Source organism: Streptomyces barringtoniae, assembly GCF_020819595.1.
Lineage (GTDB): Bacteria > Actinomycetota > Actinomycetes > Streptomycetales > Streptomycetaceae > Streptomyces > Streptomyces barringtoniae.
On the sequence record NZ_JAJHNP010000023.1, the window covers coordinates 1 to 111,264 of the forward strand.

At 71.3% G+C, this 111,264-nt stretch carries 109 protein-coding genes, 1 tRNA gene, 4 pseudogenes and 1 riboswitch (1 of these 115 only partly in view); of the genes and pseudogenes, 60 read left to right on the top strand and 54 right to left on the bottom strand.

What is annotated here, in order from left to right; all coding sequences use genetic code 11:
• The first annotated feature begins 473 nt into the window (after positions 1 to 473).
• Positions 474 to 911: a Fur family transcriptional regulator gene (locus LMU33_RS32760; protein WP_228624414.1), complete on the top strand. Its 438-nt coding sequence runs from the start codon at positions 474 to 476 to the stop codon at positions 909 to 911.
• Between the two features lie 9 nt (positions 912 to 920).
• Positions 921 to 1,886: a CAF17-like 4Fe-4S cluster assembly/insertion protein YgfZ gene (gene ygfZ, locus LMU33_RS32765; protein ID WP_228624415.1), complete on the top strand. Its 966-nt coding sequence runs from the start codon at positions 921 to 923 to the stop codon at positions 1,884 to 1,886.
• 30 nt (positions 1,887 to 1,916) lie between these two features.
• Here ygfZ and dtd read toward each other — a convergent pair whose 3' ends face one another.
• On the bottom strand, positions 1,917 to 2,342 hold the full coding sequence (gene dtd / locus LMU33_RS32770) for a D-aminoacyl-tRNA deacylase (RefSeq protein ID WP_067005370.1): 426 nt from the start codon (positions 2,340 to 2,342) through the stop codon (positions 1,917 to 1,919).
• 169 nt (positions 2,343 to 2,511) lie between these two features.
• Between dtd and LMU33_RS32775 the strand changes: the two genes are divergently transcribed.
• From LMU33_RS32775 to LMU33_RS32790, 3 genes are all read left to right on the top strand, one after another.
• Entirely contained in the window at positions 2,512 to 3,132 is a 621-nt protein-coding gene (locus LMU33_RS32775) for an RsiG family protein (protein ID WP_228624416.1), read from the top strand.
• 631 nt (positions 3,133 to 3,763) lie between these two features.
• A complete protein-coding gene (locus LMU33_RS32785) occupies positions 3,764 to 5,002 on the top strand; it encodes a GNAT family N-acetyltransferase (RefSeq protein WP_228624417.1) in 1,239 nt (412 codons plus the stop codon).
• 318 nt (positions 5,003 to 5,320) lie between these two features.
• A complete protein-coding gene (locus LMU33_RS32790; protein WP_228624418.1) occupies positions 5,321 to 6,235 on the top strand; it encodes a GntR family transcriptional regulator in 915 nt (304 codons plus the stop codon).
• A gap of 17 nt (positions 6,236 to 6,252) precedes the next feature.
• Here the strand turns inward: LMU33_RS32790 and LMU33_RS32795 are convergent, their stop codons facing one another.
• Positions 6,253 to 6,420, bottom strand: coding sequence for a hypothetical protein (locus LMU33_RS32795; protein WP_228624419.1), 168 nt, complete (start codon positions 6,418 to 6,420; stop codon positions 6,253 to 6,255).
• A gap of 133 nt (positions 6,421 to 6,553) precedes the next feature.
• Between LMU33_RS32795 and LMU33_RS32800 the strand changes: the two genes are divergently transcribed.
• From LMU33_RS32800 to LMU33_RS32835, 8 genes are all read left to right on the top strand, one after another.
• Complete coding sequence (locus LMU33_RS32800; protein ID WP_228624420.1) at positions 6,554 to 7,435, top strand: winged helix-turn-helix domain-containing protein; 882 nt, start codon at positions 6,554 to 6,556, stop codon at positions 7,433 to 7,435.
• Positions 7,384 to 8,247 carry an HAD family hydrolase gene (locus LMU33_RS32805; RefSeq protein WP_228624421.1) on the top strand — a complete coding sequence of 288 codons (864 nt, stop codon included), beginning with the start codon at positions 7,384 to 7,386 and terminating at the stop codon, positions 8,245 to 8,247. The genes LMU33_RS32800 and LMU33_RS32805 overlap by 52 nt, the downstream gene beginning before the upstream one ends.
• Positions 8,248 to 8,778: 531 nt before the next feature.
• Positions 8,779 to 10,911: a phosphotransferase family protein gene (locus LMU33_RS32810; protein ID WP_228624422.1), complete on the top strand. Its 2,133-nt coding sequence runs from the start codon at positions 8,779 to 8,781 to the stop codon at positions 10,909 to 10,911.
• 272 nt (positions 10,912 to 11,183) lie between these two features.
• Positions 11,184 to 11,798, top strand: coding sequence for a TetR family transcriptional regulator (locus LMU33_RS32815; RefSeq protein WP_228624423.1), 615 nt, complete (start codon positions 11,184 to 11,186; stop codon positions 11,796 to 11,798).
• A gap of 64 nt (positions 11,799 to 11,862) precedes the next feature.
• On the top strand, positions 11,863 to 13,893 hold the full coding sequence (locus LMU33_RS32820) for a HelD family protein (RefSeq protein WP_228624424.1): 2,031 nt from the start codon (positions 11,863 to 11,865) through the stop codon (positions 13,891 to 13,893).
• A gap of 41 nt (positions 13,894 to 13,934) precedes the next feature.
• The gene (locus LMU33_RS32825; RefSeq protein ID WP_228624425.1) at positions 13,935 to 14,558 is read left to right on the top strand and encodes an RraA family protein; all 624 of its coding nucleotides are present in this window, start codon (positions 13,935 to 13,937) and stop codon (positions 14,556 to 14,558) included.
• Positions 14,559 to 14,569: 11 nt separating this feature from the next.
• Positions 14,570 to 15,046 carry an HAD domain-containing protein gene (locus LMU33_RS32830; protein ID WP_228624426.1) on the top strand — a complete coding sequence of 159 codons (477 nt, stop codon included), beginning with the start codon at positions 14,570 to 14,572 and terminating at the stop codon, positions 15,044 to 15,046.
• 88 nt (positions 15,047 to 15,134) lie between these two features.
• Positions 15,135 to 15,533 (top strand): DUF6817 domain-containing protein, encoded by a 399-nt coding sequence (locus LMU33_RS32835; RefSeq protein WP_228624427.1) that lies wholly within the window; start codon positions 15,135 to 15,137, stop codon positions 15,531 to 15,533.
• A gap of 59 nt (positions 15,534 to 15,592) precedes the next feature.
• On the opposite strand, the gene LMU33_RS32840 is transcribed toward LMU33_RS32835, so the two are convergent.
• Positions 15,593 to 17,962 (bottom strand): ATP-binding cassette domain-containing protein, encoded by a 2,370-nt coding sequence (locus tag LMU33_RS32840; protein ID WP_228624428.1) that lies wholly within the window; start codon positions 17,960 to 17,962, stop codon positions 15,593 to 15,595.
• Positions 17,963 to 18,147: 185 nt separating this feature from the next.
• Between LMU33_RS32840 and LMU33_RS32845 the strand changes: the two genes are divergently transcribed.
• Positions 18,148 to 18,714, top strand: coding sequence for a carboxymuconolactone decarboxylase family protein (locus LMU33_RS32845; protein ID WP_228624429.1), 567 nt, complete (start codon positions 18,148 to 18,150; stop codon positions 18,712 to 18,714).
• Entirely contained in the window at positions 18,711 to 19,577 is an 867-nt protein-coding gene (locus tag LMU33_RS32850) for an RNA polymerase sigma-70 factor (RefSeq protein WP_228624430.1), read from the top strand. Before LMU33_RS32845 ends, LMU33_RS32850 begins: the two co-directional genes overlap by 4 nt.
• A 6-nt stretch (positions 19,578 to 19,583) precedes the next feature.
• On the opposite strand, the pseudogene LMU33_RS32855 reads toward LMU33_RS32850, so the two are convergent.
• From LMU33_RS32855 to LMU33_RS32880, 6 genes and pseudogenes are all read right to left on the bottom strand, one after another.
• Positions 19,584 to 20,240, bottom strand: a pseudogene (locus LMU33_RS32855) (histidine phosphatase family protein); the annotation flags it as partial.
• A gap of 72 nt (positions 20,241 to 20,312) precedes the next feature.
• On the bottom strand, positions 20,313 to 20,783 hold the full coding sequence (locus LMU33_RS32860; protein ID WP_228624431.1) for an SRPBCC family protein: 471 nt from the start codon (positions 20,781 to 20,783) through the stop codon (positions 20,313 to 20,315).
• Between the two features lie 14 nt (positions 20,784 to 20,797).
• The gene (locus LMU33_RS32865) at positions 20,798 to 21,301 is read right to left on the bottom strand and encodes a nucleoside deaminase (protein WP_228624432.1); all 504 of its coding nucleotides are present in this window, start codon (positions 21,299 to 21,301) and stop codon (positions 20,798 to 20,800) included.
• Between the two features lie 128 nt (positions 21,302 to 21,429).
• Positions 21,430 to 23,247 (bottom strand): carbamoyltransferase family protein, encoded by a 1,818-nt coding sequence (locus tag LMU33_RS32870; RefSeq protein ID WP_228624433.1) that lies wholly within the window; start codon positions 23,245 to 23,247, stop codon positions 21,430 to 21,432.
• A complete protein-coding gene (locus LMU33_RS32875) occupies positions 23,244 to 24,317 on the bottom strand; it encodes an NAD(P)/FAD-dependent oxidoreductase (protein ID WP_228624434.1) in 1,074 nt (357 codons plus the stop codon). The genes LMU33_RS32870 and LMU33_RS32875 overlap by 4 nt, the downstream gene beginning before the upstream one ends.
• Positions 24,314 to 25,279: a cucumopine synthase-related protein gene (locus LMU33_RS32880; protein WP_228624435.1), complete on the bottom strand. Its 966-nt coding sequence runs from the start codon at positions 25,277 to 25,279 to the stop codon at positions 24,314 to 24,316. Before LMU33_RS32880 ends, LMU33_RS32875 begins: the two co-directional genes overlap by 4 nt.
• A gap of 445 nt (positions 25,280 to 25,724) precedes the next feature.
• Between LMU33_RS32880 and LMU33_RS32885 the strand changes: the two genes are divergently transcribed.
• Entirely contained in the window at positions 25,725 to 25,931 is a 207-nt protein-coding gene (locus LMU33_RS32885; protein ID WP_228624436.1) for a hypothetical protein, read from the top strand.
• A 3-nt stretch (positions 25,932 to 25,934) separates the two neighbouring features.
• Here LMU33_RS32885 and LMU33_RS32890 read toward each other — a convergent pair whose 3' ends face one another.
• The gene (locus LMU33_RS32890) at positions 25,935 to 26,627 is read right to left on the bottom strand and encodes a TetR/AcrR family transcriptional regulator (protein ID WP_228624437.1); all 693 of its coding nucleotides are present in this window, start codon (positions 26,625 to 26,627) and stop codon (positions 25,935 to 25,937) included.
• A 53-nt stretch (positions 26,628 to 26,680) separates the two neighbouring features.
• Here LMU33_RS32890 and LMU33_RS32895 point away from each other — a divergent pair, with 53 nt between their 5' ends.
• The 4 genes from LMU33_RS32895 (at position 26,681) to LMU33_RS32910 (ending at position 29,507) form a co-directional block, all read left to right on the top strand.
• Complete coding sequence (locus LMU33_RS32895) at positions 26,681 to 27,799, top strand: FAD-dependent oxidoreductase (RefSeq protein ID WP_228624438.1); 1,119 nt, start codon at positions 26,681 to 26,683, stop codon at positions 27,797 to 27,799.
• 102 nt (positions 27,800 to 27,901) lie between these two features.
• Complete coding sequence (locus LMU33_RS32900) at positions 27,902 to 28,378, top strand: helix-turn-helix domain-containing protein (protein ID WP_228624439.1); 477 nt, start codon at positions 27,902 to 27,904, stop codon at positions 28,376 to 28,378.
• A 76-nt stretch (positions 28,379 to 28,454) separates the two neighbouring features.
• Positions 28,455 to 29,054 (top strand): hypothetical protein, encoded by a 600-nt coding sequence (locus tag LMU33_RS32905; protein WP_228624440.1) that lies wholly within the window; start codon positions 28,455 to 28,457, stop codon positions 29,052 to 29,054.
• Positions 29,055 to 29,168: 114 nt separating this feature from the next.
• Positions 29,169 to 29,507, top strand: coding sequence for a DUF2516 family protein (locus tag LMU33_RS32910; RefSeq protein ID WP_249814575.1), 339 nt, complete (start codon positions 29,169 to 29,171; stop codon positions 29,505 to 29,507).
• Between the two features lie 24 nt (positions 29,508 to 29,531).
• Here LMU33_RS32910 and LMU33_RS32915 read toward each other — a convergent pair whose 3' ends face one another.
• The 4 genes from LMU33_RS32915 to LMU33_RS32930 form a co-directional block, all read right to left on the bottom strand.
• Positions 29,532 to 30,830 carry a PP2C family protein-serine/threonine phosphatase gene (locus LMU33_RS32915; protein WP_228624441.1) on the bottom strand — a complete coding sequence of 433 codons (1,299 nt, stop codon included), beginning with the start codon at positions 30,828 to 30,830 and terminating at the stop codon, positions 29,532 to 29,534.
• Positions 30,831 to 31,130: 300 nt separating this feature from the next.
• Positions 31,131 to 32,198 carry a C40 family peptidase gene (locus tag LMU33_RS32920; RefSeq protein WP_228624556.1) on the bottom strand — a complete coding sequence of 356 codons (1,068 nt, stop codon included), beginning with the start codon at positions 32,196 to 32,198 and terminating at the stop codon, positions 31,131 to 31,133.
• A 182-nt stretch (positions 32,199 to 32,380) separates the two neighbouring features.
• Entirely contained in the window at positions 32,381 to 33,193 is an 813-nt protein-coding gene (locus tag LMU33_RS32925) for a class I SAM-dependent methyltransferase (protein ID WP_228624442.1), read from the bottom strand.
• 460 nt (positions 33,194 to 33,653) lie between these two features.
• Entirely contained in the window at positions 33,654 to 33,887 is a 234-nt protein-coding gene (locus LMU33_RS32930) for a hypothetical protein (RefSeq protein ID WP_228624443.1), read from the bottom strand.
• A 117-nt stretch (positions 33,888 to 34,004) separates the two neighbouring features.
• Between LMU33_RS32930 and mshA the strand changes: the two genes are divergently transcribed.
• From mshA to LMU33_RS32945, 3 genes are all read left to right on the top strand, one after another.
• On the top strand, positions 34,005 to 35,342 hold the full coding sequence (gene mshA, locus LMU33_RS32935; protein ID WP_228624444.1) for a D-inositol-3-phosphate glycosyltransferase: 1,338 nt from the start codon (positions 34,005 to 34,007) through the stop codon (positions 35,340 to 35,342).
• Positions 35,335 to 35,835 (top strand): type III secretion system chaperone family protein, encoded by a 501-nt coding sequence (locus LMU33_RS32940; protein ID WP_228624445.1) that lies wholly within the window; start codon positions 35,335 to 35,337, stop codon positions 35,833 to 35,835. Before mshA ends, LMU33_RS32940 begins: the two co-directional genes overlap by 8 nt.
• Before the next feature lie 105 nt (positions 35,836 to 35,940).
• Positions 35,941 to 37,650 carry a glycosyl hydrolase family 28-related protein gene (locus tag LMU33_RS32945; protein ID WP_228624446.1) on the top strand — a complete coding sequence of 570 codons (1,710 nt, stop codon included), beginning with the start codon at positions 35,941 to 35,943 and terminating at the stop codon, positions 37,648 to 37,650.
• Here the strand turns inward: LMU33_RS32945 and LMU33_RS32950 are convergent.
• Complete coding sequence (locus LMU33_RS32950; protein ID WP_228624447.1) at positions 37,629 to 38,423, bottom strand: helix-turn-helix transcriptional regulator; 795 nt, start codon at positions 38,421 to 38,423, stop codon at positions 37,629 to 37,631. The two genes, LMU33_RS32945 and LMU33_RS32950, sit on opposite strands and share 22 nt — an antisense overlap.
• Here LMU33_RS32950 and LMU33_RS32955 point away from each other — a divergent pair.
• A complete protein-coding gene (locus tag LMU33_RS32955; RefSeq protein ID WP_372478093.1) occupies positions 38,422 to 38,898 on the top strand; it encodes a DUF2000 family protein in 477 nt (158 codons plus the stop codon). The two genes, LMU33_RS32950 and LMU33_RS32955, sit on opposite strands and share 2 nt — an antisense overlap.
• A gap of 9 nt (positions 38,899 to 38,907) precedes the next feature.
• Here the strand turns inward: LMU33_RS32955 and LMU33_RS32960 are convergent, their stop codons facing one another.
• Positions 38,908 to 39,387, bottom strand: coding sequence for a carboxymuconolactone decarboxylase family protein (locus LMU33_RS32960; protein ID WP_228624449.1), 480 nt, complete (start codon positions 39,385 to 39,387; stop codon positions 38,908 to 38,910).
• A gap of 529 nt (positions 39,388 to 39,916) precedes the next feature.
• Here LMU33_RS32960 and LMU33_RS32965 point away from each other — a divergent pair.
• Both LMU33_RS32965 and LMU33_RS32970 read left to right on the top strand, forming a co-directional pair.
• Entirely contained in the window at positions 39,917 to 40,126 is a 210-nt protein-coding gene (locus LMU33_RS32965; protein WP_228624450.1) for a hypothetical protein, read from the top strand.
• A gap of 226 nt (positions 40,127 to 40,352) precedes the next feature.
• Positions 40,353 to 40,598 carry a hypothetical protein gene (locus tag LMU33_RS32970; RefSeq protein ID WP_228624451.1) on the top strand — a complete coding sequence of 82 codons (246 nt, stop codon included), beginning with the start codon at positions 40,353 to 40,355 and terminating at the stop codon, positions 40,596 to 40,598.
• A 90-nt stretch (positions 40,599 to 40,688) separates the two neighbouring features.
• On the opposite strand, the gene LMU33_RS32975 is transcribed toward LMU33_RS32970, so the two are convergent.
• Positions 40,689 to 41,942, bottom strand: a complete 1,254-nt coding sequence (locus LMU33_RS32975) for an MDR family MFS transporter (protein ID WP_228624452.1) — start codon at positions 41,940 to 41,942, stop codon at positions 40,689 to 40,691.
• 151 nt (positions 41,943 to 42,093) lie between these two features.
• Between LMU33_RS32975 and LMU33_RS32980 the strand changes: the two genes are divergently transcribed.
• Entirely contained in the window at positions 42,094 to 42,855 is a 762-nt protein-coding gene (locus tag LMU33_RS32980) for a phosphoglyceromutase (RefSeq protein ID WP_228624453.1), read from the top strand.
• A 69-nt stretch (positions 42,856 to 42,924) separates the two neighbouring features.
• On the opposite strand, the gene LMU33_RS32985 is transcribed toward LMU33_RS32980, so the two are convergent.
• On the bottom strand, positions 42,925 to 43,353 hold the full coding sequence (locus LMU33_RS32985) for a VOC family protein (protein ID WP_228624454.1): 429 nt from the start codon (positions 43,351 to 43,353) through the stop codon (positions 42,925 to 42,927).
• Between the two features lie 113 nt (positions 43,354 to 43,466).
• Positions 43,467 to 44,060: a DUF4352 domain-containing protein gene (locus LMU33_RS32990; protein ID WP_228624455.1), complete on the bottom strand. Its 594-nt coding sequence runs from the start codon at positions 44,058 to 44,060 to the stop codon at positions 43,467 to 43,469.
• 446 nt (positions 44,061 to 44,506) lie between these two features.
• Here LMU33_RS32990 and LMU33_RS32995 point away from each other — a divergent pair, with 446 nt between their 5' ends.
• Entirely contained in the window at positions 44,507 to 44,956 is a 450-nt protein-coding gene (locus LMU33_RS32995; RefSeq protein ID WP_228624456.1) for a hypothetical protein, read from the top strand.
• Between the two features lie 319 nt (positions 44,957 to 45,275).
• On the opposite strand, the gene LMU33_RS33000 is transcribed toward LMU33_RS32995, so the two are convergent.
• Entirely contained in the window at positions 45,276 to 45,887 is a 612-nt protein-coding gene (locus LMU33_RS33000) for a LuxR C-terminal-related transcriptional regulator (protein WP_228624457.1), read from the bottom strand.
• A 272-nt stretch (positions 45,888 to 46,159) separates the two neighbouring features.
• Between LMU33_RS33000 and LMU33_RS33005 the strand changes: the two genes are divergently transcribed.
• From LMU33_RS33005 to LMU33_RS33015, 3 genes are all read left to right on the top strand, one after another.
• Positions 46,160 to 47,038 (top strand): GAF and ANTAR domain-containing protein, encoded by an 879-nt coding sequence (locus LMU33_RS33005; protein ID WP_228624458.1) that lies wholly within the window; start codon positions 46,160 to 46,162, stop codon positions 47,036 to 47,038.
• Complete coding sequence (locus LMU33_RS33010) at positions 47,028 to 47,828, top strand: GAF domain-containing protein (protein ID WP_228624459.1); 801 nt, start codon at positions 47,028 to 47,030, stop codon at positions 47,826 to 47,828. The genes LMU33_RS33005 and LMU33_RS33010 overlap by 11 nt, the downstream gene beginning before the upstream one ends.
• 69 nt (positions 47,829 to 47,897) lie before the next feature.
• A complete protein-coding gene (locus tag LMU33_RS33015; RefSeq protein ID WP_228624460.1) occupies positions 47,898 to 49,064 on the top strand; it encodes a GAF and ANTAR domain-containing protein in 1,167 nt (388 codons plus the stop codon).
• A 122-nt stretch (positions 49,065 to 49,186) separates the two neighbouring features.
• Here the strand turns inward: LMU33_RS33015 and LMU33_RS33020 are convergent, their stop codons facing one another.
• Together LMU33_RS33020 and phoU are read right to left on the bottom strand one after the other, a co-directional pair.
• A complete protein-coding gene (locus tag LMU33_RS33020) occupies positions 49,187 to 49,342 on the bottom strand; it encodes a hypothetical protein (RefSeq protein ID WP_228624461.1) in 156 nt (51 codons plus the stop codon).
• A gap of 107 nt (positions 49,343 to 49,449) precedes the next feature.
• Entirely contained in the window at positions 49,450 to 50,139 is a 690-nt protein-coding gene (gene phoU / locus LMU33_RS33025) for a phosphate signaling complex protein PhoU (protein ID WP_228624462.1), read from the bottom strand.
• 180 nt (positions 50,140 to 50,319) lie between these two features.
• On the opposite strand from phoU, the gene phoR reads away from it, so the two are divergent.
• Entirely contained in the window at positions 50,320 to 51,579 is a 1,260-nt protein-coding gene (gene phoR / locus LMU33_RS33030) for a two-component system sensor histidine kinase PhoR (protein WP_228624463.1), read from the top strand.
• Positions 51,580 to 51,584: 5 nt separating this feature from the next.
• Positions 51,585 to 52,256 (top strand): two-component system response regulator PhoP, encoded by a 672-nt coding sequence (phoP, locus tag LMU33_RS33035; RefSeq protein WP_467163958.1) that lies wholly within the window; start codon positions 51,585 to 51,587, stop codon positions 52,254 to 52,256.
• A 109-nt stretch (positions 52,257 to 52,365) separates the two neighbouring features.
• Here the strand turns inward: phoP and LMU33_RS33040 are convergent, their stop codons facing one another.
• The gene (locus tag LMU33_RS33040) at positions 52,366 to 53,049 is read right to left on the bottom strand and encodes a copper chaperone PCu(A)C domain-containing protein (protein WP_228624464.1); all 684 of its coding nucleotides are present in this window, start codon (positions 53,047 to 53,049) and stop codon (positions 52,366 to 52,368) included.
• Between the two features lie 628 nt (positions 53,050 to 53,677).
• Between LMU33_RS33040 and LMU33_RS33045 the strand changes: the two genes are divergently transcribed.
• The 7 genes from LMU33_RS33045 (at position 53,678) to LMU33_RS33075 (ending at position 60,511) form a co-directional block, all read left to right on the top strand.
• Entirely contained in the window at positions 53,678 to 54,160 is a 483-nt protein-coding gene (locus LMU33_RS33045) for a CarD family transcriptional regulator (RefSeq protein WP_003953493.1), read from the top strand.
• Between the two features lie 300 nt (positions 54,161 to 54,460).
• Positions 54,461 to 55,213, top strand: coding sequence for a 2-C-methyl-D-erythritol 4-phosphate cytidylyltransferase (gene ispD, locus LMU33_RS33050; protein ID WP_228624465.1), 753 nt, complete (start codon positions 54,461 to 54,463; stop codon positions 55,211 to 55,213).
• Positions 55,203 to 55,694: a 2-C-methyl-D-erythritol 2,4-cyclodiphosphate synthase gene (gene ispF, locus LMU33_RS33055; RefSeq protein WP_228624466.1), complete on the top strand. Its 492-nt coding sequence runs from the start codon at positions 55,203 to 55,205 to the stop codon at positions 55,692 to 55,694. The genes ispD and ispF overlap by 11 nt, the downstream gene beginning before the upstream one ends.
• 87 nt (positions 55,695 to 55,781) lie before the next feature.
• On the top strand, positions 55,782 to 56,186 hold the full coding sequence (locus LMU33_RS33060) for a PPOX class F420-dependent oxidoreductase (RefSeq protein ID WP_228624467.1): 405 nt from the start codon (positions 55,782 to 55,784) through the stop codon (positions 56,184 to 56,186).
• Between the two features lie 45 nt (positions 56,187 to 56,231).
• Positions 56,232 to 57,632: a cysteine--tRNA ligase gene (cysS, locus tag LMU33_RS33065; protein ID WP_228624468.1), complete on the top strand. Its 1,401-nt coding sequence runs from the start codon at positions 56,232 to 56,234 to the stop codon at positions 57,630 to 57,632.
• Between the two features lie 92 nt (positions 57,633 to 57,724).
• Positions 57,725 to 58,666, top strand: a complete 942-nt coding sequence (gene rlmB / locus LMU33_RS33070; RefSeq protein WP_228624469.1) for a 23S rRNA (guanosine(2251)-2'-O)-methyltransferase RlmB — start codon at positions 57,725 to 57,727, stop codon at positions 58,664 to 58,666.
• A gap of 153 nt (positions 58,667 to 58,819) precedes the next feature.
• Positions 58,820 to 60,511 carry a DoxX family membrane protein gene (locus LMU33_RS33075; RefSeq protein WP_228624470.1) on the top strand — a complete coding sequence of 564 codons (1,692 nt, stop codon included), beginning with the start codon at positions 58,820 to 58,822 and terminating at the stop codon, positions 60,509 to 60,511.
• Positions 60,512 to 60,677: 166 nt separating this feature from the next.
• Here the strand turns inward: LMU33_RS33075 and LMU33_RS33080 are convergent, their stop codons facing one another.
• From LMU33_RS33080 to LMU33_RS33090, 3 genes are all read right to left on the bottom strand, one after another.
• Positions 60,678 to 61,409 carry a nucleotidyltransferase family protein gene (locus tag LMU33_RS33080; protein ID WP_228624471.1) on the bottom strand — a complete coding sequence of 244 codons (732 nt, stop codon included), beginning with the start codon at positions 61,407 to 61,409 and terminating at the stop codon, positions 60,678 to 60,680.
• Positions 61,410 to 61,521: 112 nt separating this feature from the next.
• Positions 61,522 to 61,983 carry a hypothetical protein gene (locus tag LMU33_RS33085; RefSeq protein WP_228624472.1) on the bottom strand — a complete coding sequence of 154 codons (462 nt, stop codon included), beginning with the start codon at positions 61,981 to 61,983 and terminating at the stop codon, positions 61,522 to 61,524.
• Between the two features lie 238 nt (positions 61,984 to 62,221).
• Positions 62,222 to 63,358, bottom strand: a complete 1,137-nt coding sequence (locus LMU33_RS33090; RefSeq protein ID WP_228624473.1) for an ABC transporter ATP-binding protein — start codon at positions 63,356 to 63,358, stop codon at positions 62,222 to 62,224.
• Positions 63,359 to 63,572: 214 nt separating this feature from the next.
• Between LMU33_RS33090 and LMU33_RS33095 the strand changes: the two genes are divergently transcribed.
• A tRNA-Thr gene (locus LMU33_RS33095) sits at positions 63,573 to 63,646 on the top strand.
• A gap of 77 nt (positions 63,647 to 63,723) precedes the next feature.
• Here the strand turns inward: LMU33_RS33095 and LMU33_RS33100 are convergent.
• The 8 genes and pseudogenes from LMU33_RS33100 to LMU33_RS33130 all read right to left on the bottom strand — a co-directional run.
• Positions 63,724 to 64,017: pseudogene (locus LMU33_RS33100) on the bottom strand (tyrosine-type recombinase/integrase); the annotation flags it as partial.
• A 343-nt stretch (positions 64,018 to 64,360) separates the two neighbouring features.
• Complete coding sequence (locus LMU33_RS33105; protein ID WP_228624474.1) at positions 64,361 to 64,720, bottom strand: PH domain-containing protein; 360 nt, start codon at positions 64,718 to 64,720, stop codon at positions 64,361 to 64,363.
• Between the two features lie 282 nt (positions 64,721 to 65,002).
• Positions 65,003 to 65,485, bottom strand: coding sequence for a hypothetical protein (locus tag LMU33_RS33110; RefSeq protein WP_228624475.1), 483 nt, complete (start codon positions 65,483 to 65,485; stop codon positions 65,003 to 65,005).
• Positions 65,486 to 67,120: 1,635 nt separating this feature from the next.
• Positions 67,121 to 67,747, bottom strand: coding sequence for a TRADD-N-associated membrane domain-containing protein (locus tag LMU33_RS33115; RefSeq protein ID WP_249814567.1), 627 nt, complete (start codon positions 67,745 to 67,747; stop codon positions 67,121 to 67,123).
• Positions 67,748 to 67,750: 3 nt separating this feature from the next.
• Positions 67,751 to 67,906 (bottom strand): annotated as a pseudogene (locus LMU33_RS42105) (helix-turn-helix domain-containing protein); the annotation flags it as partial.
• Positions 67,907 to 68,437: 531 nt separating this feature from the next.
• Positions 68,438 to 69,208: a right-handed parallel beta-helix repeat-containing protein gene (locus LMU33_RS33120; protein WP_228624476.1), complete on the bottom strand. Its 771-nt coding sequence runs from the start codon at positions 69,206 to 69,208 to the stop codon at positions 68,438 to 68,440.
• A gap of 597 nt (positions 69,209 to 69,805) precedes the next feature.
• On the bottom strand, positions 69,806 to 71,212 hold the full coding sequence (locus LMU33_RS33125; protein ID WP_228624477.1) for an NAD(P)/FAD-dependent oxidoreductase: 1,407 nt from the start codon (positions 71,210 to 71,212) through the stop codon (positions 69,806 to 69,808).
• Between the two features lie 10 nt (positions 71,213 to 71,222).
• Entirely contained in the window at positions 71,223 to 71,876 is a 654-nt protein-coding gene (locus tag LMU33_RS33130; protein ID WP_228624478.1) for a rhomboid-like protein, read from the bottom strand.
• Between the two features lie 110 nt (positions 71,877 to 71,986).
• Here LMU33_RS33130 and LMU33_RS33135 point away from each other — a divergent pair, with 110 nt between their 5' ends.
• Positions 71,987 to 72,466 (top strand): GNAT family N-acetyltransferase, encoded by a 480-nt coding sequence (locus LMU33_RS33135; protein WP_228624479.1) that lies wholly within the window; start codon positions 71,987 to 71,989, stop codon positions 72,464 to 72,466.
• Here LMU33_RS33135 and LMU33_RS33140 read toward each other — a convergent pair.
• From LMU33_RS33140 to LMU33_RS33150, 3 genes and pseudogenes are all read right to left on the bottom strand, one after another.
• A complete protein-coding gene (locus LMU33_RS33140; RefSeq protein ID WP_228624480.1) occupies positions 72,455 to 73,969 on the bottom strand; it encodes an MFS transporter in 1,515 nt (504 codons plus the stop codon). The two genes, LMU33_RS33135 and LMU33_RS33140, sit on opposite strands and share 12 nt — an antisense overlap.
• Positions 73,970 to 74,058: 89 nt before the next feature.
• A pseudogene (locus LMU33_RS33145) lies at positions 74,059 to 75,029 on the bottom strand (zinc-binding dehydrogenase).
• 48 nt (positions 75,030 to 75,077) lie between these two features.
• Complete coding sequence (locus LMU33_RS33150) at positions 75,078 to 76,262, bottom strand: NAD(P)-binding protein (RefSeq protein ID WP_228624558.1); 1,185 nt, start codon at positions 76,260 to 76,262, stop codon at positions 75,078 to 75,080.
• Between the two features lie 126 nt (positions 76,263 to 76,388).
• Between LMU33_RS33150 and LMU33_RS33155 the strand changes: the two genes are divergently transcribed.
• Positions 76,389 to 77,078 (top strand): pentapeptide repeat-containing protein, encoded by a 690-nt coding sequence (locus tag LMU33_RS33155; protein ID WP_228624481.1) that lies wholly within the window; start codon positions 76,389 to 76,391, stop codon positions 77,076 to 77,078.
• Between the two features lie 3 nt (positions 77,079 to 77,081).
• Here LMU33_RS33155 and LMU33_RS33160 read toward each other — a convergent pair whose 3' ends face one another.
• Positions 77,082 to 77,582: a hypothetical protein gene (locus tag LMU33_RS33160; protein ID WP_228624482.1), complete on the bottom strand. Its 501-nt coding sequence runs from the start codon at positions 77,580 to 77,582 to the stop codon at positions 77,082 to 77,084.
• A 77-nt stretch (positions 77,583 to 77,659) separates the two neighbouring features.
• Between LMU33_RS33160 and LMU33_RS33165 the strand changes: the two genes are divergently transcribed.
• Positions 77,660 to 79,051, top strand: a complete 1,392-nt coding sequence (locus LMU33_RS33165; RefSeq protein WP_228624483.1) for a M1 family metallopeptidase — start codon at positions 77,660 to 77,662, stop codon at positions 79,049 to 79,051.
• 92 nt (positions 79,052 to 79,143) lie between these two features.
• Positions 79,144 to 79,557, top strand: a complete 414-nt coding sequence (locus tag LMU33_RS33170; protein ID WP_228624484.1) for a hypothetical protein — start codon at positions 79,144 to 79,146, stop codon at positions 79,555 to 79,557.
• 41 nt (positions 79,558 to 79,598) lie between these two features.
• Here the strand turns inward: LMU33_RS33170 and LMU33_RS33175 are convergent, their stop codons facing one another.
• The 3 genes from LMU33_RS33175 to LMU33_RS33185 form a co-directional block, all read right to left on the bottom strand.
• Positions 79,599 to 81,827, bottom strand: a complete 2,229-nt coding sequence (locus LMU33_RS33175; protein ID WP_228624485.1) for an NB-ARC domain-containing protein — start codon at positions 81,825 to 81,827, stop codon at positions 79,599 to 79,601.
• An 80-nt stretch (positions 81,828 to 81,907) separates the two neighbouring features.
• Entirely contained in the window at positions 81,908 to 82,303 is a 396-nt protein-coding gene (locus LMU33_RS33180) for a hypothetical protein (protein WP_308280828.1), read from the bottom strand.
• A gap of 274 nt (positions 82,304 to 82,577) precedes the next feature.
• Positions 82,578 to 83,153 carry a TerD family protein gene (locus LMU33_RS33185; protein ID WP_228624487.1) on the bottom strand — a complete coding sequence of 192 codons (576 nt, stop codon included), beginning with the start codon at positions 83,151 to 83,153 and terminating at the stop codon, positions 82,578 to 82,580.
• Positions 83,154 to 83,339: 186 nt separating this feature from the next.
• On the opposite strand from LMU33_RS33185, the gene arfB reads away from it, so the two are divergent.
• Together arfB and LMU33_RS33195 are read left to right on the top strand one after the other, a co-directional pair.
• Positions 83,340 to 83,777: an alternative ribosome rescue aminoacyl-tRNA hydrolase ArfB gene (gene arfB, locus LMU33_RS33190; RefSeq protein WP_228624488.1), complete on the top strand. Its 438-nt coding sequence runs from the start codon at positions 83,340 to 83,342 to the stop codon at positions 83,775 to 83,777.
• 147 nt (positions 83,778 to 83,924) lie between these two features.
• A complete protein-coding gene (locus LMU33_RS33195) occupies positions 83,925 to 84,785 on the top strand; it encodes a sigma-70 family RNA polymerase sigma factor (RefSeq protein WP_228624489.1) in 861 nt (286 codons plus the stop codon).
• Between the two features lie 213 nt (positions 84,786 to 84,998).
• On the opposite strand, the gene LMU33_RS33200 is transcribed toward LMU33_RS33195, so the two are convergent.
• On the bottom strand, positions 84,999 to 85,571 hold the full coding sequence (locus tag LMU33_RS33200; protein WP_228624490.1) for a flavin reductase family protein: 573 nt from the start codon (positions 85,569 to 85,571) through the stop codon (positions 84,999 to 85,001).
• Between the two features lie 336 nt (positions 85,572 to 85,907).
• Between LMU33_RS33200 and cdgB the strand changes: the two genes are divergently transcribed.
• Complete coding sequence (gene cdgB, locus LMU33_RS33205) at positions 85,908 to 87,563, top strand: diguanylate cyclase CdgB (protein ID WP_228624491.1); 1,656 nt, start codon at positions 85,908 to 85,910, stop codon at positions 87,561 to 87,563.
• A gap of 116 nt (positions 87,564 to 87,679) precedes the next feature.
• The gene (locus LMU33_RS33210; protein WP_228624492.1) at positions 87,680 to 88,600 is read left to right on the top strand and encodes a carbohydrate-binding protein; all 921 of its coding nucleotides are present in this window, start codon (positions 87,680 to 87,682) and stop codon (positions 88,598 to 88,600) included.
• On the opposite strand, the gene LMU33_RS33215 is transcribed toward LMU33_RS33210, so the two are convergent.
• The 4 genes from LMU33_RS33215 to LMU33_RS33230 form a co-directional block, all read right to left on the bottom strand.
• A complete protein-coding gene (locus LMU33_RS33215) occupies positions 88,590 to 88,850 on the bottom strand; it encodes a hypothetical protein (protein ID WP_228624493.1) in 261 nt (86 codons plus the stop codon). The genes LMU33_RS33210 and LMU33_RS33215 overlap by 11 nt on opposite strands.
• A gap of 42 nt (positions 88,851 to 88,892) precedes the next feature.
• Positions 88,893 to 89,822 carry a 1-phosphofructokinase family hexose kinase gene (locus tag LMU33_RS33220; RefSeq protein ID WP_228624494.1) on the bottom strand — a complete coding sequence of 310 codons (930 nt, stop codon included), beginning with the start codon at positions 89,820 to 89,822 and terminating at the stop codon, positions 88,893 to 88,895.
• Positions 89,823 to 89,943: 121 nt separating this feature from the next.
• A complete protein-coding gene (nagA, locus tag LMU33_RS33225; RefSeq protein ID WP_228624495.1) occupies positions 89,944 to 91,089 on the bottom strand; it encodes an N-acetylglucosamine-6-phosphate deacetylase in 1,146 nt (381 codons plus the stop codon).
• Positions 91,089 to 92,105, bottom strand: a complete 1,017-nt coding sequence (locus tag LMU33_RS33230; RefSeq protein WP_228624559.1) for an ROK family protein — start codon at positions 92,103 to 92,105, stop codon at positions 91,089 to 91,091. The genes nagA and LMU33_RS33230 overlap by 1 nt, the downstream gene beginning before the upstream one ends.
• 111 nt (positions 92,106 to 92,216) lie before the next feature.
• Between LMU33_RS33230 and LMU33_RS33235 the strand changes: the two genes are divergently transcribed.
• From LMU33_RS33235 to otsB, 3 genes are all read left to right on the top strand, one after another.
• Positions 92,217 to 93,509, top strand: coding sequence for an ABC transporter substrate-binding protein (locus tag LMU33_RS33235; RefSeq protein WP_443728980.1), 1,293 nt, complete (start codon positions 92,217 to 92,219; stop codon positions 93,507 to 93,509).
• Between the two features lie 35 nt (positions 93,510 to 93,544).
• Positions 93,545 to 93,769, top strand: a complete 225-nt coding sequence (locus LMU33_RS33240) for a DUF3263 domain-containing protein (RefSeq protein WP_228624497.1) — start codon at positions 93,545 to 93,547, stop codon at positions 93,767 to 93,769.
• Positions 93,770 to 93,852: 83 nt separating this feature from the next.
• On the top strand, positions 93,853 to 94,686 hold the full coding sequence (otsB, locus tag LMU33_RS33245) for a trehalose-phosphatase (RefSeq protein WP_228624498.1): 834 nt from the start codon (positions 93,853 to 93,855) through the stop codon (positions 94,684 to 94,686).
• Here the strand turns inward: otsB and LMU33_RS33250 are convergent.
• On the bottom strand, positions 94,674 to 96,122 hold the full coding sequence (locus tag LMU33_RS33250; protein WP_228624499.1) for an alpha,alpha-trehalose-phosphate synthase (UDP-forming): 1,449 nt from the start codon (positions 96,120 to 96,122) through the stop codon (positions 94,674 to 94,676). The two genes, otsB and LMU33_RS33250, sit on opposite strands and share 13 nt — an antisense overlap.
• An 82-nt stretch (positions 96,123 to 96,204) precedes the next feature.
• The gene (locus LMU33_RS33255) at positions 96,205 to 97,149 is read right to left on the bottom strand and encodes a glucosyl-3-phosphoglycerate synthase (protein ID WP_228624500.1); all 945 of its coding nucleotides are present in this window, start codon (positions 97,147 to 97,149) and stop codon (positions 96,205 to 96,207) included.
• A gap of 161 nt (positions 97,150 to 97,310) precedes the next feature.
• A riboswitch (SAM riboswitch) is annotated at positions 97,311 to 97,449 on the top strand.
• 17 nt (positions 97,450 to 97,466) lie between these two features.
• Between LMU33_RS33255 and thrC the strand changes: the two genes are divergently transcribed.
• The 4 genes from thrC to groL all read left to right on the top strand — a co-directional run bounded on the left by thrC (position 97,467) and on the right by groL (position 101,726).
• A complete protein-coding gene (thrC, locus tag LMU33_RS33260; protein ID WP_228624501.1) occupies positions 97,467 to 98,750 on the top strand; it encodes a threonine synthase in 1,284 nt (427 codons plus the stop codon).
• Positions 98,751 to 98,863: 113 nt separating this feature from the next.
• Complete coding sequence (locus LMU33_RS33265) at positions 98,864 to 99,139, top strand: MoaD/ThiS family protein (protein ID WP_004000249.1); 276 nt, start codon at positions 98,864 to 98,866, stop codon at positions 99,137 to 99,139.
• 432 nt (positions 99,140 to 99,571) lie between these two features.
• Positions 99,572 to 99,778, top strand: a complete 207-nt coding sequence (locus tag LMU33_RS33270) for a cold-shock protein (protein WP_019057200.1) — start codon at positions 99,572 to 99,574, stop codon at positions 99,776 to 99,778.
• Positions 99,779 to 100,103: 325 nt separating this feature from the next.
• The gene (gene groL / locus LMU33_RS33275; RefSeq protein WP_228624502.1) at positions 100,104 to 101,726 is read left to right on the top strand and encodes a chaperonin GroEL; all 1,623 of its coding nucleotides are present in this window, start codon (positions 100,104 to 100,106) and stop codon (positions 101,724 to 101,726) included.
• Between the two features lie 90 nt (positions 101,727 to 101,816).
• Here groL and LMU33_RS33280 read toward each other — a convergent pair whose 3' ends face one another.
• Positions 101,817 to 102,461 (bottom strand): hypothetical protein, encoded by a 645-nt coding sequence (locus LMU33_RS33280; RefSeq protein ID WP_228624503.1) that lies wholly within the window; start codon positions 102,459 to 102,461, stop codon positions 101,817 to 101,819.
• The gene (locus LMU33_RS33285; RefSeq protein ID WP_228624504.1) at positions 102,451 to 102,966 is read right to left on the bottom strand and encodes a SigE family RNA polymerase sigma factor; all 516 of its coding nucleotides are present in this window, start codon (positions 102,964 to 102,966) and stop codon (positions 102,451 to 102,453) included. The genes LMU33_RS33280 and LMU33_RS33285 overlap by 11 nt, the downstream gene beginning before the upstream one ends.
• 168 nt (positions 102,967 to 103,134) lie before the next feature.
• Here LMU33_RS33285 and LMU33_RS33290 point away from each other — a divergent pair, with 168 nt between their 5' ends.
• The 3 genes from LMU33_RS33290 to LMU33_RS33300 all read left to right on the top strand — a co-directional run bounded on the left by LMU33_RS33290 (position 103,135) and on the right by LMU33_RS33300 (position 107,194).
• Positions 103,135 to 104,199, top strand: a complete 1,065-nt coding sequence (locus LMU33_RS33290; RefSeq protein ID WP_228624505.1) for a sigma factor-like helix-turn-helix DNA-binding protein — start codon at positions 103,135 to 103,137, stop codon at positions 104,197 to 104,199.
• Positions 104,196 to 105,929, top strand: coding sequence for a transglycosylase domain-containing protein (locus tag LMU33_RS33295; RefSeq protein ID WP_228624506.1), 1,734 nt, complete (start codon positions 104,196 to 104,198; stop codon positions 105,927 to 105,929). Before LMU33_RS33290 ends, LMU33_RS33295 begins: the two co-directional genes overlap by 4 nt.
• Positions 105,930 to 106,069: 140 nt before the next feature.
• Positions 106,070 to 107,194: an NADH:flavin oxidoreductase gene (locus LMU33_RS33300; RefSeq protein WP_228624507.1), complete on the top strand. Its 1,125-nt coding sequence runs from the start codon at positions 106,070 to 106,072 to the stop codon at positions 107,192 to 107,194.
• 17 nt (positions 107,195 to 107,211) lie between these two features.
• On the opposite strand, the gene LMU33_RS33305 is transcribed toward LMU33_RS33300, so the two are convergent.
• Complete coding sequence (locus tag LMU33_RS33305) at positions 107,212 to 107,784, bottom strand: hypothetical protein (protein ID WP_228624508.1); 573 nt, start codon at positions 107,782 to 107,784, stop codon at positions 107,212 to 107,214.
• A gap of 149 nt (positions 107,785 to 107,933) precedes the next feature.
• Between LMU33_RS33305 and LMU33_RS33310 the strand changes: the two genes are divergently transcribed.
• The gene (locus tag LMU33_RS33310) at positions 107,934 to 108,605 is read left to right on the top strand and encodes a class I SAM-dependent methyltransferase (protein WP_228624509.1); all 672 of its coding nucleotides are present in this window, start codon (positions 107,934 to 107,936) and stop codon (positions 108,603 to 108,605) included.
• A 17-nt stretch (positions 108,606 to 108,622) separates the two neighbouring features.
• On the opposite strand, the gene LMU33_RS33315 is transcribed toward LMU33_RS33310, so the two are convergent.
• The 3 genes in view from LMU33_RS33315 to murQ are tightly spaced (at most 16 nt apart) and all read right to left on the bottom strand, a layout consistent with a single transcriptional unit that may run on beyond the window.
• Positions 108,623 to 108,886: a hypothetical protein gene (locus tag LMU33_RS33315; RefSeq protein WP_228624510.1), complete on the bottom strand. Its 264-nt coding sequence runs from the start codon at positions 108,884 to 108,886 to the stop codon at positions 108,623 to 108,625.
• A complete protein-coding gene (locus tag LMU33_RS33320) occupies positions 108,883 to 110,334 on the bottom strand; it encodes a PTS transporter subunit EIIC (RefSeq protein WP_228624511.1) in 1,452 nt (483 codons plus the stop codon). The genes LMU33_RS33315 and LMU33_RS33320 overlap by 4 nt, the downstream gene beginning before the upstream one ends.
• A gap of 16 nt (positions 110,335 to 110,350) precedes the next feature.
• Positions 110,351 to 111,264: the 3' portion of an N-acetylmuramic acid 6-phosphate etherase gene (murQ, locus tag LMU33_RS33325; protein ID WP_228624512.1), read on the bottom strand. It continues 10 nt past the right edge of the window; the window shows 914 of its 924 coding nt (coding positions 11-924); the start codon falls outside the window, past its right edge; its stop codon occupies positions 110,351 to 110,353.

The following is a 111,264-nucleotide window of genomic DNA, read 5'->3' on the forward strand; positions in this document are numbered from 1 at the left end:
CTAGGACTCGCCGGGACCCATGCGGCCCAGCAGTTCACCCGCGATACCTCCGATGAGGCCTTCTTCCGGATCCATTTCGTCTCCGGCGGCCTTTTGGGCCTGGGCGTGCCTGCTGGGCCTGCTGTGCTTACTGTCGGCGGCAGGTGCAGTCAGGTCAGCCGCAGGGGCGGGCTGGTCGGCCGTAGGTGCAGACCGGTCGGCGGTGGGCCCGGGCCGGGTCGCCGCGGACGCACCGCTCATCCCGACTGCGGCGAGCAGGATCGGGGTGCTGATCGCAATGGCCAGGGCTCTGCGTGCACGCATTGGCTTCCTCCTCAGCTAGGACAAAGAGTTCGCCGCCAAGCTACCCCGGCATTCCCACCGAATAACCGCTTATCGAACCAACCGCTCGTACAGCAGAAAACCTGTCAGATTATCCCTTGAATTCAAGGCGCCCAGGCGAGTCCGGACCCGTCGGACCTAGACTTGACCGCGTGGTGAGCACCGACTGGAAGAGCGACCTCAGGCAGCGCGGCTACCGGCTGACGCCGCAGCGCCAGCTTGTCCTCGAAGCCGTGGACACCCTTGAGCACGCGACCCCCGACGACATCCTCGTGGAAGTGAGGAAGACGGCGTCGGGGGTCAACATTTCCACGGTCTACCGGACGCTGGAGCTGCTGGAGGAGCTGGGTCTGGTCAGCCACGCCCACCTCGGGCACGGTGCGCCGACGTATCACCTCGCCGACCGCCACCACCATCTGCACCTGGTGTGCCGCGACTGCGAGAACGTGATCGAGGCCGACATGGAGGTCGCCGCCGAGTTCACCGCCAAGCTGCGGCAGCAGTTCGGGTTCGACACCGACATGAAGCACTTCGCGATCTTCGGCCGGTGCAAGGACTGTTCGCTGAAGAGTTCAACTACCACGTCGTAGGGTGGCGGTATGAAGAGCCCTCTGCTGTCCCTGCCCGGCGCCGTCCCCGCCGAGGGTGTGGACGAAGGTGTCGCCGCCCACTACGGCGACCTGTTCCGCGAGCAGCGCGCCCTCGCCGACGGCAACGGTTTCGTCGACCTGTCCCACCGCGGTGTCGTCACCGTCAGCGGTGAGGACCGGCTGAGCTGGCTGCACCTTCTGCTCACCCAGCACGTCAGCGAGCTGCCGGCCGGTGAGGCCACCGAGGCGCTGATCCTCTCCGCGCACGGGCACATCGAGCACGCGCTGTACCTGGTGGACGACGGCAGCACCGTCTGGGCGCACGTGGAGCCCGGTACACAGGACGCGCTGATCGCCTACCTGGAGTCGATGAAGTTCTTCTACCGCGTGGAGGTCGCCGACCGGACGGCCGACTTCGCGGTGGTCCACCTGCCCGCCGGGTCCATCGCCGAGGTGCCCGAGGGCGTCGTCGTCCGCGAGACGCCGTACGGCCGTGATGTCTTCCTGCCGCGCGAGGACCTGGAGTCCTTCGCGGCCGCGCACGCCCCGGCCGTCGGCCTCCTCGCCCACGAGGCGCTGCGCGTCGAGCAGCACCGGCCCCGGCTCGGCTTCGAGACCGACCACCGGACGATCCCGCACGAGCTGGGCTGGATCGGCTCGGCGGTGCACCTGCAGAAGGGCTGCTACCGGGGCCAGGAGACGGTCGCCCGCGTGCAGAACCTGGGCAAGCCGCCGCGCCGGCTGGTCTTCCTCCACCTGGACGGCAGCGAGGTCCATCTGCCGGTGCCGGGCACGGAGATCCGGCTCGCGGACGAGGGGCCCGAGGGCCGCAAGATCGGTTTCGTGACGACGTCGGTACGGCACCACGAGCTGGGGCCGGTGGCTCTGGCCCTGGTCAAGCGGAACGTGCCGCTCGATGCGCGGCTCCTGGCCGGAGAGACGGCGGCGGCGCAGGAGGTCGTGGTCGAGCCCTAGGGCGCGTGTCTTCGATGCGCCAACCGCGCCCTAGATCTCCAGCAGCACCGTGAACGGGCCGTCGTTCGTCAAGGACACCCGCATCTTCGCGCCGAACCGCCCCGTCGCCACCGTCGCGCCCAGCGCCCGCAACCGGGCCACCACCTCATCGACCAGCGGCTCGGCGACATCACCCGGCGCCGCCGCGTTCCACGTAGGGCGGCGCCCCTTGCGGGCGTCGCCGTACAGCGTGAACTGGCTGATGACGAGCAGCGGGGCGTCGATGTCGCTGCACGACTTCTCGTCCTGCAGCATGCGGATCGACCAGAGCTTGCGGGCCAGCTGCGCCGCCTTCTCCTTGGTGTCCTCATGGGTCACCCCGACCAGGACGCACAGACCCTCGCCCTCGATCGCGCCGACCGTCTCGCCGTCCACGACGACGCTCGCGCCGTCCACTCTCTGCACCACCGCACGCATGCGGACCATCATGCCGGGTGCCGGTACGAGGTCACAGAGGACCAATCATAGATCCCTTATGGATCCCTTACCCCCCATCTGGGGCCGTTCGGGGGCACTCGGTCACTTAGTGGCCAGTTGGGGTGGCACGATGCTTCCACACGCCGGTCGAGGGGACGGTCAGAAGCACATGAGCACACCGAGTATCAGCGGGCCGGTGGGAACACAGGGGACGTACCGGCCGCCCGCCCAACGCGCCGACACACCACCGGTGCCGTCGGCCCCGGCGGGCCCCGCGCTGGCCGCCGAGCCGCCCGAGCCCGAACTGGCCCGGCTGAGCCTGCCCGAACTGCGCACCCTGCGCCGCGACGCCCAGCGCGACGAGGCGGACCTCAGCTATGTCCGGCGGCTGCTGCAGGGGCGGATCGACATCCTGCGCGCGGAGCTGTGCCGGCGCGGGCGCGCGTCCCTGCCGGCGCCCGCGGACGCTGCCGTGGTCGACCGGCTCCCGGAGATCCTCAAGGACGCCCCGGCCCGGCACCGCTCCTCGGCCCGCCATGTCACGCTCGGCACTCCGCACAACGAGGAGTACCGGCAGCTGGCCGCCGAGATGCTCGCCGAGGTCGAGCTGTCGGACCTTCAGGCGCGCACGGATCTCGAACTGACCACGGCCATGGGGCGCCTGGTCCGCTACGAGCAGGAGGTCTCCGAGCGCCGCCAGCGCCTGCAGCGCACGACCGACGACTGCAGCGCGGAGATCACCCGCCGATACCGCGAGGGAGAGGCACAGGTGGAGGACCTACTGATCTGAGGGGGCTACTGGACGAGGGCTACTGAACGGGGACGGTCGGACGGGGAACGCCGGGGCGGAGGCGCCCGGACGGGGATAGCCGGGCGGGGACGGCCGGATGGGGAACGCTCGGGCAGAGGCGCCCAAACGGAGATGTCCGGACGGGATGCCCGGGCCGAGACGACGGGTTGGGGAACGCCGGGGCAGAGGCGCTCGAACGGGGACGCCCGGACGGGGATGACCGGGCGGAGGCGGCCGGACGGGGATGTCGGGCCGCCGAGGACTGGACGGGGGAGACCTGGACAGAGACGACCGGGCGGTGATGGCGGGACGGGGACCGCGGGACGGGGATGACATGGGAGGAGGCAGCCGGACGGGGAGGGCGGGCCGTAGAGGACTGGACGGGGGACGCCCGAACAGAGCTGCCCGGGCGGAGACGACGGGATGGGGAACTCTGGGGCGGAGGCGGCCGGATGGGGACGGCGGGACGGGATGACCGGGCGGAGGCGGCCGGACGGGGACGGCGGGACGGAGGCGACTGGACGGGGACGACCGGGACAGAGACTGCCGAGCGGGGACGGCGGCGGGGTGGTGGACGTGGGTGGGGAAAAACGGGAGGACACCCGGGCGGGCGTCCGCCTACCGTGAGTGCATGAGCGACGTCCGGATAGTCACCGAGGCCGACTTCGAGGACTGGCAGCGCGCGCTGGCCACCGGGTTCCTGGAGCCACCCGCCCTGGCGCCCGAGCAACTCGACGCCCGGCGACTGCAGTTCGTGCCGGGCCGGCTGCTCGGTGCCTTCGACCGCGGCCGGTGCGTCGCCACCTTCCGCTCCTTCGCGCAGGAACTCACCGCGGTGGGCGGCGGGTCGGTCCCGGCGGACGCGATCAGCAATGTCACCGTCAGCCCCACCCACCGCCGCCGTGGCCTGCTCACCCGCATGATGAACCAGGACCTCGCGGCGGCGAAGGAACGCGGCGACGTGGTCGCCACGCTGATCGCCGCCGAGTACCCGATCTACGGCCGCTACGGCTTCGGCCCGGCCACCTGGTCGACCCAGTGGACCGTCGAGGTGCCCCGGGCCGGCCTCGACCCGCGCTGGTCGGGCCCGGACGACGGGGGCCGTATCGACCTCGTGGACGGCGCGGAGGTCCGCAAGCTGGGCCCGGAGTTCTACGAGCGGTTCCGTCGCGCCCAGCCCGGCGCGGTCAGTCGCAGCGACCTGTGGTGGCAGGCGAACACCGGCGCCGTCCGCTTCCGCGCCGACTGGACCGAGCCGTTCTACGCCGTCCATCGCGCGGCCGACGGCGAGGTCCAGGGCCTGGTGGCGTACAAGTCCGACGAGACCTGGAACGGCAAGCAGCCGGACCAGACCGCCTCCGTGCTCAGGCTCACCGCCACCACTGCGGCGGCCGAGCGCGCCCTGTGGCACTACCTGTGTTCGATCGACTGGATCACCAAGGTCAAGAGCGGCTTCCGCGGACCCGACGACCTGCTGCCGTACTACCTCCCCGATCCGCGCGCCGCCCGGATCACCGGGCACGCGGACTGGCTGTGGGTGCGGATCCTGGATGTCGTACGGGCCCTGGAGGCACGGACGTACGACGCGACGGCCACGCTGGTCCTGGAGGTCGTCGACGGCCAGGGACTGGCCGGGGGCCGGTTCCGGCTGGAAGTCTCGCCCGAGGGGGCGTCCTGTGTCCCGGCGAGCACCGAGGGCGCCGATCTCACGCTGGGCGTCGGCGAGTTGGCCTCGGTATGGCTCGGCGGCGAGTCCGTGCTGCGGCTCGCGGCGCTCGGGCGGGTGCGGGAAGAGCGAGAGGGCGCCGCCCGGAAGGCCGACGCCCTGTTCCGCGCGCCCGGGCGTCCTTGGTGCCCGGACATCTTCTGACCGCTCCCTGCTGACGGTTCCTTCCTCCCGGCAACCCTGACTGTGCATCCGTAGCGAGCTGTTCAGTTGTGGCTGTGCCGGCGGTGTTCAGTTGTGGCTGTGCGATGTCGTGTTCAGTTGTGACTGTGCGCTTTCGTTGGCCGTCCCCTGTCCGGGCTCCCGGCTCCCCTCCGGAAGGGAGCCCGGTCGGCCAACCGCTGGGAAGCTTGACCATGTCCTGCAAGTTGGCAGCCAACTTCACTGTACTTATCTCCGTTGGGAAGCGGCTCATAACCAGCTGTCGATGAACTGCCGGAACTTGGCGGGAAGTTGTAGTGTTTGTCCGTGGACCCGGAGCACGCCTCCGCCAGTGGACGGACGAGGTCACAGCGGCCCCACACGTCCCATCGCGACATCGCCGACGAACTGCGCAGCCGGATCAGAACCGGTGTGCTGCGGCCGGGACAGCGCATGCCCACGCAGGCGGAGCTGGCCGTCGAGTTCGGCGTCGAACGCGGCGCCGTGCGCCAGGCCCTGCGCATCCTGCAGTCGGAGCATCTGCTCACCAACGTCTCCAAGGGCAGCCCGGCCACCGTGGCGGCGGTGCCCGGCCCGGCCCGGCTGCCGACCGGACCGGCGGCGCCGCCGCAGCCCACGATGGTCGGCCTCGCACCCCGGATAGCGGAGGCTTTCGCCGCCCCTCACGTGCGGATCGACGCGCTCTGCCTGACCTCGGTCTCGCTCACGCTGGCCGTCGGCGAGCCGCTCCGGCAGATCCACGCGGGACGGCTGAAACCGGCCAAGATCGATGTGCGGGTGCTGCTGCCCAGCCGGGACATCGACCTTGCCTTCCCGGCCCCGGTGGCCGCCGACGACCACGGTCTGCTGCACCGGCGCTGGCTGGCCCAGCGCAACGCCCAGGGCATGGTGCTGCGGCAGAACCTGCTGGCCCTGTGCACCACGCACGGCGTCGACGTCCGGGTCTCCTTCCGCGCCCTGCCGTTCACCCCGCCGGTCAAGCTGTACCTGCTCAACGGCTCCGAGGCGCTGTTCGCGTACTACACGCTCAAGCGCCGCGAGCGGGAGATCGAGCACGAGCACCTGGAGCTGTACGACACCGACGGCACGCGCTCGATGCTGTTCGCCTTCGAGCGGCGTGCCGGGCGGCGGGACGCCGCGTTCGTGGAGCAGTCGCGGCTGTGGTTCGACGCGCTGTGGGAGACGATCAGTTCGGATCTCCTGCTGCATTCATAGGGCCGGGCCCCGGAGGGTCACAGCGCCGGGCCCGCGAGGAGCACGGCGAGCAGTACGGCGCCGGCGGAAGTGGCCTTGTGGCTCCTGGTCTCGATGCCGCCCGTGAACAGCAGCATGCCCACGGCGCCGACGACGCCGTACTTCCACTGGACCAGTTGCTCGATGAGGAAAGCGAGGGCAGGCACGGCGGTTCCCCCTAACGAAGATTGGCCAACTCGCAAAAGTTGGCAACCAACTCCACTTAAGTTGTCCCCACTTGGTACCAGTTCATAAACAACTCCCAGGCAACTCCCCAAAGATGGATCAAAGTTGTAGCGTTTGGTCGTGACTCAGGAGCATGTGGCAGTGAACGGCGGCAGGAGGCTCACTCCCCAGGAGATCGCCGGCACCCTGCGCGAGCGGATCCGCAGCGGCGAGCTGCAGCCCGGCGAGCGGCTGCCCACCCAGGCCGAGCTGGCCGGGGAGTTCGGCGTCGAGCGGGGTGCCGTACGCCAGGCGCTGCGCGTGCTCCAGGAGGACGGGCTGCTCGCCGACGTCAGCAAGGGCAGCCCGCCGCGGGTCGCCGAGCCGGCGCCCGCGCGCGGGGAGCCGCAGCCGACCATGGTGGCGCTCGCACCCCGGCTGACCGAGGCGTTCTCGGCACCGCACGTGCGCATCGACGCCGTCTGCCTGACCGCGCAGAGCCTGATCCCCGCGCTCGGCGAGGCGCTGCGCCTGGTCCACGAGGGCCGGCTGCACCCCGAGCGGATCGACGCCCGCATCCTGCTGCCGTCCCGCGACATCAACCTCGCCTTCCCGGTCTCGGTCGACGCCGGCAGCGAGGAGGACGACGCCGTCCACCAGCGCTGGCTGGCCATGCGCAACGCCCAGGGCCAGGTGCTGCAGTACAACCTCCAGGCGCTGCGCGGCACCCACGGCATCGACGTCCATGTCACCTTCCGGGCGCTGCCGTTCACCCCGCCGGTGAAGCTGTACCTGCTCAACGGGGTGGAGGCGCTGTTCGCGCACTACATGATCGCGCGACGGGAGGAGCCCACCGAGAGCGGGACGCTTCAGATGTGGGACACCCTGGGCTCGGAGTCGCTGCTGTTCTCCTTCGAGCAGCGGGCCGGTCAGCGGGACGCGGCGTTCGTGGAGCAATCGCAGAAGTGGTTCGACGCCCTCTGGGAAACCATCACCACGGACCTGACACTCTCCTAGTGACTTCTGATGCGACGACGCAGACCGAGACGGCGCTGACCGAGACGGCGCCGACCGAGACGGCGCTGACCGAGGCGACGCAGACCGGGACGACGCAGACCGAACAGACCGCGAACGAGATCGACCGGCTCCGGGATCTGACCGGAGCTGCCCGGGTGGTCCTGTGGGACTTCGACGGACCGATCTGCCGGCTGTTCGCGCGCCACAGGGCGGAACGCGTCGCGGCCGAGCTGGTGGACTGGCTGGCCGGGCGCGGGCTGCACAACCTGCTCAGCGACTCCGAGCGCGACTCGCTGGACCCGCACGTGGTGCTGCGCGCCGTGGACCGCCGGCACCCCGGCAGCGACCTCGTGGCCGAGTTGGAGGAACGTCTCACCCAGGAGGAGTTGCGGGCCGCCGGCTCCGCGCTGCCCACCCCCTACGCCGACCCGCTGATACGCACGTGGACCGCGGTCGGCTCCCGCCTGGCCATCACCACCAACAACTCCCCCAGAGTGGTCCGCGCCTATCTGCGGGGCCGCGGTCTCACCGCCTGCTTCGCCCCTCACATCTACGGTCGCACGACCGACCTGCACCTGCTCAAGCCCGACCCGCACTGCCTCAACCGGGCGCTGGCCGCGACGGGCTCCGCCCCCTCGGCGGCCCTGATGATCGGCGATTCGCCCTCCGACCTCGCCGCCGCGAACGACGCCGGCGTGCCGTTTCTCGGCTACGCGCGTAACGAACGGAAGGGGAAGGTTTTGCGGGAGGCCGGAGCCGGGTGCGTGGTCGCATCACTGGAGCCGCTGCTGCGCGTGCTGCGCGGCCGGTGACGGCGGGCCGGCCGGCATCCGGAACCCCGGCCCGCGCCGCGCGCCGCCCCCGCCTGCGGGTCCAGGCCGTCAGCGACACCGGCATTCCCGCGCCCCGTCCGCGACAGCCGCGCCAACTCGCCGGGGTCGACCTTCGTGGACAGCATGACGACGTGCTTCGAGGCCACGTGGGAGCTGCTGACGGACGAGGCCGCGAAGCCCGTGCAGCAGTAGCCCACGCCGTTCGAGGGGGCCTCGAGCGCCGTGCTGTAGCATGCGCGCACCGCGTGAGCAACCGCTCCCGTTCGTACGTACGGGATGGCAAACGTGCCAACCCGAATCGGCCTGACGCAGACGAGCGCCGAACACACCCGTTGTGGCTACTCGACCTCTGTTCCGGTCGTGCGGACAGACACCCGCGTTTATCGTTTGCCATACTTTCCACCAGCGCGAGTATTTTCGGAGCGGCCAGTGGGCGCACCCTCCGTTCCCCGCCTCTTTCGCGGGGAACGCGCCGGACCCGGCACAGTGCATGCGCTGTACGAAGGTTTTGTGGGCCTCGCCACGCGAGGGGGCCAGCTGAGCAGCGGCCACCACAACGACAACTACCGGATCCCGCTCACCCTGCCGATGGCGCAGCTCCTGGGCCGGGACGCGGGGACGCCGGTGACCGTGCGGATCCGGCGCGCGGCGGCGCTGCCGGTGGTGATCAGGACGTGGGCCAACGAGGCGGAGATCCTCCGGGCGGTCAGGGGCGTCCTGCCACACGTGCCGGAGTGCCTCGCGGAGGGGGAGGGGTTCGCCATCCACAGCCATGTGGAAGGCGTGCCGCTGTCCAGCGTCTGCGGCGACGGCAAGCCCGTCGACGCACTGCTGATCAAGGCGCTCGCCGGGCTGCTCGCCCAGATGGCGCAGGTGCGCCGGCGCGCGCTGCCGCCGCTTCCGGCCGGCTGGCCCAGCAACGACCAGGACAGCCAGGGCTTTCTGCAGACCCTGGCGCACCTCGCCGACCAGCAGATCCGCCGGCCCAACTGGAGGGCGTTCGGCGGCCTGTTCGCGGCGCTCGGCGTCCCGGAGGACGCTCTCCTCCGGCTGGCCCAGCGGGTGCCGCCGATGGCGCGCCGGCCGTACAGCCTGCTCCACGCCGATCTGCACCGCGACAACCTGATCATGACGTATGCCGGGGAACCGCCGTTGATCTGCGTCGACTGGGAGCTGGCGACGTACGGCGACCCGCTGCACGACCTGGCGACCCATCTCGTGCGCATGCGCTACCCGAGGCATCAGTGGTCGGAGGTGATCGACGCCTGGGCCGAGGCCATGCAGCGGATCCGCCCCGGGGCCGTCAACGGACTGACCAAGGATCTGCGCCACTACATCGCCTTCGAGTGGGCGCAGTCGGTGTACCCGGACGTCATGCGCGCCGCGGTCTCCCTGGACGAGGCGTTCGACCAGCAGGGGCTGGACCATGCCACGGGGCAGGTGTGCCGTGCCCTGGAGGCGGCCCAGGAACCGCTGAACCTGCGCAGCCTGCCCGGTGAGGCGGAGATCGAGCGGGTCCTGTTCCGCTGGCGCGTCTCCCGGGGGAAGGCGCGCAAGGGTCTGTTCTCCGCTTTCGTCCTGCCTTCCTGGAACCCGGACAGACGGGTGCCCGAGCACCGGGACTTCCCCTATTCGGCCGTGCACGCGGCGCTGCATGCGGAGGGCGCCGCTCCGGCCGGCCGGGTGTTCAAGGGAACGGCCCACCTGAATTCCGTGGTCCGGGTTCCCGGCATCGAATTCCCCGTCGTGGTGCGGCGAAAGGTGGCGAACGTCTGCCGGCGCGAACGCAGTTTTCTCAGCGAGCACGCGGTGCTGCGGGCCATCGAGGATTCGGGGGTTCCGGTGGCGGCGCCGAGGATTCTCGCCCTGGGCGAGAGCTATCCCGGGAAATTCCGGAAGGACAGCTTCGCCATCCACACCTACGAGGGGCCGCTCGACACCAACCGGCCGCCCGACCACCCCGTGCACGGACTGCTCCCGCACGAGGCGGACCGGCTGGTCGACCAGCTCTGCGCGCTGAAGGACGTGGACTACACCGAGCTCGACCCCGCGGCCGGCGAGCGGGACTTCGGTTTCTACGGCTGGCTGGCGGACCAGCTCGTGGCGCTGGTGCGGGGCCTGCCCAAGGAGTCCCAGCAGCTGGCCCGGCTGCTCGGCCTGCCCGAGGCGGACCGGCTCCGGCAGATGCTGGCCCGGCACGACGTGAGCCCGCGCAAGCAGACGCTGCTGCACGGCGACCTGAATCCGTGGAACCTCGTGCGCCGTGACGACGCCCTCGCGCTCACCCTCATCGACTGGGAGCTGGCGGCCGTGGGCGATCCCCTGTACGACCTGGTCAGACACATGCACCTGACGCCGACCCGGCCGGAGATCCGGGACCGGATGTTCCGCCGCTGGCAGTCCCTGATGCCCCTCGCGTACACCCGCGACTGGCAGCAGGACTGGCGGGTCTACCGGTGGATCGAGATCGTCCGCTCCGCCTACGTGGACCTCGACCGGCTGGTCACCGGCGCGAGCCTGGACGCCCCCAACGTCCGCCGGGCCGTGGAGTCGTACGCCATGACCCTGGCGGCGGCCAAGGGCTCACTGGGCCTGCCCGTCCGCCCGACGGCGAACCCCTATCTTGCCCGGGCCCTGGCATAGAGGGGCCATGACGGAGCCGAAATCCCGTACACCCGGGGGCACTTGATGTCGGCCGTCCCGGGCGGAACGGCGCGGAGGGGCGGAGGGGGCGTGCGTGTCCGGAGGGCCGAGCGGTTCGGTGCGGGACGGTCCGGGCTCACGGCTGCGCCGCTCGGGCACCGGACCGATCTGAACGTGTGGTCGAGGAAGGGCTCGGCCGCCGCCGGGGAGGGGCGGTCCGAGGGCGGTGCCGGCCGGGTCCCGGTGGTCGCCGCGCTGCGTAGGCTCGCCCCATGGGTGAGATGGGCCTGCGTGAGCGCAAGAAGCAGAAGATGTACCAGGACGTGTCGGACATCGCCGTGCGGCTGTTCCTGGAGCGGGGCTTCGACGCGGTGTCCGTGGCCGAGGTCGCGGCGACGGCCGGGATCTCCAAGCCGACGCTCTTCCGGTACTTCCCGGCGAAGGAGGACCTGGTCCTGCACCGGATCGCGGACCACGAGACGGAGGCCGCGCGGGTGGTGGCCGGTGCGGCCGATCCGGTGGACGCGCTGCGCCGGCACTTCCTCGCCGGTCTCGAGCGGCGCGACCCGGTCACCGGGCTGAACGACCACCCCGAGGTGCTCGCCTTCCACACCCTGCTCTACGGCACCCCGGCCCTGGTGGCGCGGGCGCACTCCCATCTGGAGCGGTCGGAGGCGGCGCTCGCCGAGGCGCTCGGCGGCGGACTGGACGCGCGGCTGGCCGCCGGGCAGATCATCGCCGTACAGCGCATCCTCGCCCAGGAGAACTGGCGGCGGGTCGCGGCGGGGGAGCGGATCGAGGAGGTGGCACCGGAGGCCGTACGGGCGGCCGAGCGGGCGTTCCGGCGGCTGGGGAAGGGGTTGCCGGAGCTGGGGCGCAAGGACTGAGCACCGGTGCGTGAGACTCGGTTAAAAATATAACTCGGTCACGTTATGGCGGTACGCTGGCGTCATGACGTCACTCGACCCCGCCCTCACGGACACCCTGCACACCGAGCGCGCCTACCACGACACCTGCCGCACCGCCCTCGCCGCGATGGTCGAGGGCGCCGCCGAACAGGTCGTCATCGGCGAGGACGTCTCCGCCTCCGGAGCCGACGCCGAGGTCCTCGGCCACCGCCTGCGCAGCCAGGCCAAGGCGCTGCGCGAACTGCCGCCCGGCCCCCTGTTCTTCGGCCGCCTGGACTTCACCGGCACCGACCCGGAGCACGGCGGACAGAGCTACCACCTGGGGCGCCTGCGCATCACCGAGAACCCGGCCGCCCCGCCGCTCGTGGTCGACTGGCGGGCCCCCGTCTCCCGCGCCTTCTACCAGGCCGGCGCCCGCGACCCGCGGGGCGTCGAGGTACGGCGACGGTTCGGCTGGGCGCCGGGCAGCCGGGGCGCCTCCGCCGACCTCACCGGGCTGGAGGACGAGCACCTGGGCCGGGGCGAGTCCCGGACCAGCGACATCCTCGCCCGCGAGATCGAGCGGCCCCGCGTCGGACCCATGCGGGACATCGCCGCCACCATCCAGCCCGAACAGGACGACCTCGTCCGCGCCGCCCTCACCGACTCGGTGTGCGTCCAGGGCGCTCCCGGCACCGGCAAGACCGCCGTGGGCCTGCACCGCGCCGCGTACCTGCTGTACACCCATCCCAAGCGGCTCCAGCGCGCCGGACTGCTGATCCTCGGCCCCAACCGCACGTTCCTGCACTACATCGCCGAGGTGCTGCCCTCGCTCGGCGAGACCGGCGTGAGCCAGTCGACGCTCCTGGAGGAGATCGCCCGGCACCCGGTCACCGGCACCGACCCGGCGGACACGGCGGCGCTCAAGCACGACGCCCGCATGGCCGAGGTGCTGCGCCGGGCGCTGTACGGCAGGGTCACCACCGACGGCGTGACCGACCTCGCCGTGAAGGACGGCTCCAGCTGGTGGCGGGTGCCCGCCGCGGAACTGGCCGCCGTCGTCGAGGCGGTGCGCACCGAGGAGCCGCCGTACGCCATCGGCCGCGAGCGGGTGCGCACCCGGGTGGTACGGCGGCTGCGCGAGCGGGCCGAACGGCGCTCCGGGGTCCTGCCCGCCTCCTGGGTGCGCCGCGTCGAACGGGCCTGCCCCCTCACCGAGCACCTCGACCTGGTCTGGCCCAAGGTCCGCCCCGAGGAGGTGCTGGCCCAACTCCTCACCGACCCGGCGGAGTTGGCGCGAACCGCCGACGGCCTGCTGGACCCCGAGGAGCAGGCGGCGCTGGTGTGGCCGCGCCCGCCGCGCTCGTACAAGTCGGCCCGCTGGTCGGCCGCCGACCTGGTCCTGCTGGACGAGCTCGCCGGCCTGATCGAGCACCCGGAGGGCTACGGCCACATCGTCGTCGACGAGGCGCAGGACCTCTCGCCCATGGAGTGCCGGGCCATCGCCCGCCGCGCCGCCTTCGGCTCACTGACCGTCCTCGGCGACCTCGCCCAGGGCACCACCGCGTGGGCCGCCCGCGACTGGTCGGTCCAGCTGCGCCACCTCGGCCGGCCGGACGCGGCCGTGGTCCCGCTGACCACCGGCTTCCGGGTGCCGGCGGCCGTCGTGGACCTGGCCAACCGCCTGCTGCCCCGCCTGGACGTGTCGGTACCCCCGGCCCACTCCCTGCGCGCGGACGGCGCGTTGAGGATGCGCCCGACCGACGACGTGCCGGGCACGACCGTGACCGCGGTGCGCGAGGCGCTGGCCCACGAGGGCTCGGTGGGCGTCGTGGCGGCCGACGCGGACCTGGACGCCGTGCGGCAGGCGCTCACGGCGGCCGGCCTCGACCCGGCCGGCCCGGACGCGCTCGGCGCCCGCCTGACCCTGGTCCCGGCGAGCATGGTCAAGGGCCTGGAGTACGACCACGTCGTCGCCGTGGAACCGGCGGCGGTGGCGGAGGCGGAGGAGCGCGGCGCGCATCGCCTGTACGTCGTGCTGACGAGGGCGGTCTCCCGCCTGGACGTGGTCCACGCCCGTGCGCTCCCCTTCTGAACAGGGGATGGCGTGTTCTGACAGGGGACAGCGTGCGGGCCATGACCGAGACCGAAGCGTTCAGGGACGTCCCCACCACGACTCTCGCCGACCTCCTCGGCCGCGAGCAGGTCATGGACATCGGCATACGGCCGCTGTGGCAGCCCGTCCCGCGGGTGGCCGGACCGGCGTTCACCGTCAGCTGCCCACCCGGCGACAACCTCATGCGGCACGCGGCCATCCACCGCGCCGCGCCCGGCTCGGTCGTCGTGGTCGAGTCCGGCGACCTGGACCACGCGCCGGCCGGGGGCAACGTGTGCGCGGTCGCCCAGCGCCGTGGGGTGGCGGCGTTCGTCGCCGACGGCCTGATCCGGGACCTGGGCGAGGTCCGGGATCCGGCCTTCCCCGTCTTCGCCCGCGGCATCATCCCGATCCCCGGCGCCAAGAAGGCCGTACGGCCGCTGAACCGGCCCGTGCGCTGCGGGGGCGTACGGGTGGAGTCCGGGGACGTGGTCGTGGCCGACGAGGAGGGCGTGGTCGCCGTACCGGCCGCCCGCGCGGAGGAGATCCTGCGCACCGCACGGGCCAAGCTCGCCAGGGAGTCCGAGGAGACCCTGGACGACCGGGAGAAGACCCACCGGGCCCGGATCGACGAACTCCTCGCCGCACGGGGCTTCCAGGGCTGATCCTGGATCTGATGCTGCTCTTCCTCGACGTCGACGGCCCGCTCATCCCGTTCGGGGCGGGCCCCTACCCGCTGTACGACGGCCCCTCGGCCGCCGTCGCCGCGCACCCGCTGCTGAACCGGGTGAATCCGGCGCTGGGCCACCGGCTGGCCGCGCTGGGCTGTGCGCTGGTGTGGGCCACGACCTGGATGGACGAGGCCAACGCCGTCCTCGCACCCTGGCTGGGCCTGCCGCCGCTGCCGGTCGTGGCATGGCCGGACGAGGACGAGCCCCCCGGCCGGCTCCACTGGAAGACCCGGCCACTGCTCGCCTGGGCGGCGGGGCGCCCCTTCATCTGGCTGGACGACGAGATCACCGCCCCCGACCGCGCCTGGACAGCCGCCCACCACCCCGGCCCGGCCCTGCTGCACCGGGTCGACCACCGGTACGGGCTGGGGGAGGCCGACTTCGGGGTGCTGGAGGAGTGGCTGGCGGGCGTCGGTTGCTGAGGGGCGCGCCCCGCGCCGGGCGCCGGATGATCGGCAGGTCGATGTCCTCGGGCCGACGCACGGAGGAGACCCGTACCGGATTCCCGGGTTGCTGCCCGCGCGTTTCTGGCAGCTGGCGGACGGAGGCGCGCGCCCGGCTCTCCGCCTCGCGGTCCTGTGGCACGCCTGCTACGGCACCGACGGCTGTCCCGACGCCCTGTTGCCGCCCGACCGCCGCGCCGAACTGGCGGCCGTCATCGGTACCGAGGCCGAGGCACCCGGGTACCTGCACGGCTTCTGCGGCCGCAAGGCCACCTATCGGGCGCTCGCCGAGGACGACGGGGGCTTCCAGGACCGTTTCACCTGCCGTTCCCACGTCCCCGAGGCCGGACCGCGCAGGGACTTCGCCGAGCTGACCGCCGCCAACGAACTCGACCTGGCCCGCCTGGACCCCGCCTTCCGCAGCCGGCGGGGCTCCTCGGCCTCTTCACCCGCGTCCGCCCCCTGATGAGCCCAGCGGCCCGGTCGGCGTGCGGGACGGTGCCGGCCGGACAGGTCAGCCGCCCCTCACGCGCCGACATACGCCGCCAGATGTTCGCCGGTGAGTGTCGGGCGTGCTTCGACCAGGTCGGACGGGGTGCCCTCGAAGACGATGCGGCCGCCGTCGTGGCCGGCGCCGGGGCCGAGGTCGATGATCCAGTCGGCGTGTGCCATGACCGCCTGATGGTGTTCGACCACGATGACCGACTTGCCGGAGTCGACCAGGCGGTCCAGGAGGGTGAGGAGCTGTTCCACGTCGGCCAGGTGGAGACCGGTGGTCGGCTCGTCGAGGACGTAGATTCCGCCCTTGTCGGCCATGTGCGTGGCCAGCTTCAGGCGCTGGCGCTCGCCGCCGGAGAGCGTGGTGAGCGGCTGGCCCAGGGTGAGGTAGCCGAGGCCGACGTCCGACATCCGCTCGAGGATCCTGTGGGCCGCCGGGACCCGCGCCTCACCCGAGGCGAAGAACTCCTCCGCCTCGGTCACCGACATCGCCAGCACCTCCGCGATGTCCCGCCCGCCGAAGGTGTACTCCAGAACCGAGGCCTGGAAGCGTTTGCCCTCGCACTCCTCGCAGGTCGTAGCGACACCGGCCATCATCGCCAGGTCGGTGTAGATGACCCCGGCGCCGTTGCAGGTCGGGCAGGCGCCCTCGGAGTTGGCGCTGAACAGCGCCGGCTTGACGCCGTTGGCCTTGGCGAACGCCTTGCGGATCGGCTCCAGCAGTCCGGTGTACGTCGCCGGGTTGCTGCGCCGTGAGCCGCGGATCGGGGTCTGGTCGATGGACACGACGTCCGCGCCCGACGGCATCGACCCGTGGACCAGCGAGCTCTTGCCGGAGCCGGCCACCCCGGTGACGACGCAGAGGACGCCCAGCGGGATGTCGACGTCCACGTCCCGCAGGTTGTGCGTCGTCGCGCCCCTGATCTCCAGGGCCCCCGTCGGCTTGCGCACCGTGTCCTTGACCGCCGCGCGGTCGTCCAGGTGCCGGCCGGTCAGGGTGCCGCTGGCCCGCAGCTCCTCCACCGTGCCCTCGAAGCAGACGGTGCCGCCCGCCGTACCGGCGCCGGGACCGAGGTCGACCACATGGTCGGCGATCGCGATCGCCTCCGGCTTGTGCTCCACGACGAGCACGGTGTTGCCCTTGTCGCGCAGCCGCAGCAGCAGCTCGTTCATCCGCTGGATGTCGTGCGGGTGCAGGCCGATGGTCGGTTCGTCGAAGACGTACGTCACGTCGGTCAGCGACGAGCCGAGGTGGCGGATCATCTTCACCCGCTGGGCCTCGCCGCCCGACAGCGTGCCCGCCGGCCGGTCGAGCGAGAGATAGCCGAGGCCGATCTCCACGAACGACTCGAGGGTGTGCCGCAGGGAGGCCAGGAGCGGTGCCACCGTCGGCTCGGCGAGCCCTCGTACCCACTCGGCCAGGTCGCTGATCTGCATCGCGCACGCGTCGGCGATGCTGACGCCGTCGATCTTCGAGGACCGGGCCGCCGCGGTGAGCCGGGTGCCCTCGCACTCGGGGCAGACGGTGAAGGTGACCGCACGGTCCACGAACGCCCGGATGTGCGGCTGCATGCCCTCCTTGTCCTTGGCGAGCATCGACTTCTGGATCCGCGGGACCAGACCCTCGTAGGTCATGTTGATGCCCGCGATCTTCATCCGGGTCGGCTCGCGGTACAGGAAGTCGTGCAGCTCCCGCTCGGTGAACCTGCGGATCGGCTTGTCCGGGTCGTACAGGCCGGACTCGGTGTAGAGGCGGTAGTTCCAGCCGCCCGTCTTGTAGCCGGGGACGGTGAGCGCGCCCTCGTTGAGGGAGAGGGAGTCGTCGAAGAGCTGGGTGAGGTCGAGGTCGGTGACCGTGCCCCGGCCCTCGCAGCGCGGGCACATGCCGCCGGTGATGCTGAAACTGCGCCGCTCCTTCACCTGCTGCCCGCCGCGCTCCACGGTGACCGCACCGGCACCGCTGATGGAGGCGACGTTGAAGGAGTACGCCTTGGGTGAGCCGATGTGCGGCTTGCCGAGCCGGCTGAACAGGATGCGGAGCATGGCGTTGGCGTCGGTGGCGGTACCGACCGTGGAGCGGGGGTCGGCGCCCATCCGCTGCTGGTCCACGATGATCGCGGTGGTGATCCCGTCGAGAACGTCGACCTCGGGGCGCGCGAGCGTCGGCATGAAGCCCTGTACGAACGCGCTGTACGTCTCGTTGATCAGCCGCTGCGACTCCGCGGCGATCGTGTCGAACACCAGCGAGCTCTTGCCGGAGCCCGACACACCGGTGAACACGGTCAGCCGGCGCTTGGGCAGCTCCACGCTGACGTCCTTGAGGTTGTTCTCCCGGGCGCCGTGCACACGGATCAGGTCGTGGCTGTCGGCTGCGTGCGGTGCGGTGGCGTCGTCCATGCCGGTCACGGTAGCGGGGCCGGTCCGACCGGCGCTTCTCGAATCCTGACGGCAATCCCACGACCCGACGAGCCGGGTGTCACACCCGGGAGCCCGCCGGTGTCTTCATGGCGAACCGGTCAGCACATGAGCCATGGCGAACCGGTCGGCAGATGAGTCGTATTGAGTCGCACGAGGAGGACACCATGACGCTCCGCGTCCCGAAGGCCGAGCTCGGCCCCGAGATCACCGAAGTCCTGATCGAGCAGTTCGGCACCGTGCCCGAACCCCTCCAGGCCACGTGGCACAACCGCAAGGTCGCCGAGGCGAGCCAGGAGATGGGGGCCCGGGTGAACGCGTGGGACGGGGCCGACGAGGGCCTGAAGTCGTTCGCGCACATGGCGGTGGCCGCACTGGTCGGCTGCAGCTGGTGCCTCGACGTCAACTACTTCCAGGCGCAGAACAAGAACCTGGACCTGGCCAAGGCCAGCCAGGTGCCGCGCTGGCGGGAGTCGGACGTCTTCACCCCGCTGGAGCGGGACGTGATGGAGTACGCCGAGGCGATGTCGGTCACGCCGCCGACCGTCACCGACGAGCTGTCCGCGCGCCTGCTCGGCGCGCTCGGCGCGGCGGCGCTGGTCGAGATCACCGCGTCGATCGCCTTCGCCAACTTCGCGACCAGGAACAACACGGCTCTCGGGGTCAGGTCCCAGGGCTTCTCGGACGCCTGCGAGATTCCCCTGGCCGCGCGTGCGCAGAAGCCGGCTTCATGACCGAGGATCCCTTCGTCGCCCACCGCAGCCTGCTCTTCACGGTCGCCTACGAGATGCTCGGCTCGGCGGCCGACGCCGAGGACGTGCTGCAGGAGTCCTGGCTGCGGTGGGCCGGCGTCGAGCAGTCCGGCGTGCGCGACGCGCGGGCGTACCTGGTGCGGATCGTCACCCGGCAGGCGCTCAACCGGCTGCGCACCCTGTCGCGCAGCCGCGAGGAGTACGTCGGCGAGTGGCTGCCGGAACCGCTGCTGACCAGCCCGGATGTCGCCGAGGACGTCGAGCTCGTGGAGAGCGTGTCGATCGCGATGCTGACGGTCCTGGAGACCCTCGGACCGACCGAGCGGGCGGTGTTCGTGCTGCGCGAGGTCTTCGAGCTGCCGTACGGGGAGATCGGCGAGGCGGTCGGGAAGACGGCGGCCACGGTACGGCAGATCGCGCGGCGCGCCCGTGAACACGTGGCGGCCCGGCGGCCGCGCGTGCGGGTGGCCCGCTCCGAGCAGCAGGCCGTGGTGGACCGCTTCCTGGCCGCACTGCGCACCGGGCAGCTGGGGGAGCTGCTGGAGATCATGGCCCCGGACGTGGTCATGGTCACCGACGGGGGCGGGGTGGTGGCCGCAGCCACGACGCCGTTCCACGGGGCCGCCGTGGTCGCGGAGGTGCTCGCGCGCGCACACCGGCTGGTGGACACGCTGGAGACGACGGCGGTGTGGCTCAACGGCGCCCCGGCCGGCCGCGTCGACTTCGACGGCGAGCCGAGCACCGTGAGCCTCACGGTGGAGGACGGCCGGATCACCCGGATCCACGTGGTCCGCAACCCGCACAAGCTGACCCGCCTGGACGAGCCGGCCGAACTCGCCCGGTGAGCGGGCTCAGGTCAGGTGAGTCGGACGGGAATCGCCTGTGGCGAGGTGCCGGGTGTCGTTGAGGAGTTGCACCGACGCGCCGCCGTCCGCCCGGTACGCCACCGCCGACAGCGATGCCGCCGCCAGTTCCATCCGGAACAGCGACTCGGGCGGTGCGCCCAGTGCCAGCCGTAGGAGGGTCCGCAGCGGGACGACGTGCGAGACGACCAGCACGGTCTGCCCGGTGTGCTGGGCCAGGAGCCGGTCGCGTACCGCGGACACCCGTCCGGCCACCGACTCCAGCGGTTCACCGCCCCCGGTGGGCGGAGCCTCGGGGGAGGCCAGCCACGCGGCCAGGTCGTCGGGGTGGCGTTCGCGGACCTGGGCGAAGGTCAGGCCCTCCCAGGCGCCGAAGTCCGCCTCCCGCAGGTCCGGTTCGATGCCGGGGGTGAGGCCGAGCCGGGCGGCGACCGTGTGGGCCGTTTCCCGGCAGCGGCGCAGCGGCGAGGTGACGACCGCCCGCACCCCGCCCCGGGCGGCGAGCAGGTCGGCTGCCGCGCGGGCCTGTCGCCGTCCGGCCTGCGACAGGCCCAGGTCCGTGCCGCCGCTCCCGGAGATCCGTTTCTGCGGCGTCAGCAGTGTTTCGCCGTGCCGCAGCAGCAGGAGCGTGGTCGGTGTGCCCGTGCCGGTGGACCGGCCCGAGGGAGCCACCGCGGCGGCCCCCTCGGACGTGCTCGTCGCCTGGTTCACCCGCCGCTACTTCCGGGGTGCGGCGAAGTGGTCCCGAACGGAGTCGGTCTGCTTCGCCATCATGGCGACAATCGCCTCGACCACGTCGGGTTCGGCGTCGTCGGCGATCACGAGTTCCCGCGACCAGTCGAAGAAGCTGCGGCCCGGCTCGTTGGTGATCGGCCGGACCCGGATGGTGGCGGCGTAGCTGTCGATGCCCATGGTCGGGGCGACGGCACGGTAGGTGGAGGAGCGGTCCACCTCGTTGCGTCCGGCGACCTCCTGCTGGACGAGTCCTTCGTTGAACACGAGGGTGAAGTCGTAGCGCGCCGGGACCCGGTCGGCCGATCCGCCCTCCGCCCAGCCGACGTCCTTCACCGCCGGCCCGGAGACGATCCTCACCACCTGCATGGGGTCGCGGACGACGGACCAGACGACGTCGGGGTCGGCGTCGACCACCGTCGAGTGGTACATGGTGTGTTTCCGCTTGATCTCCACCTGGGAGCTCCTCGTCAGTAGTCGACGCGGTCGGCCTTGGCCACCCACGCGTCGAACGGGGCGGTCCGGTTGGGGAGGTCCAGCCGTTCGACGGCCATCGGCCACATCGACGCGGGCTTCTTCTCGAACAGGTCGTAGAACCTGCGGTCGTCGAATCCGGCCACCGCGGCGTCGTGCCGGTCGGCGGCGAACACGACCCGGTCCACGCGCGCCCACAGCGCGGCGGAAAGACACATCGGGCACGGCTCGCACGAGGTGACCAGGGTGTAGCCCTCCAGCGTGAACACGCCGAGTTCCCGGCAGGCTGCGCGAATGGCGCTGACTTCGGCGTGCGCGACCGGGTCCAGGGTCGAGGTGACCCGGTTGTTGCCGGTCGCGATGATCTCGCCGTCCTTGGCGATCAGCGCGCCGAACGGGCCGCCGCCGTTGGCGACACTGGTGGTGGCCAGCTGGATCGCCTCTTCCAGCCAGGCCCGCTCGAACTCCTGGACGCCGGTCTCTTGGGTGTACGCGGTCATGACTGCTCCTTCTCGGGCAGGTGGGTGGGTGTGGGTGTGGCGGGCCGGGGTGGGTGCGGCCACCCCCGGCTGGGGTCGCCCGCTGGATCGGGCGACGGCCAGGTGCCCCGGCCTGACCGGGGTGCGGGTCAGGTTCGGGCCGGTCGTGCGACCTCCGTCTTGGTGACGAGGTGGTTGCCGAGCATCAGGTGGTCGATCTCGGTGGACAGGAAGCAGTTGACGGCGTCGGCGGGGCTGCACACGATCGGTTCGCCCGCGACGTTGAACGAGGTGTTGATCAGACACGGCACGCCGGTCAGGGCGGTGAAGCGGCGCAGCAGCGCGGCGAGCCGCGGGGTGGCGGAGTCGGTGACGGTCTGCACCCGGGAGGTGCCGTCGACGTGGGCGGCCCCGGGAATGACGTCCCGGAACTCGGGTCGTACGGGGAAGACGAACGTCATGTAGGGCGAGCTGGTCTTGCGGCCCATGTCGAAGACCCGGGAGGCGTCCGCTTCGAGGACGAGCGGCGCGAACGGGCGGAACGGCTCACGGTGCTTGACCCGGGTGTTGATGACGTCCTTGATGTCGGGGAAGCCGGGGTTGGCGAGGATGCTGCGGTGCCCGAGTGCGCGGGGGCCGTGCTCGAGCCGCCCCTCGAACCAGCCGATGACGACCTTCTCGGTGAGCAACTGCGCGACCTGCTCGACCACGTCGCCGTCGTCGAGGCGACGCCAGGTGATCCGGTCGCCGGCCTCGCGCAGGGCCTCCTCGATCGCTGTCTCGTCGTACGCCGGTCCGAGGTACGGCGTCACCGCCGGGGCGTCCTGCCTGCCACCGCGGCCGGTGCTGTCGGGGTGCTGGAGCCAGGCGTGCACCGCGGCGCCGATGGTGATGCCCGTGTCGCTGGCGCCGAAGCTGACGTGCATGTCGCTGAACCGCGAGCCCTCGAACAGGGGTGTGTTGTTCAGGCAGTTCAGTGCCACCCCGCCCTCGAACAGCAGACGGTCGCAGTCCGTCCTCGCTTCGAGCGCACGCAGTTGGTGGCTGGTGACCACGGCCAGCATCTGCTGCGCCGCGGCGGCCACCCGGGCCTTGTACTCGACGGTGTCCTGGACGGGCCCGAAGTGCCGCTCGAACAGGGCGTCCAGGCCCCGCGGGTCGTCCGTGGCCAGTGGCCGGCGGAAGGTGTAGCGGCCGTCGCCGTGGAGTACGACCAGGTGCTCGAGGAACGGGTTCGCTGTCGGCGGGGCGGCGAATCCGGCCAGCCCCATGACCTTGTACTCGTCGTTGTTCGGTACGAACCCCAGGAAGCGGGTGATCGCCGCGAACAGCAGGCCGACCGAGTGCTCCGCGCCGATGACCGACTCGTCGAACACCGTGATCCGGCCGTCGCGGATCTCACCGGTCAGCGACGAGTACCGTTCGGCGCGGCCGTCGCTGATCAGGAACGCCGCGTCGGGCATGCCCGCCAGGTAGTAGCCGGTCGTCGCGTGGGCGAGGTGGTGCGGTACGAACACCACCTTGTCCGGGTCGGGTGTGAACCCGGTGCGCGCCGCGAAGTCGGTGAGGATCGCGTCGTGGCTGACGGCCCCGGTGTACAGGGCGCCGATTCCGTCGATGAGGTCCAGCTTCGCCGCGGGCGGCATCGGCGCGGCCGTGATGTCGGAGAGCATGCCGTCGAGGACGCCGGCGGAGAAGTCCCACGGGACGGCGATCAGGTCGACGTCGGCGAGCTTCACGCCGGCCTCGGCGAGACACCACTCGATGGCGCCCGCGGGGAAGTCGGTGGTCTTCTTCTCCCGGTTCAGGCGTTCCTCCTCCACGGCGGCGACCAGCTCGCCGTCGACGAGGAGGGCCGCGCCCGCGTCGTGGCCGAGGAGGTAGTGCCGTTCGGTGCCGACCGCACCGAAGCGCTCGGCGAAGATCCGGGAGACGCCGCTGAAGCCGTTGCACCCCAGAACAATCATGGCCGGTTCCCTTCTGTCCGGGGCTGCTCGCCGGTGACGAGATCGCGGACGGTTTCTCCGGCCGCGGGCGCCTGGCACAGGCCCTGACCGGAGAACCCCGCCGCGTACACGAAGGGGCGGGCGGGATGCCGGCCGATGAACGCCGCGCCGTTCGGGCTGCCGTCGAACGATCCGCTCCACCCCCGGTGCACACGGATGCCGTCGAGCGCCGGGTAGGTGGTGCCGAGTTGCTGCGACAGCCGCTTCAGCCACGTCCGGCGCGACTCGTCCGGGCGGGGGCGGCCCATGCCGAGCAGGATGCGGTCCTTCCACGACCTGATCCGCAGACCCGACGCGGCGTGCAGGGTCATCGGCAGCGTGCCCGGATGCGGGGCGGGCGGGTCGGTCAGCAGCAGCTCGATCGGGTACGAGGTGACGGGCAGGTCGACGCCGGCCATGGCGGCGACCTGCTTCGCCCACGGCCCGGCCGCGCACACGACCGTGTCGGCGGTGATGCTGCCCAGGGTGGTGTGCACGCGCCCGTCGGGGTCGATCCCGGTCACCGGCGCCTCCGTGCACAGCACGGCACCGGCCTCCAGCGCGGCGGCCGCGTAGCCCCGTACGATCGCGGCCGGGTCGCAGGCGTAGGCCTGCGGCGACCACGCGGCGGCGATGATGCTCCGCTCGCAGAGCAGCGGGTTGTACTTCACCGCCTCGGCGGGCCCGACGAACTCGACCTCCACCCCCGCGGCACGCTGCGCGGGCTGGGTGCGGTGGAATTCCTCCACCTGCTCGTCTTCCGTGAACAGGACCAGGAAGCCGACCCGCTCCAGACCGAGGGGGGTCCCGGTCCGCTCGGCGAACGTCCGGTACGCGGCCATGCTGCGGACGGCCAGGCCGCCGGTGTGCGGGTCGCCGGGGAAGTAGGTGCGCAGCACGCCCGCCGTCGCCGCCGACGCCCCGGAGCCGAGCGAGCCGCGCTCCAGCAGGACGGTGCCCACACCGGCCTCGGCGAGATGGCATGCGACCGACGTGCCGACGACTCCGCCGCCGATCACGACGACGTCGGTGCGCGGTGGCAGCGCGCTCACGACCGGCCGCCCGTGGTGGCGGGGCGCTGTTGGCGCAGGTGGTCGCCAGCGTCCCAGGGGAACAGGTGCAGGTTCCAGCCGCCCAGGCAGTTGATGTAGAGCGCCATCTGGCCGGCCACCGCGTGGAGGTCGTCGCGGTCGAGCCGGTCGAGGCAGTCGAGGAACCGCTGCGTGAACGCCCACAGCTTCTCCAGCCCGCAGTAGCCGAGGAACTCGGCCGGGATCCCGACCAGCAGCCGGGCCATCTGGCGCAGCGACTCGGTCGGCATGCCGGTGTGCACGGCGCGCACCAGGCCGCCGTAGGAGGCGTAGCCGAGCGGGCGGGTCTCGCCGTTGACGAACAGCAGCGTGGGCAGAACCGTCTCCAGGGTTCCGGCCCCGGACGGGATCAGGCCCCGGTGCAGGTCGCCCAGTTCGGCGGGTTCGGCGAGCCAGATCCGCTCCGTCTCGGCGTGGAGGTCGGCGATCAGCCGCCCGGCGTCCGCGTCGGTGGCCGCCAGCCGTGGGATGCGGTGGCCGCCCGGCTCGCCCGCCCTGCGGACCTCGGCCAGGATCGGCTTCTTCGTGGAGTACACCGCGTCCCACACGGCGCGCCCGGCCTCGTTCAGGGCGGGCAGGTCCGCTTCGCGGATCCGCCCCACGGGGGAGGCCTGCATCGGCTCGGTCAGCGTGCCGTACTTGATGCCCAGGTGCTGGAGCGCGGAGCAGAACACGGTGCCGTCGGGGGCCTCGCGCCGGTCGATGCGCGTGGACCCGTGCAGGTGCAGCAGCGAGGGTATCGGCGCCGCGTGGTAGAGGTGGTGGCCCGCGACCAGCGCGTGCCCCTGAAGGCTCTGGTAGGGCAGCGACTCCCACAGGGCGTCGGCCAGCACGGTGTTGCGGTCGTCGAGTTCGGCGGTGACGGTGATGTCCAGGTCGGGCCAGGCGATCTCGATACGACGACCGGTCAACGACTTGCTCAAGGCTCTTCTCCCTCGTTTGACGAAAGGTCAGGGGATCGAGCGCTGTGGTCGGCCGACAGTGGTCCGTGTCGGTGGCAGCCCTCACTCCGGTACAGCCCGCGCCGCAATGTCGCGTCCTATGCCGGGCCCTCGCCTCCAGCGGCCCGTCGAAAGGCATGGCTGGAGGCGGCACGCGGCACCAATCCCCCGTTCGCTGCAACTCGCCTTGCTCCGTTGCAACTTGTACGACGAGTACACAGGCAGTCCGGTACAGTCAGCTAGGAATGGAAGGTATGAAAGGATCCGCAGGCTACGACCGACTCTTTGTAGGCTCCTACAAGAACCGGTCGCTCACGCGGCCTGAGGAAACTCCCAACCGGCACCGGCCCCCGACGTATCTGGGCCGCGGCACGCTGCACGCGTGCGGGGCGCTGGACATGCTGTGGGCGACATGGCCGGGAGTGGCGTGTCCCGCACCCCCGACGCCCTCGCGGGGACGCCGGCCCAACTGACCTTCCTGGCCGCGGCGATGACGTCGACGGCGGTTGGATCGGTCCCCGTGACGGCCGGCGCGATCCCCGTCGCCGGGCCGTGTTACGAGGTGGTGGCGGCGCAAGCCCCGTACGGCCCGTGGCCACCGCCCCCGGCCGCGCTCACATTCGGCAGGAGCTGAGCGTCACGTCGACGGCCGGGTGAGTTTGGCGGCCACGGCGTCGAGGACCCAGTCCAGGCCTGTCGCGAAGGATGTCTCGGCGTCGACGTCCGTGCCGTCGTACACGGCCTTGGTCAGCGCCGGGAAGCGGCCCGTGGCCAACATCCGCGTCACGTGCGGGCCGGAGGCGCGCTGCCAGTCCAGCTTGGACAGGCCCGTGGTGCGCTCGGCCCGCAGGTTCGCGATCTCGCGCCTGATCGCGCCGGTGAAGTAGGCGCTGACAGTCTCCACGGCGCGCATGACGGTGTCGACGTCGGCGAGGCCGTCGAGGGCGGCCAGCTTGGCCTCGGTCACCGCGAGGCCGTTCGGGCCCAGGGTCGGGCGGCCGCCGAGCAGGTCGGCCAGCCATTCGTGACGGAGGGCGGCCTGCCTGGTGCGGTGGGCGAGGACGCGCAGCGCCTCCCGCCAGTCATCGGACTGCTCCGCGGGGAGAATCTCGGCCTGGACCTCGTCCACCATGAGGTCGAACAGCTCCTCCTTGGTGGAGATGTATCCGTACAGTCGCATCGGGCCGGCGTTCAGCCGGGCGGCGACCTTGCGCAACGACACCGCCTCCAGCCCGCCCTCGTCGGCCAGCGCGATGGCGGCGGTGACGATCCGCTCCCGGTCGAGCGGCGCGGGGCGAGTCGGCGGCTCGGGCCGGTCCCACACAGTCATGGCCACATCGTACTGTTGCGATGCACTGTATTGTGGAAATACAGTGTATCGACATGAGACATCGTATCGCCGTGGTCGGGAGTGGCCCTGCCGGCCTTGCCTTCGCCCGTGTCCTGCACCGCCATGACCATCCCGTTGCCGTCCTCGAACGCGATCCCGCCCCCGACGCCCGCCCGCCGGGCGGCACGCTGGACCTGCACGAAAGGCTGGGCCAGCTCGCACTGGACAAGGCGGGGCTGCTGGCGGAGTTCCAGGCGCTGTCCCGTCCCGAGGGGCAGGCCATGCGCATCCTGGACACGGCCGGGACCGTCCTGCGCGACTGGCGACCCGGTCCAGGCGACTGGGCCAATCCCGAGATCGACCGCGGGCAACTCCGTGACCTGCTGCTCGGCCCTCTCGACGTCCAGTGGGGGCGGGGCGTGACGCAGGTGGTGCCGGGGACCGGGGACGGCGTACTGGTCCATTTCGAGGACGGGCGGCAGGAGACGTTCGACCTCGTGGTCGGCGCGGACGGCGCCTGGTCCCGGACCCGCCCGGCAGTCTCTCCGGTGACGCCGCACTACACCGGCGTCACCACGGTCGAGACCTCCCTGGACGACGTCGACACCCGCCACCCCGGCCTCGCCCGGCTGGTCGGCGACGGTTCCGTGGCTGTGTACGGCGTGAACCGAAAGCTCGTCGCCCAACGCAACAGCGGCGGCCACGTCAAGGTGTACGCCCAGTTCCGCGCTCCGCTGGACTGGCACACGGACCTGGACCTGGCCGACGTCGAGGCCGTGCGGTCGAGCCTGCTGGCTCTGTTCGACGGCTGGGCCGCTCCCGTCCTCGACCTCCTCCGCCACGGCACCGCTTTCGTCCACCGCCCCCTCTACGTCCTGCCCGTGTCCCACACCTGGACCCACGTCCCCGGGGTGACGCTCCTGGGCGACGCCGCCCACCTGATGCCCCCACTGGGGGCAGGCGCGAACCTCGCGATGCTGGAAGGCGCCGAACTCGCCGAGTCCATCGCCGCCGGCCCCGGAGATCTGGACGAGGCCGTCCGCGCCTTCGAGGAACGCATGTGGGCACGGGCCGGCAGGTGGGCGAAGATCACGACGGCCGGTCTGGAGCGCCTCGTGAGCCCGGACCCCGCCGAAGCCCTCGCCCTCTTCGACCGGGTCCAGCCGTCCTGACCGCCAAGCGCGAGAGCACCGGCACCACGGGCCGGCATGCCCCGCGACACTTTTGCAAGCGGGTGCTTGCAATTGTTAGCGAAGGTGGGGCATGGTGGAGGCATGGCATCGCTGAACGTCGGCAACCTCGGTGAGTACCTGCGCGAGCAGCGGCGGAACGCTCAGCTGTCGCTGCGGCAGCTCGCCGACGCCGCCGGGGTGTCCAATCCCTACCTGAGCCAGATCGAGCGCGGGCTGCGCAAGCCCAGCGCGGAGGTGCTCCAGCAGGTCGCCAAGGCCCTGCGCATCTCCGCCGAGACGCTGTACGTCCGCGCCGGGATCCTCGACGCCGAGCGGGACCGGGACGAAGTGGAGACCCGGGCGGTCATCCTCGCCGATCCCTCGCTCAACGAGCGGCAGAAGCAGGTGCTGCTCCAGATCTACGAGTCCTTCCGGAAAGAGAACGGATTCGGGATCGGCGAGTCCGCCGACGACGAGGACGGCGCACAGGAAACGGACACCGACGGCACCGCCGTGCCCGGCACCGGCACGGCCGGCGGACACGATGCCGATGCAGGCCCGCGGCGGACGGCCGGATAACCGGACCAGGGCGCCGGCTCCCACCGCGGACCACACCAACCTCAGCCGAACGCGAATCCGGGAGGACCAGATCACCATGGCCATCACCGACGACCTGCGCAAGACCCTCAGCGACCCGACCCCGCTCTACTTCGCCGCCGGCACCGCCGACCTCGCCCTCCAGCAGGCCAAGAAGGTGCCCGCCCTGGTCGAGCAGCTGCGCGCCGAGGCGCCGGCCCGCATCGAGGCCGTGCGCAACACCGACCCCAAGGCCGTGCAGGAGAAGGCCGCCGCCCGGGCCAAGGAGGCGCAGGAGACCCTCCAGACCAAGGTCAACGAGTTCATCGGCACCCTCGACGTCGACCTGAAGAAGCTGGGCGAGCAGGCCCAGGACCTCGCCCTGCGCGGTGTCGGCGTCGCCGCCGAGTACGCCGTCAAGGCCCGCGAGACCTACGAGAAGGTCGCCGAGCACGGCGAGCAGGCCGTGAAGAGCTGGCGCGGCGAGGCCGCCGAGGAGATCGAGGACTTCGCGATCGTCGTCGAGGGCAGGCCCGAGCCGGCCGAGACCGAGGCCGCTGACGAGCCGAAGCCGGCCGAGGCCGCGGCCGAGCCCGCCGAGAAGAAGCCGGTGGCGAAGAAGGCGCCGGCCCCCCGCAAGTCCACCACCGCGAAGAAGACGACCCCGCCGGCCAAGTGACCCGCGGCGGGATCACGAGATGACAGCGGGCCGGGCACCTTGGGGGTGTCCGGCCCGTTGTACGGGTACGGTGGCTGTACGGACGACTCGACTCGGGTGGTGGGCATTGTGCTGATGACGGCGGTCGGCGGAGTGATGTGGCTGATCTTCACCGCCATGCTGGCGCTCGCCATCGTGGCGTTCGTGATGGCGGCGATCTTCCGCGATGACGCGTACCGCGCCGCGGACAAGCAGAACAAGGGCTTCTGGCTGATCATCCTGGGCATCGCGGTCGCCGTGAACCTGTTCGTGCCCATGCTGTTCCTGCAGCTCGCGGGCCTGGTCGCCTCGATCGTCTTCTTCGTGGACGTACGGCCCGCGCTCCAGCAGGTCTCCGGGGGCAGAGGGTTCCGGCGCCGGGGACGGGGCAGCAGCAGCGACGGTCCCTACGGCCCCTGGAACGGCGGCCGCTGAGCACCCCTACGGCCGAGACTCCGGTTACGGCGTCCGATCCAGCAGAACCACCGCGACGTCGTCCGTCAGCTCGCCCCCGTTGAGGTCCCGGACCTCACTCACCGCGGCCCGCAGCAGCGCCTCACCGCGCAGCCCCTCCGAGAGCTGCCGGCGGATCATCGACACCATCCCGTCCTGGCCGAGCCGCTCGCCGCCCTCGCCGACCCGGCCCTCGATCAGGCCGTCGGTGTAGAGCATCAGGCTCCACTCGGAACCCAGCTCCACCTGCATCCGCGGCCAGCGGGCGCCGGGCAGCAGGCCGAGGGCGGGGCCGTTGTTGTCGTACGGCAGCAGCCGGGCCTGCCGGCCGGGGCGGGCGAGCAGCGGGGCAGGATGCCCGGCCAGGCACAGGCCCGCGCGGCGGCCGTCGGGCGCGATGTCCACCGTGCACAGGGTCGCGAAGATCTCCTCGTCGGCCCGCTCGTGCTCGAGCACCTGCTGCAGCGTGCCCAGCAGCTCGTCCCCGCACAGCCCGGCCAGCGTCAGCGCCCGCCAGGCGATGCGCAGCTCCACGCCGAGCGCGGCCTCGTCCGGGCCGTGGCCGCAGACGTCGCCGATCATGGCGTGCACGGTGCCGTCGGGGGTGCGGACGGCGTCGTAGAAGTCGCCGCCGAGCAGCGCGCGTGAGCGGCCGGGGCGGTAGCGGGCCGCGAAGCGCAGCGAGGAGCCGTCCAGCAGCGGGGTGGGCAGCAGGCCGCGCTCCAGGCGCCGGTTCTCCTGCGCGCGCAGCCGGCCCTCCGCCAGCCGCCGCTCGGCCGTGTCGGAACGTTTCCGCTCCACCGCGTACCGGATGGCACGGCTCAGCAGCCGGCCGTCCAGCTCGTCCCGGAAGAGGTAGTCCTGCGCGCCCACGCGCACGGCCTCGGTACCACGCTCGGCGTCGCCGGAGGCGGTCAGCGCGAGCACGGCATGCCGGGGCGCGAGCCGGAGCACGTGCTTGAGCACGGCCAGCTCGTCGTCGGCGTCGCTGCCGCCCGGCGCCGGCAGGGCCAGGTCCAGCAGGATGCAGTGGACGTCGTCGGTGAGCAGCCGCTCGGCCTCGGTGAGGTTACGGGCGGTGCGGACACGGATGGGCTTGCCGGCCGAGTCCAGCAGGTCGGGCACGATGGGCGAGCCCGCCGGGTCGTCCTCGATCAGCAGCAGGGTGAGAGTGGCGCCGGTGCCGGTCGTGGGCGCGGCGTCGCGGTGGGCCTCTTCCTTGAGGGGGCCGCCTGCGGTGGCGGCCTGCGCCTGACCACTCTCCACGGCCGGGATCGCTCTCTGCCGCGGTACGGGTACGGGCATCTCTTGGTTCCTTCCCTCCCCCCGAGGGCATGGTGGCGCCGAGGGTCTCGATGCCACCGACGGGGACCATAGCGGGTGCTCCCACCCCGATGGAATGGTGTGAGCCGCGTCGCTCCGGCGCAGGCCGTTGTCATATGCCGCGTTCTATACCGCAGTTGGACAGGCCGCCGGACGAGCGGGGATGACGAAGCTCACGTCCGGCTCGGGTTTGCGCGGGGGTTGGTGGTGGAGTGGGTCACATGGCGCACATCACGCAGGCATGGCCGGAGATGACCTGGCTCACGCGTGCGATGACCTGGCTCACGCGTCCGGCCGTACGACACCCAGGATCGGCATCGAGCCGGCGCCCGCGACCGTCACCGTCCGCCCGGGGCGCGGGGCCTGGATGATCGCGCCGTCACCGACGTAGATGGCGACATGGCTGGCGTCGTCGAAGTAGATGACGAGGTCGCCGGGGCGCATGTCCTTGATGTCGACGTGCTTGAGCTGCTGCCACTGCTCCTGCGAGGTGCGCGGGATGGGGTGGCCGGCCGCCGCCCAGGCCTGGGAGGTGAGGCCGGAGCAGTCGTAGGACTTCGGGCCCTCGGCGCCCCACACATAGGGCTTGCCGAGCTGGGCGGCGGCGAACGCGACCGCCTTCTCGCCCTGTGCGGAGGCCGTGCCGTGGATCTTCTTCAGGATGCCGGTGTCCAGCCAGTCGGTCTGCGCCTTCAGCGCGGCCTGGTCCTCCAGCCGGGCGAGCCGCTCCCGGTCCTTCTTCTCCAGCTCGGACTCCAGCTTCTCGGCGGCGGCGATCTGCTGCTGGATCTTCTTCTTGGCCGTCGCCTTGGCCGTGCGCTCGGCGTCCAGCTTCTGCCACTGCGCGGCCGCGTCGTCGGCGTACGCCTGCAACTGCCTCTGGGTGCTGCTCAGTTCGCTCATCAGCGACTTCGTCGCCCGCTGGCCCTGGAGCACCAGTCCGGCCCCGTCGAGGACCTGTCCGGGGTCGTCGCTGAGCAGGAACTGGGCGGTGGGCGGGATGCCGCCGGTGCGGTACTGGGCGCGGGCGGCGGCGCCCGCCTGGTCCTTGAGTCTCGCGAGCCTCTGCTGCCCCTGGTCGATCTGCTTGGCCAGCGCGACGATCTGGGCGGACTGCTTCTTGGTCCTCTCCTCGGCCGCGTTGTAGGCGTCGGTGGCGACGGCCGCGGCGTGGTACAGCTTGTCGAGCTTCTCGCGGACCTTCTCGAGATCCTTGCCCGGCGCGGGAGTCGGGGAGGTGCTGGGAGTGGGTGCCGGGCCGGCGAAGGCCGTGCCGGGCGCTGCCAGTACGGTCACCGCGCAGACCACGGTCACGGCGGCCGAGAGGATGCTGCGCTTGCCCCAGCCCATCACAGATGCCCCCAAAGCTGATTTACCGTCAGTAACTTACTGTGCCCCGGGGATGGTGCCATGCCGCGACGAAAAACGACAGAGGTGCCCCCTTGTGTCGGCCCCGGCCTGACGATCTCCCCGCCGGTGTGACGAACGGACCCCGGAGATCGTTCCGTTCCGGCTTCCCCGAACGGGTGAACTCAGCCGCGCGGCGCCAACGCCTTCCACGCCACCGTCATTTCCCCCTGCCGCCAGCGGGCGGGGGAGTCCGTCACCGGCCAGTCGGCCGTCAGGTCCCGCACCGTGCGCAGCCAGCGCTGCCGGGCGCCGTAGGAGGCGTAGGGCGCGGCGGCGGCCCAGGCGCGGTCGAAGTCGCGCAGGAACGCGTGCACCGGCTCACCGGGGACGTTCCGGTGGATCAGCGCCTTCGGCAGCCGTTCGGCGAGGTCGGAGGGCCGCTCCAGCGAACCCAGCCGGGTGGCGAACGTGACGGTCCGCGGCCCCTCCGGGCCGAGCGCCACCCACACGTGCCGCCGCCCGATCTCGTCGCACGTGCCCTCGACCAGCAGCCCGCCGCGCGAGCCGGCGCCGGCCGGGGCGAGCCGCGCGCACAGCCGCTCCCACACGGCGGCTACCTCGGCCTCGTCGTACTGGCGCAGCACGTTGGCGGCCCGGATCAGCATCGGCCGCCCCGGCACGGGCACCTCGAAGCCGCCGTGCCGGAAGGCCAGCCCCTCCCGCTCGTACGGCCGCGCGGCCGCGACCCGCTCCGGTTCGATCTCGACGCCGACGACACGGGTGCGCGGAGCGGCGGTCCGCAGCCGGCCGAGCAGTTCGACGGCGGTCCACGGGGCGGCGCCGTAACCGAGGTCGATCGCCACCGGGTCCCCGGCGCGCCGCAGCTCGGCACCGTGCGTCGCCGCGATCCAGCGGTCCATACGACGCAGCCGGTTGGGATTGGTCGTCCCGCGCGTCACCGTTCCCACGGGGCGGGAGGCTGCGCGGGCTGTCATGCCTACGAGGGTAAGCGGGCAGCGACCGGCAGCACCCCGCCCGCCGACGGGGACGGACGGTGCCCCGGCCGACGGGCGCCGATGGGGACGGGCGGCGTCCCGGCCGCGTGCGCCGACGGAGACGGGCGGTCCACCAGCGACGGGCACCGACCGGGCCCGGCGGCCGGATCGGCGCGGGCGGGCGGTGTCCGCGGCGGGCGGCCGGCCGGGCTGGGCGGCCGGATCGGCGCGGGCGGCGGGCTGGGCAGCGGTGTCAGCGGCGGGCGGATGGATCGACGTGAGCGGCGGGCTGGGTGGCGGTGTCGGTGGCGGGTGGCTGGTCGGGCCGGTGGCCGGATCAGCACGAGCGCCGGGCTGAGTGCTGGAGTTGGTGGTGGGTGGCTGGTCGGTCGGGACAGGGTGGGCGTGGGGTCGGGTGGCGGCCTCGGTGAGGGGCGGCTGGCCGGGGCCGAGGGTGATGTCAGTGGCGGAGCTGGTCGGGCCGGGTGGCGGTCTCGGTGGCGGTTGGCTGGTCGGGTCGGGCGGTCGGAGCAGCGAGAGCGTCGGGTCGGGCGGTGATGGCGATGCCGTCGGCGGCCACGACCTGCGTCACCGGCGTACCGGCGGGCGCCGGAGTGTTGTCGGCGGTACCGGTCTCCGCGAGGGCTTGATGCAGGCTTGGGCATCCCTCTGCGACCGCTGGAGCGAAGGTCATGATTGGGTAAAGCGGCTTGATGTGGAAATGACCCGGCCCCCTGCCGCTGTTGCACCTGCGTGGAGGGCGAGGTCGGTCCTCCGTCCGGCATGCCCGCAGCAAGGAGAGGACCGCCAGGTGAGCCAGTACGTCAGCAGGCTCGGGCGACGCTCCCCGTCGGCCGCGTCACGGCTACGACTGCACCGCAAGCCCCGCCGCGTCGCCATGCTCTCCGTGCACACCTCCCCGCTCCACCAGCCCGGCACCGGCGACGCCGGCGGCATGAACGTCTACATCGTGGAGCTGGCCCAGCGGCTCGCCGCCATCAACATCGAGGTCGAGATCTTCACCAGGGCCACGGCGGGCGGTCTGCCGCCCACGGTCGAGCTGGCCCCCGGCGTCCTCGTCCGGCACGTCGACGCCGGCCCCTACGAGGGCCTCGCCAAGGAGGACCTGCCGGCCCAGCTGTGCGCCTTCACGCACGGCGTGATGCAGGCCTGGGCCGGTCACCGCCCCGGCCACTACGACCTCGTCCACTCCCACTACTGGCTCTCCGGCCACGTCGGCTGGCTCGCGGCCCAGCGCTGGGGCGTCCCCCTGGTGCACGCCATGCACACCATGGCCAAGGTCAAGAACGCCAACCTGGCCGACGGCGACACCCCCGAGCCCGCCGCCCGCGTCATCGGCGAGACGCAGATCGTGGCCGCCGCCGACCGGCTCATCGCCAACACCGCCGAGGAGGCCGACGAGCTGGTGCGGCACTACGCCGCCGACCCCGCGAAGGTCGCCGTCGTCCACCCGGGCGTCAACCTCGACCGCTTCCGCCCCGCCGACGGCCGCGCGGCGGCCCGCGCCCGCCTGGGACTGCCTCCGGACGCCCTGATCCCGCTCTTCGCGGGCCGCATCCAGCCCCTGAAGGCCCCGGACATCCTGCTGCGCGCGGTGGCCGTGCTGCTGGAGGAGCGCCCGGAGCTCCGCTCCCGCATCCTCGTCCCGGTCGTCGGCGGACCGAGCGGCAGCGGGCTCGCCAAGCCGGAGGGGCTGCAGAAGCTCGCCGCCCGGCTCGGCATCGCGGACGTCGTACGGTTCCGTCCGCCGGTCGGCCAGGAGCAGCTCGCGGACTGGTTCCGGGCCGCGTCGGTGCTGGTCATGCCGTCTTACAGCGAGTCCTTCGGGCTGGTCGCCATAGAGGCCCAGGCGGCCGGCACACCGGTGCTCGCGGCCTCCGTCGGCGGGCTGCCGGTGGCGGTGCGCGACGGCGAGACCGGCTTCCTGGTGCACGGCCACCATCCCGCCGACTACGCGCGCGTGCTGGAGCGTTTCGTCGACGAGCCGTCCCTCCCGGCGAGCATGGGCGCGGCCGCCGCCCGGCACGCGCAGTCCTTCGGCTGGGACCGGGCCGCCGCCGAGACCGCCGACGTCTACACGGCCGCGACCCAGTCCCACCGCCGTCGCGTACGCTCCCAGCATGGGTGATGTCGAGAAGGCCGGGCAGGTCCTGGAAGGCGTTCTGAAGGACGCCGAACTGGAGTGGGAGAGCCCCGAGCCCGGGAACTACGTGGTCAAGCTCCCCGGCACCCGCAAGCTCTCCACGACGGTCTCCTTCCTCGTGGGCCGCCACTCCCTGTCGCTCAACGCCTTCGTCGTCCGCCACCCCGACGAGAACGAGGCGGGCGTCCACCGCTGGCTCCTCGAGCGCAACCTCAGGCTGTACGGCGTGAGTTACGCCGTCGACAGCCTCGGCGACATCTACGTCACCGCCCGCCTGCCCCTCGCCTGCGTCACCCCCGACGAGATCGACCGCCTCCTCGGCCAGGTCCTGGAAGCGGCCGACGGCGCCTTCAACACCCTCCTGGAACTGGGCTTCGCCTCCTCCATCCGCAAGGAGTACGCCTGGCGGGTGTCCCGCGGCGAGTCCACGCGCAACCTGGACGCGTTCAGGCACCTGATCGAGCGCCCGACGGACTGACGTACTGCACGACCCCTTCCCTCCACCCTGTGGGCAGTGGCATGCTCACCGCCGACGCATTCCTGAACGTCGTTCATATGTATGAATATGAAGGGGCGGGTGGACATGAGCAGCACGCACCTCACGAGACGGACCCTGCTGGCCGCCGCCACGGCCGTGGCGCTCGGTGCGACCGCGGCGACCGCGGCGACGACAACGGCCGAGGCTGCGGCGCGGACGGGTGACGCGGCGGACGGGGCGGCGACCGGACAGGGTGAAGTCCCGTCCGTCTGGGGGGAGTTCGTCCGCTCTCCGTTCACCCACCCCCAGATTCCCTACGTCGGCCGCGCCGGTCACCGCGCCGGAGCCGACCGCTTCCCCCGCCCCCGTCACTTCGCCGACGTCACCGAGTACGGCGCCGTACCCGACGGCACCACCGACTGCGCCCCCGCGATCAACCGTGCCATCGCCGCCGCCGGAAGGGCCGGCGGTGGCACGGTCACCATCCCGCCCGGCACCTTCCGCATCGACGACCTGATCCGCATCGGCGACTCGGGCGTCGTCCTGCGCGGGGCCGGCAGCGGCCGTACGACGCTGTACGCGACGAAGTCCCTCACCGAGCTGATCGGCGTCTACGGCTCCCGCTACGGCGGCGACAAGTCGGCGTGGTCCTGGGCCGGCGGGCTCATCTGGCTGGCGCCGAGGGCCCGTTGGGACTCCCTGGTGGCCGCGATCCGGTCCCGGGCCTGGCCCTTCGAGGGCTGGACCGGCAACAAGCGGGACGAGTGGGCGCCGCTGACGGCGGTGGAGCCGGCCCGGCGGGGCTCGTGGACGGTCACCGTCGCCGATCCGGAAGGGCTGCACCCCGGCCGCCTCGTCCTCCTCCGCCTCGCCGACGACCCCGCGCACACCCTCCTGCAGCACATGGCGGGCGGCGGCCCGGGACCGGCGGCGTACTACTGGGACGACAAGACCAAGCTGCTGTCGTACGTCCCCTACGAGTGGCCGGTGCGCGTCGCCCGCGTCCGTGGCCGCCGGATCACCCTCGAACGTCCCCTCCCGCTCGACGTACGCCCGGAGTGGAACCCGCAACTGACCACCCACGTCCCCGAGTTGACCGGTGCGGGGGTCGAGGGGCTCACCCTGCGGGCGGTCGAGACCCCGCAGTCCCCGCACCTGCTCGACAAGGGCTACAACGGTGTGGTCCTGCAGTGCGCGTACGACTGCTGGGTGGACGACGTCACGGTGTCCGACGTGGACAACGGCTTCGGCCTCGTCGCCGCCTCCGCCTGCACCCTGCGCCGCACCCGGGTGGCCGGCCGCGGCTCGCACCACCCGTACTTCTGCCGAGAGGGCTCCCACGACAACCTGATCGAGGACTTCACCATCGAACAGCGCACGGTCCCGGCCCCGCCGAACACCCAGCTCCACGGCATCAACGTCGAAGGACTCTCCTCCCACAACGTCTGGTCGCGCGGCGAGATGCAGATGGGCACCTTCGACAGCCACCGCGGCCTGCCCTTCGCCGACGTCCGCACGGACATCACGGTGAACAACAACGGCCGCCACGGCGGGGACGCCAGCGCGGGCCCGCTCTTCGGCGCCCGGTTCACCCACTGGAACATCAGGGTCACCAACGGCCGCGCGGGCCTGATGAAGATCGACGGCCTGGCCCCGTACTCGGCGACCGTCGGCCTCGGCACGGTGACCGAGTTCGACCAGATCGACGTCCCCGACTTCGCCGGCGACCTGCACTCCCGCCTGGAGCTCTACGGCACGACGGACGCCGTACGCCCGCGCAATCTGTACGAGGCTCAGCGCGAGCTGCTGCGATAGCGCCCGGGGGGCACCCCGACCAGCTTCTTGAAGTGCCGGGTGAGATGGGCCTGGTCGTAGAACCCGGCGGCCGAGGCCACCTCGCCCGGCGCCAGCCCGTCCAGCAGCAGCCGCCGCGCCTGCCCGACCCGGCGCGACATCAGGTACCGGTGCGGGGCGATGCCGTACGCGCCGCTGAACGCCCGCACCAGATGGGCGGGATGGGCGTGCAGCAGGCGCGCCGCCTCCTCCAGCGAGAGACCGTCGACGACCCGGGCGTCGAGCAGTTCCCGCAGCGAACGGGCGAGCACGGGATCTGGGCGGGGTGCCGGGCCGTCCGTCCGCCGCAGATGGCCGCGCAACCGCTCCCCGACGAGGGTCAGCCTGCTCTCCGCCTCCAGTTCGTCGCCGGGCCGCGCGAGGGCGGAGTGCAGCTGCCCGACGCGCAGCCGCAGCACCGGATCGCGCAGATCGGGCGTGTCGACGGCCCGCCCGATGAGATCCTCGCCGAGCCGGCTGCTGTCGAGGTAGACCACGCGTTTGCGGAAGCCGTCCGGGGTGGCCGGGGAGCCGTTGTGCGGCACGTGCGGCGGGAGCAGCGTGACGGTGTCGTGCGGGGTGCCGTGTTCGTGCCGCTCCAGGTCGTACCGTACGGCGCCGTCGTCCACGATGAGCAGCGTCCAGGCGTCGTGGACGTGCATCGGGTAGGCGTACTCGGTGAAGTGGGCGTGGAAGACCTCGGTGACGCCCGGCACACGGGGACGCCACGCGCTGACTTCCTGGCGGGCGGCCATGCAAACAACGTACAAGACGGCGTCGTACGGCAGTCGGCAGTCTCGTTCCATGAGCGCTGAACCCATCCGTTTCGACACGAAGATCGCCGTGCTGCTGCGCGAGGACCTGGAGCCCTGGCAGCGGCTCAACGTCACCGCGTTCCTGGTCAGCGGCCTGGGCGCGACGGTCCCCGAGGTGATCGGCGAGCCCTACGAGGACGCGGACGGGGTGTCGTACCTGCCCATGTTCCGCCAGCCGGTGCTGGTCTTCGAGGGCTCGAAGGAGACCCTGAAGGCGGCCCACGGCAGGGCACTGGACCGCGCCCTGCCCCGGGCCGTCTTCACCTCGGACCTGTTCGCCACGGGCAACGACCGGGACAACCGCGCGGCGGTCCGCGCCGTCCCGGCGGCGGAGCTGGACCTGGTGGGGCTGGCGGTGTACGGCCCCCGCAACGGAGTGGACAAGGTCCTCAAGGACGCACGGATGCACCCCTGAGGCTCCTGGTCACGGTCGGTCGAACATGCCGGGCCGGTAGTCGCCGGCGGGCTGCTGGACGATGACGTTGACGCGGTTGTAGGCGTTGATCAGGGCGATCAGCGCGACGATCGCGGCCAGCTGGTCCTCGTCGTAGTGCTTGGCGGCGTTCGCCCAGACCTCGTCCGGGACGCCGCCGGCCGCGTCGGCGATGCGGGTGCCCTGCTCCGTCAGCTCCAGCGCGGCCCGCTCGGCCTCGCTGAACACCTTGGCCTCCCGCCAGGTCGCGACCAGATGCAGCCGCTGCGCCGTCTCCCCGGCGGCGGTGGCGTCCTTGGTGTGCATGTCGGTGCACATCGCGCACCCGTTGATCTGGCTGGCCCGGATCTTCACCAGCTCCTGCGTCGCGGCGGGCAGGGCGGAGTCCGAGACGATCTTCCCCGCCGAGTTGATGTGCTTGAAGAACTTGCCGGTGACCGGGTTGGTGAAGAGGTTCAGACGAGCGTCCATGGTGTCCTCCCGTGTGGTCTGCGCGTGGTTTCCGATGGCTGCACCTCACTGACGCATCGCTCCGGGGAGATGTGACGGGGCCGAGTGTGACCTGGGTCACCGGCTGGGCGGGGTGGGCTCGCCCCGGCGCCTGCCGGGAGCCCGGCCCGGGGGCCGATTTCATCCGTGAACCGAATCTGCACAGCGCGTCCGCAACCGTGGGTCTGGCGGATTCCGTTGGTGTGGACTTGTCCTGGTCGGCGCGGACATGGCAAGAGCTGTGCCCCGCCTGTACGGCGCCGCATGTGGAGGAACTGGCCCCAACGCGTGACCGTACCCGCACGGATGAGTCACCTGCCGGAGCCAACTGGACCGGAGGGAGCGGTGGTTGACTGGATGCCCGGCAGGCTCCGTGGTTTGATCGCTCGCACCGCCGGGATTGCGCCAGGTGTCCTGAAAGGGATGGCGCACGCCTGCGGCCGCGGCCCGCCGTCTGTCCCCAGGGGGGCCGCTTCCCCTTGTGGACCACCATGCGAAGGGCAGTTTCACCATGAACGCCGCTCCCCAGATCCAGACTCTCGAGATCACCGACGCCGAGCTCGACACCGTCTCCGGTGGCCTGAGCCCCGAGGCCAGCCTCACCGCCGACTCCACCACCCTGAGCAGCGCCGACGCGCTGTCCCAGCTCGGCGCCGTCCAGGGCCAGGTGCTGGGCGCCCTCGGCCAGCCCCACCAGATCGGCGTCAACCTCGCCTTCTGAGAGTTCTGAGCGCTCCGATCGTTCCGATCGCTGCACGAGCCCCCTGCCGGTGGAGAACTCCCGGTGGGGGGCTCGGTCATATCCCGGCGTCTCCCCGGCCGGGGGCTCCGACACGGTCGGCGCCATGTGCGCCGCCTGTTCGAGTGCTTGTGTGCACGACACCGCATCTCGCACCGGGGCCGGCGGCATACCTGTGGCGACCGCAAACCGACCGAAGGAGACGCTTATGCGTGCACGTACCGTGCTGGCCGCCATCGCTCTGGCCGGAACCGTTCTGCTCGGAGGCGCGGCCCAGGCCCTCGCCGACGACAACGACGACATGGGGAACGTCGGAGGGACGAGCAGCGTCGGAGGTGATTTCGGGAACACCTCCCACGGCTCGTCCGATCCCGGCCAGGGCATGTCTCCCGGCCAGGGCTCGTCCGGTTTCGGCAAGGTCGGATCCATTTTCGATCGGACCGACGGCAGCTGACGGCGGCGTCGTGCCCCACTTCCCGCCCCGTCCTGTGATGTTCTCGGCGCGGGGCGGGGAGTGGCCGGGTTTCGGCAGGGGACGACTCTCTCAGGCGGTACGGACCTCGGGCCCGGTGTCCGCCCGCGGGGACGTCATCGCCGGGCTCTCCTTCGGCAGCCCCCGCATGAGCACCCCGTACCCCGCCCCCGCGACCGTCCCCACCACCGCGCACATTCCCCACAGCCACTCCGCGCCCCAGCGGTCGATCACCGCGCCGGACATCAGCGGGGCGACCAGCGCGGCGACGGACCAGGACAGCGTGTACACGCCCTGGTAGCGGCCGCGCCCGTGCACGGGGGACAGCCGGACCACGAGTCCGGTCTGGGTCGGGGCGTTGACGATCTCGGCGAGGGTCCAGACGCACACGGTGACCATGAAGACGCCGACCGAGCCGGCGAAGGCCGTGAGCCCGAAGCCGTAGCCGGCGAGCAGCGAGGAGACGACCAGCAGGGTGCGCGGGTCGCGGTGCTCGATGAACCGGGTGACCGGGATCTGCAGGGCGACGATCAGGATGCCGTTGACGGCGATGGCGACGCCGTAGTCGGCGGGCGAGAACCCGGCCCGCCCCATGGCCACCGGCAGTCCCACGGACCCCTGCTGGAAGACGAGGGCGACCAGGAAGGACAGCCCGACGACGGCCATGTACCGCCCGTCCCGCAGCACGGTGCCGAGACCGACGGCGCCGTCCTTCTCCTTCACGTGTGCCGTCGGCCGGGACTCCGGCACCTTGAGGAAGACGACGAGCGCGCAGGCCAGGGTCATCCCGGCCTCGATGAGGAAGCCGGCGAGATAGCTGAACTCGGCGATGAACCCGGCGGCCATGGAGGAGACGGCGAACCCGAGGTTGATGGCCCAGTAGTTGAGGGAGAAGGCCCGCACCCGGTCCTCGGGCCGGACGATGTCGGCCATCATCGCCTGTACGGCGGGCCGCGAGGCGTTGGAGGCCATGCCGACGAGGAAGGCGACCGCGGCGATGGCGACGGGGCCCGTCATGAAGCCGAGCACCGCGACGGAGACGGCCGTGGCCGACTGGGCGATGAGCAGGGTCGGCCGCCTGCCGAGCCGGTCGGCCATCACCCCGCCGCCCAGCGAGGAGACGACGCCGCCCAGCCCGTGCAGCGAGGCGACGAGACCGGCGTAGGAGGCGGAGTAGCCGCGGTCGAGGGTGAGGTAGAGGGCCATGAAGGTGGCCACGAAGGCGCCGAGCCGGTTGACGAGGGTGCTGGTCCACAGCCACCAGAACTCACGGGGTAGCCCGGAGACGCTCTCCCGGGCGGCACGTCGGAGACGGGTGGCGAACATGACAAGACCCCCAGTGGTAAGTGGCTCGCGCGGCAAGCACAACTTACAGACGGGGATCTTCCGCCGGCCACTCAATTAACAGATGCCGTGGGCGGTCCACCCACCGGTCGGCCGGGACGGTGCTCCGAACGCGTGGATTACGCTCTGACTCATGGCCGACGCACCGTACAAGCTGATCCTCCTCCGCCACGGCGAGAGCGAGTGGAACGCGAAGAACCTGTTCACCGGCTGGGTGGACGTCAACCTCAACGAGAAGGGCGAGAAGGAGGCAGTCCGCGGTGGCGAGCTCCTGAAGGACGCCGACCTCCTCCCCGACGTGGTCCACACGTCCCTCCAGAAGCGCGCGATCCGCACGGCCCAGCTGGCCCTCGAGGCCGCGGACCGCCACTGGATCCCGGTCCACCGCAGCTGGCGCCTGAACGAACGCCACTACGGCGCCCTCCAGGGCAAGGACAAGGCGGCCACGCTGGCCGAGTTCGGCGAGGAGCAGTTCATGCTCTGGCGCCGCTCGTACGACACCCCGCCGCCCCCGCTCGCGGACGACTCGGAGTTCTCCCAGTTCGACGACCCGCGCTACGCCACGCTCCCGCCCGAGCTGCGCCCGAAGACGGAGTGCCTGAAGGACGTCGTCCACCGGATGCTTCCGTACTGGTTCGACGACATCGTCCCCGACCTCCTGGCCGGCCGCACGGTCCTGGTCGCGGCCCACGGCAACTCGCTGCGCGCCCTGGTCAAGCACCTGGACGGCATCTCCGACGCCGACATCGCGGGCCTGAACATCCCGACGGGCATCCCGCTGTACTACGAGCTGGACGAGAACTTCAAGCCGGTCACCGCCGGCGGCAAGTACCTCGACCCCGAGGCGGCCGCAGCGGCGATCGAGGCGGTCAAGAACCAGGGCAAGAAGAAGTAGGTCACGTGATCCTGCCCCTGGTCTGCGTTTTCGACGCAGGCCAGGGGCATTTTCACGGCCTGGGCACTCTCAGTCGATGCAGAACTCGTTGCCCTCGATGTCCAGCATCGGGATGCACGCATCATTGCCGTCGTACAGCGTTCGCACATGTACGGCCCCGAGCGGGACCAGCCGCGCGCACTCGGCCTCGAGTGCGGCGAGGCGCTCTGCACCCACGAGTCCGGTGCCGACCCGCACGTCAAGGTGTACCCGGTTCTTGGCGGCCTTCCCTTCGGGGACGCGCTGGAAGTACAGTCGCGGACCCACGCCTGAGGGGTCGATGCAGGCGAACCACGCGTCCTGCTGCTCGGGTGGCTGCGAGCGCTTGAAATCGTCCCACGTGGCAAAACCCTCGGGCGGCGGCGGTACGACGTACCCCAGCACCTCGCACCAGAAGCGGGCGAGGCGCTCCGGTTCTGCGCAGTCGAAGGTGACCTGGAACTTCTTGATCGACGTCACCGGGCCACCGTATTGGCGCGTGCTCTTCAACGAAACCCCCCAGGGTGCCGGCCCCCTGCCTGCGGGTTCGTGTCGGCAGGGGTGCCGGTTGCCGGGCGGGTCGCCGGTTGGGGTCAGGACAGCTTCCATTCGCCGGTCTGGTCGGCCATTCCGGAGTCCATGGTGAACTGCACGGTGGCCGCCTTGGAGGTCTTGGGGACTTCGAAGACGAGCCACCCCAACGCCTTGGCGCCGGGCTTCAGCCTCACGTCGCTGGACATGGAGGGGCCCGCGGTGATGTCGGCGAAGGTGGTTTCGAACTGCTGGCCGTCGGCGTCGGTGATCTGGGCACCGTTGCCGGGGCTGTCGGTGTAGGTCGCGGTACCCGTGTTGACCAGCTTGAACTGGACGCCGACGAACCGCTTGCCGGAGTCGGGCGTGGTGAACTCGTCGCTGGACTTCGCCGGGTCGGCGACCTTGACGACGGTGACGTCGAGCTTGCTGCCGTCCTCCATGCCCTTGAGCGAGATGGTGTCGCCGGCCTTGGCGACATCGGGTGCGGCGGTCTTCTTGGCGGCCGGCTTCTTGCCGCCGGGCTTGCTCGCCGACGTCTTGGGCTTGTTCGTGACGGTGCCGCCGTCGCCGGATTTGCAGGCGGTGAGGCCGAGTGCGGCGATGCCGGCAGCGGCGACGGTGGCGACGATTCTGATGCGGGTGCGGTTGTACAAGATCCCCCCAGGGTTCTGTGGATTGCATGTGGAGGACCCGTGAAGGGCTTGCATGGTTGCACGCCACATCGAAAAAAGTTCGGGGCTTGGAGCAACCCGGTAGGTGCATTCGTCGTCCGGGGTGTGCATGCGCACCGCTGCCCGGGCCTGAGGCTGGGCTCAGGTCCGGGCAGGGCTCTGGAGGTGCTGCTCAGCCACCGTTGCCGGCGCCTCCGTTGTCCGCGCCTCCGTTGTCGGCGCCTCCGTTGTCGGCGCCACCGTTGTTCGCGCCACCGTTGTCGGCGCCGCCGGTGTTCGCGCCTCCGTTGTCGGCGCCACCGGTCTCAGCGCCACCGGTGTTCGCGCCACCGGTCTCAGCGCCACCGGTGTTCGCGCCGCCGGTGTCCGGTGCGCTGGGCGCTCCGGTGTCCGTGGCTCCGCCGGTCTCCGTCGCTGAGGGCGCTCCGGTGTCCGTGGCTCCGCCGGTCTCCGTCGCTGAGGGCGCACCGGTGTCCGTCGCGCTGGGCGCTCCGGTGTCCGTGGCGCCGCCGGTCGGCGACTCGGTGCCCGTTGGGCTGGTGGTCGCCCCACCGGTGGTCTCCCCGGTGGTCGGCGTACCGGTGGTCGGCGTGCCGGAGCCCGAGGTGGGGCTCGTGGTGGGGCTCGTGGTGGGGCTGGTGGTGGGGCTGGTGGTGGGGCTGGTGGTGGGGCTGGTGGTGGGGCTGGTGGTGGGGCTCGTGGTGGGGCTCGACGATGGTGACGTGGAGCCTGTCTTGGGTGAACTCGAGTTCGGTTTCGGCGAGGTCGAGGACGGCGCCGGCGAGGTCGTGGTCGGCTTCGGCAGCGACGGAACGACGATGACCGTGGGCGGATTCTTCGGGGTGGGGACCTGCACGAGGACGATCACGAAGACGTAGCCGCCGTTGTGGTGCACACGCCGCTTCCTGACCTCGTAGCAGACGATTTTCTTCGGATTCTTGTGCGTCCGGTAGCACTTGATGACCTTGGCGGTGGGCGTGCGAGCGGGTGACTTCGACGTCGCACCTGCGTCCGTCGCCGAAATGCCCCAGGCGCCTGCCGCGAGGCAGGAGGAGGCCGTCACCGCGACACACATTTTCCTGAGTTTGTTGTCCATTTTCCCAAACCCTGGTTTCGGTTCACACGGGACGTACTCGAGGATCGCTGCCGTTCCGCGGAACAACCAGAGGCAGAACAACCCAGCCGGTGTGGGGAGAACTACCCCTCCTCGGCCGGTTCGACGGCCGCCATCCCCCGCCTCAGCGCGAGCCGCGTGAGGTCGGCCCGGCGGCGGTAACCGGTCTTGCTGCACAACCGGTCCAGATGGGAATGCACGGTGTGTTCGCTGATATTCAATTCAGCGGCGATTTCCCGGTCGGTGGCACCGTTCGCGACGAGTTGCAGAATCTGCTGCTCCCGGTCGGTGATACGCGGTGGATTCCTGTGAACGTCGAGGTCGCCGAAAAAGCTGGTCGAGAAATAGCTGCGGCCAGAGGCGACGGTACGCAGCGCGGTCAGCAGTTCTTCCTCCCTCGCCCACTGACTCACATACCCCCGGGCCCCGGCCTCGAGGAGCAGCACGAGGTCGGTCTGCGTCGCGGCGGCCGACAGCACGACCACCCGGCGGCCCTTCTCGTGCAGCCGGACCACCTGGTCGCAGATCTCCCGGACGGGGACCCGCAGATTGAGCAGGACCACCTCCGCCTCGCCGACCTCGTGCGGCGGTGCGCCGTTGGTGCCCGCCCCGAGCAGCCGCCGCAGCTCCGGCGCACTGTCGACGACGCGGATCAGACCGTGCAGAAGGAGCGGGCAGTCGGAGACGACCGCCACACACGTCGGTTCTCGGCTCATCCAGGTCCCCGTGGTCAGGGGGCCGGCCACGGGCGGACGCCGGCTGGGCAACCGGGTGGCAGGCCACGGTCATCCCAGCATCCAGGGCCGGAACCGCCCTCGCCCGCCGGACTGACCCAACCGGAGGCCCGTACCGGGTGAGTTCTCACAGGGGTGGGAACCCGGTGTGTGAAGCAGTCGGTCCAGGGGTGGCGGACGGGATACTGGTGGATCATGTGTGCTGACGGCGCGCCGCGACGGGGGTGATGATCATGGCGCCCGAGCGGTCGGACGGACCGGCCGGTGGTGGTGTGCCGCCGGACGGCAGGGTACGGCTGTGGGTCAGGGAGACGCTGGCCGCCGCCGCGCGGGGCATCGATGACCCGCAGGCGGTACCGGGCGCCCTGTGCGAGGCGTGCGTACGGCTGCTGCCCATCAGCGGTTCCTCCGTGTCGATCTCCGGCGGGAAGGGCGTACGCGTCACCTGGTGCGCCAGTGACCGGGTCGCCGCCCGGCTCGCCGAGCTGCAGTACACCGTGGGCGACGGACCGTGTCAGACCGCTCTCGACCAGGGCGCCCCCGTCGTCGCGGCCGACCTCGGCGACGGCCGCGACGCCCGCCGCTGGCCGATCTTCGCGCACGAGGCCGTGGCCCTCGGCGTCCGCGCCGTCTTCTCGTTGCCGCTCGGCGTCAGCGGTGCCGCCATCGGCACCCTCGACCTGTACAGCGAACGCCCCGGTGGGCTGACCGCGCAGGACATGCGGACCGCGCTGTGGGTCCGGGACGCGGTCACCTACGCGCTGATGAGCCTGCAGGCGGTCGGCCACGACATCGCCGAAGCGGGCACGGAGGACGAGGTAGCGTCCTGGGTGACGGCCTCCGAGGCCGACCACACCGAGGTCTACCAGGCGGTCGGCATGGTGATGGTGCAGCTGGACCTGGACCCCGAACAGGCCCTGGACCGGCTGCGGGCCCGCGCGTACGCCGAGGGCCGTACGGTCAGCCAGCTGGCCCGCGAGGTCCTGGCCCGCAAGCTCCGCTTCCAGAACGAGGCGGAGGCGGACGACGCCGGTGGCCGGAGGGACTACGCCGGCGAGGACGGGCGTGACGGCGGGGACGAGGGAAGGACGGTGAACGGTGATGGGCCGTGAACAACAGCTCGCCGAGGCGCTCGTCGGGCTGGCCGACTCCCTGGCCGACGACATCGATCCGGTGATGCTGGTCGAGCGCCTGGCACGCACCTGCATCGACATCACCGGAGCCGACGCGGTCGGCGTCCTGGTCGTCTCCGGCCGCGGCGATCTGCGCAGCCTGGCGGTCACCGACGAGGAAGCGGAGGCGCTGGAGTTCTTCCAGCTCCAGGCCGACGAGGGGCCCTGCCTGGACAGCTTCCGCGAGTGCCGCCGGGTCGACGCCCCGGACCTGGAGCACAGCGGCGACCGCTGGCCGCACGTCGCCCCCTTCGCCGTACGGTGCGGATACCACTCCCTGCACGCGCTGCCCCTGCGCGTCCACCAGCAGACCGTCGGCGCCGTCAACCTCCTGCTGCGCCGGCCGGGCGGTCTGCCCCCGCTGGAGCTGGGGCTGGCCCAAGCGCTCACCGACGTCACGGCCGTCGCGCTGGTCAACTGGCGCCCGGAGCGGCTGCGCCCCACCGACGTCAGCAGCCGCGTCCAGGCCGCCCTCGCCGCCAAGGCCGCCGTCGACATGGCCACGGGGATGCTCGCCGAGGCCGGTGAACTCTCCCCGGCCGAGGCCCGCGCGGCCCTGCGCGCCTACGCCGACGGCCGCCGCCACCGCCTGGTGGACACCGCGCACGCCCTGGTCCAGCGGGTCCTGACTGCCGACGCCGTCCTCGACGCAGAGCCAGAGACAGAGGCAGAGGGGACAGAGGCAGAGGCCGAGACGGAGACCCGGAGGGCTGACGCCCCCTCGCCGTGAGACTTACGCTGGAGAGGGGCCGAGCCGCGGGATCCGGGCGGTCCTGTGGCGTGCAGGCAGGGGCCCGAGATGGAGCACTTCACCTGCCGGACCGTGGCTGAACTGGCCGTGCCCGGACTGGCGACCGGCAGGCTGACCGTACTCGCGCTGTCCGGCGACGCCGACTCCGGTGCCGGCCTGGTCGCCGCGCTGCGCGCTCCCGGGCTCACCCAGCTCATCCTCGACCTGAGCGGACTGCGCCGGCTGTCGCCCGCCGCCGCGCGGGCCCTCTACCGGTTCGCCGAGGGCGCCGCCGAGCACGGGCGCATGCTCTTCCTCGCCGCCTGCCCCGCCGAGGCCGACGCCGCTCTGGCCCGGGCGCGGCCGCCCGGCGGCACCGGGTGCGGGCTGTATCCCACGGTGTCCGACGCCCTGAGCGTCTTCCTCACCTCGGCCGCCGCACCGGACGGCCCCCACCTGCGCCCGTACGCCGTGGAGCTGCGCCACGAACTGCTCGTGCACGCCCTGGTCGCCCGCGCGCACGGGATCCTCATGGAGCGCTACGGCCTGCGCAGCGCCCGCGGCGCCGCCGCCCTGCTCCAGGCGGTGGGACGCGAGCACGGACTCGGCACCGTCCGGCTCGCCGCGGCCCTCGCCCAGGCGCCGCCGCCGTGCGCCGGCGAGCCCTGGTTCCCCGGCCGTATCCGGCTTCCGCCGCCCGCCGTCGGTTTCGTCGGCCGCACGGGGGAGCGGCCGCCGTCGCTGGCGGTGTTCCTCGACGCGCTCCGGGACGCCGTCTGCGCGATCACCCGCACGGGCATGGCCGACGTGCAGCTCATCGACGCGAGCGACGACACGCTGTGGCTGGAGTCCCACTGCGGTTTCTCCACGGAGTTCGTGCACTTCTTCGCCGTGACCGACGGCAGCGCCACCGCCTGCGGGAACGCGGCGCGCAAACGCGCACGGGTCGTCGTCGACGACGTCGCCACCGCGCCGGACTTCGACGAGACCTCTCGTGCCGTGATGCTCGCCGCCCACAGCCGCTCGCTGCAGTGCACGCCGATCCCGGGTTCGGCGGGCCGGCCGCAGGGCGTGTTCTCCACCCACCACGACCAGCCCGGCCACGCCTACACCGGGGCCGAACTCGGTGCGCTGGACCGGGTCGCCCGGGAGGCCGGGGCGTGGCTGGACTGGCACCGGACGACCACCGTCCGGGACGCCCTGGAGGATCTGCACGGGCGTGCGCAACGGGCGTGACCAGCCTCCGTGGACCGCCGTACACGGAAAGGGCCGGTGTGAATCGAGTTCACACCGGCCCTACGGCACCCGTTCCTGCCGGCACGCCGTACGACACCGGCTCTACGACGACGTACGGCCGCTCAGCCGCACTGGCAGGGTGCGCCCGACTGGCACCCGCAACTGCAGCCCGAGCCGCAGCCGCACGCGCCGATCAGCGCAAGGCTCCTGGTCTCGGCGGGCTGGTCGGTCTCGCGCTCCTGCGTGGGGTCGGGCGTGGTGCTGGGGGAATCGGCCATGGGTCCCTCCTAGACGCTGGGGCAGGGATGCCCTCGCCTAGTGCATGCCCGCTTCCCTGGGCGCATCAACGGCGCACGGAGGCGCTCCCGCGCCCCTCCTCGGAGGGTTACGCGCCCTCGACCCCCGTCACCGGCTGGATGTCCGACTGCAGCTCGTCCGCGTGCTCGCCCGTGACCAGGTAGACGACGCGCTTGGCGACGGCCACGGCGTGGTCGGCGTAGCGCTCGTAGTAGCGGCCGAGCAGGGTGACGTCCACCGCGGTCTCGATGCCGTGCTTCCAGCGCTCGTCGATCAGGTGCTGGAACAGGGTGCGGTGCAGCAGGTCCATCTCGTCGTCGTCCTGCTCCAGCTGCAGCGCGAGGTCGACGTCCTTGGTGATGATCACCTCGGCCGCCTTCGCCATCAGGCGCTGCGCGAGCTGGCCCATCTCCAGGATCGTGGCGTGCAGGTCGTTCGGCACCGCGCGCGCGGGGAAGCGCAGCCGGGCCAGCTTCGCCACGTGCTGGGCGAGGTCGCCGGACCGCTCCAGGTCGGCGGACATGCGCAGCGAGGTGACGACGATCCGCAGGTCGGTCGCCACCGGCTGCTGCCGGGCGAGCAGGGCTATGGCCCGGGCCTCCAGGTCGTGCTGGAGCTCGTCGACCTTCTGGTCGGCCTCGATCACGCTCTCGGCCAGCTTCAGGTCGGCGTCAAGGATGGCGGTCGTGGCGCGCCCGATCGCCGACCCGACCAGCCGGGCCATCTCCACCAGACCGTCGCCGATCGAGTCAAGTTCCTCGTGGTACGCGTCCCGCATCAGGGTTCCCTCTCATAGGTGTGCTTGGTCCCCACGCTCCCACGTTCTGTCCCGCACGCGTCCGTTTCCGCCACCCCAAATGAACCAATCCTGGCCCCAAGGTGAACTCTGGGCGACGAGTGTCCGAGGTCCCACCTGGACGGCTGTGGTCATGTCGTAGGGCCTGCTTAACCTGGATGCATGGACGTGAACGCGGCGGTCGCCGCAGCGGCAGCGATCGCCGGAGTGCTCACCGGCGTCATCGCCATGCTGGCGTTCCGTTGGAGCGAACGCGACCAGAAGCGACCGACCAGGACTTCTTTGCACACCGATCCCGTACTCCCGCCCGGCGTGGACACCGTACTGTCCGTGCTCCGTTCCTCGGCCGTCGTCCTCGACGAGGCCGACGCCGTCGTCAAGGCCAGCTCCGCCGCCTACGCCCTCGGGCTGGTCCGCGGCGGCAAGCTCGCCATCGAGCCCATGCTGCAGATGGCGAGGGACACCAGACGCGACGGCGAGATACGACAGGTCGAGCTGGACCTGCCCCGGCGCGGCACCGGACGGGGCGAGGCCCTCGCCGTCTCCGCGCGTGTGGCCCCGCTCGGCTCCCGCCTGGTCCTGCTGCTGGTCGAGGACCTGACCGAGGCCCGGCGGATCGAGGCCGTACGACGTGACTTCGTGGCGAACGTCAGCCATGAGCTGAAGACGCCCGTCGGCGCGCTCTCCCTCCTGTCCGAGGCGGTCATGGACGCCTCCGACGACCCCGAGGCCGTACAGCGCTTCGCGGGCCGTATGCAGATCGAGGCGACCCGCCTGACCAACCTGGTCCAGGAGCTGATCGACCTCTCCCGGGTGCAGAACGACGACCCGCTGGAGGACGCCGAGCCCGTCCGCGTGGACGAGCTGGTCGCCGAGGCCGTCGACCGCTGCCGCCACCAGGCCGGCACCAAGCAGATCACCATGGCCGCGGGCGGCACCGCCGACCTGCACGTCTGGGGCAACCGCGGACAGCTCGCGGCGGCCCTCGGCAACCTGGTGGAGAACGCCGTGAACTACTCCCCGGCCCGCACCCGCGTCGGCATAGCCGCCCGCCGGGTCAGCGCACCCGGCGGCGACATGATCGAGCTCGCCGTGACGGACCAGGGCATCGGCATCTCCGACAAGGACAAGGAGCGCATCTTCGAGCGCTTCTACCGCGTCGACCCGGCCCGCTCGCGGGCCACCGGAGGCACCGGTCTCGGTCTCGCGATCGTCAAGCACGTGGTCGCCTCGCACGGCGGGGAGGTCACGGTCTGGAGCGCCGAAGGCCAGGGCTCCACTTTCACCCTCAGGCTGCCGGAGGCGGGCGCGGCCCGCGACCGCGCACAACAGCACCCCGACCTCGATGAAGAAGACGAGGACGGCGGTGCCCCCGACTCATCCCCGTACGAACCGCTTCCCGCCCCGGAGGTCCTTCCGTGACCCGAGTGCTCGTCGTCGAGGACGAGGAGTCCTTCTCCGACGCCCTGTCGTACATGCTCCGCAAGGAGGGCTTCGAGGTGGCCGTGGCGGCCACCGGCCCCGACGGACTCGACGAGTTCGAGCGCAACGGCGCCGACCTCGTCCTCCTCGACCTGATGCTGCCGGGGCTGCCCGGCACGGAGGTGTGCCGCCAGCTACGCGGCCGCTCCAACGTCCCCGTGATCATGGTGACGGCCAAGGACAGCGAGATCGACAAGGTCGTCGGCCTGGAGATAGGAGCCGACGACTACGTCACCAAGCCCTTCTCCTCCCGTGAGCTGGTCGCCCGCATCCGTGCCGTCCTGCGCCGCCGCGGCGAGCCGGAGGAGGTCGCCCCGGCCGCGCTGGAGGCGGGCCCGGTCCGCATGGACGTCGACCGCCACGTGGTCACCGTCTCCGGCTCCAAGGTCGACCTCCCGCTGAAGGAGTTCGACCTGCTGGAGATGCTCCTGCGCAACGCCGGCCGCGTCCTGACCCGCATGCAGCTCATCGACCGCGTCTGGGGCGCCGACTACGTGGGCGACACCAAGACCCTCGACGTCCACGTCAAGCGCCTGCGCGCCAAGATCGAGCCGGACCCGGGCGCGCCGCGGTACCTGGTGACGGTCCGGGGGCTGGGCTACAAGTTCGAGCCGTAAGCCGTATCCACCGGCACCACCGGCCGCACCGGCCGTACGACGAAGGGCGGCACCCCGAGCCGGGGTGCCGCCCTCGTGCGTACGTCTGCTCAGCGGCTCGTACGGCTGCTCACTGGCCGGTGGCCGACTGGGAGGCGGAGTCGCCCGGGGTCGCGCCCGCGCCGGCCGTCGCGCTCCTGCTCGCGGTCGCCGACGGGCTGGCCTTGCCGTGCTTGCCCGGCTTGGCGCTGCCGGAGGCGGTGGCGCCGGGGGCCGGGGAGACGGACGCCGAGGCGGTCGGGATCTGGCTCGGGCCCCACTTGTCGAAGTAGCTGGCGGCCGGCACCACGAAGGCGCGCAGGCTCACGTCACCGGTCTTGCTGAAGGTGAAGGTCACCTTCTGGGCGTTGCCGTCCTGCACGGACTGCCGGCCGCTGGGGATCTCGGCGGAGGCGTTGCCCTTGCCGCCGAGGAGCAGGGAGCCGTGCGCCGGGACGGTCAGGCTGCCGCCCTTGGCCGGGGTCAGCGTCACGGTCTCGGTGCTGCCCGGGATGGCGACGGACTGCAGGGTCTCGTCGGTGTCGCCCGTGTTGAACAGGGTCGCGGAGATCACCGCGGGGCCCGTCGACTTCAGGTCGGGCTGGGTGATGATCGTGGCGTTCTGGACCTTGATGTTGCCGACGCTGGTCGCCGCGTTGTCCGGCTTGACCTGCAGAGTCTGCGAGTCGTTTCCGGCACCGCAGGCGGCGAGCGAGGCGATCGAGAAGACGATGGCGGAGGCGGCGAGGGCGCCGCGTCGAAGGCTGCTGCTCACGGCGGCGGCAACTCCTTGAACGCGCGGGCGGCTCCCCTGATAAAGCCACCCTAAGTGTCTGTCAGCGGCCATAGGTTACCGAGCCGTTCCCGGGCCGCCGCACCCGACCCTCCCCAAGCACTCGGCTTCCCTCCGGCTGGAGGTACCGGGGAACCCTGCGTCTCTGCTGTCACAGGTGACTCTCCAGTCACTTTGCCGAGTGCTCGTCCGCCATTCACATAACCACTCGCAAAATTTCCGTGAAGGAATGCGCGAGCCCTCGATGACCGCCCCGATGACCGCCCCGGATATTGATCACGTGCACCCCTCCCGGCAACCGTTGATCAATTCCGGAATCCGCCCGGATCGGCCTCGGGTCACCGAACGGAGTAGCGGAAGTCGTACGCTTGGAAGCGGACAAATCGGGACGTTCATCCACTTGGAGACGGCTCCCGGGGTGTGTGACGCACGTGTTTCACCTCGCCCGCAGAGCCCCTCCCACCTGCGAATTCCCGCTTCCGCAGGCGCCTCACAGCACGTTCCTGTCGCAGTTGTCAAGCCCCGAGATATGCCCTGACCTGCGAAAACGCCATTCAGAACACGCCGTATCCGTGTTACCCTGGATAGCCACGGAAGGGGTACCTGTCACATGACGTTCAAGGTTGGCGACACCGTGGTCTATCCCCATCACGGGGCCGCGCTGATCGAGGCCATCGAAACTCGCCAGATCAAAGGCGTGGACAAGACCTACTTGGTGCTGAAGGTCGCCCAGGGTGACCTGACGGTACGTGTGCCAGCGGACAATGCTGAGTTCGTGGGCGTGCGTGATGTGGTCGGTCAGGACGGGCTGGACCGGGTCTTCGAGGTGCTGCGCGCGCCGTATGCCGAGGAGCCCACGAACTGGTCCCGTCGTTACAAGGCAAACCTGGAGAAGCTCGCCTCCGGCGATGTCATCAAGGTCGCGGAAGTCGTGCGTGACCTGTGGCGTCGTGAGCGCGAGCGAGGGCTCTCCGCCGGTGAGAAGCGCATGCTCGCCAAGGCCCGCCAGATCCTGGTGAGCGAGCTGGCTCTCGCGGAGAACACGAACGAGGACAAGGCCGAGGCCCTGCTCGACGAGGTGCTCGCCTCCTGACGCGCCACGGCGGCGAACCTTCGCCTCCGACACGCTCAGCACGTTCAGCGCAGTGAAATGCCGCGGTGCCCGATGACACGGACCATGTCGCCGGGCGCTGCGGCATGTTCGTCCCCGCGCGAGGGTGTGCCTCGGGGAGGCCGGTGGAGCCCAGTGGAGAAAGCCCCCCGATACTTGACGTGCCGGGCCCGGGCGGATGGCTCGACCAGGGTCACGGAAAGGGTCCGGTCAAGGCGTCGCGCCCGGCACTCCTCCAGGCCATACCCACCTAGGTCGAGCACACAAACCTGACAGGAACCGATGTCTGACGAATCGCGCCCTTCGCCCGCGCAGACCCCCGTCGCCGCCGTGATTCCGGCCGCCGGCCGGGGCGTACGCCTCGGTCCGGGCGCCCCCAAGGCGCTCCGCGCGCTCAACGGCACGCCCATGCTCATCCACGCGGTCCGCGCGCTCGCCGCGTCCCGCCATGTCTCCCTGGTGATCGTCGTGGCCCCGCCGGACGGCGCCGCCGAGGTCAAGTCCCTGCTCGACGCGCACGCCCTGCCCGAGCGCACCGACTTCCTGGTCGTCCCCGGCGGGGACACGCGCCAGGAATCGGTCAGGCTCGGCCTCGACGCGCTCCCCCCCGAGTACGGCGTCGTCCTCGTCCACGACGCCGCCCGCCCCCTCGTCCCGGTCGACACGGTCGACGCCGTCATCGAGGCCGTTCGCGCGGGCGCCCCCGCCGTCGTGCCCGCGCTCCCGCTGGCCGACACCGTCAAGGAGGTCGAGCCCGCCGCCGAGGCCGGCGAGCCCGAGCCGGTCGTCGCCACCCCGGAGCGGGCCCGCCTGCGCGCGGTACAGACACCCCAGGGCTTCGACCGGGCGACCCTGATCCGCGCCCACGAGACGGTCACCGACAACGTCACCGACGACGCGAGCATGGTCGAGCAGCTGGGCCTGACGGTCGTCGCCGTCCCCGGGCACGAGGAGGCCTTCAAGGTCACCCGCCCCCTCGACCTGGTCCTCGCCGAGGCGGTCCTGGCCCGCAGGAGGCTGAACGATGGCTTCTGAGCACCTGTTGCCGCAGGTGGGCATCGGCACCGACATCCACGCCTTCGAGGAGGGCCGCGAGCTGTGGTGCGCGGGCCTGCGGTGGGAGGGCGAGGGACCCGGCCTGGCCGGGCACTCCGACGCGGACGTCGTCGCCCACGCCGCCTGCAACGCCCTCTTCTCCGCCGCCGGCCTCGGTGACCTGGGACAGCACTTCGGCACCGGCCGCCCCGAATGGTCCGGCGCGTCCGGGGTGACCCTCCTGACGGAGGCCGCCCGGATCGTCCGCGACGCCGGCTTCACCATCGGCAACATCGCCGTCCAGGTGGTCGGCCCCCGCCCGAAGATCGGCAAGCGCCGGGACGAGGCCCAGAAGATCCTCTCCGAGGCGGCCGGCGCGCCCGTCTCCGTCTCGGGCGCCACGACGGACGGCCTCGGCTTCCCGGGCCGCGAGGAGGGCCTGATGGCGGTGGCGACGGCACTGGTGGCCCGTACGGGCTGAGGCCGTCGCCGGCGCCGCTCGTGGTGCGGGTGAGCGAAGAGCGTGCGAGGGTACCCGCAGAGTCACCGCCGACTTAAGGAGGTACCCATGCCCGCCGCCCTGCCCGACCGGCTCAAGTCCCTGCTCGACGGTCCCGTATTCATCGTGGTCGGCACGATCCAGCCGGACGGCCGCCCGCAGCTGTCCCCGGTGTGGGTGAAGCGGGACGGCGACCAGATCCTGTTCTCCACGACCGTCGACCGCCGCAAGAAGAAGAACCTCGACCGCGACCCCCGGGTGAGCGTCGTCGTCCAGGACCCCGAGATGCCGTACTCATACGGAGAGATCCGGGGCACCGCGGAACTCGACACACAGGGCGCCGAGGAACTGATCGACGAACTGTCACTGAAGTACACCGGCAAGAAGTACGCGGAGTTCAACCCCGCCTCCGCCAACGACGCCGACCGTGTGATCGTCAGGGTGACCCCGGAGAAGGTCGTGGGCATGTTCTGAGGCAAGCGGGACGAGGCACCATCCGGCGCCCACTACCCTGGAGTGGTGACCATTCGCCTGTACGACACCAGCGCCCGGCAGATCCGTGACTTCACCCCGCTCACGCCGGGCTGTGTCTCGATCTACCTGTGTGGCGCCACCGTGCAGGCCGCACCCCACATCGGGCACATCCGGTCGGGCCTCAACTTCGACATCATGCGCCGGTGGTTCACCTACCGCGGCTATGACGTGACCTTCGTCAGGAACGTCACGGACATCGACGACAAGATCATCACCAAGGCCCAGGAGCAGGGCCGGCCCTGGTGGTCGATCGGGTACGAGAACGAACGCGCGTTCAACGAGGGCTACACCGCCCTCGGCTGCCTGCCGCCGACCTACGAGCCGCGCGCCACCGGCCACATCACCGAGATGGTCGAGATGATGCAGCGCCTCATCGACCGCGGGCACGCCTACGCGGCCGACGGCAACGTCTACTTCGACGTACGGTCCTTCCCGCGGTACCTGGAGCTGTCCCGGCAGGAGCTGGACAACCTGCTCCAGCCGTCCGGCGAGGGCGAGACCGGCAAGCGGGACCCGCGCGACTTCGCCATGTGGAAGGCGGCGAAGCCGGGCGAGCCGACGTGGCCGACGCCGTGGGGAGAGGGCCGCCCCGGCTGGCACCTGGAGTGCTCGGCCATGGCGCACAAGTACCTGGGCACCGCCTTCGACATCCACGGCGGCGGCCTCGACCTGATCTTCCCGCACCACGAGAACGAGATCGCCCAGGCCAAGGCCTACGGCGACGACTTCGCGCAGTACTGGGTGCACAACGCCTGGGTGACCATGGCCGGCGACAAGATGTCCAAGTCGCTCGGCAACAGCGTGCTCGTGAGCGAGATGGTCAAGCGGTGGCGGCCGATCGTGCTGCGCTACTACCTCGGCACCCCGCACTACCGCTCGATGATCGAGTACAGCGAGGAGTCGCTGCGCGAGGCCGAGTCGGCGTTCGCGCGGATCGAGGGCTTCGTGCAGCGCGTGACCGAGCTGGCCGGCAAGACCGTCGAACCGGCCGCCGAGGTACCGCCCGCCTTCGCCGAGGCGATGGACGACGACCTGGGCGTCCCGCAGGCCCTCGCCGTCGTGCACACCACCGTCCGGCAGGGCAACAGCGCGCTGGCCGCCGACGACAAGGACGCCGCGGTCGCCCGCCTCGCCGAGGTACGGGCCATGCTCGCCGTCCTCGGCCTCGACCCGCTCGACGAGCAGTGGGCGGGGGAGTCCGACAAGGGCGAGGATCTGCACGGCGTTGTCGACAGCCTCGTCCGGCTCGTCCTCGACCAGCGCGAGTCCGCCCGCGCCCGCAAGGACTGGGCCACCGCCGACGCCATCCGCGACCAGCTGAACCAGTCGGGCCTGGTCATCGAGGACAGCTCGCAGGGCCCGCGCTGGACCCTCGGGTCCCGGTAGGCCCCCGGCCCTTGATCGATTGTGCCGCCCGGGGGCCCGGGCGGCACACTGCATAGACGTACACACACTTTTTCGAAGAGAACAGGTAGGTCATGGCCGCGAACAACCGCCGCATGTCCGGCAAGAAGGGCGCGCAGGTCGGCAGCGGCGGCCAGCGGCGCCGGGGCCTGGAGGGCAAGGGTCCGACCCCGCCCGCCGAGATGCGCAAGGGCCACGCGAAGCAGCGCGCCGCCGCGGCCAAGGTCCGCCGCACCCAGGGCCGCCCGCAGCAGCGCAGGGGCGGCGGCAAGTCGGCCTCCGAGTTCGTCGTGGGCCGCAACCCGGTGGTCGAGGCGCTCCGTGAGGGCGTCCCCGCCTCCACGCTCTACGTCCAGCAGTTCATCGACAACGACGAGCGCGTCCGCGAGGCCCTCCAGCTCGCCGCCGAGCGCGGCGGCATCAACCTGATGGAGGCCCCGCGTCCCGAGCTGGACCGCATGACGAACGGCCTCAACCACCAGGGCCTGGTCCTGCAGGTCCCGCCGTACGAGTACGCGCACCCCGAGGACCTCGCCGAAGCCGCCTACGACGAGTCCGAGGACCCGCTGATCGTCGCCCTGGACGGCGTCACCGACCCGCGCAACCTCGGCGCGGTCGTCCGCTCCGTCTCCGCCTTCGGCGGCCACGGCGTGGTCGTGCCCGAGCGCCGCTCGGCGGGTATGACCGCCGGCGCCTGGAAGACCTCCGCCGGTGCGGCCGCCCGCACCCCGGTCGCCCGCGCCACCAACCTCACCCGCGCCCTGGAGGCGTACAAGAAGGCCGGTATCACGGTCGTGGGCCTGGCGGCGGACGGCGAGGTCGAACTGGGCGACCTTCAGGCGCTGGACGGCCCGGTCGTCATCGTCGTCGGCAGCGAGGGCAAGGGCCTGTCCCGCCTGGTCGGCGAAACCTGTGACTTCCGCGTCCGCATCCCGATGCCCGGTGGCGCGGAGTCGCTGAACGCGGGTGTCGCGGCGGGGATCGTCCTGTACGAGGCGGCGCGCAGGCGCAGCTGACGCGGCGCCATGCCGACGGGACTGAACACCCGTCCGGAATTTCACCCTTGCGGGGTAATTCTGGCGTCCATATGGCGTTCGGCGCCGCTTTGACGGGGTCCGGACACATCCGCCCGTTCCAAGCAGTGTCCTAACTCCACGTCGCTCGGTTAGATGAGTGTGGACACCAGAACACCCCGCACACCCACGGGGGGACGCTCGTCGGGATTCCAGTCCGGGTCCGACGAGGCTCCCGCGCTGAGCATGGTGAAGGTGCCGAGCGATCCGGCGCAGGTCATCGTCAATCACGCCAGCTTCCGCGTGCAGCTGGGCGCGTCGGCGAAGCGCACCCAATCCCCGCGGATCGCCCGGCATCTGAGCGCCGCCCAGGACACCGCCCGGATGCCCGTCGTGGGCACGGCGGGCCGGCCGGGCGTCGCCGCCGGCCGCCGCCGCCCCGTCGTGTGGAGCGGCAAGTCCGCCCCCGACGACACCGGCGCCCACCGCCTCCTCCAGGCCGTGCGGGGCAGCAGCGTCCGCCACGCCGAAGAGCCCGAGCCCGGCGCCACCCAGGTCATCCCACGCGTCGGCACCGACTACGCCGACGCCTACGACGACCTCGGCCAGACGGTCGAGAGCCCGGTTGTGGGCCACCAGCGCACGGCCCCCGACGGCACCCGCCTCCTGCCGCACATGCGCACGGCCGGCGGCGCCTACGACGAACCCCCCTACCCCGACACCGGCTTCGAGTCGTACGACGACCACGACGGCTACGACGACCACGACGGCTACGACGAGTACGCCGACCCCTCCGACCCCGACGCCCCGCGCCCCGCCCGCCGGCAGGGAGACGACCCGGCCCGGCACGCCTACTTCCCCGGCCGCCGGATGAACCTGGGCGTGGTCCTGCTCCCGCTCCGCATCTTCCTGGGCTTCATCTCCATCTACGCCGGCATGGGCAAGCTGTGCGACCCCGTCTACTTCGACGGCGGCAAGCGCGGCTCGATGGTCAAGTGGCTCAACACCCTGCACCCCTGGGCCGTCGCCGAGCCGCTGCGCCAGTTCGCCCTGCACCACCCCGTCGGCTCCGGGCTGGTCATCGCCTTCCTCCAGGTGGTCGTCGGCGTCCTGACCATCCTCGGCTGCTGGCAGCGCGTCGCCGCGGTGCTGGGCGCCCTGCTGTCCGCCGCCCTCATCGTGACCGTCAGCTGGAAGACGGTCCCCGCCTACGACGCCCCCGACATCATCTACATGGCCGCCTGGTCCCCGCTGATCATCGCCGGTGCCCCCGTCTACTCCGTGGACGGCCGCCTCGCCGGCGGCGCCTGGCGCCGCCTCGGCCCCCGCGCCGACATCTGGGACCTGCGCCGCTACGTCCTGCGCCGCGGCGCCCTGATCACGATCGTCACCGTCGGCCTCACCCTGCTCGTCGGCTCCCTGCTCGGCGGTGCCGTACGCGACTCCAGCCGCGTCATCGTCCCCGGACCGGGCGAGGCCCCCCGCAACAACCTCCCCGGCTCCTCGGTCCCCCAGGAGCCCGGCCAACAGCACAGGAAGACCCCGGCGGCCTCCACCTCGCCCACGGGCGGCGCCACGGCCGGAGCGAGCCCCTCCGGCGCGGCGACGACCCCGGGCGCCACCCGCAGCGCCGGCGGTACGACCACGACCCCCAGCCAGACCCAGGGCACCACGGGCCAGACCCCGCCCCGCCAGTCCTCCCCGACGGGCGGCGCCCCGAGCACGACGGCCGGCCCGACCAGTTCCGGCGGCTCGTCCGGCTCCGGCGGCACGTCGGGCGGCACGTCCGGCTCCGGCGGCTCCTCGTCCTCCGGCCAGACGGGCCTGGTGGGCGGCCTGCTGGGCTGACGGCACGAAAGACGAGAGGGCCCCGTACCGGTGGAGGTACGGGGCCCTTTCGGCATGAGGTACGGGAGCTTGCTGATGCGATGCGGGGAGACCGGTGCGATGCGGGGAGACCGGTGCGGTGAGGCTGACCGGTGCGGTGAGGCCGACCTGTGCGGTACGAGGAGGTTTACCGCCCCAGGGCCGCCAGTTCCCTGGCCGCTTCCGTCAGGTCCTTCGCCGTGTCGATGGCCCGCCAGTAGGCCCCCTGCGGAATGGGGAACCCGGCGAGCTTCCGCTCCCGGGCCAGCCCGGGGAACGTCGTCCGCTCGTGATCGCCCCGCTCGGGCAGCAGCTCGGCGAATTCGGGCGAGAAGACGTACACGCCGGCGTTGATCTCGAACGTGGACGGCGGGGCCTCGATGAAGTCGGTGATGTGACCGAACCCGTCGGTCTTCACCGCGCCCCAGGGGATCCGCGGCCGGGCCAGAGCCAGGGTCGCGAGGGCGTCCCGCTCGGTGTGGAAGTCGGCCATGTCCCGCAGGGAGAAGCGGGTCCAGATGTCGCCGTTGGTGGCGTACCAGGGCCGGTCGGGGCGGGGAAGGTGCGCGGCGGCGTACTTGAGGCCGCCGCCACGGCCGAGGGGCTCGGTCTCCACGACGGTGGTGACGGAGACGGGCAGGTCGGCGGAGTCCAGCCACTTCTGCAGGACGTCGGCGAGGTGGCCGCAGGAGACCACCACGTCGGTCACGCCTTCCTCGGCGAGCCAGGTCAGTTGATGGCCGATGATCGGAGTGCCCGTGCCGGGGATCTCGACCATCGGCTTGGGCCGGTCGTCGGTGTAGGGACGCAGCCGGGAGCCCTGGCCACCGGCCAGGACCACGGCTTGAGTGGGGCGCGACGCGGCGTTGGGATGGGTCATGACCGCACTGTACGTGGCGCCCCGCTCGGCTCGGCCGACGGTTGGGAACCCCTCTGGGGTGATTGACCGGAACCCGCAGGAGCCGTCACCGACGTCCCGGCGCATCCGGTGTTCAGCTGTGCGCGGCGAGCACGCCCGAGGCGAACGCCGTGTCGCACACCGGGCGGGCGTAGGACTGGGCGCGTGGGGCGCCGTAGATGCGCACGGCGGCCTGGCCCAGCGCGCGGGCGATGGCGGAGCAGTGCCGGGCCAGCGAGGGGTGTCCGTTGACGGCCTGCTGGAGGTGGGTGAGGACGACCCCGGGGTTCTCGTCCTGCAGCTCGCTCATCAGCTGGTCCCGGAGCACGTCCTGCGGGGCGCGGGCGACCGCCTTGTCGGAGACCTCCGCCGCGGAGACGTCCGAGGCGGCCAGCGCCGAGCTGGAGGGGCTTCCCGTCCAGTTGACCCGGGTCACCGCGAGGGTCCCGGAGAGCACCAGGACGACGGGCAGGACGAGGGCGAGAGTGCGGCCGATCCGGCGGGCAGGGCCGCCCCGGTGGCCGCGTCGCGTCTGAGGGTTGGTGGAGTGCTTCACGCGTGTGAGGGTAGCGCGGGGTAATGATTTGGCGACATTTAGTCACCCCTTCGGGGGATGAAGTGGTGCCACTTTCTGGGTAAGGGGTTGACGCGACCCGCCCGGAATGATTGCTGTGCCGGGGTATATCCGGGGTATATCCAGGCGTACGAACCACACGAAAGGGGCCCCGCGGCACTCCGCGGGGCCCCTTTCGTCAACTCGGCGCAAACGCGCAGCTCAGTCGGCGTGAACGCGTTCAGTCGGAGAGACGCTCACCCGTGGACGTCGAGAACACGTGGATCTCGCCCGGCCGCGGCACCACGTGCAGCGTGGAGCCCTTCTCCGGGACCTGGCGGCCGTTGACGCGCACGACCAGGTCCTTGACCTCGTCGCCGACCTCGGCGGTGCCGTAGACGTAGCCGTCGGCACCGAGCTCCTCGACGACGTTCACGGAGACGGCGAGACCGGCCGGGGCGTCCGCGCTGTCCTTCGTCAGGGAGGCGGCCGCGCCGCCGCCCAGCTCGACCACGTCGAAGTGCTCGGGCCGGACGCCCACGGTCACCGTGCGGTCACCCCGGTCACTGGCGGCCTTCAGCGCCTCCCGGTTGACCGGGACGACGCTGTTGCCGAACTTCACGCCGCCGTCGGTGATCGGGACCTCGACCAGGTTCATGGCCGGGGAGCCGATGAAACCGGCGACGAAGAGGTTCGCGGGCTTGTCGTACATGTTCCGCGGCGAGTCCACCTGCTGCAGGAGGCCGTCCTTGAGCACGGCCACCCGGTCGCCCATCGTCATGGCCTCGACCTGGTCGTGGGTGACGTAGACGGTGGTGATGCCGAGCCGGCGCTGCAGCGACGCGATCTGCGTACGGGTCGAGACACGGAGCTTGGCGTCCAGGTTGGACAGCGGCTCGTCCATGAGGAAGACCTGCGGCTCACGCACGATCGCGCGGCCCATGGCCACACGCTGGCGCTGACCGCCGGAGAGCGCCTTCGGCTTGCGGTCCAGGTACTCGGTGAGGTCGAGGATCTTCGCGGCCTCCTCGACCTTCTGCCGGATCTCCGCCTTGTTGACGCCCGCGATCTTGAGCGCGAAGCCCATGTTGTCGGCGACCGTCATGTGCGGGTAGAGGGCGTAGTTCTGGAACACCATGGCGATGTCCCGGTCCTTGGGCGGCAGGTGCGTGACGTCGCGGTCACCGATGCGGATGGCGCCGGCGTTGACGTCCTCCAGGCCCGCGAGCATCCGCAGCGAGGTGGACTTTCCGCAACCCGACGGGCCGACCAGGACGAGGAACTCGCCGTCCTCGATCGCGATGTCGAGCGAGTCGACGGCGGGCTTGGTGGAACCCGGGTAGATCCGGGTCGCCTTGTCGAACGTGACAGTGGCCATGGTGATGGGCCCCCTTCTACCGGCAGGAACGTGCCGGACGATCCGTTGTAGGAAGGTGGTTGGTGTAGTCCACACGAGTGAACTGCGCGAACTGGCTCAGGACGGTACCCGGCGTTCACCCGTCTGTCAGTACCTCGACGACTGTGAACTTCGCGGAAATTTTCGACAGGACCCGTCGCGGACCTGGGTACACTGCACGAGCACCCAGGTGCACGCCTCCTTAGCTCAGCTGGTCAGAGCGCCGCTCTTGTAAAGCGAAGGTCGTCGGTTCGAATCCGACAGGGGGCTCTAGCTCTACCTGCATCAACGCCCTCACGATCCATGATCGTGAGGGCGTTGACGGTAGTTCTTGACGGCAGTTCCCTCTACCGGCGCCGCCTGAGCAGGCGATCCATGTGCCCCATGGCCTCTCGCCGGTCGCCGTCGCTCACGTGCGTGTAGACGTTCATCGTCACCGCGATCTGGGAGTGGCCCAGGATCTCCATCACGGTTCGGGGCGCGACCCCGGCCGCGAACAACAGCGACGCGCAGCCGTGGCGGGTGTCGTGCAAGCGGATCTGCGGGAGGTCGGCGGAGGCCGCGATCCGGAGGAACGACCGGTACAGGTTCCGCGGCTCGATCGGCCGACCGCTGCGAGTGGTGAACACACCGCGCGCCTCAAGTTCTCCCGTTGGGTCGGCGAGTACGGCAGCATGCCCGGCGCTCGGTCACCCTCACCGACGAGGAGACCGATGAGCAGCTGGCCGTGTGGCTGGACGAACCCGACGGGTGAGGCCACAAGGCTTAGGCCAACCTCCTGCCAACAAGCCCTCCCGGCGGCTCTGAACGCGGGGATAACACCAGGTCAGATCGGGTTTTCGGTGTCGCTGACGACCGGTCTTGAAAACCGACGCTGCACGAGCGGTAGAAATTTCCCTACTTGCATCAAGCCCTCTTCCTGCGGTTTCTTCGCCGATGGGGGCCTTCTCGCGGGGCGGGGCGGGCCGTCTGCTTCTCCCGTCCTCACAGGATCGGGCCGTGCTCGTCGGCCTCGCCAGCCGCGCTGAGGCCCGTGTGCTTACGGATCACGCTCTCCACGGCGTCGGGATCGTCCGGGGTGATGAACGGACGTACGCCCCGGCCGATGTCGAGGATGAGCCCGATGCTCTTTCCCGGCCGTTGCGGATCCAGGTTCGTCCAGTAAAGCGGGTTCGCGGTCCCCCAGATGCGCCCCCGTCCTGTGAGGACGCTCATCGTGACGCGGCGGACCGAGCGGATCGTCGCGTAGGGGATGTGCTTCGTCCCCCAGGGGAAGTAGTAGCCGCGGATCCGAAGGGCCTCGGGCGTGCATTCGATCCAGCGGTCCCGGTATGTGTGAGGCATGGAAATCTCCTCCAGTGGCAGAAGGGCATGGGGGTGGTGCGGGTGAGCCGCATACTCTGCGTAAGCCCGTGTCTCAAGTAGGCCGAGGCCGTCGCATTGCGTCATGACACTGCACTTCCAGGCTCGGCACGCGGAACGGTCGCTCCAATTACTTCAGGAGACGACTATGCGAACGCATGAAAAGGCCCGCGTTTTCCCGCTGTGGAAATTCGACGAACTGGCTGGAAGCGTGACTGCTGGACCCCTCACTCACTCGGTGCCACCCCCGCGTTTGGTCCCAGATTAGGCCTGGGGCGTTTCCGCTGGCATTTCCGGTGGCTGGTTGTCGCGGCCGTTGGGGTCAGGGTTGCAGCCGAGGTCGGTGGCCTCGCAGTTGTTGGATCCGTTGTCATGCGGGGATGGTGTTTCCGGTGGCTGGTTGTCGCGGCCGTTGGGGTCAGGGTTGCAGCCGAGGTCGGTGGCCTCGCAGTTGTTGGATCCGTTGTCATGCGGGGATGGTGTTTCCAGTGGCTGGTTGTCGCGGCCGTTGGGGTCAGGGTTGCAGCCGAGGTCGGTGGCCTCGCAGTTGGGAGTATTGGCGCGGGAGTTGCTCTCGCTCGAACCATTGCGGTGGCCGTGGTGACCGCGAGTCGCTGACGTTATGGTTGCGGTGTGCGACGTTGCCGGGGCGGCGAATGCACTGGCGGGCACCAGCGCGCCTCCAGCGGCCAAGGCGGTTGAGGCGGCAAGTATCGTAAGGCGCTGCGTACGGGAGGTGCGGATCATGGAAGTTCTCCTCCAGTGAGAAGCGTTAAGGGGTTGTTGAACGGCCCTGGCGATGCACGGGTACTTCACCGGGATGCATGTCAGGTAAATGGCGCAGTCGGAATTATTTCGGACGATGCGGGCGACAATCTACTCTGCGTCAACCACGTCTCAATTAAGGCCCCAGCGTTCGAATTCTGTCACGTCGCGGAATCTCGGGGCTTGACAGATGGTGGCGGGTCCTCTATTCGAGACATCGCCCCCGTTGTTGCCGCTTCCTGAAGACTGACGCCATACCGGGGATTAGGAACTGCCGGACGGCGAACGCCAGGAGGTTATGGAGACGATCGCGGCAGCTTTGGTCGGGCGTGGAGCGTCTCGCGTCGTCGAGGCGGTAGGAGCGTCACACGAGTCGCCGGGGCTCCCAGCAAGAGCCGTCTACCGTGGACCCCAGGGCGAGTGACAGTGACACTCGCGGCGGGGGAGATCCCTCCTGGTCCTGGGTGCTCCAGCAGGGTCTGGGGAAGGAGCGGGAGTCGCGCTCTTCCCCCATACCTCCCCCATGAAGAGCGCAACTTCGCTTTTTGCCTGGTCATCGGCATCGAAGCCAGCCCGCTGTGAATCTGTCGGCTCAGCCTTCCCGGGTTCGAATCCTGGCGCCCCGCACGGTAACGAGAGTCCCGGTGACCTGCGAATACGGCAGGTCGCCGGGCTCTCGTCGTATCGCCGAGTGATCAGTGGACTGTCTCGGGCTGTCTCGTTGCTGCGGTAGTACCGGGGTCTCAGGAGGCGCATGACCGGCTTGCCGGTCTCGACACGTGCTCACGAGCCTCGATCCATGCCGGGATGAACGCACCTCACGGGGTATGTTTTATTCCGATTTACAGCCAAATCGGAAGGAGCAGCTGTGATCCTCTCGGAAATCTTGGAGCTTTTGGCGCGCCTCACTCACGTCCCCATCGAGGTGCAGCATTGTCTTACCGCACTGGCCAAGCACTGTCGTTTCTAGGGTGCGTAACTAGCCCAGCACCGGGGCCCGTTGCTCTGCTCGGCCGGGGGGGCTCATGGCTGTGCGAGCGGTCCCGCTGATACGACTTGGCGGGCGATGTAGCGATGACCCTGGTCTGCCGGTGGAACGGCCTTTCGTAGCCACCTTCCGGTGGGGCAGACGTGGAGTGACCGTCGATTTCGTTTTCGAAACCGCAGTTCGGGGGTCGTCCTCCGCACGGTCTGTAAATCTGCCAGCCGTGCCGGATGGGGCCGTCTCTGAGCCGTCTGGGGACGGCTGGTCGGTCTCGAAGGCCGTGGTGGTGTGGCGCTGGCGTCAGAGTGTGGTCACTCCACGGACGGCGACGCACTGACGGCAGTCGTTGACGGCAACAAGCGCGCACTTTGCCGTACCCCGGGAACCCCTCGTGTACCTCGCTGGCAAGGTCTGAGCGACGAGGGCGAGGCCACTGAACCAGCGGGGTGAACTCGCCCATCGGCGCTCAGGTGCCCTGTACCAGCGGCCGGCCGGATCGGTCACGGGTGCTGGGCCCCGGTACTTGGGGCTGGAGGCCATGAAGCTGGACGAGAATGGCAATCCAGACTGGGGGTGGACGTCAGAGGCGTAGTTGCCTGGGCTGCTTGCAGCCGTCTCTCAAAGGTAGCCCGCTATTGGTCGTCGTTCGTGTCTGGCCTGTCAGTCACTTCGGGGACTCTATGCCCGGGAAGCAAGCGCTTCGCCGTTTCGTTGGCATCGGGTTTAAGGCCGAGCTGAGTCAGTGCCGCAGTGGTTTTAAGCTGATCCTTCAGCTTAGGGTCGTCGACTCGTTCTATTAGAGCCGTTGCTTTCCCGAAACGGTCATCTTCATCGATCTTGGCTGCAATTACTCCAGCCTCCTGGGTGACTCTATCTTCCTTCAGTCGGGCCTGGCGGTTCAGAACCCCGCCTGCCGTTGTGATCAAAGCGCCCGAAAGGCCGGTAACCAACTTTACATCCCTGCCACCGTCCCGGAAAGCGATGAGGGCTCCGCTGGTCAGGATGATAATGCCGCCAAGAATCATGAACCCTACGCTCACCCAGAACATCACTGTGGAGTGTGTAAGTAGGCGATTCAGGTATTCGAGGTGAAATTTTTGCCGTTGCTCGGGGAGTGGAGCGGGTTTCTCTTCTCCGGTAGGTATTTCAGCATTGGTGGTGCCGACGGCGAGGCTGCCAGCTTGGATGACAGCATTGTCGCCCGTCACTACAATTCCGGAATTTGATTGGAATGCTGTCTTCGCCCAGATGTCACGCAAGCGGTGACCGGTCCCGAAAAACTGGTCTAATTTCACCGCTGCTTCGAGTGGCGGAAGCCTTAAACCGTGCTCTACTCTGCTCAGGTAATGCGCAGTGTACCCGGTCTCAGTGGCGACTCTCTTGAGAGGGAGATTCTTTTCATCTCGAATTCGTCGCATCTCCGAACCAAACAAAGACCTATCCGGTGGATCCGGTGTGGTTGGCACGGGCGTCCCCCCTTGTGCAAGGCACTGTGGATCATGCGGGCCTGAGGTCTGTCAGCTTTCTGGCATCAGGCTAGCCGTTGACATCGACTGGCGGACAGCTTGGCGTATGGCGCGACTGCGGCCAGGCGGTGGAAGCCGCAGTACATGAGCTGCCCTGACATCAGCCGTTGACATCAACAGCGGCGCACGAACGCGTACGTTGGCACACCCGCCCTCGATGCGTGAGCTAACAAGCTCCAGCAGGCCAGCGGTCGGCGATGGTGGTTCACGCGCCTACGGATCAGGTGGCCTTGTGGCTGACCTTTCCGACGCAGACAGGCAAGGCCTGCCCATGTGGTTGGCGCGCTACGCCGCGGAGGTGCGGGGTGGTGTCGCCGGTTCGACCCCGGCCCAGCCACACCGCCCTATCGGGGCATACACCCCCGCCGAAGATCATCGGCGGGGGTGTTTCGCGTCGGCTACGGCATCGCCCGTTCGGCGTGGTCAGCAGCCGGACACGGCAGTGCAGTTGTTGGGGACGTTGCCGCTCACCGTGGAACGGACCAGCGTCACGGTGCCGGCGAAGTTGAAGATGCCGCCACCGCTGATGGTCGCGGTGTTGTTCTGCACTGTGGAGCCGGTCAGCGTCAGCGAGCCGGAGTCATTGAAGATGCCGCCGCCGGTAGGGGCGCTGTTGTTCTGCACCGTGCTGCGGTCCAGAATCGCCATGCCGCTGTTGTAGATGCCGCCGCCACCGTCCGTCGCGGTGTTGTTCTGCACCACCGAGCTGGTCAGCATCAATGTGGAACCGCCGGTGCTGATGATGCCGCCGCCGCGAAAGGCGGTGTTGTTCTGCACCGTGGAGCGGGTCAGTGTCAGAGAGCCGTCGTTGAGGATGCCGCCGCCCAGGGTGGCAGAACCGTCCGTGATGACCAGGTTTCGCAGGGTCGCTTGGACGCCCGCGCGGACGTCGACGGTGGTGCCGGCGTGGTTGCCGTCGAGGACCGCGTTTCTGAGACCGACCAGGGTCACAGTCTTGGCGAGGGTGAAGTTGCCGATGCACGTCCCCCGCACCCGCAGCGTCGCCCCTGGGGCGGCGGCGATGAGCGCGGGCTGCAGGGCGCCGGGGTTGGCGTCGCAGTCCACCATGGTGGGCTGCGCAACGGCGACGGGACTGGTGCCGAGGAGACCGACCGCCACTGCCCCCGCGCTTGCGATCACCGTCGTCGCTCTTACCCACCAGCGCCACAGTGCCCGATCCGCCCGCATCACCATGTGCCTTCTCCTGTCTGTACCTGGCGAAGGACCATCGGCCCTGCCTGTCCGTTGTCCCCCTGGCCCTGCTTTCGTGCGCCGACTTTCTGCGAGCGCACCCACGGCCAGAACAACGGATGCCCTGGTCGGTGGTGGCCGCGGTGGTTGCGCCCCGCGCATCGCCCGGATGGGCGGGGGCAATGCCCGGTCTGGCCCACAGCCGCTCGGCGTGCAGGCGTTTCCTACGGGTACGCAGGGCGCGTGAGGGGCCCTGATCGGAGGCGGGTGTGGACAGGTCTCCTTCGAGGCGTTGAGCCCGGAATCAGGTGGAGCGGAGACGGCCACCACCCGACACCGACGGTCCCTGGCCAGGCTGTTCTCACCACGAGGTCGGCTCCGCGTTGACGGCGGTCCTTGACGGCAACAGCGGTGGACGTCGCTGTATCCGGGGGCACTGTTGTGTACCTCGCGGGTCGGGCAAGCCGGCCCTATTCCTGGCCTGGCGACCGGCAGAAGGATCTTGTAAAGCGAAGGTCGTCGGTTCGAATCCGACAGGGGGCTCCAGACAACCGGGCCGACCTGGGGTTTCCCTCGGGTCGGCCCGGTCGCGTCGGTCCTTCAGTGCCGCCCCGCCACGCGGTCCGCCGCCTTCGCCAGGCGGGAGGACTCCGTTCCCGGGCGCAGGCGTTCGCGCTGGTCGGCGGTGCGGTAGGTGGCGTACATGCCGTGGACGCCGAGCCAGCGGAAGGGTTCGGGCTCCCACTTGCGGACCTTGTGGTTGACCCAGGGCAGGTCGGTCAGCTCGGTGCGGCCGCCCTGGCCGGAGTCCTGTCGGACCAGGTCGCTCAGGGTGCGGGCGGCCAGGTTGGTGGTGGCGACGCCGGAGCCGACGTAGCCGCCGGCCCAGCCGAGGCCCGTGGAGCGGTCGAGGGTCACCGTGGCGCACCAGTCGCGGGGTACGCCGAGGACGCCCGACCAGGCGTGTGTCACGCGGACGCCGGCGAGGGCCGGGAAGAAGCGGGTCAGGATCTCCCGGAGGGCTTCGACGGTCGCCTCCTGCGTGCGGCCGTCGTTGTCCGTCCTCGATCCGAAGCGGTACGGGATGCCCCGGCCGCCGAGGGCGATGCGGCCGTCGGCGGTGCGCTGGGCGTACATGTAGGCGTGGGCCATGTCGCCGAGGGCTTCGCGGCCCTCCCAGCCGATGGCCGCCCACTGGTCCTCGGTCAGCGGCTCGGTGGCGATCATGGAGGAGTTCATGGGGAGCCAGGTGCGCCGCTGGCCCTTCAGGGACGCGGTGAAGCCCTCGGTGCAGCGCAGGATGTACGGGGCGCGGACGGTGCCGTAGGGGGTGACGGCGTGCTTGGGGCGGATCTCGGTGACCGGGGTCGACTCGTGGATCGTGACGCCGAGGGCCTCCACCGCCGCCGCGAGGCCCTTGACCAGCTTGACGGGGTGCAGGCGGGCGCCGTGCGGGGTCCAGGTGGAGCCGACCGCGTCGGCGATGCGGATGCGTTCGGCGGTCTGCCGGGCGCCGTACAGTTCCCGGTCCTTCTCGCCGTACGACAGCTCGTGCTCGTGGAAGGCCTTCAGGCGGGCCAGTTGGGCGGGGGTGGTGGCCACTTCGAGGACGCCGCCTGTGTGGATGTCGGCGTCGATGCCCTCGGCCTCGGCCACCGCGACCACCTCGGCGACGGTGTCGTTCATCGCCTTCTGCAGGCGTACGGCGGCTTCGTGGCCGTGCAGCCGGGCGTACCGGTCGCGGCCGGCGATGCCGTTGTAGAGCCAGCCGCCGTTGCGGCCGGAGGCGCCGTAGCCGCAGAACTTCTGTTCCAGGACGGTGATGCGGAGGAAGGGGGCCGCCTTCTTCAGGTAGTACGCGGTCCACAGGCCGGTGTAGCCGCCGCCGATGATCGCGACGTCGGCGGTCGCGTCCCCGGGCAGTGGCTCGCGTACCGCGGGGAGGCCGTCGTCCGCGTACCAGAAGGAGATCCCGCCGTTGACGACACTGCTTGCCGAGCTGCTCATGGCCGGGACGTTAACCCCTGGGGGCGGCCAGTGTCTCCTTCGGATTCCATGCTTTTCCGCGGCCTCTGGTCAGGGGGTAGCAGGCCAGTCCGATCAGTACGGAGACGAAGTGGCCCAGTTCGGTGAAGGTGCGTCCTTCGGCCAGGGGCAGGATGAAGACGACGAGGATGACCAGGAGGTACGCATAGCGCCAGGGCGGTGCGATGCGGTAGGTGAGGACGCCGATGACGCCGGCCAGTGCGTAACTGACGCCGATGTCCAGGGTGTTGAGGGCGGAGTACGGGGCCATGCCGTCGCGGACGGCCTTCAGCAGGGCGCCCTCGCTGATGAGCGTGGCCAGGACGTGGGCCAGGACGCACACCGCGAACCAGCGGGCCGTGCCGAGCCAGCGTTCGGCGGGTGCGTGGAAGACGGTGTACAGCAGCACGTAGGGGAGCCAGCGGCCGCTGTCGATCCACATCGCGCTGGCCACGAGGACCCGTACGGGGTTGTGTGACAGTTCGTGGATGTTGGTCGACCGCTGCCGCAGGAAGTGCTGCTCGAACTCCGGCGACATCTGGTGCAGCGCGACGGTCGTGACGAACAGGACCGCCAGCCACACGTACGCGCCGGGAGCACTGCGGATGTACGCCCATACGCCGCCGAGGCCCCGGTTGATTCGCATGAGCCGATTCACGCACGCCGGCATCGTCCGGTTCGTGATTGACATCCCCGGCGACCGCGCGGAGGCCCGGGCCGGAGATCGCCCGGCGGCTCGCGGGTTAGCCTCGCCGCATGATTCGTACCGCGATACCCGCCGACGTCCCCGTCATCCATGCCCTGGTCCGTGAGCTGGCCGAGTACGAGAAGGCGCCGCAGGAGGCGCGGGCGACCGAGGAGCAGCTGCGGGAGGCGCTGTTCGGGGAGCGGCCGGCGGCGTTCGCGCACATGGCGGTGGACGACGCCACCGGCGAGGCCGTGGGGTTCGCGCTGTGGTTCCTGAACTTCTCGACCTGGCGTGGGGTGCACGGGATCTACCTGGAGGACCTGTACGTCCGGCCCGGTGCCCGCGGCGGCGGGCACGGGCGGGCGTTGCTGACGGAGCTGGCGCGGATCTGTGTGGAGCGCGGGTACGGGCGGCTGGAGTGGTCGGTGCTGGACTGGAACAGGCCCGCGATCGGGTTCTACGAGGCGCTGGGCGCCCGTCCGCAGGACGAGTGGACGGTGTACCGGCTGACGGACGGGGCGCTGGCGGCGTTGGGGTCAGGTCACTGACTCGGGTACCGGGGCGTCGGCCGGCACCCCGTGTTTCGGGGCCTTGGCCGTGACCATCAGGCCGGCCGTCAGGCCCGCCAGGAGCATCACGCCGGCCGCCCACCAGATGGCGGTGGTGTAGCCGTGGACGACGCCGGCCGGGACCACGAGGGCCTTGGGCGCGCCGGTGCGCAGGTGGGCGGTGATGTAGGCGGTGCTGCTGGTGGTGGCGATGGTGTTGAGCAGCGCCGTACCGATCGAACCGCCCACCTGCTGCGAGGTGTTGACGGTCGCGGAGGTGACGCCGGAGTCGCGGGGTGCGACGCCGGAGGTCGCGGTGGCGAACACGGGCATGAAGGTCAGGCCCATGCCGAGGCCCATGAGGACGAGGGCGGGCAGGATCTCGGTGGTGTAGGAGGAGTGGACCGTCATGCGGGTGAGGAGCGCCATCCCGCCCGCGGCGAGGACCATGCCGGGGGCCATGAGCATGCGCGGTGCCACATGCTGCAGCAGCCGTGCGGAGATCTGCGTGGAGCCGGTGATGATCGCGGCGGTGAGCGGCAGGTAGGCGAGGCCCGTTCTGACCGGCGAGTAGCCGAGGATGATCTGCAGGTAGTAGGTCATGAACAGGAACAGGCCGAACATGCCGATCGTCGCGAGCATCATGGTCAGGAAGCAGCCGGCGCGGTTGCGGTCCTTGATGATGTGCAGCGGGAGCAGGGGGCTCGGGGCGCGGTTCTGCCACCAGACGAACGCGGTGAGCAGCAGGAGCCCGCTCGCGAAGAGGGCGAGGACCAGCGGGTCGCTCCAGCCGCGCGGCTCCGCCTCGCTGAAGCCGTAGACGATCGCGACGAGGCCGCCGCAGCCGAGCAGGACGCCGGGCACGTCGAGGCCGGCCTCGCGGTGGCCCGGGCGGTCGTGCAGGAGAGCGAAGGCGCCGACCACGGCGAGGACGGCGATGGGCACGTTGACGTACAGGCACCAGCGCCAGTTGAGGTACTCGGTGAGCAGGCCGCCGACGATGAACCCGATCGCCGAGCCGCTGCCGGCGAGGGCGCCGTACACGCCGAAGGCCTTGCCGCGTTCGCGGGGGTCGGTGAAGGTCGTGGTCAGCAGGGAGAGCGCGGAGGGCGCGAGGACGGCGGCGAAGGCGCCCTGCAGCGCGCGGGCGCCGAACAGCATGCCGGAGCTGGTGGCGGCGCCGCCGATGGCCGAGGCGACGGCGAAGCCGATGAGTCCGATGACGAAGGTGCGTTTGCGTCCGACGAGGTCGGCGATGCGGCCGCCGAGCAGGAGGAGGCCGCCGAAGGCGAGGGTGTAGGCGGTGATCACCCACTGCCGGTTGCCGTCGGACATGTGCAGGGCGTGCTGGGCGGAGGGGAGCGCGATGTTCACGATCGTCGCGTCCAGGACGACCATCAGCTGGGCGAGGGCGATGACGACGAGGCCCCACCAGCGGTGCGGATCGGTCCCCTCGGGGGTCTTCCGGAAGGGGCCGGCTTCACCCGTTCGGCCGATACTCATCTGGCCAGAAGACCACGAATCAGGGCGTATTGCATCCGTGTGTGCGTTCCGGCCGTCCGGGGCGCTGCCCGTGGGTTTCGGCGGGTGCTTCATGGCTCCAGTACCACCTTTCCGATCGATCCGCGGTTCTCGAGTGCGCGGTGCGCGGCGGCCGCGTCCGCGAGGGGGAAACGGGTGACGGCGGGACGCAGCCGGCCGTGGGCGGCCTCGGCGAGCGCGCGCTGTTCGAGTGCGTGCAGGCCGCCCGCCCTGCGGAGCATCTCGGGGCCGAGCACGGACCGGGAGACGCCCTCGACGAGGTACCCCCCGCCCTCCCCGATGCCTCCGCCGACCAGCCGAAGACCAGGTGCCGCCCGCCGGGCCCGAGGAGGGCGACGGCCTGCCGGGCCGCCTCGCCGCCGACGCCGTCGTAGACGATCGAGGCCTGCCCGGCCCCGAGGTCGGCCCGGACCTTCGCGGGCCAGGCGGTGTCGGTGTAGTCGACGGCGAGATCGGCGCCGTTCGCCCGGACCCGGGCCGCCTTCTCCGGGCCGCCCGCGAGTCCGACCACGGTGGCGCCGGCGTTCTTGGCGTACTGCACGAGCAGGGTGCCGACGCCCCCGGCGGCGGCCGGTACGACCACCACGTCCTCCGGCCCCGGCTCGGCGAACTGCACGATCCCGAGCGCCGTACGGCCTGTGCCGATCATGGCGACGGCGGCGGCGAAGTCCAGGTTCCGCGGGATCTCGTGCACCCGGTCGACGCCGGTGACGGCGAGTTCGGCGTACCCTCCGGGCGCGAGACCGAGGTGAGCCACGACCCGCCTGCCGAGCCACAGCCCGTCGACGCCGTCGCCGAGCGCGTCCACGACCCCGGCGACCTCGCGGCCGGGCACGGTCGGCAGGGCGGGCCGCTCGGGCAGCGGGCCCCGGTGTCCGGCGCGCAGGGCGGCGTCGAGCAGGTGCACCCCGGCCGCGGCGACCGCGATCCGCACCCGGCCCGGTCCGGGGACCGGGTCCGGGGCCTGCTCGTAGGTGAGGTTCTCGGCGGGACCGAAGGCGTACAGGCGGACGGCGTGCATGGTGACCCCCCAGGAGGACGGCTGTGTCATCGCATCCACGCTCCGACCTCAAGCGCGCTTGAGGTCAAGGACGGGCCGGCCGAGGATCAGGGACACCGCGGTGACCGCGCTGTTGAAGGACACCTCCGACAGCACGCCCGGCGCCGCCACCTGGTCGCCGGCGAGATAGACCCCGTCGCCGCGGTCCACGGCGGGCCGGTCCCGCCAGCTGCTCCCCGGCAGGTCCAGGGCCCCGGTACGGCCGTCCGCCACTGCCTCCCGCCGCCAGGTCAGCCGCTCCCGCCAGCCCGGGAAGCCCAGGTCGAGGAGGTGCTCGGCGCGGGCGAGACCGTCGGCGCGGGACTCGCCCGGCGCGATCGGGAACTGGCCCTGGATCAGCTGCTCCCCGGCCGGGGCGAGGGACGGATCGGGTGCCGTGCACCGCTCCAGCCAGCCGGTTGCGTCGAGGTCGGAGAGGACGAAGGGGTCACCGCGCCGGGCGCGTACGGCGAGGTCGAGCAGGACGGTACGGCCGCTCGGCCAGGTCAGCGAGTCGTCGCCGAGCAGCCGCCGGGCGGCGGCCAGCGAGGTGGCGACGACCACGGGGGCGCCGGTGGGCAGTGCGTCGACGCGGGACAGGGTCTCGACGCGCACGCCCAGGTTCCAGGCCCGTGCGGCCATCCGGTCGATCAGGGAGGCCCAGCCGCCGACCGGGTAGTGCGCCTCCGGCGGCAGCTTGGTGGCCCGGCGCAGCCGTTCCTGCACGAACGCGGCGGACAGGGAGCCGGGGTCGTGGTGGAAGAGCGCGACGGCCGCGTAGTGCGCGGCGGCGCGGGCCCCCTCCTCCCCGGCGACACCGGTCGCCCAGGACAGGAAGTCGGCGTCGACGGGCGCCTGCCGGACGCCGGGGCGCAGCAGCTTCAGCATCCCGAAGGGCGGGGTGCGGCGCAGCGCGCCGTGGTGCCGCAGCCGCAGCCGGGCGGCCTCCAGGGCCGGGATCGGGGCGAGCGGACCGATCAGCTTCCGCTGCCTGAGCCAGGTCCAGTGCGGGCCGCCGTTGTAGAGGGCGTGCGGGCCCTCGTTGGTGCGGTACGGCCCCTCGGCGGTGCGGGCCCGGCCGCCCAGGGTGTGATGGGCCTCGTACACGGTGACCTCGGCACCTGCCTCGGCGGCGGTGATCGCGGCGGTGAGCCCGGCGAAGCCGCCGCCGACGACGGTGATGCGGTGCGCGGTGCGGCGCAGGGGACGCTGCATGGGGTGGTTCACGGGTGGGCCCTCCCTCGGATCGGTACACGGACTGCCTGGCGGGGCCGGAATGTGACATCGCCAGGGTTTCCCCAGGTCAGAGGGATTGTCAGTGGTGGGGTGCAGCATGGGGGCATGGCGAGGAGAGCGACGGGCGGCCGTGCGGCGGGCCGGGCAGGGGTGAAGGGCGCGCGACGGCCGGAGCTGCGGCTGCCGCCCCTTCGTCCGTGGCCGGCGGGCGAGTTGGAGCCGGACGGGGACTACGACGGGCTGGACTTCAGGGAGGCCGACCTGACCGGGCAGGACGGCGTGGGCGCCCGGTTCATGGACTGCGCGCTCACCGGCTGCCTGATGGACGGCACGGCGCTGGGCCGGGCCAGAGTGCTGGACTCGGTCCTGACCGGGCTGCGCGGGGTGGGCACGCATCTCGCCGAGTCCACGTTCCGGGACGTCGAGCTGATCGACGCCCGGCTGGGCGGCACCCAGCTGCACGGCGCCGTCCTGGAGCGGGTCGTGGTCCGCGGCGGCAAGATCGACTACCTCAACATGCGTGAGGCCCGCCTGGAGGACGTCGTCTTCGAGTCCTGCGTCCTGGTCGAGCCGGACTTCGCGGGCGCGACACTGGAGCGGGTGGAGTTCGTCGACTGCGCGCTGAGAGAGGCCGACTTCGGCGGCGCGACACTGCAGGACGTGGACCTGCGCGGGGCCGCGCCACTGGAGATCGTGCGGGGGCTGGACCGGCTGTCGGGAGCGGTGATCAGCACGGGGCAACTGCTGGATCTGGCACCGGTGTTGGCGGCGGAGCTGGGGATCCGGGTGGAGTAGGCCCTACGGCACGCGTGGAAAGCGGGCCTGGAGTGTCCAGACGGCCGGGTTCTCCGACAGGTCCTCGTGCAGGTCGGTCAGGTCGGCGATCAGGTCGTGCAGGAAGTCGCGGGCCTCGCGGCGCAGTTCGGCGTGGGAGAAGGACAGCGGGGACTCCTCGGCCGGCACCCAGTCGGCGCTGATGTCGACCCAGCCGAAGCGGCGCTCGAACAGCATCCGGTCGGTGGACTCGGTGAAGTCCAGCTCCGCGCGCTGCGGGCGGGCGGCGCGGGAGCCCATCGGGTCCCGGTCCAGCCGCTCCACGATGTCGCACAGCGCCCACGCGAAGTCCAGCACCGGCACCCATCCCCAGGCTGTGGACAGCTCCCGGTCCGTCTTCGTGTCCGCGAGATACACGTCACCGCAGAACAGGTCGTGCCGCAGCGCGTGGACGTCCGCGCGGCGGTAGTCGGTCTGCGGGGGGTCCGGGAACCGGTTGGAGAGGGCGTAGCCGATGTCGAGCACGGAAGAGATGGTGTCACGCCCCGGCAGGACCACCGGACACTCGGATCACTCGGACCCCGGCACTTAAGATCACTGACATGTCCAGATCCGTACGCCTTGTGCCGGCCGTCGCGGCCCTGCTCGCCCTCGCTCTGACCGGCACCGCATGCGACGGCGGGGTGCGCGGCACCCCCGGCGGCTCAGGTGTACGCGACCCCTACTTCCCGAAGGCCGGCAACGGCGGCTACGACGTCGGGCACTACGACCTCACCCTGGACTACACCCCTTCCACCCGCCGTCTCACCGGCACGGCGGTCATCACCGCCCGCGCCACCCAGGACCTGTCAGCCTTCGACCTCGATCTGGCCGGGCTGCACGTCGACTCGGTCACCGTCGAGGGCAAGGAGGCCCGCTTCAACCGGGCCGGCCAGGAACTCACCGTCCGCCCGCACGACGACCTGAGCAGGGGCGAGACCTTCCGGACCACCGTCCGCTACTCGGGCAGCCCGCAGACCCTCACCGACCCCGACGGCTCCAAGGAGGGCTGGCTGCCCACCGCCGACGGCGCCCTCGGCCTCGGCGAACCCGTCGGCTCCATGGCCTGGTTCCCCGGCAACGACCACCCCTCCGACAAGGCGACCTACGACATCACCATCACCGTCCCGGAGGGCCTGCAGGCCGTCTCCAACGGAGAGTTGGCCGACCAGTCCACCAAGGGCGGCCGTGCGACCTGGCACTGGCACACCGCGCAGCCCATGGCGAGCTACCTCGCCACGGTCGCCGTCGGCCACTTCGACCTCACCCGCAGCACCGGGCCGCACGGCCTGCCGATCCTCACCGCCGTCGACCCCACCCAGGCGAAGGCGAGCGAGAAGGTGCTCGCGCAGCTCCCCGAGATCATCAGGTGGGAGGAGATCAACTTCGGGCCCTACCCCTTCTCCTCCACCGGCGCGATCGTCGACCGCCCCGATGACGCCGGCTACGCCCTGGAGACCCAGAACCGGCCCGTCATACCCGGCACCCCGGACACCGGAACCCTCGTGCACGAACTCGCCCACCAGTGGTACGGCGACTCGGTCACCCCGAAGTCCTGGCAGGACATGTGGCTCAACGAGGGCTTCGCCACCTACGCGGAGTGGCTGTGGCGGGAGGACCACGGCGGCGAGAGCGTCCAGCAGACCTTCATGGACTACTACGACGGCGACGACAAGGCCGTCTGGGCCTACCCGCCCGCGAAACCGTCGAGCGCCGCCCATATCTCCGACAGTCCCGTCTACGAGCGTGGCGCGATGGTCCTGCAGAAGATCCGGCAGAAGGTCGGCGACGACGCGTTCTACGACATCATCCAGGGCTGGGCCGCCGCCCACCGCGGCGGCAACGTCACCACGGCCGACTTCACGGCGTACGTGGAGAAGAAGGCCCCGCACCAGGACTTCACCGAGATCTGGAAGGACTGGCTGTACGGAGACGGCAAACCGGCCCATCCGTGACGGGCACCTCGGCCGGCTCCGGCGCGAGCCGTTCGAGGAACATGGCAGGACACCATCCGCAGGTACCCACCACATTCGGGGGACGGAAGACGATGACCATCCAGCCACCGCCGTACGGCAGTCAGCCCCTGGCACCGATGCCGCCCCCACCGGGCGCCGCTCCGCAGGGCTTCGGCCCGCCGCCCCAGTACGGCTACGCCCCGTCGCCACCACAACCACCCGTCTCCGGCCCTGAGTTCATGGCGGTCGACCGCCACAATTCGATCGTGGTCGACACGGAGGGCGTGGCCTTCGAGAGCCATGGCCTGTCCGCGGACTTCCCCTGGCAGCAGATCCGCAGCGCCCACTTCAAGGCGAGCCCGTCCGGCAAGCACCTGATGATGGCGGTGGTCCTTGTGGACGGCAGGGTCTTCGAGTGCGTGGTGGAGGCGAAGCCGAGGGCGAAGCTGGGGGAGTGGTTCGCTCAGCTGGCGGCGGTGCTGGGGTACTACCGCCCGATGGGCTGAGAGGGCTCGGCGCCGGGCGAACCCGCCGTGCGACCGAGGGTTCACCGAGTCCGGGAGTGTTCCTCCCAGTGCGCCAACTCTTCACGGGTGGCAAGTACGTCGGGATGGTCCGGGCCCAGGACGCGTACCTGCTCGTTCAGCAGGTACGTGAACGAGACCGCCGCGCCGGCCGCGTCTCCGGCCCGGCCGCGCCAGTGGGCGTGACCGCGGTGGGCGGCGAAGACCTTCAGCCAATTGGAGCGGACCAGCGCCTCATTGCCGTACGGCCCGCTCCGCGGCTGGAGGCCGCCGGTGCCGCGCAGTGTGCGGAGCAGGTCGTTCAGCAGTGTTTCGTACGTGATCGCCGCCCCGTACGCGTCCCCCGACTCGCCCTGCACGCGTGCGAGTTCGGCGGCCGTCTCGAGGGCGTACGAGGAGTCGGCGCCGAACGACCGCTGCTGCAGTGGGAGCAGTTCGGCGTACGCCGCCACCGCCCCGGCGGTGTCGCCCGCCGCCTCCCGCCAGCGGCCCAGCGCCGCACGCGCGGCGAACGTACGCGCATGGTGCGGGCCGAACACCCGGCTCTGCCGGTCGACGATTGCGGCGTACCCGGCCGCGGCCCCGTGCGCGTCGCCGGACACTCCCTGCCAGTGGGCCTGCCGGGCGCAGGCGGCTTCCAGGCTCGGGGACTCGGGGCCCTGGCGGCGCAGCACCTCACCGGCCAGCCACGCGAAGTGGTCCCGGGCCCCGGTCGCCGACCGGCCTGTCGTGCCGAGGAGTTCGCCCGTACGGAACAGCAGCTCGTGGGTGTCGGGGTGCGGGTCCTCGAAGAGTTCGTTGAGGGACACGCCCAAAGTGCCGGGCGCCGGAGGGGTGAACGGTGACCACAGCGCGGCCGCGGCGTGTGCGCGCAGCACGTCGGCGGCGTCGGCGAGCACCGGGACGAAGGCGGGATCCGCGCCGTGCGCGTCAGCGGCCTTGACCCAGGCCGACGCGACCGTCCGGGCCAGGCCCCGGATCCGGTCCGCGGGCAGCCCCTCGCGCACCGCCCGTTGCAGCACCGGATGCACGCGCACCGCACGGTACGGATCGCCCGACCCGCGCGGCTCGTAGTCGATCAGCCCCAGTCGGTCCAGAACGCCGAGCGCTGCCGTGATGTCCTCGCCGCGCAGGAACTGTCCCGGCGACGGGGTGGCGCGTTGCTGTTGGACGTAGTCGGCGCAAGCCTGGTTGGTGAAGACCGAGGCCGGTGCTCCCGCGGCGGGCAGGAGCGACGCCACCTCCATCAGGGGGCGCGCCAGTTCCGTCGGGGGCAGCCGGTCGGCTCGGTTGAGCAACGACCTCCACGCCTCGGTCACGGCGAAGCCCTGCCCGTCGGGCAGGGCGCCCGGCCCCGGCAGGAGCCCGGAGAGCGGGCGCCCCCGACGGGCCCCGCTGCTGTCGTCCGCGCCGTCGAGCAGGTCGTACTCGCGCAGCAGGCCGAGGTACGTGCCGCAGTCCTGTCCCGAGCCGGCGAGGCCGGCCGCCACCTGGGCGAGCGCCAGCGGCAGGAAGCCCAACTCCCGGGCCAGGGCATCCAGGTCGGAGGCCGGCCCCGGATCACGTCCGTAGGCGGCCAGCGCCTCGGAGAGGTATGTCGTCGCCTCGTCCGGGGTGAATCCGCCGACCGGGACCACCGCACGGTTCGGTGCCGGCTGTGCCACGTCCCGGCGCCGGGTGGTGACCAGCACCTCGCCGTCCTGGTTCTGCGGAGGCCACAGGCCCCGCAGATCCTCGGGATCGGCCACGTCGTCGAGCACGATCAGCCAACGGCGCCGCGGGCCCCCGGCATCGGGCCGCAGCCAGGCGAGGAATGCCTGCGCCGCCTGTTCGGCTGCGGCCGTACCCGAGCCGCCGGCCGGGTCCGCACCGGTGATGTCGGCGATGGCATGGGCGTACGCGGCGACGACGGCCTCGCGGTCGGTGCCGGCGACCCACAGGAGCAGGTCGACTCGCTTCTCCTGCCAGGCCGCACGCGCGAACCGGGCGGCCTGCTGCGTCTTGCCCACGCCCGCGGTACCGACAAGGACCGTGCAGCGCACGGCGGTCGACGCGGCATCGGCGTTCGTCCGCTCGTCGAGCGCGGGGCGCGGCTGGAAGCAGCGGGCCGCAGCCGGAATCACCCCCAGCTGGAGCGGCCAGGATGCCGGCGAGCGGTGGTTGGCGTAGTACGAGACCTGGTCGGCGTGCCCCACGGCCATGCCGTGGTGACTGGCCTGGACGACGTACGGCGGCGACGAGGCGGGGGACACGGACGACACGGAGGACGCGGAGAAAGCGGAGTCCGGGAAGGATGAGGAGAAGTGAGGGCTGCTGTCGTCAGCCGGTCCGTTCAGCCCTGGGACGGAGCCGGCGGCGGAGGGGGGCTCAGCTGTACTCCTCCGTTGATCACCGCGGCGGCGACCGAGCCGTTGTCGGCGCTGATGCTCAGGTCCCCGCCGACGGCGAGCCCGCCGTCCCCGGCCGTCGGCCCCGGCGCCGCGTGCGTGTCGAGCAGCGCCCGCAGCTGCGCGGCGGCCGACGCCCGTTCGTCCTCCGTCAGGCCCTCCAGCAGACTCTCGAACCTGGCCTGCCACAGGGCCTCGTGCCGGATGCGCATCCGCTCCGCCGGTACGCCGGTGCCGGCGCTCCCCGGAGCTGCCGCCGCGAGGTCGGCCGCCGTCCGGTCCAGGCGCGCCAGCTCACCGGACTCCCGTTCGGCGTCACCCCGCCCGAACCATGTGGCCACATGCTGACGGAACGCCGCCCATGCCTCCGTACCGGCGGCTTGGACCACCGCGGTTCCCCCAGCGGTCGCCAGCCCCACCAAAGCCTCCGGCAGCACGCGCGGTCCCCCTTCCGTGCCGGTCGCCAACGAGCCCGTTGATCCTATCGTCGGTGCCTTCTTCGACGCCGGGCGTTTTCTGCACGAGGGATCCACGGATCAGCGCAGGCTCTCTCACCGGGGGAGCGCCCGGCCGCGGCACACCGCAGGCCGGGGCTCCCGCACGGTGCAGCGTCCGTCAGACGTTGACGCCGAAGTCCTGGGCGATGCCGACCAGGCCCGAGGCGTAACCCTGGCCCACCGCGCGGAACTTCCACTCCGCGCCGTTGCGGTACAGCTCGCCGAAGATCATGGCCGTCTCGGTGGCGGCGTCCTCGGAGAGGTCGTAGCGGGCGATCTCGGCGCCGCCGGCCTGGTTGACGATGCGGATGTAGGCGTTGCGGACCTGGCCGAAGTTCTGGCCGCGGTTCTCGGCGTCGTAGATGGAGACCGGGAAGACGACCTTGTCGATGTCGGCCGGGAGCGCGGCCAGGTTGACGTTGATCGCCTCGTCGTCGCCCTCGCCCTCGCCGGTGCGGTTGTCACCGGTGTGGACGATGGTGTTGTCCGGGGTCTGCTTGTTGTTGAAGAAGACGAAGTGCGCGTCCGAGTAGACCTTGCCCTGGGTGTTGACCGCGATGGCGGAGGCGTCCAGGTCGAAGTCCGTGCCGGTGGTGGTGCGGACGTCCCAGCCGAGGCCCACGGTGACGGCGGTCAGGCCCGGAGCCTCCTTGGTGAGCGAGACGTTGCCACCCTTGGACAGGCTTACAGCCATGTTGGGAGTCCTTTCCTTGGATATGTGTGGTGCAGTGCCGTTGAAGCTACCGTCACCGGGAAGAACGTCGAGGGGGGTACCCGTGGTTCCGGCTCCCTTTACCTTTTTTACCGAGCACCTTCTTCGCCGGCCGTGCGGTCGCGGGCCCGGAAATCCAGGTGACGTGGACCGGGCGGGACCGGGAAGATGGACCGCATGTCCGGTCCCTACGTCATCCGTGGCTCCGTCTCCCTTCCCGAGGCCGAGCTGATGTGGCGTTTCTCCAGGTCGTCCGGGCCCGGTGGGCAGCACGTCAACACCAGTGACTCGCAGGTGGAGCTGCGCTTCGACCTCGCCCGCACCGAGTCGCTGCCCGCGGTCTGGAAGGAGCGGGCGCTCAAGCGGCTCGCGGGCCGGCTCGTCGACGGCGTGGTGACCGTACGGGCCTCCGAGCACCGCTCCCAGTGGCGCAACCGCGAGACCGCCGCCGTGCGCCTCGCCGCCCTGCTCGCGGAGGCCAGCGCGCCCCCGCCCAAGCCGCGCAGACCGACCCGGATCCCGCGCGGCATCAACGAACGCCGGCTGCGGGAGAAGAAGCAGCGCTCGGAGACGAAGCGGGGCCGCACGGGCCGGGACTGGGGGTGAGCCCGGCGGGCGCGGGGAGGCGCCCGTCACCCGCACGGCTGCCCTCGCGCCTGTGAGCCGTCACATCCGGGGCCTTGCGTTCGTCAGTGAGTCAGTGAGCCGGCGAGTCGGCCGGCCACCAGGGCGACGGAGAGGCCGGGCATCCCGATGAGCGACAACGAACGGCGGCAGCGCGACGACGAGTTTCTCGCCGAGCGGTTCGAGGCGTACCGGGGGCATCTGCGGGCCGTCGCCTACCGGATGCTGGGCTCGGCCGCGGAGGCCGAGGACGCGGTGCAGGAGGCGTGGTTCCGGCTGAGCCGGTCCGACACGCGTGAGGTGGGCAACCTCGGGGGCTGGCTGACGACCGTCGTCGGCCGGGTCTGCCTCGACCTGCTCCGCTCCCGCCGCTCGCGGGGCGAGGAGCCCCTGGACACCTGGCGTCCCGGGGCCTCCGCCGAGCCGGACCCCGCGCAGGACGCGGTGCTCGCGGACTCGGTCGGGGTGGCCCTGCTGGTCGTCCTCGACACGCTTTCGCCGGCCGAGCGGCTGGCGTTCGTGCTGCACGATCTGTTCGGGGTGCCGTTCGAGGAGGTCGGCGGGATCCTCGGGCGCAGCCCGGCCGCGGCACGACAGCTGGCCAGCCGGGCGCGGCGCCGGGTGCGGGGCGCGGACGCGCCGGAGGCGGACCTGGTGCGGCAGCGGGAGGTGGTCGACGCGTTCCTGGCGGCCGCACGGGAGGGGGACTTCGACGGCCTGCTGGAGGTGCTCGACCCGGACGTGGTGGCGCGCAGCGAGGCGGGTGTGACCGCCGGCGCCGTTCCGGTCGCCTCCGGGGCGAGGAGCTTCGCCCATCTGGCCCGTGTGGCGCGTCCCGCGCTGGTGGACGGGGCGACGGGGCTGGTCGTGTACGCCGAGGGCCGCCTCGAGCGGGTTCTGGCGTTCACCTTCGTCGCCGACCGCATCACGGCCATCGACATCGTGACGGACCCGGAGGACCTGGCCGAGCTGACCGTCGAGCCGGCGTAGCCGGGCCGCAGGGTCACCGCAGGGCCGGCACCCCCCACCGTCCCCACCGTCGCGCCCCCCGTAGGCCTCCCCGTCCGGCCGTAAACCCAGCCCCGGACAGAAGCTTTCCGGGTCGTCCGCAGCGTCGAAGTTCGCGGGGTGACTTCTACCGGACGGGGGGGCATCCGCGCAGCGCCGGAATTCGGATCCGTTCGCCGCCACGGAATATCGCGGTCACCCCAACTGCCGGTATCTGCCCCGGAAGTACATCAGCGGCCCGCCCTCCGCGCTCGGGACGTGCGCGGTCAGCACGCGGCCGATGACGAGGGTGTGGTCGCCGGCCGTCACCCGCTGCTCGGTGCGGCACTCCAGCGTGGCCAGCGCGCCGCCCACCAGCGGGGCGCCGGTGGCCTCGCCGCGGGCGTAGGGGATGTCGTCGAAGAGCAGACGGTCGCTGATGCGGCCCTTCATGGCGAAGCGGCCCGCGATGTGCCGCTGGCTCTCGGCGAGGACCGACACCGCCCACAGGGGCTGTTCGTCGAGCAGGTCGTCCATGCGGGCGCCCGTGCGCAGGCTCACCAGGACCAGTGGCGGGTCGAGGGAGACGGACATGAAGGCGGTGGCGGTCATGCCGACGTCCTCCATGTCCGGCGCGCCCGGGTCGTCCGGGTCCAGCGGCGGCTCCTGCGCGGTCACCAGGACCACTCCCGCGGCCAGCCGGGACATCGCGGCCCGGAACTCGTCGTTGCTCACCCCCTCAGCATGCCCGGAAGCGGCGGTGGCGGTGGGTGAGGCGGTCTTCAGCACGCCCGAAACGCTAGTCTCCGCCCCGCACGGGCCGCATCGGGCCTTCGCCCGAGCCGGGTCCTAGGACCAACGGAGGACCGCTGTGTGCATCATGTGAACAGACCCCAAAAGTTTGCGTTCAGTAAACGCCCGCGGAAATCGCGGAAATACCACTCAATTGTTCATGTTCGGCTGTGACTTGAGTCACAAGGGCCAGGAATTGTTGACCCTGTGTACCGAGTGGGCAGCGCGCTGTGATTCAGTGGCGGGGAAACTGGAACGCACCGTAAGAGGCACCCTTAAGAAGCGCCGAAGACAACCCTTGATTCGCTGCGAGGTCTCGGGGGGAGGGCGAGCATGGAGACCGAGTCGGAGCCGTATGTCCGTCTTGCGTCCCTGCGACAGCTGCACCAGGTCATGGCCGACATGAACACGGCACGCAGCCTGGCCGACACACTGCAGACCGTCGCCGACGGCGCCGTACAAGCCCTCGGGTACGAGATGGCGTGCGTGAACCTCGTACGCCCCGACGGCGATCTCGTCGTCGCCGCGTTCGCCGGGAACTCCGCCGCCGAGGCCCTGATCACCGGCCGGGTCGGCTCCCGCGAGTCCTGGGAGCGGCGGCTGAACATGGGCGAGCGCTGGGGCGACCTGGTCTTCATACCGCACACCGAGGGCTGGGTGCTGGACGACGACGACGTACCCCAGTGGTTCACGGACGGGCCCGCGCCCCGCTTCGAGGACGAGTGGCACCCCTCCGACCGCCTCTTCGCCCCCATGTACACGCCGGGCGTCTCGGGCGGCGCCAGCGGTGAGCTGCTCGGGGTCATCTCCGTCGACCGGCCGCGCAACGGCCGCCACCCCGGCGCCTGGGGCCGCGAGGCCCTGCAGATGTACGCCTTCCAGGCCGCCATCGCGATCAGCAACGCCCGGCTGCGCGCCAACATGCAGCGCGCCCTGGTCCGCCTGGAGCGCGATCAGCAGGCCCTGCGCGCCAGCGAGGAATCCTTCCGGCAGGCGTTCGAGTACGCCCCCTCGGGCATGGCCATCGCCGAGATGGGCGGCGACCAGCACGGCCGCATACTGCGCACCAACGACGCCCTGTGCCGGCTGCTCGGCCGCCCGGCCTCGGCGATGCGCCGCTACTCCTTCTCCGACCTCGTCCACCCCGAGGACATCGGCACGCTCCTGCGGACCTCCGCCGAGGGCGGCCGTGCGGAACTCCGCCTCGGCCGCCGCGACGGCACGTACGTCTGGGTGAGCCTGCGCAACAGTGTCGTCGCGGACGCCGCCGACGGCCCCCGCTTCCTCCTCACCCACGTCGAGGACATAGAGGAACGCAAGCGCCGCGAGCTGCAGCTCGCCCACCGCGCCTCCCACGACTCGCTCACCGGCCTGCCCAACTCGGCCGAGCTGCGCTCCCGCCTGTCCGCCCGGCTGTGCCGGCGCCCGGCCCACAGCGGCGAGCTGGAGTCCCTGGACGCGGCCTACGGCCACCCCGCCTTCGACGGCCCCGCGGCCCACGGCTTCGACTACCGGCCGGGGACGGAGACGTACGACACCTTCGACCACCACGTCCACACGGTCGCCCCCGAGGACGGCCGCGACGACGGCACCAAGGGCCTCGCGGTGCTCTTCTGCGACCTCGACGGCTTCAAGTCGATCAACGACCGCTTCGGGCACAACGCGGGCGACGCGGTACTGATCGAGGTGGCCCACCGGCTCTCGCGCGGTGTCCGGGACGGCGACACGGTCGCCCGGCTCGGCGGCGACGAGTTCGTGATCCTCGCCGACGGCCTCGGCCGGGCCGACGCCCAGGACCTCGCCGTACGGCTGCGGAACGAGATCATCCAGCCGATCCGAGCCGAGGGCCGGGCCGTCCGGGTGGGCGCGAGCTTCGGCATCGGGTGGGCACACTGCGGCATGACCGCGGACGAAGTGTTGAAGTCGGCCGACGAGCGGATGTACGTAGAGAAACGATCTCGTCCCAAACAGCACAGGCGCGCCGGATGATCCCCAGGTCAGCGAGTTGATGCGGTCCGAGGCACCCGTTTGGCTCAGTCAGAGCGGGTAGGCTCGCCCTTCAGACCTGTACCGCATCCACCCGCACCCGCTGAGGAGACCTAGGGATGACGCCCGGCGAAAACGGCCCGAGCACGCCCGAGGACGACGACCCGTTCGGCTACCTGTACGCCGACGGCCAGGCCAGAGGCGCCCAGCCGCCGTCCGGCGGTTACGGCTACCCGAACTCGGTCAGCAGGGTGCGGACGGTCGGTGAGCGGCAGTACGGCCAGCCGGCCGCGCCGCAGCAGCAGGGCGCCTACGGCCAGCCGAACGCCTACTACCAGGCCCCGGAGACCGTGCCCGGCGGCGCCCCGACCAGCCGGCCGCCGGCACCGCCGGCTCCCGGCCGCCGCGGCCCGAACACCAGGGGCCTGCTGATCGGCGCGATCGCGGTGGTCGCCGCGGTCGTCATAGGCATTGGCGTGGCGATGCTCAACGGCAACTCGGACGACGGCAAGACCGGCAACCAGGCGGGCGGCACCCCGAGCCAGTCCCAGGGCCAGGGCCAGAGCCCGAGCCCGTCGAGCAGCAACTCGGCGGCGAGCGGTGAGCTGCCGAAGGTCGACGGGTCCGACAAAAGCCTCCAACTGGCCGGTGGCGCCGCCGTGGCCTCGGACGTCTCCGGCGCACGGTCCGCGGACGGCCGTTACGTGGGCGGGCTGAACCAACCGGGTGCCTCGGTGACCTGGACGGTCAACGACATCCCCGAGGACGGTGCGTACACCCTCTTCGTGAACTACAGCGCCTCCGGCGGCGACCAGGCGATGTCCGTCACCGTGAACGGCAAGCCGTTCGGTGGCAAGCTGGGCCTGAAGAACTGGCGGAGCGCCGCCGACGGCGACTTCGCCAAGGGCTGGACCAGGTCGTATGTGTGGCCGACCCTCCAGAAGGGTTCCAACACGATCTCCATCTCCTGCCAGCCCGGCGACCAGTGCAACGTGCTGATCGACCAGCTCTGGATCAAGAAGGGGCAGGTCAAGAGCTGAGTCGCCCAGCGAACTGAGGAACGTCGTCTCTGCGGCCGGTACCCAGCCGCTCGGTCGGCAGACCCACCACGACGCCGGCGGTGGCCACGGCCACCGCCGGCGTCATGGAGAGGGCATGCACTCCTGGCGTCCACGTCAGAAGCATCAGGCCGACGAGGAAGCAGGTCACCCAACTGCAGGCGGCATCCGGCATGGTGCCGACGGCGGGCGAGGGGCGGATCGCCATGGCCAGGGCGACGGGTGAGGACATCGGCCGGAGCACGCAGGAGCCGAACGACCTTTCCACAGGTGATCACGCGGCGCTGGCCACCCCGGTCACCGCCACCCGCCCCCGCAGCTCCTCGTACACGGCGGGGTCGAACTCGCCAGCGGCCGGGGACCGTACGGTCGCCGCTGACAAGGCGACCGCGCGAGCCAGCCGCTCCGGCCAGGGGAGCCGCTCCACGAGCCCCGACAGGAGTCCGGCGACCGCGGAGTCGCCCGCACCCGTCGGATTGCCGCGTACGCGGGCGGGTGGGGTGGCGCGCCAGCGGCCCTGTGGGGTGGCGGCGAGGAGGCCGTCCGCGCCGAGGGAGGCCACGACCGCGTGGGCGCCCCGGCGGCGGGCGTCCTGCGTGGCGCGCAACGGCTCGTGGGAACCGGTGAGTTCGGCCAGTTCGTCGGCGTTGGGTTTGACGAGGTCGGGGCGGGCGGCGACCCCGCGGCGCAGGGGTTCGCCGCTGGTGTCCAGCAGGACGGGGACGCCGGCCGACCGGGCCGCGCGGACCAGGTTCGCGTACGTCCCCACCGGCACGCCCGGCGGCAGGCTGCCGCACAGGGCCACCGCGGAGGCTCCGGCCAGCAGTTCCTCGTAGTGGTCCAGGAACGCGCCCCACTCCGTCGGCGCGATCTGCGGGCCCGGCTCGTTCAACTGCGTGGTGTCACCCGACAGTTCGTCGACGACGGCGATCGTGCGGCGGGTCGCCCCCGCGACCGGCACCAGTGCGTCCGTCAGACCGGGGACGCCGGCGAGCCGTTCGCGTATCGCCCGGCCCGTGCCGCCGCCCGCGAAGCCCGTGACCGTCACCTCGTGCCCGAGCGCGGCCAGCACCCGGGCCACGTTCACGCCCTTGCCGCCGGGTCGCTCGATGACCTCAGAGACCCGGTGCGAGGCGTGCGGCCGTAGCGACCGTACCCGGTAGGTCAGGTCGAGAGCGGTGTTGAGCGTGACCGTGAGGATCACCCGGGCCGACCTCCCTCGAAGTCCGTGCGCGTGTCATCGGTTCCGGGGGCACGATCATGCCAAACAGACGGCGGCCGGCCCAGTCATGAGCCGGCCGCCGTCGAGGGAAAAGACGGGCAGATCAGGCCAGTTGGGGCGGGATCACCACCCACTCGCCCCGTCGCATCACGCCCTTGAGGCCGAAGTCCCCGTCCAGCACCAGCAGGTCGGCGTCCTTGCCCGGCTCCAGCGAGCCGACGCGGTCGGAGAGGCCCAGCAGGCGGGCCGGGTTCGCGGACAAGGCCTGTACGGCGTCCTCGACCGGCAGCCTGTCGACGGTCACCGCCCGCCTGAACGCGCGGTCCAGGGTGAGCGTCGAGCCCGCGATGGAGCCGCCCTCCACCAGCCGGGCCACCCCCTCGCTGACCTCGACCTCCAGCGGGCCCAGCATGTAACGGCCGTCGCCGATGCCGGCCGCGTCCATCGCGTCCGTGATGAACGCGACCCGGTCCGCCCCCGCCCGGTGGAAGGCCAGCTCCAGCGCGGCCGGGTGGAGGTGCGTGCCGTCGTTGATCAGCTCGACCGTGACCCGCTCGTCCTCGAGCAGGGCGGCGATGGGGCCCGGCGCCCGGTGGTTCAGGGCCGGCATCGCGTTGAACAGGTGGGTGGCGACCGTGGCGCCCGCGTCGATGGCCTCGACCGTCTGCTCGTACGTGGCGTCCGTGTGCCCGATCGCCGCGATCACACCGTGCTCGGCGAGCAGCCGTACCGACTCGATGCCGCCCGGCAGTTCGGTCGCGAGGGTGACCATCTTCGCCCTGCCGCGCGCCGCGTCGATCAGCTTGCGGACCTCGGCCGGGTCCGGGTCGCGCAGCAGCGCCTCGGAGTGCGCGCCCTTGCGGCACGGCGAGATGAACGGCCCCTCGAAGTGGATGCCCGCGATGTCGCCCTGCTCGGCCAGTTCGCTCAGCAGCCCCGCCTGGCGGACCAGCAGGTCCATCTCGTCGGTGACGGTGGAGGCCACCAGGGTGGTGGTGCCGTGCGCGCGGTGGGTGCCCAGGGCCGTCATGATCTGGTCCGGGGTGCCGGAGAAGGAGGCTCCGCCGCCGCCGTGGTTGTGGATGTCGACGAAGCCGGGGATCAGCCAGTGGCCGCCCACGTCGATCACGTCGGCATTCTCGGGAGCGGTCGCCGCGATCTTCGTACCCTCGACGACCACGCGCCCGTCGTCCACGACCCCGGTGGGCAGCACCACCCGAGCACCTGCGAGAACCAAGCTGGGAGCCATCAGGCGGTTACCTCCGAGGGGTCGGTGGAGTCGGGGTCGGTGGAATCGAGATCGGTGGAATCGAGATCGGTGGAGTCGGGGTCGGGGCGGACGGGTCCGGCGCTGTCGAGGAGGTCGCGGGCCAGCAGGCCCGCGCCCAGGCAGCCGGCGGCGTCGCCGAGGGCGGCGGGGACGAGGGCCGGCAGCTTCTGGAAGGTGACCCGCTGCCGCACGGCCTCCCGCAGCGGCTGGAACAACACTTCCCCCGCCTCGGCGAGACCGCCACCGATGATCAGGGTGCGCGGGTCCAGCAGGGTGAGCGCGGTGACCAGGCCGTCGGCGAGCGCGTCGACCGCCTCCTGCCAGACCCGGACGGCGTTCGGGTCGCCGGACGCGACGGCCTTGGCGCAGTCGGCGGCGTCCGCGTCCGGGTCTCCGCAGGCGGCCGCCCAGGCCTCGCTGACGGCGGACGCGGAGGCGTACCGCTCCAGGCAGCCGTGCTGCCCGCAGGGGCACGAGATCCCACCGGGCCGTACGACCACATGGCCGATCTCGCCCGCGAAGCCGTGCGCGCCCGCCTCCACCCGGCCGTCGATGCCGATGGCGCCCGCGATCCCGGTGCCGAGCGGTACGAACAGGAACCGGTCGGCGCCCCTGCCCGCGCCGATCCGGCCCTCGGCGAGGCCGCCGGTGCGCACGTCGTGGCCGAGGGCGACGGGGATGCCGAGCCGCTCGCCGAGCAGCGCGCGCAGCGGTACGTCCCGCCAGCCGAGGTTGGCCGCGTAGGAGGCGATGCCCCGCTCCTCGTCGACGATGCCGGGGACGGCGATGCCGACAGCGGCGGCGGCCTCGCCGTAGCGCTGCAGGCCGTACGCGTGCAGGTCGGCGGCGAAGTCGAGGATCGTCGCGACCACCGCGTCCGGTCCGCGCTCGCGGCCGGTGGCGCGGCGGGCGCGGTGCAGCAGTTCGCCGTCGTCGCCGACGAGGGCGGCCTTCATCCCGGTACCGCCCACGTCCAGGGCGATGACATGTCTCACCACGGTCCTAGTGTGACCCTCCCACCCGCGAGAGGTCTAGTCCACTCACGTGGTGTAGACCTTACGTGTCCATATATTGAACGGTCAGACAGCAGGGTTGGGGCGTTGAGGTTGCGTCGGCGTACGGCAGGAACGATCGCGGTGGCGTCCGCACTGGGCATGACGGCGGTCCTCGGCGGCTGCGGGAGTACGGGCTCCTCCGACGTCACGTTGAGACTCGTCGCCGCCGACTACGGCGACTCTCCCGCCAACAGTTCGCAGAAGTACTGGGACACCCTGGCCAAGGAGTACGAGTCGAAGCACCCCGGTGTGAAGATCGACGTCAGCGTGTACTCGTGGAACGACGTCGACGCCAAGGTCAAGGACATGGTCGCCGCCGGCCACGCCCCCGACCTGGCCCAGATCGGCGCCTACGCCGACTACGCCGCCGCCGGCAAGCTCTACCCCGCCTCCGACCTGCTCTCCATACGGACCCAGGCCGACTTCCTCTCCCAGCTCTCCGACGCCGGGCAGTGGAACCACACGCAGTACGGCATCCCCTTCGCCGCCTCCACGCGCGTGCTCTTCTACAACAAGACCCTGTTCGCCAAGGCCGGCATCACCCCGCCCACCACCTGGGACGAGCTCGCCGCCGATGCCAGGGCGCTCAAGGACAAGGGCGTGAAGTACCCCCTCGCGCTGCCGCTCGGCCCCGAGGAGGCCCAGGCCGAGACCATGCAGTGGCTGCTCAGCGGCAGCAGCGGCAACAACGGCGGCAGTGGCTACACCGACGACATCGGCACCTACACCATCGACTCCGCGCAGAACGTCCAGACCTTCACCTGGCTCAAGGACGACCTGGTCGACAAGGGCCTGACCGGGCCGGTCGCGCCCGGCAAGCTCAACCGCGCGACCGCGTTCGCCGCCTTCGCCGACGGTCAGGTCGGCATGCTCGACGGGCACCCCACGCTGATCCAGCAGGCCGAGAAGAAGGGCGTGCAGTTCGGCATGGTGCCGATGCCGGGGCGCACCGGCAGGACCAGGGCCTCCATGGGCGTCGCCGACTGGATGATGGCCTTCAGGCAGAACGGGCACCGCGACCGGACAGGCGACTTCCTCAACTTCGTCTACACCGAGAAGAACGTCCTGGCCTTCTCCCGCGAGTACGGCCTCCTCCCGGTCACCGGCTCCGCGTCCAACGCCATGAGCGAGTCGGACGCCGCCCCCGACAAGGCCCTGCGCCCCTTCCTCGGCGAGCTGCCCACCTCCGAGCTGTATCCCGTCGGCAAGACCTCCTGGGCGTCGGTCAGCGCGGCCGTGAAGCAGAACATCGGCCAGGCCGTCGCCCCCGGGGCCGATCCCGCCGGCGTCCTGACCCGCCTCCAGGCGACGGCGACGGCGGCGGACAGCAGCGCCAAGAACTGAGCGCCGCTGTCAGCGCCCACCGTTACGGTGACTGCATGGAACTCGCCCCACGCGAACAGGCCATCCTCGCCCTCGAGCGCCGCGGCTTCCCCGGCCCCGGCGCCAAGGAACGGGCGATACGCGAGGAACTGGGCCTGTCCCCGGTCCGCTACTACCACCTCCTGAACGCGTTGCTGGACGACGAGCGGGCACTGGCGGCGGACCCGGTGACGGTGAACCGCCTGCGCCGGGTGCGGGACTCACGGCGCGCGGAGCGCTGAGCCGCCGCCCCGGCGGGCGGGAAACGGGGGCCGGGGGCGAAGCACCAGGAGTGTTCCGGGCCCGCGCTGGATAGTGTCGCTGTATGGACCCTCTGCCGACCCCGCAGACCCAGCCCGGCCGGGACGGACTGGCCGCGTTCCTCGCCAAGCCGAGCGCCGCGACTGTCGGTCTGGACTTCGACGGCACCCTGGCCCCCATCGTCGCCGACCCCGAGCAGGCCCGCGCCCACCCCGAGGCCGTACCCGCACTCGCAGCCCTGGCTCCCAAGGTCGCCTCCGTCGCCGTGATCACCGGCCGCCCCGCCGGCGTCGCGGTCCGCTACGGCGGCTTCGCCGGTGTCCCCGGCCTGGAGCACCTGACCGTCCTCGGCCACTACGGCGCCGAACGCTGGGACGCGGTCACCGGCACCGTCACCGCCCCGCCCCCGCACCCCGGCGTCGCCGCGGCCCGCGCCGAGCTGCCGGGCGTGCTGGACCGCGCCGGCGCCTGGCACGGCACCTGGATCGAGGAGAAGGGCCGGGCGGTCGCGGTGCACACCCGCCGCGCCGACGACCCGCAGGCCGCGTTCGAGGCCCTGCGCGGCCCCCTCTCCGACCTCGCCGCCCGCCACGGCCTGGTGGTCGAACCCGGCCGCCTGGTCCTGGAACTGCGCCCGCCGGGCATGGACAAGGGCGTGGCGCTCGCCGACCACGTCCGCAGGACCGGCGCCGAGTCCGTCCTCTACGCCGGCGACGACCTCGGCGACCTCCCCGCCTTCGCCGCCGTGCAGGAACTCCGCGCCGAGGGCCTCCCCGGCCTGCTGGTCTGCAGCGGCAGCACGGAGGTCACGGAGCTGGCGGAACGAGCCGATGTGGTGGTCGACGGCCCGCCCGGTGTCGTACACCTGCTGCGGACCCTCGCCGCTCAGCTGGACTGAAGCTCCTCCAGCGCCTCCAGCTGCTGAAGGAACCACCGGGCGGGCGGCAACGCGGTGGCGGCCGCCGCCAGCCGCTTGGACCGCTCCGCCCGCTCGTCCGCCGGCATGCTCAACGCGGAGTGCAACGCGTCGGCCGTGCCCCCGATGTCGTACGGGTTCACCACGAGCGCGTCGGTGCCCAGTTCCTCGTACGCTCCCGCCTCTCGCGACAGCACCAGCGCGCAGCCCTCGTCGGAGACGACCGGTACCTCCTTGGCGACCAGGTTCATGCCGTCCCGGATGGGGTTGACCAGCGCCACGTCGGCGAGCCGGTACGCGGCCAGGGAGCGTGCGAAGTCGTCCTTGACGTGCAGGACGACCGGCGTCCAACCGGCCGTACCGAAGGTCGAGTTGATCTCCTCGGCCACCCGCTGGACCTCGGCCGTGTAGTCCCGGTACACGGCGAGGTCCTGCCGCGACGGGTACGCGAACGCGAGGTGCACCACCCGTTCACGCCACTCGGGGTGGTCGTCCAGCAGCTGCCGGTACGCCAGCAGGCCGCGCACGATGTTCTTGGACAGCTCGGTGCGGTCGACGCGCACGATGGTGCTGCGGCCTTCGCCGATCTCCGCGCGCAGCGCCGCCATCCGCTCGTCCACATCGGGCTCATGGGCCCGCTTGCGCAGGAAGTCGGCGTCCGCGCCGAGCCCGTGCACACCGACCCGCATGGCCGGGGCCCCGGGTCCCAGCACCGCGTGGCAGCACGCCGTGAACGCGTCCGCCCAGCGCCTGGTCAGGAACGCCGCCCGGTCCGCGCCCAGGATGCCGTTCAGCAGCTCGGCGGCGATGTCGTCGGGCAGCAGCCGGAAGTACTCCGGGGGCGCCCACGGCGTGTGCGAGAAGTGGCCGATCCGCAGGTCGGGGCGGAGTGCGCGGAGCATGCCGGGCACCAGGCACAGGTGGTAGTCCTGCACCAGCACCGCCGCCCCCTCGGCCGCCGCCTCGGCGAGTGCCTCGGCGAACGCGCGGTTGTAGGCCTCGTACGACGACCACTGCCGCCGGAACTCCGCGTCGAAGACCGGCTCCAGCGGGGTCTGGTACAGCATGTGGTGCACGAACCACAGCACCGAGTTGGCGATGCCGTTGTAGGCGTCCGAGTGCACCTGCGCGTCGATGTCCAGCATCCGCACCCGCTGCCCGCCGGTGTCCTCGACCGGCAGCAGCCCGCCGCGCGCACGCCGTACGGCCTCCCGGTCGCCGTCGCCGAGCGCCGCGCACACCCACAGCGAGTCCGCGTCCGGCCCGATGGCCGACAGCCCCGAGACCAGCCCGCCGCCGCCCCGCTTGGCGCGCAGCGAGCCGGCCCCCTCCTCGTCGTCCACCGTGTACGAAACCGGGCCGCGGTTGGACGCGACCAGCACCTGAGCTCTCTCGGCAGCACCGTGCGTGGAAGCCATGGTCCTCAACCTAGCCCGGCCCGGAAACGCTCAAACGTACGGCCACGCCCGGCACGCCGCCGTATACGACCCCGCGACCGGTTCACGCCACCCTGCGCTCGGCGTACTCCGCGATCTCCACCATCGGCGGCCGTTCCTCGGTGTCCACCGAGTAGGTGCGCGGCTCGAAGCCGTCCTCGCCCCGCTCGAACTGGGTGAGGGAGGGGCGGATCAGATGGCCGCGGGCCAGCCGGAGCTGGGCCGTGCGGTAGATCGCCGCCGCCATCCTGCCGAGCGCCTGTCCGTCCTGGTGGCGGTGCTTGCGCACGCCCACGTCCACCTGCGCCAGTGCGTCGAGGCCGACCAGGTGCAGGGCGTCCACCAGCATGCCCAGCTCCACGCCGTACCCGACGGGGAACGGCAGCTGCTCCAGCAGCGAGCGCCGGGCCGCGTACTCGCCGCCGAGCGGCTGCACGAAGCCGGCCAGCTGCGGCCAGTGCATGTTCAGCAGCGGGCGGGCCATCAGCTCGGTGACCCGGCCGCCCTGCCCGGTGGCGCCGCCCAGCGGGCGGTCGTACATGCCCTTGACCAGGTCCACCCCGGGCTCGGTGAGCAGCGGGCCGACGATCCCGCAGACGAAGTCGGAGGAGAACTCCCTCAGGTCCGCGTCGATGAAACAGACGATGTCCCCGTCGGTGACCAGGAGCGAGCGCCACAGCACCTCACCCTTTCCGGGGACGGCGGGGACGCGGGGCAGGATCTCGTCCCGGTGAACGACCCGCGCGCCCGCGGCGGCGGCGACCTCGGAGGTGCGGTCGGTGGAGCCGGAGTCGACCACCACGATCTCGTCGACGAGGGGGACCTGCTCCACGAGGTCGTGGCGGATGATCGCGACGATGTCGCCGACCGTCTCCTCCTCGTTGAGCGCGGGCAGTACGACACTGATCGTCTGGCCGGTGCGCTGCTTGGCGGCCAGGATCCGGTGGAGCGGGCGATCGGCCACGGACCAGGAGCGGGTGGCCAGCCAGCGCTCGACTTCTTCCAGCACGGTCTGCGGCTCCTCACTGTTCGTGATGGCACGGGCTGCACCGTGTGATCCATCTCGCGGTTCGGACGACTATCTCAACTGTCCTGGCCTTCGGTTACAGTCTTGAACAACGCCGATGACCATCGCATGTCGAGGGCCGGAGGGCGTTCACAACCGCATACCGCTCATCCAGAGGGGCAGAGGGAAACGGCCCGATGAAGCCCCGGCAACCCTCCAGTCGGTTCTCGCTCCGCGAGGCTCCCGGCTAGGGAAGGTGCCAAATCCGTCTCACGGCGAGGTGCGTCGTGAGGAAGATGAGGAGAAAGGGCCTCGCCTCCATGGCTGTGCAGACAGTTGCAAGCTCCACCGATTCCACCGTAGACCTCGGTCCCGCCGCGGCCCTGAGCTGTCGCGAGTGCGGCCACCGCGTCCCGCTCGGCCCGGTGTTCGCCTGCGAGGAGTGTTTCGGCCCGCTGGAGATCGCCTACGACTTCTCCGCCTACGACACCGAAGAGCTGCGCCGCCGTATCGAGTCCGGTCCCGCGAACATCTGGCGGTACGCGCCGCTGCTGCCGGTCCCGGCCGACGTCGCCGACAAGCCGAACCTGAACCCGGGCTGGACGAAGCTCGTCAAGGCCGACAACCTCGCGCGTGAACTCGGCATCACCGGCGGCCTGTTCGTCAAGGACGACTCCGGCAACCCGACCCACTCCTTCAAGGACCGCGTGGTGGCCCAGGCCCTGGAGGCCGCCCGCGCCTTCGGCTTCACCACCCTGTCCTGCTCCTCCACCGGCAACCTCGCCGGTGCCGTCGGCGCGGCCGCGGCCCGGGCCGGCTTCCGCTCCTGCGTGTTCATCCCGCACGACCTGGAGCAGGGCAAGGTCGTCATGGCCGCGATCTACGGCGGCGACCTCGTCGGCATCGAGGGCAACTACGACGACGTGAACCGCTTCTGTTCCGAGCTGATCGGCGACCCGGCCGGCGAGGGCTGGGGCTTCGTCAACGTCAACCTGCGGCCGTACTACGCCGAGGGCTCCAAGACCCTCGCGTACGAGATCTGCGAGCAGCTCGGCTGGCGGCTGCCCGACCAGATCGTGGTCCCGATCGCCTCCGGCTCCCAGCTCACGAAGATCGACAAGGGACTGCAGGAGCTGATCAAGCTCGGTCTGGTCGAGGACAAGCCGTACAAGATCTTCGGTGCGCAGGCCGAGGGCTGCTCGCCGGTGTCCACCGCCTTCAAGGCCGGGCACGACGTCGTACGGCCCCAGAAGCCGAACACCATCGCCAAGTCCCTCGCCATCGGCAACCCGGCCGACGGGCCGTACGTCCTGGACATCGCGCGCCGCACCGGCGGTGCCGTGGAGGACGTGACGGACGAGGAAGTCGTCGACGCCATCAAGCTGCTGGCCCGCACCGAGGGCATCTTCGCCGAGACCGCGGGCGGTGTGACCGTCGGCGTCACCCGCAAGCTGGTCAAGGACGGCGTCCTGGACCCGACGAAGACCACGGTGGTCCTCAACACCGGCGATGGCCTGAAGACCCTCGACGCGGTGGCCGGTACGGGGCTGACCGCGACGATTCGTCCCAACCTCGACTCGTTCCACGAGGCCGGACTCGCGTAGCCGTTATCGTCTGCGGGCCGCGGGGCCTGGTCGCGCCACGCGGCGGCAGCCGCAGACGAAACACGGCCCCGCGCCCCTTCCGGGGGCGCCTACCCTGACCGGAGGTCACAAGCATGAGCGTCACTGTCCGCATCCCGACCATCCTGCGCACCTACACGGGCGGGCAGGCCGAGGTCGCCGCCGAGGGCGCGACCCTCGCCGAGGTCATCGCCGACCTGGAGAAGAACCACACCGGCATCGCCGCCCGCGTCCTGGACGACCAGGGCAAGCTGCGCCGGTTCGTCAATGTGTACGTCAACGACGACGACGTCCGCTTCGAGCAGGGCCTGGAGACCGCCACCCCGGACGGCGCCGGAGTCTCCATCATTCCGGCCGTCGCCGGCGGCTGATCGTTACCTTAGGTAACGTCAGTTACGCATTGTTCATGGAATTGCCTCCTCCGCGAGAGAAGCGGAGGGGGCAATTCTGTGTGATTGAGCGCGGTAGAGTTGGGGAACGCGCTCCGGGGCCGACCGGTCGGGAGCCTTGTATTCATGCCGCACGCCCGACAAGAAGTAGCCAAAGTCGGCGCGTCTTATGCGGCTTTTGTGGTGATCTGAGGGGCCCGACTTGCCCTGAAGTCGGGTGAATTCTCATCACATTCCGGACCGTTCCCGTCCAGAATTCTCGTCCGATTGACCTGTTGCAGACGGCAGTTGGACAGATACATTCAGCCGCGGTCGACGCGTTCCGGCGCACGCCCCCGACCAATGGGGGGTGAGGTCTGACCCGGGTCCGCGAAGTGTGGATCTGTGCAAGGGCCAGTAATAGGGGAGTTAGGCATGGCTCAGGGCACCGTCAAGTGGTTCAACGCGGAGAAGGGGTACGGCTTCATCGCGGTCGACGGTGGTGCGGATGTTTTCGTCCACTACAGCGCGATCCAGATGGACGGTTACCGCACCCTGGAAGAGGGACAGCGGGTCGACTTCGAGATCTCGCAGGGTCAGAAGGGCCCGCAGGCGGACATGGTCCGGCTGGCGACCAGCTGAAGCACGCGTCGGCAGACAGCGACGTTCTTCTGTTCATCTTCGAAGGGTCCGTACCTCCTGGGGTACGGACCCTTCGTCATGCCCGGCGCCCCCTGTTCGCGCGCGGCTGAGCGCTCCCCCGCCATGCCCGAGGCGCTTGCACTCGGGGGTGCCGAGTGCTAATCATTGGCGTTAGCACTCTGAAGGTGAGAGTGACAGTGAAGGACCGGGTCGGTGAGGCCCGCAGGCCGGGTGGGGCAAGGAACCACGAGGCCGGCGAGCCGTCCGTCGCGGGCGCGGGCGCGGTCCGAAGGAATCACCCCCAGTCCTGGAGGGACCACTTCACATGGCCAAGATCATCGCGTTCGACGAGGAGGCGCGGCGCGGCCTCGAGCGCGGCATGAACCAGCTCGCGGACGCCGTGAAGGTGACGCTCGGCCCCAAGGGCCGCAACGTCGTCCTCGAGAAGAAGTGGGGCGCCCCCACGATCACCAACGATGGTGTCTCCATCGCCAAGGAGATCGAGCTCGAGGACCCGTACGAGAAGATCGGCGCCGAGCTGGTCAAGGAAGTCGCCAAGAAGACGGACGACGTCGCCGGTGACGGTACGACCACCGCGACCGTGCTCGCCCAGGCCCTGGTCAAGGAGGGCCTGCGCAACGTCGCCGCCGGCGCCAACCCGATGGCCCTGAAGCGCGGTATCGAGAAGGCCGTCGAGGCCGTCTCCGCCGCTCTCCTCGAGCAGGCGAAGGACGTCGAGACCAAGGAGCAGATCGCCTCCACCGCGTCCATCTCCGCCGCCGACACCCAGATCGGCGAGCTGATCGCCGAGGCCATGGACAAGGTCGGCAAGGAAGGCGTCATCACCGTCGAGGAGAGCAACACCTTCGGCCTGGAGCTCGAGCTCACCGAGGGCATGCGCTTCGACAAGGGCTACATCTCCGCCTACTTCGCGACCGACATGGAGCGCATGGAGGCGTCGCTCGAGGACCCGTACATCCTCATCGCCAACTCCAAGATCTCCTCGGTCAAGGACCTGCTCCCGCTCCTCGAGAAGGTCATGCAGTCGGGCAAGCCGCTGCTGATCATCGCCGAGGACGTCGAGGGCGAGGCCCTGTCGACCCTGGTCGTCAACAAGATCCGCGGCACCTTCAAGTCCGTCGCCGTCAAGGCCCCGGGCTTCGGCGACCGCCGCAAGGCCATGCTCGGCGACATCGCCATCCTCACGGGCGGCGAGGTCATCTCCGAGGAGGTCGGCCTCAAGCTGGAGAACGCGACCCTGGACCTCCTGGGCCGCGCCCGCAAGGTCGTCATCACCAAGGACGAGACCACCATCGTCGACGGTGCCGGCTCCTCCGAGCAGGTCAACGGCCGCGTGAACCAGATCCGCGCCGAGATCGAGAACAGCGACTCGGACTACGACCGCGAGAAGCTGCAGGAGCGCCTGGCGAAGCTCGCCGGCGGTGTCGCGGTCATCAAGGCCGGTGCAGCCACCGAGGTGGAGCTCAAGGAGCGCAAGCACCGCATCGAGGACGCCGTCCGCAACGCGAAGGCGGCCGTCGAGGAGGGCATCGTCGCCGGTGGTGGCGTGGCCCTGCTGCAGGCCTCCCAGGTCTTCGAGAAGCTGGAGCTCGAGGGTGACGAGGCGACCGGCGCCAACGCCGTGCGCATCGCGCTCGAGGCCCCGCTGAAGCAGATCGCCGTCAACGCCGGCCTCGAGGGCGGTGTCGTGGTGGAGAAGGTGCGCAACCTGACCCCGGGCCACGGCCTGAACGCCGCGACCGGCGAGTACGTCGACCTGGTCGCCGAGGGCATCATCGACCCGGCGAAGGTGACCCGTTCCGCGCTGCAGAACGCCGCCTCCATCGCCGCGCTGTTCCTCACCACCGAGGCCGTCATCGCCGACAAGCCGGAGAAGGCCGCCGCGCCGGCCGGCGGCGGCATGCCGGGCGGTGACATGGACTTCTGATCGACCTGACGGTTGATCGCCTGTCCTTCGGACCGAGGGCGGCACTCCCAGCTTGTGGCTGGGGTGCCGCCCTCGGGCGTTTGCCGAAGGCTAGGTCCTCGGTGTGACCGCCACCGACAGCGTGTCGCCCGGCCTCAGCCTGTTGTAGAGCCATACGGCGTTCTTCGTGTCGAGGCCGATCCAGGCGCCGCGGGGGCCGCAGGCGAGTGAGCCGACGTAGAGGCTGGACCTGTCGGTGCCGCGCAGCTCGACCACGTACGGTTCGGCCACCTTGCAGGCGGACTTGGTGAGTCCGTAGGCCGTGTCCCGTGTGAGGTCGAGTTTCGCGGCGACGGTCAGCAGGCCGGCGGAGGGGCGGGTCGGGTAGCCCGAGGTGATGCGCATGACCCGGCCGTCGACGGTCAGGGCCCGCTTCTCGAAGTCCACCGTGCCGGTGACCGGGGTCGCGAGAGGGGTGGGGGTGGGAGTGGGGGACGCCGGGAGCCGGGGAGCGGTGGCCGCCGGGGCCTGGCGGTGGGCCGGAGTGCCGTCGCCCGGGTTCAGCGCGAGTGCGAAGGCCGCCAGGGCGAGGGCCGCGGCGCCCGCGCCGAGGACGAGGACCGTGCGACGGCGGCGGCCCCGGCGGACGGCGCGGCGGCGGATCCCGGGAGCGCCGAGGGCCGGCGGGGTCTCGTTCGCCGTCGCCAACTCGCGGAGTGCGGTGGTCAGGTCGTCCGGGACGAGGTCATCCGACACGGCCGCCCTCCTTCCGTACCGGCTCATCGGCCTCGTCCGTGCCCAGCTGCTTCGCCAGTGCCGCCCGGCCCCGGGACAGCCGGGCCTTGACCGTGCCCACGGGCGCGCCGGTCTCGGAGGCTACCTGCTCGACACTCAAGTCGCACAGATGGTGCAGGACGATCGCCAACCGCTGCGCCTGGGGCAATTGGCGCAACGCGGCCACCAGGGCGGTGTGTTCGGGACCGGGGCCGGGAGTCGACTCGGGCGGCGTGTGCCGTCGCATCAGTTCCAGCCAGCGCCTGGCGCGCCGCCAGCGGCTGACCGCCAGCCGTACGGCGACCGTGCGGATCCAGGCCTCGGGGGCGCTGTCGGCCAGGAAGGACTTCCGCCGGTCCCAGGCGCGTACGAACGCCTCCTGCACCACGTCCTGGGCCTCGCCGTGGTCTCCGGTGAAGGCATAGAGCTGCCCGGTCAGGCGGGGGAAGGCCGCCGCGTAGAAAGCGTCGAACTCGTCCTCGGTCATGCCCTCCGCCGGAGTCTTGCCGCGTCTTGCTGAGTCTTACCGGGTCTCTCTGCTGTCTTTCTGTGTCTTGCGTTTCCCGTGCAACCCGCCTGTCCCGCCCGTGCGTACAGGTCCCGTGGGCCGCGAGCGCGGCGTACATCGAAACACACGTGACCGAAGGAGAAGACGATGCGGACGGGTGCCCGGATCCATGACGACTTCGCCGCCTGCGCGCGCGCCTGCTGGCCCCGGCTCCTCGTCACCGCGCGGTTGCTCACCGAGGACCTGCCCGAGGCGGAGGAACTGGCGCGGAGGACGCTGATACGGGTGTACGCGCGCTGGCGCCGCGTTCCGCGCAACGACGTCGACTTCCACGTACGGCGTCACCTCGTGCGGAGCCGGCTGCGGCGGCCGTGGCCGCTCGTGGGCCGTGCCGCCCGGCAGCGGGCCGTGCTGGTGCTGCGGTACGGCGAGGGGCTGCCGGACGCGCAGATCGGTCAGCTGCTCGGCATCTCCAAGGGCGCGGTGCGCCACGTCGCCAGGCGTGGGACGAAGGCGGCCGGGGGTGACGAACAGCGGCTGCGCGAGGCCTACGCCGCCGTGGCCGCTGACGTGGTTCCCGGCCCGCTCCCGCTGGACGCGGTGACCGCACGGGGGCGGGCGAGGCGGCGGCGCCGGGCCGCGGTGGCCGCCGGTGCCTGCGCGGTGGTGCTGGTGGCCGGGGGCTCCCTCGCCGTCGGCCGGATCGCCGGGAGCGGCCACGGTGAGTCGTCCGGTACGGCGGGCAGTCGGGCGGTGGGTTCCGTACGGATCGTGGCGCCCGGGGAGCGGGTGCAGGCGGCGCCCGGCGTGGAGATGTGGCTGACCGCGGACGGCAGCCACTGGTCGACGCCGCAACAGGCCGACCAGTTCCGCGGGTTGGACGCCTACTCGCGCCACGAGCCGGGGGTGTCCCTGCAGGCGGAGCCGGTCGAGGGCAGGTACTTCCTGTCCGGCCTGTACTACGGCGTCACCGGGGACCCGGGACGCGTCGAGCTGAGCACCGGTCACCGTCGGGTCGCCGCCAAGGTGCTCACCCTGGCGGGCAGTCCCGGCTGGGGGGTCTGGTACGCGACCACGTCGCTGTCCGCACAGGACACCAAGGCGCTCATCGTCGAGGGTATGGAGAAGACCCGGGGCGGTGAGGGCGTCAGGGTGTACGACGCCGCGGGCGCCGTCGTGGCACGGCTGCGGAGCGGGGGGTGGTCGGCATGACCCCGGAGCTCAAGGAGGAACCCACGGAGAGGCCCGAGGAGGAGCCCAGGGAGGGGCCCAGGGAGTGGCCCGAGGAGGAACCGCAGAAGGCGCCCAAGAAGGCGCCCAAGAAGGCGCGCGTACGCGCGAGTTCGCGGCGCGTCCCGTTCCGCGTCCGTCTGCGCCGCAACCGTGGCCGTATCGCGCGTCGCCTGCTGGTCGCCTTCCTTCTCCTGTTCGCCCTGCTGTGCGGGGCGGTCGTCGTGGCGTACAAGCTCACCGTCATTCCCGAGCCGCATCCAGACACGGTCGTCCAGAGCACCGTCTTCCTCGACGAGAAGGGCGCCTACCTGGGCCGCCGCGGTCCGGTCGACCGTCAGGAAGTGCCGCTGTCGCAGGTCCCGCGGTATGTGCAGGACGCGGTGATCGCCGCAGAGAACCGTTCCTTCCGGACCGACTCCGGCGTGTCCCCGAAGGCCCTCGTCCGTGCCGTCGCGGCGGCGCTGATCGGCGGCGAACGGCAGGGCGGCTCCACCATCACCCAGCAGTACGTCAAGAACGCGCTGCTCAGCCCCGAGCAGACCCTGTCACGCAAGGCGCGCGAGGCGCTGATCGCGGTCAAGCTGGACCGCACGCGCTCCAAGGACGAGATCCTGGAGGGCTACCTCAACACCGTGTACTTCGGCCGGGGCGCCGCCGGCATCCAGTCGGCCGCGCGCAACTACTTCGACGTCGACACCAGGAACCTCACGGTCTCCCAGGGTGCGGCCCTGGCCGCCATCATCAACCTCCCCTCCTACTACGAGAAGGCCGGCTCGGACCCGAAGGTCACGGCGACGCTCCAGAAGCGCTGGGAGTGGGTGCTGGACGCGATGGCGTCGAGCGGGGACATCACGGCGAAACAGCGCTCCGGGGCCCGCTTCCCGGCGTTCCGGTTCTATCCGCCGGGGGCGACCGACGGGCAGCGGCAGTACCTGATCGACGTCGCGGCGAAAGAGGCCGCCGACCGGCTCGGCATCAGCGAGGACCAGCTGGCGCGCGGCGGCTACACCGTGCGCACCACCTTCGACCTCCCCCTGCAGGTCTCCACGGCGGAACTGGTCAAGGGGCAGACGGCAGGCAAGGGGGTACGGCTGCACACCGCCGTCGTGGGCATGGAGCCCGGCGACGGTGCGGTGCGGGTGCTGTACGGGGGGTCGGACTACGCCCGGCAACCCTTCAACGACGCGGTGAGCGGGGCGGTGGAGGCGGGTACGGTGATGACGCCGCTGGAGAGGATGCCGTTCGGGGCGCCGCTGACCGGGTTCCCGAAGACGGCCGCGCCCACTCCGCTGAGGCTCACGTCGGCGTACGCGGCGGTCGCGGCCGACGGCATGTACGCCGCGCCGTACACCGTCGCCCGTATCACCCGCGACGGCCGCACCGTCTACTCCGCGCATCCCGACCGCCACCGGGTCCTGCCCGGGCAGGCGGCCCGCACGGCGGCCACGCCGCTCCAGGCCGGTGCCGGGGCCACCCCGGTCGCAGGCCCTCCGGCGAGCCTGTTCACGGCGGGAGCGGGCGGCGGCATCACCCGTCGCACGGTGTGGACCGTCGCCTACGACGCCCGGCTCACCCTGACCGTCACCCTCTTCGCCGACAAGCCGGGCAAGAAGAAGGACACGACGGTGCCTGCGCAGCTGCCGGCGGATCCCTCACCGACAGGGTTCACGGAACAGACGGCGACCCAGCTCTGGGGTCGCTTGAGGTGATCGGAGTGTGAGCGGCGCCACGCAAAGGATTCCCGTGGGGCGGAATGTGGGGCAGCGCATAGGTGATTACTTAAGAAGCTGCAACAATGCGTGCTCACATACCGATCGGTTTAACCCCGCCACCCACGAGGAGCCCCCACGTGACCGTCACGACGCCCGCCTCCCGCGCGGCCCAGATCCTGTCCCGCCCGATCGCGCTCAACGGTCTCACCGTTCCCAACCGGATCGTGATGGCGCCGATGACCCGCATGTTCTCCCCGGGCGGCGTCCCCGGCGAGGACGTCCGCTCGTACTACGCCCGCCGGGCCGCCGCCGGGGTCGGCCTGATCGTCACCGAGGGCACGTACGTGGGTCACGAGTCGGCCGGCAACAGCGGGCGCGTGCCCCGGTTCCACGGCGAGGAGCAGCTGGCGGGCTGGGCGAAGGTCGCCGAGGACGTGCACGCGGCGGGCGGCACGATCGTCCCGCAGCTGTGGCACATCGGCATGGTCCGCAAGGACGGCGACGCCCCCTTCCCGGACGCCCCCGCGATGGGCCCCTCCGGCCTGGTCGCCGCGGACGCCGAGCCCACCGGCAAGGCGATGACGCAGGCTGACCTGGACGACGTCGTCGCCGCGTTCGCCAAGGCCGCCGCGGATGCCGAGCGCATCGGCTTCGACGGTGTGGAGATCCACGGCGCCCACGGCTACCTCGTCGACCAGTTCCTGTGGGAGGGCACCAACCGCCGTACCGACGCCTACGGCGGCGACCCGGTGGCCCGCACCCAGTTCGCGGCGGAGATCGTCGCCGCGGTCCGTGAGGCGGTCTCGGCCGAGTTCCCGATCATCTTCCGCTACTCGCAGTGGAAGCAGCAGGACTACACCGCCCGGCTCGCCGAGACCCCCGAGGAGCTGGAGGCGATCCTCACGCCGCTCGCCGCGGCCGGCGTCGACGTCTTCCACGCCTCCACCCGCCGCTACTGGCTGCCGGAGTTCGACGGTTCGGACCTGAACCTGGCCGGCTGGACCAAGAAGCTCACCGGCAAGCAGGTCATCACCGTCGGCTCGGTCGGCCTCGACGGCGAGTTCCTGGGCGCCTTCCAGGGCCAGGGCTCCGAGGTCAAGGGCATCGACAACCTCCTCGACCGCCTGGAGGCCGACGAGTTCGACATGGTCGCCGTGGGCCGCGCGCTGCTCCAGGACCCGGAGTGGGCGGCCAAGGTGCTCGCCGACCGCTTCGACGAGCTGAAGCCGTACGACGCGGCGTCCCTGAAGACGCTCAGCTGAGCCCCCCGCGGGTGTGGCTACAGAGGGCCGTTCATCGGCTCGATGTCGACGCGCACGGGGGTGCCCCACACCCGCAGCACCTCGTAGTCGGTGAACTCGTGCACGAGCCGGTAGGCCATGGCGGGCCGGGACCCGCGCCGCTGGGCGGCGAGATACGCCTCGGCCTCCCGCCGGTCCCGCCGCGGTGTCCCGCACAGCTGCCACTCCTGCCCGTTCCAGGCCTCAGGCAGCCAGCGCTGCTGGGGCTGGGGCCGGTCACCGCGCACCCCGTACCGGGAGGGCGCGGTGGCCACGGGCTCGGCGGCGGCCGGCCGGCCCTGGAACTCCGAGCGGCGGGCCGCCCGGCGCCGGGTCTCGCAGAGCAGGCACAGATCGGGCGCGCTCTCGTCCACGGGGCCCTGGGGATGCTCGGGGCAGCGGGTGCTGGGCGCGCTGTTCCCGGCGCTCTCGTCCACGAGGTCGAGTGCCCGGCGCAGATCCGCCTTGATCTCGTGCAGCCGGGCGTCCGGGGTGTCGGCGGTCAGGGCTTCCCCGTGCTCCCCGAGAAGCCGGAGCGCCCTACCGAGGGCGGCGAGCTGGGCGTGGTTCATGGTCGGCCTGCGTAGTCCTTGAGTTCCTCGGTGTCCAGTTCGAGGCCGACGACCCGGGCGGGGTCGGGCGGCTCCACTGGGGATCCTCAAGGGTAACGGGGTCCTTGGCCGTCAACCGGGGGAGCCGGGAGCGCCGTAGGGTGTGCACCGTGCTGCCGAGACGCCTGATCGACGTTCTCCACCGCTTCAACGCCGCCCACCCCTGGGACCACAACGCCCACTATCACCGGTGGCTGCTGCGGCAGTTGCCCCGCCGGTTCGGCAGGGCTCTGGACGTGGGGTGCGGCAGTGGGGATCTGGCTCGGTTGCTGGCCGGGCGGGGGGAGCGGGTGCTGGGGGTCGACGCGGACCCGGAGATCCTTCGGCGGGCCCGGGAGCTGACCGACGCCGCCGCCCCCGTCACCTACACCCTCGCCTCCGCCCCGGACGGTCTTCCGCCGGGGCCGTACGACGTCGTCACCTGTGTGGCCGTGCTCCACCACCTCCCCTTCGCCGAGACCCTCACCCGGCTCCGGCGGGAGCTCGCGCCCGGTGGCACCCTGGTGGTCGTCGGCTGTGCCCGGGCCGCGAGCCCCGTCGATCACGCGCTCGGGCTGGTCGCCCTACCGCTCAACCTGCTGACCGGGTGGGTGAAGAACCGCGGGCGGCCCACCACCCACCGGCCCGTCTCGATGACCGCGCCGACCCGTGAACCCGAGCTGTCCTTCGCCGGCATCGTCCGGCAGGCGCGCCGCCTGCTGCCCGGCGCCCGGCTCCGGCGGCGGCTCTTCTGGCGGTACACCCTCGTCTGGCGTGCCCCTGGCGATCCGTCAGGCCACTGAGGGCCGGCGCCCGGTCGTCAGCCGGTGATGCGGTCGAGGGCGCTCTGCGCCCCGCAGGCGGGGACGGCGGTGAGGGCGCCGGCGGCCAGGGTCAGCGGCGAGACGGGACTGAACGCGGGGAGCAGGGCGAGGTTCTCGACACACGCCCGCGCGTCTGCGTCGGACCCGCGGACGTCGGCGTGGGCGGGGGCGGCCAGGGCGGCGGCGGAGGCCGTGAGGACGGCGGTGACCAGGAGCTTCTTCATCATGCCCGGGGAACGACCGGTCGCACGGTACGTCACGCCTGTGCGCCCGCTCGGGGGCGGCGGGGGAAGCCGAAGGCGTAGGTGGCCAGGAAGCCGACCAGATAGCCGGTGAGGAGGCCGCCGGCATAGATCGCCGCCGCCGTTCCCATGCCTCTGTTGCCCGTCAGCAGCGGGAACAGGGCCCAGCCGGACGGGCCGATGGCCGTCGCGCCCACCCTGGTGCCGAGCATCGCGAAGAAGCCGACGAACGCCCCGCCCGCCGCCCCGCCCGCGCAGGCGGTCAGGAAGGGGCGGCCCAGCGGCAGGGACACGCCGTAGATCAACGGCTCGCCGACGCCCAGCAGGCCCGCCGGGAGGGCCGAGCGGATCGTCGTACGCAAGGACGCGTGGGAGACGTCGTGGCGCAGGCGGACGTGGACCGCGAGCGCCGCGCCGACCTGGCCCGCTCCCGCCATGGCCAGCAGGGGGAGCAGGACGGTGTAGCCCTGCTGCTCGATGAGGGTGGTGTGGATGGGGATGAGGGCCTGGTGCAGACCCAGCATGACCAGGGGGAGGAAGAGACCCCCGAGGAGCAGTCCGGCCACCGCTCCGGCGGTGGCCAGCAGCCAGGTCGCCGCCGTGCCGATCACCGTCGCCACCACTCCGGCCGCGTACATCAGGCCGTACAGCGTCACCAGGCCCGAGACCAGGACGGTGACCGTGGGGGTGAGGAGAACGTCCAGCGCGCCCGGCACCCGGCCCCGGACCCACTTCTCCACGCGGGTCGCCAGCAGCGCGGCCGCGAGGGCGCCGAGCACCCCGCCCTGGCCGGGGGCGAGGTGGGTGCCGAACGCCGACACCCTCGCCACGCCCGGGTACACGACCACGGCCGCCACGGCGCCGCCCAGCACGGGTGTGCCGCCGAACTCCTTCGCCGTGTTGTGGCCGACGAACACCGCGATCAGGGCCAGGAAGGCGGAGGCGGCACAGGAGAGGGCCGGGGTCAGGGACGGCAGCCAACCGGTGTTCAGCAGCAGGCCGTTGAGGCCGGACAGCACGCCGCAGCCGATCAGGGCGGGAATGAGGGGGACGAAGACGTTCGCGACCCGGCGCAGGGCGGTCTTGAGGGGGGTGGCCTGCTCCCTCGTCTCCCCCGGATTCGTCACCTCCCCCGGCTTCGTCACCTCCCCCGGCTTCGTCACCGCCCCCGTCTCTCCCGGCAGGGTGTCGCCGGGCTCGGGCCGGCCCGTGGCGGCGACCCGTGCCTCCACCTCCGCCGTGACCTCGTCGACCACCCCGGGCCCGAGCACGATCTGGAGGGCCGGCCCGTCGGACACCAGCCCGAGCACGCCGGGCAGGGCCCGCAGCCCCTCCGCGTCCACCGCCGCCGGGTCGGCGAGGGCCAGCCGGAGGCGGGTCATGCAGTAGGTCGCGGAGGTGACGTTGGCCGGGCCGCCGACCCGGTCGAGGAGGGCGGTCGCGGTGGAGGCGGGGTCGTTGCGCACGCCCCGAGCGTGCGGGTCAGCGGCCCGCGTGCGCCAGCGCGGCACGCAGATGGCCGCCGGACTCCTCCAGAAGGCGGGCGGCCGTCGGGCCGTCGACGTCGGCGAGGAGGGTGAGGATCGCGTGCTTCACCTCGCCGCCGGACTCGGTGAGAGCCCTCTCGATCTCCTCGTCGGAGGCGCCCGTGGCCAGGGAGACGATCCGGCGGGAGCGGGCGCGGAGTTTGTCGTTGGAGGCGCGGACGTCGACCATCAGGTTCCCGTACGTCTTGCCGAGCCGGATCATCGTGATGGTCGAGAGCATGTTGAGGACCAGCTTCTGTGCCGTGCCGGCCTTCAGGCGCGTGGAGCCGGTGATCAGCTCCGGGCCCACGACGACCTCGATGCCGTGCTCGGCGGCGGCCGCGAGCGCGCTGTGCTCGTTGCAGGCCAGACCGATGGTCAGCGCGCCCAGGGCGCGGGCGTGTTCGACGGCGCCGATCGCGTACGGGGTGCGGCCGGAGGCGGAGATGCCGACGACGGTGTCCTCGGGGGTGGGTTTGAGGGCGTCCAGGTCGCGGTGGGCCAGCTCCGCGGAGTCCTCGGCGCCCTCGACGGAGGTCACCATCGCCTCGGGTCCGCCCGCGATCAGGCCGACGACCCGGGCGGGGTCGGTGTTGAAGGTGGGCGGGCACTCGGAGGCGTCCAGTACGCCGAGCCGGCCGGCGGTGCCGGCACCGGCGTAGATCAGCCGCCCGCCGCGCGCCATGCGTTCGGCGACGGCGTCGATGGCGGTGGCGATCCGGGGCAGCTGCACCGCCACGGCCGCGGGCACGCCCGCGTCCTCACCGTTCATCAGGCGGGCGATGTCGAGGGTGGACAGGCGGTCGATGTCGGCGAGCTCGGGGCGGAAGGCTTCGGTGGTCAGGGAAGCCAACTGCTGACGCAGGTCAT

Bases quoted from the DNA above. Each gene is read 5' to 3' on its own strand.
- ygfZ (WP_228624415.1), top strand. From the start codon at position 921: ATGAAGAGCCCTCTGCTGTCCCTGCCCGGCGCCGTCCCCGCCGAGGGT.
- LMU33_RS32830 (WP_228624426.1), top strand. From the start codon at position 14,570: ATGCTGCTCTTCCTCGACGTCGACGGCCCGCTCATCCCGTTCGGGGCG.
- LMU33_RS32980 (WP_228624453.1), top strand. From the start codon at position 42,094: ATGGCCGACGCACCGTACAAGCTGATCCTCCTCCGCCACGGCGAGAGC.
- LMU33_RS33110 (WP_228624475.1), bottom strand. From the start codon at position 65,485: ATGATCCGCACCTCCCGTACGCAGCGCCTTACGATACTTGCCGCCTCA.
- LMU33_RS33305 (WP_228624508.1), bottom strand. From the start codon at position 107,784: ATGAACCACGCCCAGCTCGCCGCCCTCGGTAGGGCGCTCCGGCTTCTC.
- phoU (WP_228624462.1), bottom strand. From the start codon at position 50,139: ATGCGGGACGCGTACCACGAGGAACTTGACTCGATCGGCGACGGTCTG.
- ispD (WP_228624465.1), top strand. From the start codon at position 54,461: ATGTCTGACGAATCGCGCCCTTCGCCCGCGCAGACCCCCGTCGCCGCC.
- LMU33_RS32890 (WP_228624437.1), bottom strand. From the start codon at position 26,627: ATGACTGTGTGGGACCGGCCCGAGCCGCCGACTCGCCCCGCGCCGCTC.
- LMU33_RS32905 (WP_228624440.1), top strand. From the start codon at position 28,455: ATGGCCATCACCGACGACCTGCGCAAGACCCTCAGCGACCCGACCCCG.
- LMU33_RS32920 (WP_228624556.1), bottom strand. From the start codon at position 32,198: ATGGGCTGGGGCAAGCGCAGCATCCTCTCGGCCGCCGTGACCGTGGTC.
- LMU33_RS33130 (WP_228624478.1), bottom strand. From the start codon at position 71,876: ATGCGAATCAACCGGGGCCTCGGCGGCGTATGGGCGTACATCCGCAGT.
- LMU33_RS32915 (WP_228624441.1), bottom strand. From the start codon at position 30,830: ATGCCCGTACCCGTACCGCGGCAGAGAGCGATCCCGGCCGTGGAGAGT.
- LMU33_RS32850 (WP_228624430.1), top strand. From the start codon at position 18,711: ATGACCGAGGATCCCTTCGTCGCCCACCGCAGCCTGCTCTTCACGGTC.
- groL (WP_228624502.1), top strand. From the start codon at position 100,104: ATGGCCAAGATCATCGCGTTCGACGAGGAGGCGCGGCGCGGCCTCGAG.
- LMU33_RS32955 (WP_372478093.1), top strand. From the start codon at position 38,422: ATGCAAACAACGTACAAGACGGCGTCGTACGGCAGTCGGCAGTCTCGT.
- LMU33_RS33020 (WP_228624461.1), bottom strand. From the start codon at position 49,342: ATGGCCGATTCCCCCAGCACCACGCCCGACCCCACGCAGGAGCGCGAG.
- nagA (WP_228624495.1), bottom strand. From the start codon at position 91,089: ATGGCTCCCAGCTTGGTTCTCGCAGGTGCTCGGGTGGTGCTGCCCACC.
- LMU33_RS33185 (WP_228624487.1), bottom strand. From the start codon at position 83,153: ATGGCTGTAAGCCTGTCCAAGGGTGGCAACGTCTCGCTCACCAAGGAG.
- LMU33_RS33150 (WP_228624558.1), bottom strand. From the start codon at position 76,262: ATGCAGCGTCCCCTGCGCCGCACCGCGCACCGCATCACCGTCGTCGGC.
- LMU33_RS32930 (WP_228624443.1), bottom strand. From the start codon at position 33,887: ATGACCTTCGCTCCAGCGGTCGCAGAGGGATGCCCAAGCCTGCATCAA.
- LMU33_RS33215 (WP_228624493.1), bottom strand. From the start codon at position 88,850: ATGTCCTCACCCGTCGCCCTGGCCATGGCGATCCGCCCCTCGCCCGCC.
- LMU33_RS32870 (WP_228624433.1), bottom strand. From the start codon at position 23,247: ATGATTGTTCTGGGGTGCAACGGCTTCAGCGGCGTCTCCCGGATCTTC.
- LMU33_RS33075 (WP_228624470.1), top strand. From the start codon at position 58,820: ATGAGTGTGGACACCAGAACACCCCGCACACCCACGGGGGGACGCTCG.
- LMU33_RS32960 (WP_228624449.1), bottom strand. From the start codon at position 39,387: ATGGACGCTCGTCTGAACCTCTTCACCAACCCGGTCACCGGCAAGTTC.
- LMU33_RS33240 (WP_228624497.1), top strand. From the start codon at position 93,545: ATGGAACTCGCCCCACGCGAACAGGCCATCCTCGCCCTCGAGCGCCGC.
- LMU33_RS32820 (WP_228624424.1), top strand. From the start codon at position 11,863: ATGACGTCACTCGACCCCGCCCTCACGGACACCCTGCACACCGAGCGC.
- ispF (WP_228624466.1), top strand. From the start codon at position 55,203: ATGGCTTCTGAGCACCTGTTGCCGCAGGTGGGCATCGGCACCGACATC.
- LMU33_RS32975 (WP_228624452.1), bottom strand. From the start codon at position 41,942: ATGTTCGCCACCCGTCTCCGACGTGCCGCCCGGGAGAGCGTCTCCGGG.
- LMU33_RS32865 (WP_228624432.1), bottom strand. From the start codon at position 21,301: ATGACCGCGTACACCCAAGAGACCGGCGTCCAGGAGTTCGAGCGGGCC.
- LMU33_RS33120 (WP_228624476.1), bottom strand. From the start codon at position 69,208: ATGGTGATGCGGGCGGATCGGGCACTGTGGCGCTGGTGGGTAAGAGCG.
- LMU33_RS33135 (WP_228624479.1), top strand. From the start codon at position 71,987: ATGATTCGTACCGCGATACCCGCCGACGTCCCCGTCATCCATGCCCTG.
- LMU33_RS33270 (WP_019057200.1), top strand. From the start codon at position 99,572: ATGGCTCAGGGCACCGTCAAGTGGTTCAACGCGGAGAAGGGGTACGGC.
- phoR (WP_228624463.1), top strand. From the start codon at position 50,320: ATGGACGTGAACGCGGCGGTCGCCGCAGCGGCAGCGATCGCCGGAGTG.
- rlmB (WP_228624469.1), top strand. From the start codon at position 57,725: ATGGCCGCGAACAACCGCCGCATGTCCGGCAAGAAGGGCGCGCAGGTC.
- LMU33_RS33265 (WP_004000249.1), top strand. From the start codon at position 98,864: ATGAGCGTCACTGTCCGCATCCCGACCATCCTGCGCACCTACACGGGC.
- LMU33_RS32825 (WP_228624425.1), top strand. From the start codon at position 13,935: ATGACCGAGACCGAAGCGTTCAGGGACGTCCCCACCACGACTCTCGCC.
- LMU33_RS33010 (WP_228624459.1), top strand. From the start codon at position 47,028: ATGGGCCGTGAACAACAGCTCGCCGAGGCGCTCGTCGGGCTGGCCGAC.
- LMU33_RS33285 (WP_228624504.1), bottom strand. From the start codon at position 102,966: ATGACCGAGGACGAGTTCGACGCTTTCTACGCGGCGGCCTTCCCCCGC.
- LMU33_RS32965 (WP_228624450.1), top strand. From the start codon at position 39,917: ATGAACGCCGCTCCCCAGATCCAGACTCTCGAGATCACCGACGCCGAG.
- dtd (WP_067005370.1), bottom strand. From the start codon at position 2,342: ATGCGTGCGGTGGTGCAGAGAGTGGACGGCGCGAGCGTCGTCGTGGAC.
- LMU33_RS32785 (WP_228624417.1), top strand. From the start codon at position 3,764: ATGAGCGACGTCCGGATAGTCACCGAGGCCGACTTCGAGGACTGGCAG.
- LMU33_RS32845 (WP_228624429.1), top strand. From the start codon at position 18,148: ATGACGCTCCGCGTCCCGAAGGCCGAGCTCGGCCCCGAGATCACCGAA.
- LMU33_RS32910 (WP_249814575.1), top strand. From the start codon at position 29,169: ATGACGGCGGTCGGCGGAGTGATGTGGCTGATCTTCACCGCCATGCTG.
- LMU33_RS32815 (WP_228624423.1), top strand. From the start codon at position 11,184: ATGGGTGAGATGGGCCTGCGTGAGCGCAAGAAGCAGAAGATGTACCAG.
- LMU33_RS32840 (WP_228624428.1), bottom strand. From the start codon at position 17,962: ATGGACGACGCCACCGCACCGCACGCAGCCGACAGCCACGACCTGATC.
- LMU33_RS32895 (WP_228624438.1), top strand. From the start codon at position 26,681: ATGAGACATCGTATCGCCGTGGTCGGGAGTGGCCCTGCCGGCCTTGCC.
- LMU33_RS33210 (WP_228624492.1), top strand. From the start codon at position 87,680: ATGACGCCCGGCGAAAACGGCCCGAGCACGCCCGAGGACGACGACCCG.
- LMU33_RS32925 (WP_228624442.1), bottom strand. From the start codon at position 33,193: ATGACAGCCCGCGCAGCCTCCCGCCCCGTGGGAACGGTGACGCGCGGG.
- LMU33_RS33250 (WP_228624499.1), bottom strand. From the start codon at position 96,122: ATGGCTTCCACGCACGGTGCTGCCGAGAGAGCTCAGGTGCTGGTCGCG.
- LMU33_RS32950 (WP_228624447.1), bottom strand. From the start codon at position 38,423: ATGGCCGCCCGCCAGGAAGTCAGCGCGTGGCGTCCCCGTGTGCCGGGC.
- LMU33_RS33090 (WP_228624473.1), bottom strand. From the start codon at position 63,358: ATGGCCACTGTCACGTTCGACAAGGCGACCCGGATCTACCCGGGTTCC.
- LMU33_RS33170 (WP_228624484.1), top strand. From the start codon at position 79,144: ATGACCATCCAGCCACCGCCGTACGGCAGTCAGCCCCTGGCACCGATG.
- LMU33_RS32900 (WP_228624439.1), top strand. From the start codon at position 27,902: ATGGCATCGCTGAACGTCGGCAACCTCGGTGAGTACCTGCGCGAGCAG.
- LMU33_RS33060 (WP_228624467.1), top strand. From the start codon at position 55,782: ATGCCCGCCGCCCTGCCCGACCGGCTCAAGTCCCTGCTCGACGGTCCC.
- LMU33_RS33295 (WP_228624506.1), top strand. From the start codon at position 104,196: ATGACCCCGGAGCTCAAGGAGGAACCCACGGAGAGGCCCGAGGAGGAG.
- LMU33_RS33155 (WP_228624481.1), top strand. From the start codon at position 76,389: ATGGCGAGGAGAGCGACGGGCGGCCGTGCGGCGGGCCGGGCAGGGGTG.
- LMU33_RS33290 (WP_228624505.1), top strand. From the start codon at position 103,135: ATGCGGACGGGTGCCCGGATCCATGACGACTTCGCCGCCTGCGCGCGC.
- LMU33_RS33105 (WP_228624474.1), bottom strand. From the start codon at position 64,720: ATGCCTCACACATACCGGGACCGCTGGATCGAATGCACGCCCGAGGCC.
- LMU33_RS33015 (WP_228624460.1), top strand. From the start codon at position 47,898: ATGGAGCACTTCACCTGCCGGACCGTGGCTGAACTGGCCGTGCCCGGA.
- LMU33_RS33140 (WP_228624480.1), bottom strand. From the start codon at position 73,969: ATGAGTATCGGCCGAACGGGTGAAGCCGGCCCCTTCCGGAAGACCCCC.
- LMU33_RS33045 (WP_003953493.1), top strand. From the start codon at position 53,678: ATGACGTTCAAGGTTGGCGACACCGTGGTCTATCCCCATCACGGGGCC.
- LMU33_RS33195 (WP_228624489.1), top strand. From the start codon at position 83,925: ATGAGCGACAACGAACGGCGGCAGCGCGACGACGAGTTTCTCGCCGAG.
- cdgB (WP_228624491.1), top strand. From the start codon at position 85,908: ATGGAGACCGAGTCGGAGCCGTATGTCCGTCTTGCGTCCCTGCGACAG.
- otsB (WP_228624498.1), top strand. From the start codon at position 93,853: ATGGACCCTCTGCCGACCCCGCAGACCCAGCCCGGCCGGGACGGACTG.
- LMU33_RS32775 (WP_228624416.1), top strand. From the start codon at position 2,512: ATGAGCACACCGAGTATCAGCGGGCCGGTGGGAACACAGGGGACGTAC.
- LMU33_RS33125 (WP_228624477.1), bottom strand. From the start codon at position 71,212: ATGAGCAGCTCGGCAAGCAGTGTCGTCAACGGCGGGATCTCCTTCTGG.
- LMU33_RS33005 (WP_228624458.1), top strand. From the start codon at position 46,160: ATGGCGCCCGAGCGGTCGGACGGACCGGCCGGTGGTGGTGTGCCGCCG.
- LMU33_RS32940 (WP_228624445.1), top strand. From the start codon at position 35,335: ATGGGTGATGTCGAGAAGGCCGGGCAGGTCCTGGAAGGCGTTCTGAAG.
- thrC (WP_228624501.1), top strand. From the start codon at position 97,467: ATGGCTGTGCAGACAGTTGCAAGCTCCACCGATTCCACCGTAGACCTC.
- LMU33_RS33080 (WP_228624471.1), bottom strand. From the start codon at position 61,409: ATGACCCATCCCAACGCCGCGTCGCGCCCCACTCAAGCCGTGGTCCTG.
- LMU33_RS32970 (WP_228624451.1), top strand. From the start codon at position 40,353: ATGCGTGCACGTACCGTGCTGGCCGCCATCGCTCTGGCCGGAACCGTT.
- arfB (WP_228624488.1), top strand. From the start codon at position 83,340: ATGGACCGCATGTCCGGTCCCTACGTCATCCGTGGCTCCGTCTCCCTT.
- LMU33_RS33165 (WP_228624483.1), top strand. From the start codon at position 77,660: ATGTCCAGATCCGTACGCCTTGTGCCGGCCGTCGCGGCCCTGCTCGCC.
- LMU33_RS32945 (WP_228624446.1), top strand. From the start codon at position 35,941: ATGAGCAGCACGCACCTCACGAGACGGACCCTGCTGGCCGCCGCCACG.